Source organism: Jannaschia pohangensis, from assembly GCF_900113875.1.
In the GTDB taxonomy this organism is placed as follows: Bacteria; Pseudomonadota; Alphaproteobacteria; order Rhodobacterales; family Rhodobacteraceae; genus Jannaschia; species Jannaschia pohangensis.
In genome coordinates, this window is the sequence record NZ_FORA01000001.1 from 1,229,661 (window position 1) to 1,341,057 (window position 111,397).

113 protein-coding genes (1 of these 113 running past the window's edge) are annotated in these 111,397 nt (G+C 65.5%); 55 read left to right on the forward strand and 58 right to left on the reverse strand.

Annotation, left to right across the window (positions count from 1 at the left end):
- Window positions 1-163, reverse strand: partial view of a cupin domain-containing protein gene (locus BM002_RS06170; RefSeq protein WP_092778264.1) — the beginning only. The gene continues 194 nt to the left of window position 1, outside the view; only the first 163 of its 357 coding nucleotides appear in the window; the start codon lies at window positions 161-163; its stop codon lies beyond the left edge, outside the window.
- Window positions 164-329: 166 nt separating this feature from the next.
- The gene (locus BM002_RS06175) at window positions 330-1,097 is read right to left on the reverse strand and encodes an SdiA-regulated/phytase-like domain-containing protein (RefSeq protein ID WP_092778266.1); all 768 of its coding nucleotides are present in this window, start codon (window positions 1,095-1,097) and stop codon (window positions 330-332) included.
- Between the two features lie 122 nt (window positions 1,098-1,219).
- On the opposite strand from BM002_RS06175, the gene BM002_RS06180 reads away from it, so the two are divergent.
- The 6 genes from BM002_RS06180 to BM002_RS06205 all read left to right on the forward strand — a co-directional run bounded on the left by BM002_RS06180 (window position 1,220) and on the right by BM002_RS06205 (window position 7,789).
- Entirely contained in the window at window positions 1,220-2,026 is an 807-nt protein-coding gene (locus BM002_RS06180; RefSeq protein WP_092778268.1) for a CE1 family esterase, read from the forward strand.
- Window positions 2,027-2,069: 43 nt separating this feature from the next.
- Window positions 2,070-2,717, forward strand: coding sequence for an SDR family NAD(P)-dependent oxidoreductase (locus BM002_RS06185; RefSeq protein WP_092778270.1), 648 nt, complete (start codon window positions 2,070-2,072; stop codon window positions 2,715-2,717).
- Window positions 2,714-4,246 (forward strand): cryptochrome/photolyase family protein, encoded by a 1,533-nt coding sequence (locus BM002_RS06190; protein ID WP_425431827.1) that lies wholly within the window; start codon window positions 2,714-2,716, stop codon window positions 4,244-4,246. The genes BM002_RS06185 and BM002_RS06190 overlap by 4 nt, the downstream gene beginning before the upstream one ends.
- Window positions 4,247-4,351: 105 nt before the next feature.
- Window positions 4,352-5,026 carry a hypothetical protein gene (locus BM002_RS06195; RefSeq protein WP_092778274.1) on the forward strand — a complete coding sequence of 225 codons (675 nt, stop codon included), beginning with the start codon at window positions 4,352-4,354 and terminating at the stop codon, window positions 5,024-5,026.
- Between the two features lie 142 nt (window positions 5,027-5,168).
- On the forward strand, window positions 5,169-6,272 hold the full coding sequence (locus tag BM002_RS06200; RefSeq protein WP_092778276.1) for an NUDIX domain-containing protein: 1,104 nt from the start codon (window positions 5,169-5,171) through the stop codon (window positions 6,270-6,272).
- Window positions 6,273-6,358: 86 nt separating this feature from the next.
- Window positions 6,359-7,789 (forward strand): nicotinate phosphoribosyltransferase, encoded by a 1,431-nt coding sequence (locus BM002_RS06205; protein WP_245749143.1) that lies wholly within the window; start codon window positions 6,359-6,361, stop codon window positions 7,787-7,789.
- A 67-nt stretch (window positions 7,790-7,856) separates the two neighbouring features.
- Here BM002_RS06205 and BM002_RS06210 read toward each other — a convergent pair whose 3' ends face one another.
- Window positions 7,857-9,314 (reverse strand): MORN repeat-containing protein, encoded by a 1,458-nt coding sequence (locus BM002_RS06210; RefSeq protein ID WP_092778278.1) that lies wholly within the window; start codon window positions 9,312-9,314, stop codon window positions 7,857-7,859.
- Window positions 9,315-9,499: 185 nt separating this feature from the next.
- Here BM002_RS06210 and BM002_RS06215 point away from each other — a divergent pair, with 185 nt between their 5' ends.
- From BM002_RS06215 to BM002_RS06235, 5 genes are all read left to right on the forward strand, one after another.
- Window positions 9,500-11,164 carry an NAD+ synthase gene (locus tag BM002_RS06215; RefSeq protein ID WP_092778870.1) on the forward strand — a complete coding sequence of 555 codons (1,665 nt, stop codon included), beginning with the start codon at window positions 9,500-9,502 and terminating at the stop codon, window positions 11,162-11,164.
- A gap of 57 nt (window positions 11,165-11,221) precedes the next feature.
- The gene (locus tag BM002_RS06220) at window positions 11,222-11,635 is read left to right on the forward strand and encodes a VOC family protein (protein ID WP_092778280.1); all 414 of its coding nucleotides are present in this window, start codon (window positions 11,222-11,224) and stop codon (window positions 11,633-11,635) included.
- Entirely contained in the window at window positions 11,632-12,561 is a 930-nt protein-coding gene (locus tag BM002_RS06225; RefSeq protein WP_092778282.1) for a 2-hydroxyacid dehydrogenase, read from the forward strand. The genes BM002_RS06220 and BM002_RS06225 overlap by 4 nt, the downstream gene beginning before the upstream one ends.
- Window positions 12,558-13,652 (forward strand): pyridoxal phosphate-dependent aminotransferase, encoded by a 1,095-nt coding sequence (locus tag BM002_RS06230; RefSeq protein ID WP_092778284.1) that lies wholly within the window; start codon window positions 12,558-12,560, stop codon window positions 13,650-13,652. The genes BM002_RS06225 and BM002_RS06230 overlap by 4 nt, the downstream gene beginning before the upstream one ends.
- 74 nt (window positions 13,653-13,726) lie before the next feature.
- Window positions 13,727-13,984 carry a hypothetical protein gene (locus BM002_RS06235; protein ID WP_092778286.1) on the forward strand — a complete coding sequence of 86 codons (258 nt, stop codon included), beginning with the start codon at window positions 13,727-13,729 and terminating at the stop codon, window positions 13,982-13,984.
- On the opposite strand, the gene BM002_RS06240 is transcribed toward BM002_RS06235, so the two are convergent.
- Both BM002_RS06240 and BM002_RS06250 read right to left on the reverse strand, forming a co-directional pair.
- The gene (locus tag BM002_RS06240; RefSeq protein WP_217641148.1) at window positions 13,981-14,310 is read right to left on the reverse strand and encodes a hypothetical protein; all 330 of its coding nucleotides are present in this window, start codon (window positions 14,308-14,310) and stop codon (window positions 13,981-13,983) included. The two genes, BM002_RS06235 and BM002_RS06240, sit on opposite strands and share 4 nt — an antisense overlap.
- A 271-nt stretch (window positions 14,311-14,581) precedes the next feature.
- Window positions 14,582-15,778 (reverse strand): pyridoxal-phosphate-dependent aminotransferase family protein, encoded by a 1,197-nt coding sequence (locus BM002_RS06250; RefSeq protein WP_092778292.1) that lies wholly within the window; start codon window positions 15,776-15,778, stop codon window positions 14,582-14,584.
- A 114-nt stretch (window positions 15,779-15,892) separates the two neighbouring features.
- Between BM002_RS06250 and ygfZ the strand changes: the two genes are divergently transcribed.
- The 3 genes from ygfZ (at window position 15,893) to BM002_RS06265 (ending at window position 19,412) form a co-directional block, all read left to right on the forward strand.
- On the forward strand, window positions 15,893-16,600 hold the full coding sequence (gene ygfZ, locus BM002_RS06255; RefSeq protein WP_092778294.1) for a CAF17-like 4Fe-4S cluster assembly/insertion protein YgfZ: 708 nt from the start codon (window positions 15,893-15,895) through the stop codon (window positions 16,598-16,600).
- Window positions 16,601-16,688: 88 nt separating this feature from the next.
- The gene (locus BM002_RS06260) at window positions 16,689-17,528 is read left to right on the forward strand and encodes a PhzF family phenazine biosynthesis protein (protein WP_092778296.1); all 840 of its coding nucleotides are present in this window, start codon (window positions 16,689-16,691) and stop codon (window positions 17,526-17,528) included.
- 72 nt (window positions 17,529-17,600) lie between these two features.
- Window positions 17,601-19,412, forward strand: a complete 1,812-nt coding sequence (locus BM002_RS06265; protein ID WP_092778298.1) for a M3 family oligoendopeptidase — start codon at window positions 17,601-17,603, stop codon at window positions 19,410-19,412.
- 229 nt (window positions 19,413-19,641) lie between these two features.
- On the opposite strand, the gene BM002_RS06270 is transcribed toward BM002_RS06265, so the two are convergent.
- A complete protein-coding gene (locus BM002_RS06270; RefSeq protein ID WP_342707301.1) occupies window positions 19,642-20,127 on the reverse strand; it encodes a TrmH family RNA methyltransferase in 486 nt (161 codons plus the stop codon).
- Window positions 20,128-20,219: 92 nt separating this feature from the next.
- Window positions 20,220-20,912, reverse strand: a complete 693-nt coding sequence (locus BM002_RS06275) for an NAD(P)-dependent oxidoreductase (RefSeq protein ID WP_245749144.1) — start codon at window positions 20,910-20,912, stop codon at window positions 20,220-20,222.
- A gap of 101 nt (window positions 20,913-21,013) precedes the next feature.
- Between BM002_RS06275 and pth the strand changes: the two genes are divergently transcribed.
- From pth to BM002_RS06305, 6 genes are all read left to right on the forward strand, one after another.
- On the forward strand, window positions 21,014-21,706 hold the full coding sequence (gene pth / locus BM002_RS06280) for an aminoacyl-tRNA hydrolase (protein ID WP_092778300.1): 693 nt from the start codon (window positions 21,014-21,016) through the stop codon (window positions 21,704-21,706).
- Window positions 21,703-22,719 carry a DUF2332 domain-containing protein gene (locus BM002_RS06285; RefSeq protein ID WP_092778302.1) on the forward strand — a complete coding sequence of 339 codons (1,017 nt, stop codon included), beginning with the start codon at window positions 21,703-21,705 and terminating at the stop codon, window positions 22,717-22,719. The genes pth and BM002_RS06285 overlap by 4 nt, the downstream gene beginning before the upstream one ends.
- Window positions 22,720-22,783: 64 nt before the next feature.
- Window positions 22,784-23,935: a serine hydrolase domain-containing protein gene (locus tag BM002_RS06290; protein WP_092778304.1), complete on the forward strand. Its 1,152-nt coding sequence runs from the start codon at window positions 22,784-22,786 to the stop codon at window positions 23,933-23,935.
- A 61-nt stretch (window positions 23,936-23,996) separates the two neighbouring features.
- A complete protein-coding gene (locus BM002_RS06295) occupies window positions 23,997-24,383 on the forward strand; it encodes a DUF2237 family protein (protein ID WP_092778306.1) in 387 nt (128 codons plus the stop codon).
- Complete coding sequence (locus BM002_RS06300; RefSeq protein ID WP_175484816.1) at window positions 24,370-24,972, forward strand: DUF4893 domain-containing protein; 603 nt, start codon at window positions 24,370-24,372, stop codon at window positions 24,970-24,972. Before BM002_RS06295 ends, BM002_RS06300 begins: the two co-directional genes overlap by 14 nt.
- The gene (locus BM002_RS06305) at window positions 24,972-25,574 is read left to right on the forward strand and encodes a GNAT family N-acetyltransferase (RefSeq protein WP_217641150.1); all 603 of its coding nucleotides are present in this window, start codon (window positions 24,972-24,974) and stop codon (window positions 25,572-25,574) included. Before BM002_RS06300 ends, BM002_RS06305 begins: the two co-directional genes overlap by 1 nt.
- Here BM002_RS06305 and BM002_RS06310 read toward each other — a convergent pair.
- From BM002_RS06310 to trpB, 5 genes are all read right to left on the reverse strand, one after another.
- Window positions 25,558-26,088, reverse strand: a complete 531-nt coding sequence (locus BM002_RS06310) for a helix-turn-helix transcriptional regulator (RefSeq protein ID WP_092778310.1) — start codon at window positions 26,086-26,088, stop codon at window positions 25,558-25,560. The two genes, BM002_RS06305 and BM002_RS06310, sit on opposite strands and share 17 nt — an antisense overlap.
- Window positions 26,089-26,115: 27 nt before the next feature.
- Window positions 26,116-26,562: a hypothetical protein gene (locus BM002_RS19270; protein ID WP_175484817.1), complete on the reverse strand. Its 447-nt coding sequence runs from the start codon at window positions 26,560-26,562 to the stop codon at window positions 26,116-26,118.
- A 53-nt stretch (window positions 26,563-26,615) separates the two neighbouring features.
- Window positions 26,616-27,167 (reverse strand): PepSY domain-containing protein, encoded by a 552-nt coding sequence (locus BM002_RS19010; protein ID WP_139212292.1) that lies wholly within the window; start codon window positions 27,165-27,167, stop codon window positions 26,616-26,618.
- A 169-nt stretch (window positions 27,168-27,336) separates the two neighbouring features.
- Window positions 27,337-27,570, reverse strand: coding sequence for a hypothetical protein (locus tag BM002_RS06325; RefSeq protein ID WP_092778312.1), 234 nt, complete (start codon window positions 27,568-27,570; stop codon window positions 27,337-27,339).
- 4 nt (window positions 27,571-27,574) lie between these two features.
- Window positions 27,575-28,807: a tryptophan synthase subunit beta gene (trpB, locus tag BM002_RS06330; RefSeq protein ID WP_092778314.1), complete on the reverse strand. Its 1,233-nt coding sequence runs from the start codon at window positions 28,805-28,807 to the stop codon at window positions 27,575-27,577.
- A 131-nt stretch (window positions 28,808-28,938) separates the two neighbouring features.
- On the opposite strand from trpB, the gene BM002_RS06335 reads away from it, so the two are divergent.
- On the forward strand, window positions 28,939-29,973 hold the full coding sequence (locus tag BM002_RS06335) for an endonuclease/exonuclease/phosphatase family protein (protein WP_092778316.1): 1,035 nt from the start codon (window positions 28,939-28,941) through the stop codon (window positions 29,971-29,973).
- Here BM002_RS06335 and BM002_RS06340 read toward each other — a convergent pair.
- The 12 genes from BM002_RS06340 to BM002_RS06395 form a co-directional block, all read right to left on the reverse strand.
- On the reverse strand, window positions 29,970-30,635 hold the full coding sequence (locus tag BM002_RS06340; RefSeq protein WP_092778318.1) for a phosphoribosylanthranilate isomerase: 666 nt from the start codon (window positions 30,633-30,635) through the stop codon (window positions 29,970-29,972). The two genes, BM002_RS06335 and BM002_RS06340, sit on opposite strands and share 4 nt — an antisense overlap.
- A gap of 16 nt (window positions 30,636-30,651) precedes the next feature.
- A complete protein-coding gene (locus BM002_RS06345) occupies window positions 30,652-30,996 on the reverse strand; it encodes a LapA family protein (RefSeq protein WP_092778320.1) in 345 nt (114 codons plus the stop codon).
- Window positions 30,997-31,057: 61 nt separating this feature from the next.
- Window positions 31,058-31,414, reverse strand: a complete 357-nt coding sequence (gene ihfB / locus BM002_RS06350; protein WP_281243805.1) for an integration host factor subunit beta — start codon at window positions 31,412-31,414, stop codon at window positions 31,058-31,060.
- A 273-nt stretch (window positions 31,415-31,687) separates the two neighbouring features.
- Complete coding sequence (gene rpsA / locus BM002_RS06355; protein WP_281243799.1) at window positions 31,688-33,505, reverse strand: 30S ribosomal protein S1; 1,818 nt, start codon at window positions 33,503-33,505, stop codon at window positions 31,688-31,690.
- Between the two features lie 88 nt (window positions 33,506-33,593).
- Window positions 33,594-34,352, reverse strand: a complete 759-nt coding sequence (locus BM002_RS06360) for a hypothetical protein (protein ID WP_092778324.1) — start codon at window positions 34,350-34,352, stop codon at window positions 33,594-33,596.
- Complete coding sequence (locus tag BM002_RS06365; protein WP_092778326.1) at window positions 34,349-35,023, reverse strand: dienelactone hydrolase family protein; 675 nt, start codon at window positions 35,021-35,023, stop codon at window positions 34,349-34,351. The genes BM002_RS06360 and BM002_RS06365 overlap by 4 nt, the downstream gene beginning before the upstream one ends.
- Window positions 35,023-36,207, reverse strand: a complete 1,185-nt coding sequence (locus BM002_RS06370; protein WP_092778328.1) for a DUF2130 domain-containing protein — start codon at window positions 36,205-36,207, stop codon at window positions 35,023-35,025. Before BM002_RS06370 ends, BM002_RS06365 begins: the two co-directional genes overlap by 1 nt.
- A 35-nt stretch (window positions 36,208-36,242) precedes the next feature.
- Window positions 36,243-36,818, reverse strand: a complete 576-nt coding sequence (locus BM002_RS06375) for a hypothetical protein (RefSeq protein WP_245749145.1) — start codon at window positions 36,816-36,818, stop codon at window positions 36,243-36,245.
- Between the two features lie 83 nt (window positions 36,819-36,901).
- A complete protein-coding gene (locus BM002_RS06380) occupies window positions 36,902-37,525 on the reverse strand; it encodes a (d)CMP kinase (RefSeq protein ID WP_092778330.1) in 624 nt (207 codons plus the stop codon).
- A complete protein-coding gene (locus BM002_RS06385) occupies window positions 37,522-37,929 on the reverse strand; it encodes a GFA family protein (RefSeq protein ID WP_092778332.1) in 408 nt (135 codons plus the stop codon). Before BM002_RS06385 ends, BM002_RS06380 begins: the two co-directional genes overlap by 4 nt.
- Window positions 37,926-38,327 (reverse strand): GFA family protein, encoded by a 402-nt coding sequence (locus tag BM002_RS06390; protein WP_092778334.1) that lies wholly within the window; start codon window positions 38,325-38,327, stop codon window positions 37,926-37,928. The genes BM002_RS06385 and BM002_RS06390 overlap by 4 nt, the downstream gene beginning before the upstream one ends.
- Before the next feature lie 100 nt (window positions 38,328-38,427).
- The gene (locus BM002_RS06395) at window positions 38,428-39,135 is read right to left on the reverse strand and encodes a glyoxalase superfamily protein (protein WP_092778336.1); all 708 of its coding nucleotides are present in this window, start codon (window positions 39,133-39,135) and stop codon (window positions 38,428-38,430) included.
- A gap of 216 nt (window positions 39,136-39,351) precedes the next feature.
- Here BM002_RS06395 and BM002_RS06400 point away from each other — a divergent pair, with 216 nt between their 5' ends.
- Window positions 39,352-39,897 carry a P-loop NTPase family protein gene (locus tag BM002_RS06400; protein WP_092778338.1) on the forward strand — a complete coding sequence of 182 codons (546 nt, stop codon included), beginning with the start codon at window positions 39,352-39,354 and terminating at the stop codon, window positions 39,895-39,897.
- Between the two features lie 76 nt (window positions 39,898-39,973).
- On the opposite strand, the gene aroA is transcribed toward BM002_RS06400, so the two are convergent.
- The gene (aroA, locus tag BM002_RS06405) at window positions 39,974-41,311 is read right to left on the reverse strand and encodes a 3-phosphoshikimate 1-carboxyvinyltransferase (RefSeq protein ID WP_092778340.1); all 1,338 of its coding nucleotides are present in this window, start codon (window positions 41,309-41,311) and stop codon (window positions 39,974-39,976) included.
- Window positions 41,312-41,436: 125 nt separating this feature from the next.
- Between aroA and BM002_RS06410 the strand changes: the two genes are divergently transcribed.
- Window positions 41,437-42,480 (forward strand): MBL fold metallo-hydrolase, encoded by a 1,044-nt coding sequence (locus BM002_RS06410; RefSeq protein ID WP_092778890.1) that lies wholly within the window; start codon window positions 41,437-41,439, stop codon window positions 42,478-42,480.
- A 63-nt stretch (window positions 42,481-42,543) separates the two neighbouring features.
- On the opposite strand, the gene BM002_RS06415 is transcribed toward BM002_RS06410, so the two are convergent.
- The 5 genes from BM002_RS06415 to BM002_RS06435 form a co-directional block, all read right to left on the reverse strand.
- On the reverse strand, window positions 42,544-42,735 hold the full coding sequence (locus BM002_RS06415) for a hypothetical protein (RefSeq protein WP_092778342.1): 192 nt from the start codon (window positions 42,733-42,735) through the stop codon (window positions 42,544-42,546).
- Between the two features lie 100 nt (window positions 42,736-42,835).
- A complete protein-coding gene (gene trmB / locus BM002_RS06420) occupies window positions 42,836-43,531 on the reverse strand; it encodes a tRNA (guanine(46)-N(7))-methyltransferase TrmB (protein ID WP_092778344.1) in 696 nt (231 codons plus the stop codon).
- A 47-nt stretch (window positions 43,532-43,578) separates the two neighbouring features.
- On the reverse strand, window positions 43,579-44,646 hold the full coding sequence (locus tag BM002_RS06425; RefSeq protein ID WP_092778346.1) for a 5-(carboxyamino)imidazole ribonucleotide synthase: 1,068 nt from the start codon (window positions 44,644-44,646) through the stop codon (window positions 43,579-43,581).
- A complete protein-coding gene (gene purE, locus BM002_RS06430; RefSeq protein WP_092778348.1) occupies window positions 44,643-45,128 on the reverse strand; it encodes a 5-(carboxyamino)imidazole ribonucleotide mutase in 486 nt (161 codons plus the stop codon). The genes BM002_RS06425 and purE overlap by 4 nt, the downstream gene beginning before the upstream one ends.
- 7 nt (window positions 45,129-45,135) lie before the next feature.
- Window positions 45,136-45,336, reverse strand: a complete 201-nt coding sequence (locus BM002_RS06435) for a YdcH family protein (protein ID WP_092778350.1) — start codon at window positions 45,334-45,336, stop codon at window positions 45,136-45,138.
- A gap of 186 nt (window positions 45,337-45,522) precedes the next feature.
- Between BM002_RS06435 and BM002_RS06440 the strand changes: the two genes are divergently transcribed.
- Entirely contained in the window at window positions 45,523-45,969 is a 447-nt protein-coding gene (locus BM002_RS06440) for an Hsp20 family protein (protein WP_092778352.1), read from the forward strand.
- Window positions 45,959-46,189 carry a DUF1150 family protein gene (locus BM002_RS06445; RefSeq protein ID WP_092778354.1) on the forward strand — a complete coding sequence of 77 codons (231 nt, stop codon included), beginning with the start codon at window positions 45,959-45,961 and terminating at the stop codon, window positions 46,187-46,189. The genes BM002_RS06440 and BM002_RS06445 overlap by 11 nt, the downstream gene beginning before the upstream one ends.
- A 251-nt stretch (window positions 46,190-46,440) precedes the next feature.
- Here BM002_RS06445 and BM002_RS06450 read toward each other — a convergent pair whose 3' ends face one another.
- From BM002_RS06450 to trxB, 4 genes are all read right to left on the reverse strand, one after another.
- Window positions 46,441-47,595 (reverse strand): hypothetical protein, encoded by a 1,155-nt coding sequence (locus BM002_RS06450; protein WP_092778356.1) that lies wholly within the window; start codon window positions 47,593-47,595, stop codon window positions 46,441-46,443.
- Window positions 47,596-48,210: 615 nt separating this feature from the next.
- On the reverse strand, window positions 48,211-49,929 hold the full coding sequence (locus BM002_RS06455; protein WP_092778358.1) for a bifunctional sulfate adenylyltransferase/adenylylsulfate kinase: 1,719 nt from the start codon (window positions 49,927-49,929) through the stop codon (window positions 48,211-48,213).
- A gap of 133 nt (window positions 49,930-50,062) precedes the next feature.
- Window positions 50,063-50,368 (reverse strand): hypothetical protein, encoded by a 306-nt coding sequence (locus BM002_RS06460; protein WP_092778360.1) that lies wholly within the window; start codon window positions 50,366-50,368, stop codon window positions 50,063-50,065.
- Complete coding sequence (gene trxB, locus BM002_RS06465) at window positions 50,365-51,378, reverse strand: thioredoxin-disulfide reductase (RefSeq protein ID WP_092778362.1); 1,014 nt, start codon at window positions 51,376-51,378, stop codon at window positions 50,365-50,367. Before trxB ends, BM002_RS06460 begins: the two co-directional genes overlap by 4 nt.
- 176 nt (window positions 51,379-51,554) lie before the next feature.
- Between trxB and BM002_RS06470 the strand changes: the two genes are divergently transcribed.
- From BM002_RS06470 to BM002_RS06480, 3 genes are all read left to right on the forward strand, one after another.
- The gene (locus BM002_RS06470; RefSeq protein ID WP_092778364.1) at window positions 51,555-52,055 is read left to right on the forward strand and encodes an Lrp/AsnC family transcriptional regulator; all 501 of its coding nucleotides are present in this window, start codon (window positions 51,555-51,557) and stop codon (window positions 52,053-52,055) included.
- Window positions 52,056-52,127: 72 nt separating this feature from the next.
- The gene (locus BM002_RS06475; protein WP_092778366.1) at window positions 52,128-52,718 is read left to right on the forward strand and encodes a hypothetical protein; all 591 of its coding nucleotides are present in this window, start codon (window positions 52,128-52,130) and stop codon (window positions 52,716-52,718) included.
- 80 nt (window positions 52,719-52,798) lie between these two features.
- Window positions 52,799-53,194, forward strand: coding sequence for a RidA family protein (locus tag BM002_RS06480; protein WP_217641152.1), 396 nt, complete (start codon window positions 52,799-52,801; stop codon window positions 53,192-53,194).
- Window positions 53,195-53,288: 94 nt separating this feature from the next.
- On the opposite strand, the gene BM002_RS06485 is transcribed toward BM002_RS06480, so the two are convergent.
- Window positions 53,289-54,209: a manganese-dependent inorganic pyrophosphatase gene (locus BM002_RS06485; protein ID WP_092778370.1), complete on the reverse strand. Its 921-nt coding sequence runs from the start codon at window positions 54,207-54,209 to the stop codon at window positions 53,289-53,291.
- Between the two features lie 87 nt (window positions 54,210-54,296).
- On the opposite strand from BM002_RS06485, the gene BM002_RS06490 reads away from it, so the two are divergent.
- The 4 genes from BM002_RS06490 to BM002_RS06505 all read left to right on the forward strand — a co-directional run bounded on the left by BM002_RS06490 (window position 54,297) and on the right by BM002_RS06505 (window position 58,050).
- Window positions 54,297-54,959 carry a DUF2161 domain-containing phosphodiesterase gene (locus BM002_RS06490; protein WP_092778372.1) on the forward strand — a complete coding sequence of 221 codons (663 nt, stop codon included), beginning with the start codon at window positions 54,297-54,299 and terminating at the stop codon, window positions 54,957-54,959.
- A 284-nt stretch (window positions 54,960-55,243) separates the two neighbouring features.
- Window positions 55,244-55,846: a GNAT family N-acetyltransferase gene (locus BM002_RS06495; protein ID WP_175484818.1), complete on the forward strand. Its 603-nt coding sequence runs from the start codon at window positions 55,244-55,246 to the stop codon at window positions 55,844-55,846.
- Window positions 55,847-56,037: 191 nt separating this feature from the next.
- Window positions 56,038-56,709, forward strand: coding sequence for a LysE family translocator (locus BM002_RS06500; RefSeq protein ID WP_217641153.1), 672 nt, complete (start codon window positions 56,038-56,040; stop codon window positions 56,707-56,709).
- A gap of 495 nt (window positions 56,710-57,204) precedes the next feature.
- Window positions 57,205-58,050, forward strand: a complete 846-nt coding sequence (locus BM002_RS06505) for a DMT family transporter (protein ID WP_092778376.1) — start codon at window positions 57,205-57,207, stop codon at window positions 58,048-58,050.
- Here the strand turns inward: BM002_RS06505 and BM002_RS06510 are convergent.
- The gene (locus tag BM002_RS06510; protein WP_092778378.1) at window positions 58,020-58,472 is read right to left on the reverse strand and encodes an NUDIX domain-containing protein; all 453 of its coding nucleotides are present in this window, start codon (window positions 58,470-58,472) and stop codon (window positions 58,020-58,022) included. The two genes, BM002_RS06505 and BM002_RS06510, sit on opposite strands and share 31 nt — an antisense overlap.
- A 45-nt stretch (window positions 58,473-58,517) precedes the next feature.
- Here BM002_RS06510 and BM002_RS06515 point away from each other — a divergent pair, with 45 nt between their 5' ends.
- Window positions 58,518-59,249 (forward strand): esterase/lipase family protein, encoded by a 732-nt coding sequence (locus BM002_RS06515; RefSeq protein ID WP_092778380.1) that lies wholly within the window; start codon window positions 58,518-58,520, stop codon window positions 59,247-59,249.
- Window positions 59,250-59,255: 6 nt separating this feature from the next.
- Here BM002_RS06515 and BM002_RS06520 read toward each other — a convergent pair whose 3' ends face one another.
- Window positions 59,256-61,385, reverse strand: a complete 2,130-nt coding sequence (locus tag BM002_RS06520) for a sulfotransferase (RefSeq protein WP_092778382.1) — start codon at window positions 61,383-61,385, stop codon at window positions 59,256-59,258.
- A gap of 141 nt (window positions 61,386-61,526) precedes the next feature.
- Here BM002_RS06520 and BM002_RS06525 point away from each other — a divergent pair, with 141 nt between their 5' ends.
- The 4 genes from BM002_RS06525 (at window position 61,527) to BM002_RS06540 (ending at window position 64,581) form a co-directional block, all read left to right on the forward strand.
- Window positions 61,527-62,294, forward strand: coding sequence for a Hint domain-containing protein (locus BM002_RS06525; RefSeq protein ID WP_092778384.1), 768 nt, complete (start codon window positions 61,527-61,529; stop codon window positions 62,292-62,294).
- Between the two features lie 75 nt (window positions 62,295-62,369).
- Window positions 62,370-63,242, forward strand: a complete 873-nt coding sequence (locus BM002_RS06530; RefSeq protein ID WP_092778386.1) for a TIGR01459 family HAD-type hydrolase — start codon at window positions 62,370-62,372, stop codon at window positions 63,240-63,242.
- Window positions 63,243-63,348: 106 nt separating this feature from the next.
- Entirely contained in the window at window positions 63,349-63,792 is a 444-nt protein-coding gene (locus BM002_RS06535) for a MaoC family dehydratase (protein WP_092778388.1), read from the forward strand.
- A gap of 72 nt (window positions 63,793-63,864) precedes the next feature.
- Window positions 63,865-64,581, forward strand: coding sequence for a hypothetical protein (locus tag BM002_RS06540; protein WP_092778390.1), 717 nt, complete (start codon window positions 63,865-63,867; stop codon window positions 64,579-64,581).
- On the opposite strand, the gene BM002_RS06545 is transcribed toward BM002_RS06540, so the two are convergent.
- On the reverse strand, window positions 64,578-65,357 hold the full coding sequence (locus BM002_RS06545; RefSeq protein ID WP_092778392.1) for an SDR family oxidoreductase: 780 nt from the start codon (window positions 65,355-65,357) through the stop codon (window positions 64,578-64,580). The two genes, BM002_RS06540 and BM002_RS06545, sit on opposite strands and share 4 nt — an antisense overlap.
- Before the next feature lie 151 nt (window positions 65,358-65,508).
- On the opposite strand from BM002_RS06545, the gene BM002_RS06550 reads away from it, so the two are divergent.
- A complete protein-coding gene (locus BM002_RS06550) occupies window positions 65,509-66,501 on the forward strand; it encodes a Hint domain-containing protein (protein ID WP_245749146.1) in 993 nt (330 codons plus the stop codon).
- Here the strand turns inward: BM002_RS06550 and moaE are convergent.
- The 20 genes from moaE to BM002_RS06650 all read right to left on the reverse strand — a co-directional run bounded on the left by moaE (window position 66,498) and on the right by BM002_RS06650 (window position 87,720).
- On the reverse strand, window positions 66,498-66,947 hold the full coding sequence (gene moaE, locus BM002_RS06555) for a molybdopterin synthase catalytic subunit MoaE (RefSeq protein WP_092778396.1): 450 nt from the start codon (window positions 66,945-66,947) through the stop codon (window positions 66,498-66,500). The two genes, BM002_RS06550 and moaE, sit on opposite strands and share 4 nt — an antisense overlap.
- A gap of 1 nt (window position 66,948) precedes the next feature.
- Entirely contained in the window at window positions 66,949-67,200 is a 252-nt protein-coding gene (gene moaD, locus BM002_RS06560) for a molybdopterin converting factor subunit 1 (RefSeq protein WP_092778398.1), read from the reverse strand.
- The gene (gene pgsA, locus BM002_RS06565; protein WP_092778899.1) at window positions 67,197-67,865 is read right to left on the reverse strand and encodes a CDP-diacylglycerol--glycerol-3-phosphate 3-phosphatidyltransferase; all 669 of its coding nucleotides are present in this window, start codon (window positions 67,863-67,865) and stop codon (window positions 67,197-67,199) included. The genes moaD and pgsA overlap by 4 nt, the downstream gene beginning before the upstream one ends.
- An 84-nt stretch (window positions 67,866-67,949) precedes the next feature.
- On the reverse strand, window positions 67,950-69,806 hold the full coding sequence (uvrC, locus tag BM002_RS06570; RefSeq protein WP_092778400.1) for an excinuclease ABC subunit UvrC: 1,857 nt from the start codon (window positions 69,804-69,806) through the stop codon (window positions 67,950-67,952).
- A gap of 315 nt (window positions 69,807-70,121) precedes the next feature.
- Window positions 70,122-70,904 (reverse strand): SDR family oxidoreductase, encoded by a 783-nt coding sequence (locus tag BM002_RS06575; protein ID WP_245749147.1) that lies wholly within the window; start codon window positions 70,902-70,904, stop codon window positions 70,122-70,124.
- Complete coding sequence (locus tag BM002_RS06580; RefSeq protein WP_092778402.1) at window positions 70,889-71,821, reverse strand: calcium/sodium antiporter; 933 nt, start codon at window positions 71,819-71,821, stop codon at window positions 70,889-70,891. Before BM002_RS06580 ends, BM002_RS06575 begins: the two co-directional genes overlap by 16 nt.
- 168 nt (window positions 71,822-71,989) lie before the next feature.
- Complete coding sequence (locus BM002_RS06585; protein ID WP_092778903.1) at window positions 71,990-72,796, reverse strand: S49 family peptidase; 807 nt, start codon at window positions 72,794-72,796, stop codon at window positions 71,990-71,992.
- Between the two features lie 323 nt (window positions 72,797-73,119).
- Entirely contained in the window at window positions 73,120-74,202 is a 1,083-nt protein-coding gene (locus tag BM002_RS06590) for a flagellar basal body P-ring protein FlgI (protein ID WP_245749148.1), read from the reverse strand.
- An 86-nt stretch (window positions 74,203-74,288) separates the two neighbouring features.
- A complete protein-coding gene (locus BM002_RS06595) occupies window positions 74,289-75,290 on the reverse strand; it encodes a flagellin (RefSeq protein ID WP_092778406.1) in 1,002 nt (333 codons plus the stop codon).
- 1 nt (window position 75,291) lies between these two features.
- Window positions 75,292-76,737, reverse strand: coding sequence for a FlgK family flagellar hook-associated protein (locus BM002_RS06600; RefSeq protein ID WP_092778407.1), 1,446 nt, complete (start codon window positions 76,735-76,737; stop codon window positions 75,292-75,294).
- Window positions 76,738-76,761: 24 nt separating this feature from the next.
- Complete coding sequence (locus tag BM002_RS06605) at window positions 76,762-78,069, reverse strand: flagellar hook protein FlgE (RefSeq protein WP_092778408.1); 1,308 nt, start codon at window positions 78,067-78,069, stop codon at window positions 76,762-76,764.
- A gap of 133 nt (window positions 78,070-78,202) precedes the next feature.
- Window positions 78,203-79,009: a flagellar motor protein MotB gene (locus tag BM002_RS06610; protein WP_092778409.1), complete on the reverse strand. Its 807-nt coding sequence runs from the start codon at window positions 79,007-79,009 to the stop codon at window positions 78,203-78,205.
- A gap of 57 nt (window positions 79,010-79,066) precedes the next feature.
- Window positions 79,067-79,609, reverse strand: a complete 543-nt coding sequence (locus BM002_RS06615) for a PNPOx family protein (protein WP_092778411.1) — start codon at window positions 79,607-79,609, stop codon at window positions 79,067-79,069.
- Entirely contained in the window at window positions 79,602-80,618 is a 1,017-nt protein-coding gene (locus BM002_RS06620) for a lipocalin-like domain-containing protein (RefSeq protein WP_092778413.1), read from the reverse strand. The genes BM002_RS06615 and BM002_RS06620 overlap by 8 nt, the downstream gene beginning before the upstream one ends.
- The gene (locus BM002_RS06625; RefSeq protein ID WP_092778415.1) at window positions 80,608-82,983 is read right to left on the reverse strand and encodes an ABC transporter permease; all 2,376 of its coding nucleotides are present in this window, start codon (window positions 82,981-82,983) and stop codon (window positions 80,608-80,610) included. The genes BM002_RS06620 and BM002_RS06625 overlap by 11 nt, the downstream gene beginning before the upstream one ends.
- A complete protein-coding gene (locus tag BM002_RS06630; RefSeq protein WP_092778417.1) occupies window positions 82,980-83,633 on the reverse strand; it encodes an ABC transporter ATP-binding protein in 654 nt (217 codons plus the stop codon). Before BM002_RS06630 ends, BM002_RS06625 begins: the two co-directional genes overlap by 4 nt.
- Before the next feature lie 60 nt (window positions 83,634-83,693).
- On the reverse strand, window positions 83,694-84,425 hold the full coding sequence (locus BM002_RS06635; RefSeq protein ID WP_092778419.1) for a proteasome-type protease: 732 nt from the start codon (window positions 84,423-84,425) through the stop codon (window positions 83,694-83,696).
- Between the two features lie 111 nt (window positions 84,426-84,536).
- Window positions 84,537-85,355 carry a transglutaminase family protein gene (locus BM002_RS06640; RefSeq protein ID WP_092778421.1) on the reverse strand — a complete coding sequence of 273 codons (819 nt, stop codon included), beginning with the start codon at window positions 85,353-85,355 and terminating at the stop codon, window positions 84,537-84,539.
- A complete protein-coding gene (locus BM002_RS06645) occupies window positions 85,352-86,293 on the reverse strand; it encodes an alpha-E domain-containing protein (RefSeq protein ID WP_092778423.1) in 942 nt (313 codons plus the stop codon). The genes BM002_RS06640 and BM002_RS06645 overlap by 4 nt, the downstream gene beginning before the upstream one ends.
- On the reverse strand, window positions 86,293-87,720 hold the full coding sequence (locus tag BM002_RS06650; protein WP_092778425.1) for a circularly permuted type 2 ATP-grasp protein: 1,428 nt from the start codon (window positions 87,718-87,720) through the stop codon (window positions 86,293-86,295). Before BM002_RS06650 ends, BM002_RS06645 begins: the two co-directional genes overlap by 1 nt.
- A 386-nt stretch (window positions 87,721-88,106) precedes the next feature.
- Here BM002_RS06650 and BM002_RS06655 point away from each other — a divergent pair, with 386 nt between their 5' ends.
- The 17 genes from BM002_RS06655 (at window position 88,107) to BM002_RS06735 (ending at window position 111,271) form a co-directional block, all read left to right on the forward strand.
- Window positions 88,107-89,837: an autotransporter assembly complex protein TamA gene (locus BM002_RS06655; RefSeq protein WP_092778427.1), complete on the forward strand. Its 1,731-nt coding sequence runs from the start codon at window positions 88,107-88,109 to the stop codon at window positions 89,835-89,837.
- The gene (locus tag BM002_RS06660; RefSeq protein WP_092778429.1) at window positions 89,837-94,396 is read left to right on the forward strand and encodes a translocation/assembly module TamB domain-containing protein; all 4,560 of its coding nucleotides are present in this window, start codon (window positions 89,837-89,839) and stop codon (window positions 94,394-94,396) included. Before BM002_RS06655 ends, BM002_RS06660 begins: the two co-directional genes overlap by 1 nt.
- Window positions 94,396-95,016 carry a paraquat-inducible protein A gene (locus BM002_RS06665; protein WP_092778431.1) on the forward strand — a complete coding sequence of 207 codons (621 nt, stop codon included), beginning with the start codon at window positions 94,396-94,398 and terminating at the stop codon, window positions 95,014-95,016. Before BM002_RS06660 ends, BM002_RS06665 begins: the two co-directional genes overlap by 1 nt.
- Window positions 94,983-95,630 carry a paraquat-inducible protein A gene (locus tag BM002_RS06670; protein WP_092778433.1) on the forward strand — a complete coding sequence of 216 codons (648 nt, stop codon included), beginning with the start codon at window positions 94,983-94,985 and terminating at the stop codon, window positions 95,628-95,630. Before BM002_RS06665 ends, BM002_RS06670 begins: the two co-directional genes overlap by 34 nt.
- On the forward strand, window positions 95,623-98,067 hold the full coding sequence (locus tag BM002_RS06675; RefSeq protein ID WP_092778435.1) for a PqiB family protein: 2,445 nt from the start codon (window positions 95,623-95,625) through the stop codon (window positions 98,065-98,067). Before BM002_RS06670 ends, BM002_RS06675 begins: the two co-directional genes overlap by 8 nt.
- A gap of 4 nt (window positions 98,068-98,071) precedes the next feature.
- The gene (locus BM002_RS06680; protein WP_092778437.1) at window positions 98,072-98,626 is read left to right on the forward strand and encodes a PqiC family protein; all 555 of its coding nucleotides are present in this window, start codon (window positions 98,072-98,074) and stop codon (window positions 98,624-98,626) included.
- Window positions 98,627-98,976: 350 nt separating this feature from the next.
- Window positions 98,977-99,822, forward strand: coding sequence for a UTP--glucose-1-phosphate uridylyltransferase (locus tag BM002_RS06685; RefSeq protein ID WP_139212293.1), 846 nt, complete (start codon window positions 98,977-98,979; stop codon window positions 99,820-99,822).
- Window positions 99,823-99,832: 10 nt separating this feature from the next.
- On the forward strand, window positions 99,833-100,618 hold the full coding sequence (gene otsB / locus BM002_RS06690) for a trehalose-phosphatase (protein WP_175484819.1): 786 nt from the start codon (window positions 99,833-99,835) through the stop codon (window positions 100,616-100,618).
- A gap of 13 nt (window positions 100,619-100,631) precedes the next feature.
- Window positions 100,632-102,020, forward strand: coding sequence for an alpha,alpha-trehalose-phosphate synthase (UDP-forming) (locus tag BM002_RS06695; RefSeq protein WP_092778443.1), 1,389 nt, complete (start codon window positions 100,632-100,634; stop codon window positions 102,018-102,020).
- Window positions 102,021-102,228: 208 nt separating this feature from the next.
- Window positions 102,229-103,266, forward strand: a complete 1,038-nt coding sequence (locus BM002_RS06700) for a LacI family DNA-binding transcriptional regulator (protein WP_092778445.1) — start codon at window positions 102,229-102,231, stop codon at window positions 103,264-103,266.
- A gap of 103 nt (window positions 103,267-103,369) precedes the next feature.
- A complete protein-coding gene (locus BM002_RS06705) occupies window positions 103,370-104,689 on the forward strand; it encodes an ABC transporter substrate-binding protein (protein WP_092778447.1) in 1,320 nt (439 codons plus the stop codon).
- 139 nt (window positions 104,690-104,828) lie between these two features.
- On the forward strand, window positions 104,829-105,695 hold the full coding sequence (locus BM002_RS06710) for a carbohydrate ABC transporter permease (RefSeq protein WP_092778449.1): 867 nt from the start codon (window positions 104,829-104,831) through the stop codon (window positions 105,693-105,695).
- 15 nt (window positions 105,696-105,710) lie between these two features.
- On the forward strand, window positions 105,711-106,541 hold the full coding sequence (locus BM002_RS06715) for a carbohydrate ABC transporter permease (RefSeq protein WP_092778451.1): 831 nt from the start codon (window positions 105,711-105,713) through the stop codon (window positions 106,539-106,541).
- On the forward strand, window positions 106,541-107,545 hold the full coding sequence (locus BM002_RS06720; RefSeq protein WP_092778453.1) for an ABC transporter ATP-binding protein: 1,005 nt from the start codon (window positions 106,541-106,543) through the stop codon (window positions 107,543-107,545). Before BM002_RS06715 ends, BM002_RS06720 begins: the two co-directional genes overlap by 1 nt.
- Window positions 107,542-108,315, forward strand: a complete 774-nt coding sequence (locus BM002_RS06725; protein WP_092778455.1) for an L-iditol 2-dehydrogenase — start codon at window positions 107,542-107,544, stop codon at window positions 108,313-108,315. Before BM002_RS06720 ends, BM002_RS06725 begins: the two co-directional genes overlap by 4 nt.
- The gene (locus BM002_RS06730) at window positions 108,315-109,784 is read left to right on the forward strand and encodes a mannitol dehydrogenase family protein (protein ID WP_245749149.1); all 1,470 of its coding nucleotides are present in this window, start codon (window positions 108,315-108,317) and stop codon (window positions 109,782-109,784) included. The genes BM002_RS06725 and BM002_RS06730 overlap by 1 nt, the downstream gene beginning before the upstream one ends.
- 302 nt (window positions 109,785-110,086) lie before the next feature.
- Window positions 110,087-111,271 carry a tyrosine-type recombinase/integrase gene (locus BM002_RS06735; RefSeq protein WP_245749150.1) on the forward strand — a complete coding sequence of 395 codons (1,185 nt, stop codon included), beginning with the start codon at window positions 110,087-110,089 and terminating at the stop codon, window positions 111,269-111,271.
- Window positions 111,272-111,397 lie beyond the last annotated feature (126 nt).

The window sequence follows — 111,397 nt, forward strand, 5'->3', positions numbered from 1 at the left end:
ACAGGACGAGGAAGAAATCATCGGTGTCCGCGTGGCGATGAAAGGGAAACGCACCCTGAAACTTGACGACCATCACGTCGTTGTCGTTGTAGTCGGCGATGACCTTCGGGTCCCAATGGGATGAGAAGAGCGACAGTTTCTCGCTCAGGTTTACGGGGGTCATGGGAATATCCTGCTGTTTTCCGGTTGTCTTCTTCTGGCGCGCAATCCCTCCCGAGCGGTCGCGCCAAAGGGCACGCTCAGGAGCGGCTAAGAAGAAGGTCCAGGATCAGGATCTGCGTCATGGGCGAAAGATACGCGAACGGGGGCGGCGATGTGAAGCCCTGAAATCAGAACATCATGCAATCGGCACCGGGCGGCAACGACGCGGCCCCGGCGGGCAGCGTGGGAACATAGTCGAAGGTCACGATTTCCGCCCCGCCGTCGAAGGCGATGAACAACTGGCCCGACCCGGGCCGGATCGCCACGCCCTCGGGATCGTCGCCATATTCCCACAGGGACACGCGGTTCAGGAACGTCCCCTCGGCGTCGAATTCGTAAAGACTGTTCGACCCCTCCCGGTCGTCGACGATCAGCATGTGACCGGTGCGCGGATCGATGGCGATGCCCTGCGCCTCGGTCAGCGGCGGGTCGAGCTGCAGGGTGTCGATCCGCTGCGTCAATGCGCCGTCCGGCGTGAACCAGCTGAGCCGTTCGGGATCATCCTCGACCGTGACGATGCGCCCGTCGGCGGCAATCGCGATGCCCTCCGTGTCGGCCCATCCCCCCGACAGGGCAAAGGGCGCGCCGAGCGGCGTGCCGTCCTTGCCGACCCGTTGCAGCGCCCCATAGCCGTCGCCCAGAAGCAGGTGGTCGCCTTCGATGGCGATGGCCTTGATGCGGGACATGTCGCTGCCGATGCGGCGCAATTCTTCGCCGTCGAGGTTCAGCAGCACCGCCTCCGGCCCCTCGTTCGCGATCCAGAGGCCGCAGAACGTCGGATCGTAGTCGAGGCTGGCAGGACGATTGAGGTCATAGCGCCCCGTCTCGACCAGTTCCAGCGCCGCGACGGGCGATGCGGCAAGTGCGGCGACAAGGCACAGAAGTCTGGCCGGCATGACGTCTCTCCCCCGGGGTCCACAAGCCCACATCGTGACAGGTCCGCCCCACGGGTCAAGGCAATCGGGGTCAAGCCGATCAAACCCCTCGACGCCACTGCACCGCAGGCTAGCTTCGCGCCATGAGACACGCGCTTCGCACCCTCGGCATCGCCGCAGCCGCCTCGCTTCTGGCCTTCGCCTCGCCCGCCACCGCCTGCGGCGAGGACACCGATTGCGCGGTCGAGGGCGGAACCTACCGCATTCACCTGCCCGAAGGTGGCACGCCCGACGGGGCCATCTTCTTTGCGCACGGCTATCGCGGCACGGCCGGGGGCACGATGCGCAACGAACGTCTGGTCGGGCTTGCCGACGATCTTGACGTGGCGCTTGTCGCGCTGCAAAGCGCCGAGGAGGACTGGACGCTCCCCAATTCGCCGAATGCGGGACGGGTGCCGCAGCGCGACGAGGTGGCCTATGTCTTGCGCGTCAAGGACGACGTGGTGACCCGCTTCGGCATCGACCCGGACCGGATGCTCTTCGCCGGGTTTTCGGCGGGCGGCATGCTCACCTGGACGGTGGCCTGTTCGGCGGGCGACGTGTTCTTTGCGTTCGTCCCGCTGTCCGGCACCTTCTGGAAGACGCCGCCCGACCGCTGCGATACCGATGCCGCGATCACCCATTACCACGGCACCAGCGACACCGTCGTTCCCATCGAGGGCCGCGCCATTGGCCCGACACGGCAGGGCGACATGAATGACGTCATCGCCATGTATCGCGCCGACCGCGGATTGTCGGCCCCCGTCCGGGTCGAGGCCACGGGCCTCGAGTGCACGCGCTGGCCCGGGCCGCCGGAACTCGGGACCTATCTGGAATATTGCACCCACCCGGGCGGGCACCGGTTCTCCGTCGACTACATCCGCCGGATCTGGGAACGGGATTTGCCATAGGACCGGGACTGGACCCGGCCCGCGACGCGCCTAGGTCCTGGTCATGGAACATGCACTCATCATCGGGGCTTCGGGCGGCATCGGCGCGGCGCTGGCCGACCACCTGGCCCAAAGTCACAAGGTCACCCGCCTCAGCCGCAGCGCGGACGGCCTCGACATCACGGACCCTGCATCGGTCGCGCGGCACCTTGACGGCTTGGCGCCCGTCGACATCGCCTTCGTCGCGACTGGAATTCTGGCCCCCGACGGCGCGCAGCCGGAAAAGGCGCTCGATGCCATCGACGCGGGGGACATGGCGCGGACCTTTGCCGTCAACGCCATCGGGCCGGCCCTGCTGCTGGCTGGCCTTGCCCCGCATCTGACCGACACCGCGCGTGTCGGCGTGCTGACCGCGCGGGTCGGGTCGATCGGGGACAACCGGATGGGCGGTTGGTACAGCTACCGCGCCGCCAAGGCCGCCGCCAACCAGATCACCCATACCGCTGCCATCGAGATCGGACGCAAGCGCAAGCAGTCTGTCGTCGTCTCCCTCCATCCCGGCACGGTCGAGACGCCCTTCACCCAAGGCTACAAGGCCCCGAAGGTCAGCGCGTCCGAGGCCGCGGCCAATTTGGTCGGTGTTCTGACCGCGCTGACCCCCGCCGACACAGGTGGCTTTTTCGACTATGCCGGAGAAAGGATCGAATGGTGAGCGATCCGCGCCTGATCCTTGTCCTGGGCGACCAGCTTTCGATGGACCTGAGCGCCCTGCGCGAGGGCAACCGCGAACGAGACACCATCGTCATGGCCGAAGTGCAGGCCGAGACGGATTACGTCCCCCATCACCCGCGCAAGATCGCCTTTCTGTTCGCTGCCATGCGCAAGCATGCCGTCGCGCTCCGCAAGGACGGCTGGACGGTGCGCTACACCCCGCTCGACGATGTCGACAACACCCATTCCATTCCGGGCGAACTGCTCCGCGCCGCCGAGGCCATGGGCGCGACCGAGGCCATCGCGACGGAACCCGGCGAATTCCGCCTGATCGCGGCGCTGGAGGACGCACCGATCCCCGTTCACATGTTCCCCGACGACCGCTTTCTGGCCAGTCACGCCGACTTCGAGGCCTGGGCCGAAGGGCGCAAGGAACTGCGGATGGAATGGTTCTATCGCGACATGCGGCGCAAGACCGGCCTGTTGATGGACGGCGACAAGCCCGAGGGCGGCAAATGGAACTATGACCACGACAACCGCAAACCGCCCAAGGACGGCCTGAACCCGCCCGGCCCCCTGCGCCATGCGCCCGACAAGATCACCGAAGAGGCCATCGACCTGGTCCGGGCACGTTTCGGCAACCGCTATGGCAGTCTCGATGACTTCTGGTTTGCCACCGACCGAGAGGGGGCGCTGGCGTCGCTGGCTCATTTCGTGAAACACAGCCTGCCCACCTTCGGCGACTTTCAGGACGCCATGGTCAAGGGCGAGCCCTTCATGTTCCACGCCCTGCTGTCGCCCTATATCAACGCGGGTCTTCTTGGCTGGCGCGAGGTTTGCGAGGCGGCGGAGCAGGCGTGGAAGGACGGCGATGCCCCGCTCAATGCCGTCGAAGGCTTCATCCGCCAGATCATCGGCTGGCGCGAATACATCCGGGGCATCTATTTCCGCGAAGGACCAGACTATACGACCCGCAACGCCCTCGACCACAGCCGCGCCCTGCCCGAGTTCTACTGGACCGGGGACACCGACATGGCCTGCGTCTCCGAGGCGGTGACGACGACCATGGATCAGGCCTATGCCCACCACATCCAGCGCCTGATGGTGACGGGCAACTTCGCCCTGCTGGCCGGTCTCGACCCGCATCAGGTGCATGAATGGTACCTGGTGGTCTATGCCGATGCCTACGAATGGGTCGAGGCACCCAACGTGATCGGCATGTCTCAATTTGCGGACGGCGGGGTGGTCGGCTCCAAACCCTATGTCTCGGGCGGCAACTACATCAACAAGATGTCGGACTACTGCAAATCCTGCGCCTATTCGGTCAGCCAGAAGGTCGGGGACGGCGCCTGTCCCTTCAACATGCTCTATTGGCATTTCCTCGACCGGCATCGTGACCGGTTTTCCGACAACCCGCGGATGGCACAGATGTACAGCACCTGGGACAGGATGGACGAAGACCGCCGGGCCGAGGTGCTTGAGGGCGCGCAAAAGGTGCTCGATCGCCTGGATCAAGGCGCGCGCGTCTGATTTCACCGCCCATTTTCCACTGAGCGGCCTCAATTCCGCCCTGTAGCTGCGTCAGTTTCGATGCTGAGACTATCGAACACACCTCGTGTTGATGAGGAATGCGCCATGAAACTTGACCGTCTGATGATCAAGACCGTCACCCGCCTTGCCAAAGGCGGCGTCGCCGGTTTGCGTCAAACCGCCGGATCGAAGGCCGACGCGGCCGACGAAACGAAGCCGGAAAAGAAGAAGGACGACGACCTTCGCGGATCGGGAAGCTGGGCCAATGAATGGTCCGGAGCGCGCAATGCCCTGTCGCGGGCGAAATCCCGCGCCCTGCCCGGCAAGCAGAAGGAGGTGTCTCGCGTGGTGACAACCAAGCCGCGCGTGCAGTCGCGCGTCCTGCCCAATGCCGACCCGGTCCCCGAGGGGTCGGTCCACGTCAAGCCGCTGATGACGCCGATCCAGGCCAAGCTTTACAACTGGATCGCCGACCGGATCGAGGCCGAGGCGCCCGATTGCACCCTGCATGCCGGCGTGGCGGTTCAGGCCTTCCTGACCTCCGACATCGCGCATGAATTCCACGACCCGCTCAGCAATCTGATCGCCGATTATGTCGTGGCCGATGGTCATGGTCGGCCCCTGATGGCCCTGCTGCGCGACAACAAGGTAACGCCGACGCGGCATCTGATCATGATCGACGCCCTGCTGGACGCAAATGTGCCCATCGTCGACATCCCCGAACGGCCGAGCGCCAAGGGACTTTGGGCCGACATCTCGCGCCATCTTCCCAAGCACTGAGACGCGACGCCTTGCAAACAGGCCCTCGGGCTTGCGCGCGGGCGAACGATGTCCGGTCTTGCGCGGTGCGACCCCTTCGGCTAGCAAACCAGTGTCTCGCGGGAGGTCCGCGCGGCATTCAGAGTTTGCGGAGGTCGCAACCATGGCACAGGCCAAACCCCGGACGCTGTCCGTCTATATCGGACGTTTCCAACCCTTCCACGACGGTCACCTGTTCGTTCTGAAGTCCGCGCTTGCGGTCTCGGACGCGACGTTGATCCTGGTCGGGAGCGCGTATCGCCCGCGCAGCTACAAGAACCCCTTCACCTATGCCGAACGCCGGTCGTTCATCCGTGCGGCCCTGCCCCGGGGCGGCGTCGATGCGGCGCGCGTCCACATCAGTCCACTGGTGGACACGCTCTACAATGACCGGGCCTGGGCATCGAACGTGCGGATCGCTGTCAACACGCAGCTGGCCCAACTCGGGTGGGACCGGCAGACGACCGAGGTCCGCCTGATCGGGTTCGAAAAGGACATGTCGTCCGCCTATCTGCGCTGGTTCCCCGAATGGCAGACCGACGCGGCGGAACCCTATCTGGTGCGCGGCGAGGTGTTGAACGCGACCGCCCTTCGGGACGAGATCTTCTTTGGCGAAGGCCTGGAGTCGTCGGCCTGCACGGGCGAGGCGATTGCCACATGGCTGGCCGCCAACCCCGAGGCCGCCGATCTGGTCCGGCACGAGGGCGAATACGTGCGCGCCTATCGCGCCAAGGTCGCCGCGGCCGAAAGGGTCTTGGGCTATCCGATCCCGGCCAATGCCGCCGACGCGGTCGTGGTGAAATCCGGCCATGTCCTTCTGGTGGAGCGGCGCAACGCCCCCGGTCGCGGTCTCATGGCGTTACCCGGCGGGCACATCGGCCCGGACGAAACATCGCGCCAGGCCGTAGTGCGCGAACTCTATGAGGAAACGCATCTGTCGGTGCCGCGCCCCGTCATCGCCGCCTCGATCCGTGCGTCGCGGGTGTTCGACCACCCCGACCGGTCCGAACGCGGATGGGTCCGGACCGAGGCCTTCCTGATCGAGCTGGACGCCAAGCCGGGCCAACTCGACCGGATCAAGGGAGGCGACGATGCCGCCCGCGCCATCTGGATGCCCATTGCCGAGATCACGCCCGAAACGATGTTCGAGGACCATTTCGACATCCTTCAGGACCTGATCCCCGACATTCCCTTTGCCTACCGCTCGGTGCTGATGGCGCAAAGCTGACGCATCTGCCCCGAGCGGCAGTCAAGACCCGGAGGCGGGAGGTCCGCCACCGGTATCCCCGTCCATTCGCCAAGGAGGCCCGGACAATGAAAGACCAAGCAACCCCCTTCGTGCCGCAGGCATTCATGCCCGCCATCAACCCGATCGCCGATTGCGATAGCTACAAGCTGTCCCACGGGGCGCAATACCCCGAAGGCACGACTCACATCTCCAGCTATGCCGAGGCGCGAAAGGCCTGGGACGGGATCGAAGATGTGGTGTTCTTCGGCCTTCAGGCGGAACTTCTGAAACTGGCCGGTCAGGCCGTGACCCTGCCCATGGTCGAGGAGGGGGCGGAGATGGCCGCCGCCCACGGCCTGCCCTTCGACCGCGCCATGTGGACCCGGGTGGCGACCGATCTGGGCGGCCGCCTGCCGGTACGTATCGACGCCCTGCCCGAAGGCACCGTCGCCCTCGTGGGCGTGCCGCTGTTCCGGGTGACCAACACGCAACCGGGCTTTGCCGCGTTGACTTCGTTCCTGGAGACCCGCCTGCTGCGCGCCACCTGGTACGGCACCACCGTGGCCAGCCTGTCGCGGCACGTCATGGGCGAGATCCGTACCCGGTTGATCCGCACCGACGGCAGCGACGACGGTCTGCCCTTCAAGCTGCACGACTTCGGCGCGCGGGGTGTCAGCAGCCTCGAGTCGGCGGCCATCGGCGGCGCGGCGCACCTTGTGTCGTCCATGGGCACCGACACGTTTCCGGCGCTGATGCTGGCGCGCAAGGTTTACGGCGCCGACATGGCAGGCTTCTCGATCCCTGCGACCGAGCACAGCGTGATGACCGCCCTGGGCGAAGCCGGAGAAGTGCAGCAGATGGAGCGGTTGCTCGACGCCAATCCGACCGGCCTCGTGGCCTGCGTGTCCGACAGCTATGACCTGTTCCGCGCCATCCGCGATTATTGGGGCGGGTCGCTGCGCGACAAGGTGCTGGCCCGTGACGGCGTTCTGGTGGTGCGCCCCGACAGCGGCGACCCGATGGAGATCGTGCCGCAGACCATCGAGGCGCTGATGACCGTCTTCGGGTCCGGGATGACGCCGCAGGGCTTCCGCCTGCTCAACCCGAAGGTACGGGTGATCCAGGGGGACGGCATCGACCGGCACTCGATCATCCGGATCATGGACCGCATGATCGAGCGGGGCCTCGCCATCGGCAACATCGCCTTCGGCATGGGCGGCGGTTTGCTGCAACAGGTGAACCGGGATTGCTTCGGCTTCTCGATGAAGGCCTCGGCCATCCGCATCGGCGGTGGCGACTGGCAGCCGATCTTCAAGGATCCGGTGACGGCGGGCGGGGCCAAGCGGTCGAAGAAGGGGGTGCAGGGCACCTTCGTCAGCGACAGCGGCAAGATGGTCGCACGCCCGGCCGCCAACATCCCGCCGGGCGCGGATGCCCTCTTGCCGGTGTTCGAGGATGGTCGGCTGTTGCGCGTCCAGACCTTCGATCAGATCCGGGCACGGGCGCGTCTGACCTGAATCGAAAAGACCAAGGCCCGCGGCATCCCTGCCGCGGGCCTTGTTGATGTCTCAAATCTGGTCGGTGTCAGCCGTCGCTGCCGGCCGGGACGGGTGTCGAAGGCTCGGCCGCGCCTTCGGCGGCGGCGGGGCTTGCGGTTCCGACCGCGCGTTCGGCCAGGTCGCCGTTTTCCCACCGACCGGTTTCCACTTCGCCCGTGGCATAGCGCATGGTGCCCGGCCCCTCGCGACGACCGCCCCGGAACGACCCTTCGTAGATGTCGCCATTGGCATAGGTCGCGGTCCCTTCGCCGTCGATCTGACCGCCGATCCAGCCGCCAGTATATGAAAAGCCGTCGGCCATGGTGATCGACCCCATGCCCTCGCGCTGACCGGCGATGAAGCCGCCCTCATAGACGGTGCCGTCGGCATAGGTCGCCTTGCCCTGCCCGTGGCGCAGCCCGTCCTGCCATTCGCCTTCATAGCGGTAGCCATCCGAGAACGTCATCACGCCGAAGCCATGGTTCTGCGCGTTCAGGAAGCCGCCTTCATAGACCAGCCCGTTGGGATAGGTGGCGCGGCCCTCGCCGTTGATGACTCCCTCGCTCCAGCCGCCTTCATAGGTCGCGCCGTCGACATAGGTGATCTTACCCTGACCGTCGGCCAGATCGTCCTTGAACGTGCCCACATAGACCGAGCCGTCGGGATAGGTGACCTGACCATCGCCCTCAATCCGGCCCTCGACCCAGGCGCCGACATAGACATAGCCGTTGGTGCCGGTGAACGTGCCCTGGCCATGGCGCAGGTCGTTGTCGAAGGACCCTTCGTAAGTGTCGCCGTTGGCATAGACCACGCGGCCCTCGCCCTGGCGCTTGCCGCCCGACAGGCTGCCTTCATAGACGTCACCGTTGGCCTGCGTCAGCACGCCCTCGCCGTTCATCTGGCCGTTTTCCCAGGTGCCCGCATAGGTCAGGCCATCGGGCGTGCGCAACGTGCCGACACCCGAGCGGACGTTGTCGGACATGCCGCCTTCGTAGGTGGAACCGTCGGGATAGGTGATCCGCCCCTCGCCCTGCTTGACGCCCTGGACCCAGCCACCTTCGTAGCGATAGCCGTTCGGGGCTTCCATGATACCCTGGCCGTCGTGGATCGCATTGGTGAACGCGCCGGTGTACCGGGTGCCGTTGGCATAATCGGCCACGCCCTCGCCCTGGATGGCGCCGTCGACCCAATTGCCGGTATAGGTCGCCCCGTCGGCAAAGGTGATCGTGCCCTTGCCATTGGGCTCGCCCTTTTCGAACTCGCCCTCATAGACCGAGCCGTCGGCGAACTCCGCGCGGCCCAGGCCCAGGATCTCTCCCTCGACCCATTGGCCGGTGTAGGTATAGCCCGATGGCAAGGTATATGTTCCGGTGCCATGCTGGACCCCGTCGCGGAACGTGCCCTCATAGACACCGCCACCTTCGTATTGCTTGGTGACAACCTCTTGTGCGCCGGCCTGCCCCGCCAGCACCAACAGGACACTCGCCCCGATCAGCCACTTCATCCGCTCGCCCCCTTTGGGATTGTCGATTGCCGCGAAGGCTATGCAAATCAGGCCTTCAGAGCAACGAGAGAACACAAAAGGGGATCGAAATATGGCAGACGGGCGACAGATTGCCGTCCTTTCCCCCGGCGCGCGGGCGCGCTAGGGGAAACCGAATGCCGCCCACGCCTGCCCCGGAGAGCCTGATGTCCGCCACGTTCCACCTGACCATGGCCCAGTTGAACCCCGTGATGGGCGATCTCGAGGGGAATGCGGACAAGGCCCGCGCCGCCTGGACCACGGCCCGCGATGCGGGCGCCGACATGGTCGCCTTGCCCGAGATGTTCCTGACCGGGTACCAGCCGCAGGACCTGATCCGCAAACCCGCCTTCGTCGCCCATGCCCGTGCCGTCCTGAACCGTCTGGTGGCCGATTGCGCCGATGGCCCGGCCCTTGGCATCGGCCTGGCCGCCTGGCCCGAAGGCAGGGACAAGCCTTTCAACGTCTGGGTCGTGGCACACCAGGGCCGGATCGTCGCCGAGGTGCGCAAACATCACCTGCCGAACTACAAGGTATTCGACGAAAAGCGGAATTTCACGTCCGGCGACATTTCAGGCCCCTATACCATCGGGCCGGTCCGCATCGGCACGCCGATCTGCGAGGATGCCTGGTTCGACGACGTGGCCGAGACGCTGGCCGAAACGGGCGCCGAAATCCTGCTGGTGCCCAATGGCTCGCCGTATTTTCGCGGCAAGCAGGACGTGCGCTATGGCCATATGGTCGCCCGCACGGTCGAGACCGGCCTGCCGCTGGTCTACCTCAACATGGTAGGCGGGCAGGACGATCAGATCTTCGACGGCTCGTCCTTCGTGCTGAACCCGCCGGGGTCGCTGACCCACCATCTGCCGTCCTTTGAAGAGGCGATCGTCCATGTCCATTTCGAGCAGACGGACGACGGCTGGCGGGCGCAACCGGGCGACCGCGTCACACAGCCGCAGGGGGCCGGAGCGGATTACCAGGCCATGGTGCTGGCCCTGCGCGACTACATGGCCAAGGCCGGGTTCTCCAAGGCGATCCTGGGGCTGTCGGGCGGTGTCGATTCGGCGATTGTCGCGGCCATCGCGGTCGACGCCCTGGGGCCTGACAACGTGCACTGCCTGATGCTGCCCTCGGAATACACCTCCGACCATTCGCTGGAAGACGCGCGCGGCGTTGCCGACCGTCTGGGCTGCCGTCTCGACACGTTGCTGATTTCGGGGCCGCGCGCGGCGGTGACCGAAGCCCTTGGTCCGTTGTTTGCCGGAACGACGCCGGACCTGACCGAGGAAAACATCCAGTCGCGCCTGCGCGGCCTGCTTCTGATGGCGATGTCCAACAAGTTCGGCGCGATGCTGCTGACCACGGGCAACAAGTCCGAGGTCGCGGTCGGCTATGCCACGATCTATGGCGACATGGCGGGCGGCTACAATCCGATCAAGGACCTCTACAAGATGCAGGTCTTCGAGGCCTGCCGCTGGCGCAACGCCAACTTCGTCGACGGTTTCCTGGGACCAAGGGGCGAGGTGATGCCCGAGCGTGTCGTCGACAAGCCCCCGTCCGCCGAGCTGCGCGCCGATCAGAAGGACGAGGACAGCCTGCCGCCCTATCCCGTGCTCGACGACATTCTGGAACGGCTGATCGATCTGGACCAGTCGGTGCCCGAAGTCGTCGCCGCAGGCCACGACCACGATGTCGTCAAACACGTCGAGCGGTTGATCTATCTCAGCGAATACAAGCGCTTCCAATCGGCGCCCGGCGCACGCCTGACGCAAAGGGCCTTCTGGCTCGACCGGCGTTATCCCATCGTGAACCGCTGGCGCGACCCGGGCTAGGGCGGCTATCACCGAACCGCGTCTTGCAGACACCACCGGGCTTTCAGGAGGCCAGACATGAGCATCTTCCACCTCGCCTACAACGTGACCGACCTGGACCGCGCCCGCGCCTTCTATGGCGACAGGCTTGGCTGCACCGAGGGGCGGTCGACCGACACCTGGGTCGATTTCGATTTCTTCGGCCACCAGATCAGCCTTCACCTTGGCAAACCCTTCGACCACGCGCCGACCGGCAAGGTGGGCGATCAGATGGTGCCGATGCCGCATCTGGGCGTGGTGCTGGACCTCGATGATTGGACCGCCCTTGCCGAACGCCTCAAGGCGGCGGGACAGGATTTCGTGCTGGACCCGATGATCCGATTCAAGGGCGAACCCGGAGAGCAGGCGACCATGTTCCTGCTGGACCCCTGCGGCAACCCGATAGAGATCAAGGGCATGGCCGATGTGAAACGGCAGGCCTTCGCCAGATGACGCGGATCCTGTTTGCGGCCTCGGCCAAGACCTGGACCGAATACCGTGATCTTCTGCCCGCCGCCCTGGCGGCGCGGTCCGTCGCGCACGAGATCCTGACGCTCGACGATGCCCCCGACCCGACCGGGATCGACTGGATCGTTTATGCCCCAAGTTGCCCGCTTCAGGATTTCTCGGGGTTTTCCCGGCTGAAAGGCGTGCTGAGCCTTTGGGCCGGTGTCGAACTGGTCGAAGGCAATCGCACCCTGACCGCCCCCCTGGCCCGCATGGTGGATTCCGGGCTGACGCAGGGCATGGTCGAATGGGTGACGGGCCACGTCCTGCGCCATCACCTCGGGATGGATGCCCATATCGCCAAGACCGGGTGGACCCCCGTCGCCCCCCCGCTGGCCGCCGACCGGCCGGTTGCGATCCTGGGCCTGGGCGCGCTCGGATCGGCCTGTGCGTCGGTTCTGGCCGGGCTCGGCTTTCCCGTCACCGGCTGGTCGCGCAGCCCGCGCAACATATCCGGCGTAACGAGTGTCACGGGCGATGACGGCCTGCGCACCGCCTTGCAGGGGGCGGACATCACCGTTCTGCTGACACCGCTGACCCGCTCGACCGAAAGCTTGATGAACGCGCGAACGCTCGGCTGGATGCCCGACGGCGCGGTGCTTTTGAACCCCGGACGGGGCGCTCTGGTGGATGACGCGGCCCTTCTGGCCGAATTGCCCCGCCTTGGCCACGCCACGCTCGACACCTTTCGGGTGGAACCCCTGCCCGGCGACCATCCCTTCTGGACCCACCCCAAGGTGACCATCACGCCGCATATCGCCTCGGCCACGCGGCCCGCGACGGCCGCCGGGGTGATTGCCGAAAACATCCGGCGCGGCGAGGCGGGTGAGCCGTTGCTGCACCTGGTCGACCGAACGGAGGCCCTGCAATGACACATCGTCTGACCCCCCTTGTGGCATCGCTTCCCGCGACTGTCCCCTTCGTCGGGCCCGAGACGCAGGAGCGCGCCCGGGGCGGCCCCTTCATCGCGCGCCTGGGCGCCAACGAGAGCGGGTTCGGCCCGTCACCCCGGGCCCGGGCCGCCATCGCGGCGGCGGCGGATGAGGCCTGGATGTACGGCGACCCCGAAGCCCATGACCTGCGCCACGCGCTGGCCGCGCATCATGGCATTCCGGCCAGTTGCATCCTGCCCGGCGAGGGGATCGACGGATTGCTCGGCTACCTCGTGCGGCTGCTGGTCGGCCCCGGCGATGCGGTCGTCACGTCGCAGGGCGGCTATCCGACGCTGAACTACCACGTGGCGGGCTTCGGCGGGGCGCTGCACACCGTGCCCTACCGGGGCGATCACGAAGACATCGACGGCCTTCTGGCCAAGGCGCGGGAGGTGGGGGCCAAGCTTGTCTACCTCGCAAACCCCGACAACCCGATGGGCAGCTGGCACGGGGCCGATGCCGTCCAGCGGATGATCGACGGCCTGCCCGAAGGCACGCTGCTCTGCCTGGATGAAGCCTATGCCGATCTTGCCCCCGCCAGGGTCATCCCGCCGCTGGACCCGGCGGATGGGCGGGTGATCCGGATGCGCACGTTCTCCAAGGCGCATGGCCTGGCCGGGCTGCGGGTCGGCTATGCCATCGGCCACCCGGAGCTGATCGCCGCCTTCGACCGGGTGCGCAATCACTTCGGTCTGGGCCGGGTCGCACAGGCGGCGGCACTGGCCGCCCTCGCCGATCAGGACTGGATGGCGCAGGTCGTGGGACACGTCGCCCGGTCGCGCGACACCATTGCCGAGATCGCCCGCGACTGCGGCCTCACGCCCCTGCCCTCGGCCACGAATTTCGTCGCAGTCGATTGCGGGGGCGACGGCGCAAGGGGGCGCGCGGTCCTGCAAGGCCTGCTGAGCGAAGGGGTCTTCGTCCGCATGCCGGGGGTTGCGCCCCTCGATCGCTGCATCCGGATTTCCTGCGGACCCGAGGCCGAGATGTCCATCCTGCGCCGGGCCTTGCCCGCGGCCCTTGCGGGATAGTGCCGCATCGCCGGACCGGGTCTTTCCCGTTGCGCAGAATTGAGTAATATCATCGCCACGCGGGAGTTTTGGCGATGAATGAAGGGCCGTTCAGCCGGGTCGAAGACTACACCAATGCGTTTCTCGGCGCGTTTTACCTGTCGCTGGTGACGGGGCTTGTCGTTGTCTGGGGCATCTGGGGCTATGCGGTCGCGCTGCTGATCTGCGCCGCACTCCACGGGGCGATCCACCATTTCGGTCGGAAACGCGCAGAGGCCGCGGCGGCATGGGAGGCGCGCGTGGCGGCCGCAATCGCGCGCCACCACAGCCGTCGAGATGATCGGGACGTCTAGTTCGTCTGGCCCAGCTGACCCGCACGGGTCAGGCCGCGCAGGCGGTCTGCGGGATCGCTTTCCGCCGCGGATGCCACACGCGTCGTCGGGCCACTCGGCACGCTCGGCACGCTGATCGGGCTGAGCCTTGCATCCGTGATCTCTTCGGGCGTGACGGGCGCATAGATCACCGCTTCATTCGAGACCGGCGATGACGACGATGCATTAAAGACCAGCTCGTCCCCGGAGTGGGTGACCGAGGCCACCTCCGACAAGGATCTGTCGGTGCCCGAGGCATCCATGCGAGCATGGACCTGTATCCACGTCGACAAGACGGGCACCCACATCACGGCCATTGCGATGCAAGCCGCAGTGGTGCGCAAGCGGGCGGATCGAAACACGATGACCGGCAAGGCGATCGCGGCAGACGGCTTATCAGTCGCTTGGTTCAAGACGACATCCCCTGTGTTCCGGCCCACGGTGATGTCACCGCAAGACCCCAGAATTCAGCCCCCTGACTTCTGCCCCTGTTAGGCCCGATCATCTGGGCAACTTTGAGGCAACTTTTAGGCATCCGGACTATGTGACGCTACGTCAGAACACGAAATCGTCGAAAGATCAGCGTCCTGCGATGCGTTTTGCGGCGGCGGCGAGGCCACCCTGGCCATAGGGCAGGTCCAGTGCGGCAAGGCCTGCCTCGATTGCGCCCAATGTTCCCATCATGGAATGGCCCGATACGTGCCCCATGTGGCCCACCCGAAAGAAGCCGTCCCAGGCCGGATCACCCATTGGGGCCATGCCCAGACCGATGCCAAGGGTCAGGCCGACCTGCTTTTCGACCCACGTGCGCAGGCGCGTGCCATGTTCGGGCAGACGCACGGAGGTGACGGCGTTGCTGCGGTGCGCGGGGTTGCGGACATTCAGCTCCAGCCCGCCGGGCGCTTCCCAGGCCTCGAAGGCGGCGTGCAGGGCACCGGCAAGCGTCGCATGGCGGGCCCAGACGTTCTCGACCCCCTCTTCGTGGACGATCATGTCCAGCGCCTCGCGCAGGCCGAAGAGATGGTGGGTCGGGCCGGTGCCCTGGAAATAGCGAAAGTAGACCTCGGGGTTCGTGCGCGGCCGCCAGTCCCAATAAAAGGTAGCCAGGTCCGACCGGTCGCGCGCGGCGGCGGCGCGGTCGTTGTAGAAGACGAAGGCCATGCCCGCCGGGGTCATGAGCCCCTTCTGGCAGCCCGCGAAGGCGACATCGACACCCCAATCATCCATCCGCATCTCGTCGCAGCCGAGCGAGGCCATGCAATCGGCCTGAAGCAGGGCGGGATGGCCCGCCGCATCCATCTCGGCGCGGATCGCCTTGAGATCGGCCTTGAGCGACGACGAAGTGTCGACATGCACACAAAGGACGGACTTGATCTCGTGGGCCTTGTCGTCGCGCAGACGCTGACCGATGGCGGCCGGGTCCATCGCCGTGCGATTGCCGAAGTCCAGCATTTCCACCCGGATGCCCATGCAGCGCGCCACCTCGGCCCAACCGTCCGCAAAACTGCCCGTCCGCGGCACCAGCACAAGATCGCCGCGCGCATGGGTGTTGGCCAGCGACGCTTCCCACGAGGCATGGCCGTTTCCGATATAGATCGTGGCGTTGTGCGCCGTCTGCGCCACCGCTTTCAGATCGGGAATCAGCGAATGCGTCAGGTCCACCAGAGGCCCCTGATAGATGTTGGGCGAAGGTCGGTGCATGGCGCGCAGAACGCGGTCGGGAATGATGGACGGGCCGGGAATGGCGAGGGTCTGCGGACCGTTGGCAAGCGTCATGGGAACTCCTGGGGCAATCGCGACTTGGCTACGCGCGGCCCGCGGGGGCGTCAACGCGCTGCGTGATCGCGCAAGGGGGCTTGGCGCGGGCGCAGGCATGGTTATCTGTGTCTCATGACGCGCGTGATCCTCCGAGTGTCCGGCACCGACCGGGCGAAATTTCTCCATGGCCTGCTGACGCGGGACGTGCCCGAGACGGGTCTGGGCTATGCCGCCCTGCTGTCGCCGCAAGGCAAGTATCTGGCCGATTTCCTCACGTTTCAGGACGGCGATGCCTGCTACCTCGATGTCGACGCCGGTCTGGCCCCCGGTCTGGTGCAGCGGCTTGGCATGTACCGCCTGCGGGCGGCGGTCGCCATCGACGACAGCGGGATGAGCGTCGCGCGGGGTTTGGGCGATGCGCCGGACGGGGCCCTGCCCGATCCGCGCCCCGGCATGGGCTGGCGGCACTATGGCGCAACCGGAGAGACCGGCGATTTCGACGCGGCCCGGGTCGAACACCTGATCCCCGAAAGCGGCATCGAACTGATCCCGAACGAAAGCTACATCCTGGAAATGGGCTTCGAGCGTCTGGGCGGCGTCGATTTCCGCAAGGGCTGCTATGTCGGGCAGGAAGTCACCGCCCGCATGAAGCACAAGACCGAGCTGCGCAAAGGTCTGGGCCGGGTGCAGGGGGCCGTGGCACAGGGTGCGGCGATCACCTCGGGCGGCAAACCCGTGGGCACGGTCCACACCGTCTCGGGCGACCGCGCGCTGGCCTATCTGCGCTTCGATCGGGCCGAGGGGATGGAGACAGCGGCGGGACCCGTCCACCTGGCCTGAGCGTGATACGTCGCATGACGGATCGTCGTTGGCCATTTGGCACGCCTTTCGCCAGCTTGCCCGAAACGCCCGTTGACAAGGATCCGCCATGACAGTCGTCAGCCGCATCGCCGCCTTTGCCGATCACGACCGGGGCGGAAACCCCGCCGGTGTCGCCCTCGCCGATCACCTGCCCGACGCCGCCACGATGCAGGCCATCGCCCGCGACATCGGCTATTCCGAGACGGTCTTTGCCGCGCCAATCGGCGACCGCTGGATCACGCGCTATTATTCGCCCGAAGCAGAGGTCGCGTTCTGCGGCCATGCCACCATCGCCTTGGGCGCGGAACTGGGCGCGCGGTTCGGCGCCGGAACCTATGCCCTGTCGCTGAGCGGCGGCAACATCACGGTGACGGCCCGCGCGGTGGACGGGGACTGGGAGGCTGAACTGACCTCGCCGCCCACATGGTCGCGACCGCTGGACTCGGCGCTTCTCTCCGAGGTGCTGGACCTCTTTTCGCTGCTACCTGACGATCTTGACTCCGCGCTGCCCCCGACATTGGCGCACGCGGGGGTTCAACACGCCGTCGTGCTGCTGCGCGACCGGGCGCGGCTGGCGACGATGGACTACGACCTCGCGGCGGGGCGCGACCTGATGGCAGCCCATGACCTGACCACGATCAGCCTTCTGCACAGGACATCCGACACCGAATTCGCCGCCCGCAATGCCTTTGCCATCGGCGGCGTTCTGGAAGACCCGGCAACGGGTGCTGCGGCGGCGGCGCTTGCGGGCGCGCTGGTCGATCTGGACTGGCCCGCCCTGCGTGGGGGCGGCACCTTCACCATCCGCCAGGGCGAGGATATGGGCGCGCCGTCCCGCCTGACCGTGACCACAAGCGACACGCCCGGGGCGCCGGTCCGCGTCGCGGGGCGCACCCGACCCCTCTGATCGCGCCACGGGGTTTGCCGTCCGGCTCGCAAGGCCCTACCTAAGGCCAGACCCAGATCACACGAGGCCCACATGACCCTGCTTTTCGATGCCAACGCCACCACCGGGGGCGAGCCGCTCGGCAATCTGCCCGACTGGAACCTCGACGACCTCTATACCGCCGAGGATGCGCCGGAACTGACGCGGGACCTCACCTGGCTCGAAGCGGAATGCGCGGCCTATGCCGGCGACTACGAGGGCAAGCTGGCGGGCCTTTCGGCGAACGACATGCTGACCGCCATCACCCGCAACGAGAAGATCGACGAGATCGCGGGCCGCATCATGTCCTTCGCGGGCCTGCGCTATTACCAGCAGACGACGAACGGCGACCGCGCCAAGTTCATGTCCGACATGCAGGACAAGATCACCACCTTCACCACGCCGCTGGTGTTCTTCAGCCTGGAGTTCAACCGGATCGACGATGCGGTCTATGAAGGCTGGATGGCGGCCAGCGCCGACCTCGCCCGCTATCGCCCGGCCCTCGACCGGCTGCGCGCGATGAAGCCCTACCAGTTGTCCGACGAGCTTGAGAAATACCTGCACGACACCTCGGTCGTGGGCGCCTCTGCCTGGAACAAGCTCTTTGACGAGACGGTCGCGGGGCTGACGTTCGACATCGACGGCGAGGAGTTGGGGATCGAGGCGACCCTGAACCTTCTGACCGACCCCGACCGTTCCCGCCGCGAGGCCGGGGCGCGCGCCGTGGCGGACGTGTTCGGCCGCAACATCCGCACCTTCGCCCGGGTCCACAACACCCTCGCCAAGGAGAAGGAGATCGATGACCGGTGGCGCGGCCTCCCCACGCCGCAAGCCGGCCGCCATCTGGCCAACCATGTGGAGCCCGAGGTGGTCGAGGCGCTGCGCAACGCCGTGGTCGCCGCCTATCCGCGCCTGTCGCACCGCTACTACAAGCTCAAGGCCAAGTGGCTTGGCCTCGACAAGCTTCAGGTCTGGGACCGCAACGCCCCCCTGCCGATGGAAGAGACCCGCACCATCGGCTGGACCGAAGCGCGCAAGACCGTGATGGATGCCTATGCCGGTTTCGACCCCGAAATGGCCCGCATCGCCGAGCCGTTCTTCGACAAGGGCTGGATCGATGCGGGCGTGAAGCCGGGCAAGGCGCCGGGTGCCTTCGCCCATCCGACCGTGACGACCGTCCACCCGTATGTGATGCTCAACTATCTGGGCAAACCGCGCGACGTCATGACGCTGGCTCACGAACTGGGCCACGGCGTGCATCAGGTTCTGGCCGCCGGTCAGGGCGAGATGCTGTCGTCCACACCGCTCACCCTGGCCGAAACGGCGTCGGTCTTCGGCGAGATGCTGACCTTCCGGGCTATGTTGGAAGGGGCGAAGGACGACGCACAGCGCAAGGTGATGCTGGCGGGCAAGGTCGAAGACATGATCAACACGGTCGTCCGCCAGATCGCCTTCTATGATTTCGAGTGCAAGCTCCACGCCGCCCGCCGCGAAGGGGAGCTGACGCCCGACACCATCGACGCGCTCTGGATGTCGGTGCAGGCCGAAAGCCTGGGGCCGGTGTTCGAGTTCATGGAGGGCTATGAACATTTCTGGGCCTATATCCCGCACTTCGTCCACTCGCCCTTCTACGTCTACGCCTATGCCTTCGGCGACGGCTTGGTGAATGCCCTCTACGCGGCCTACGTGGACCAGCCGGAGGGCTTCCAGGAGAAGTATTTCGACATGCTGAAGGCCGGCGGCTCCAAGCACCACAAGGAGCTTCTGGCCCCCTTCGGCCTCGACGCCAGCGACCCCGCCTTCTGGGACAAGGGGTTGAGCATGATCGAAGGCTTCATCGACGAGCTGGAGGCGATGGAGGGGTGAGCATTCCCTCCGCCATGTCCGGTTGGACGATGACGGGACATGGCGGCCCCGAAAAGCCGGTCTGGCGCGACGACCTGCCGGTGCCAGCCGTCTATTGTTCGTTGTCGCGCGGGACAAATGTTGGAAGCGGGGTGGGTCGCGCGCTCTTCTGGCCGCGCTTTGCATATTTGCTTTGGTACTCACGTCGCTGTTTCGCGACGTCCTAGAGCACGATCCCGGAACTCGTCCCCTAATTCGAACTCCCGATCATCCCAAACATCGGAATCGCCACGCAGATTTCGCTCCGCTCGACGGCGAATTGGCTTATCCCACGGCGCTCATTTCCAAACCAGACAGGCAATTTTGCGGACGTGATGTAGTCGCCTTCGTCAGGATGGCAATTCTTCTTCCCCTTCACGTGTGGCGACGTGACGATAGGAGTGAAGCCAGCTTTCTCCAGATGCGAAAGACATGCCTCGGTGCTGTCAAAACGCTTGGTAAACGTCCACTTGACGGCAGAAACAGAACTGTCGAGGCGGTTCTTCCGATCCCTCATATCCTGCCGATCATCGGGCAGTGTACCACGCAGGTCCACGACATAGACTTTCTCGACGCCCAACGCATTTGCGTTGCGGATTTCGGTGCCAATATTCCGCACATCCTTGGGGTCTTCAACAACGGCTATGAGGTGTTTGCACCGTAAGTCCCGGACAAGATCGCAGGTGCACGTGCAGATCTCTTCGGGGTCGCGGACTCGTCAGCGGCGGGCTTGTCCATGACCGCCTCCCTATCATCAGCGACCTGCAAAGCAGTCTTTGAGAGCTTCGGCTAGCCCAACATCTCTGCAAGCACCGCATCCGGCCCCGATTTCCCGGCGGGTTCGGGGCGCGAAATGGCCGGCGTCGCGCGGATGTGCAGGTCGCCCTCGGCGCATTCGAGCATGAATTGCGCCAGATCCCCCGTGCGCGTGCGGATCAGGTCTTCGGGGATCACGTCGTCGAACACCTGGAAATCCCCCGACGCCTCTTCGTCCAGCAGCCAGCCGGGCCGAACCGCCGTCCAGCGCAGCCAGTCGGCCTGATGCAGGATGCCCTCCATCTTCTCCATCTCGTTGAAGATCGCGCTCAACCCCAAAGCCGCCGCCGCCTCGAACCAGATCGGACCCCGCGCGAGCGTTTCGACAAAGCTGGCCGAGATCGTGACATAGCGGTCGACGCCCGCGCCCCGCATCGCCCGCAGGATGTTCCGCGTCCCTTCCGTATAGAGTGGCGGTGGCGATACGACGGTGTTCAGACCGGCGGCCAGACCTACGGCGTTGATGACGGCGTCGATGCCCGCCATGTCCCCCGAAAGATCATCACCGGACAGGATATCGCTGGTCACCCAGTCCAGCCCCGGCTTCTCTGGATGGTCCCCGGACATGTCCACGACCGAGGCCCGTACCCTGTGCCCACGTGCCAATGCCTGCTCCACAAGCCGCGTTCCGGTTGCGCCGTCGGCGCCGTAGATCAGAATGTGCATCGTCGTTCCTTCCGGGGTCTGGGTCACGCTCCGGCGGTCCCGAAGCACTGGCACAACGCGGAACGGTCAATTAAGTTCGCGGCAATTGAGGGAGCCGGTCGATGCAACTCTGGGTAGGCTTGGGGAATCCGGGCGCGAAATACGTGGGCAACCGGCACAACGTCGGCTTCATGGCGCTCGACCGGATCGCCGAGGATCAAGGCGCGCCCTGGCGATCCAAGTTCCAGGGCGAGGTGGCCGAGGTCCGGTTCGGGTCGGAAAAGGTCTGGCTGCTGAAACCCGGGACTTTCATGAACCTGAGCGGGCAATCCGTGGGCGAGGCCATGCGCTTCCACAAACTGGAGCCGGGCGATGTCACCGTCTTCCACGACGAATTGGACCTCGCCCCCGGCAAGCTGCGCCTGAAACAGGGCGGCGGCCACGCGGGGCACAATGGGTTGCGCTCCATCCATCAGCATATCGGGCCGGAGTATGCCCGCGTCCGCCTCGGGATCGGGCATCCGGGCCACAAGGACCGGGTCGCGGGATATGTCCTGTCGGATTTCGCCAAGGCCGAAGGGCAGATGCTGGACGATCTGCTGCGCGGCATTCTCGACGGCGCGCCGAAACTGGCGGCGGGCGACGGGCCGGGGTTCTCGAATGCCGTGGCGCTCCGGGTCAATCCGCCCCGGTCGTCCGGCGGAGTGGACGCCTCCACCGCGCCCAAGGCCAAGCCGGATGCACCTGCGACCGGGGACGAACCGACAGCCTCCAAGCTGTCGCCGTTGCAGCGGTTGGCCGCACGGTTCAAGTGACCCTGACGGAGGCCTTTGCGGCGCAGGCCAGGGTGTGCCCCGCGCTCGGCTCGCCCTTCATGGGGCAGCTCATGGGCGTCATCGGCGCGCGGATCACGCCCGATCACGGCACGTTGGCGCGGCGGATGTTCGACTGGCCGGGCGATGTGTCGTCGGCGGGGGCGTCGCTGCCCCTGCGGCTGGCAGGCGGGTTGCATGCGCTGGTGTTGCAAGGCGACGACGCTCTGGTCGTGGTCTATCCGCCGAACGCCGTCGGGGACGACGCGCTTTGGGATGCGGTCTCGGGTGCGATGCTGCAGCACGAGGCCTTCCTGCACGCCTGGATCGACAGCCCACCCCAGACCAACGAATTGCGCCGCGCCGCCGTCCTGCGGGCCATGGGCCAATGGCTGACCGCGCGGTTCGGCCTGCCGCTGGAGCTTTGCGAGCTCGGCGCTTCCGCCGGGCTCAACCTGAACTGGGACCGCTTTGCCCTGACCGTCCGGGGTCAGACCTTCGGCCCCGCCGATCCGGTCATCACGCTGGCCCCCGACTGGACAGGTCCCCTGCCCCCCGATGCCACACCCCGGATCACGACCAAGCGTGGCGTCGACCTGAACCCGCTGTCGCCCGATACGGACCACCTGCGCCTGATGGCCTATCTCTGGCCGGATCAGGCCGACCGGCTGGCCCGGATGGACGCGGCCCTGACACTTCCGGCGGTCGGCGTGGACCGGGGCGATGCCGCCGACTGGCTGGAGGCCCTGACCGCGCAGAGGCCGGACACCTGTCGCCTGATCTGCCACACGGTCGCCTGGCAATACTTTCCCGACGACACCGCCGCCCGCGCCCGCGCCGCCATCGAACGGATGGGCGATGCCGCCACGCAAACGACCCCCGTCGCATGGTTCGGGATGGAGGCGGACGGCGGCGCGGGCGCGGCGCTGACCCTGCGGCTCTGGCCCGGCGACCTGACGCTGGCCGTCGGGCGTGTGGACTTCCATGGCCGATGGGTAAACTGGGCTTTGACGTAACGACCGGCTGGACCACGGCGCGCGGCCTGTGCTGACCTGACCTTCGGCTGACAGGAGGACCGACATGGGGCGATGGATGAAACGGATCGGATTGGCGCTGCTGGCGCTTGTCGTGCTGGCGGGGGGCGCGGCCCTCTGGAAACGCGACGAGATCGGGCGCCTGATGGCCGTCAACAGCCTCTTTGCCGAAGACAGGATCATCCACAATTTCAGCCACATGGACGAAGCCTTCCTCCACGTCCCCCTGTCGGAAGGGCCGGGCGTCGATCTGCCCACCGGACCCGCCACCCCCCTGCCCGACGAAGCCGCCGCATGGATCGACGCGCGGGCGGTGACGGCGCTGGTCGTCCTGAAGGACGGGCAGATCACCCACGAAAGCTACTACCTCGGCACCGGGCCGGACGACCTTCGGATCAGTTGGTCTGTCGCCAAATCCTTCCTGTCGCTGCTGACCGGCATCCTGATCGACGAGGGCGCCCTGACGCTGACCGATCCGGTGACCCTGCATGTCCCCGCCCTGATCGGCACGGCCTATGACGGGGCAACCGTCGAGGATGTGTTGCAGATGGAGAGCGGGGCCCAATTCGACGAGGATTACTTCAACCCGGACAGTGACATAAACCGCATGGGCCGCGTCATCGCCCTGGGCGGCGCGCTTGACGAATTCACCGCCGAGATCTCCGAACGGGACCGCGAGCCGGGGGCCGCGATGAAATACGTCTCGATGGACACGCATGTTCTGGGGATGGTTCTGCGCGGTGCCACGGGACGGTCGATCCCGGATCTGATGGCCGAGAAACTGACCGGCCCCATGGGCATGGGTCCGGCCTATTTCCTGACCGACGGAGAGGGCGTGGCCTTCGTTCTGGGCGGCATCAACATGCGCACCCGCGACTATGCCCGCATGGGGCAGCTGGTCCTGCAAGGGGGTCAGATGAATGGCCGACAGATCGTCCCCCGTGCCTGGATCGGTGCCTCCACCATGCCGTCCGCCAAGACGCGGGCGGGTGGGATGCAATACGGCTACCAATGGTGGATGCCGTCGGATGCGCGCCCCGGCGAATTGCAGGCCCAGGGGGTCTATGGCCAGTTCGTCTATATCGACAAGGCCCGCAACGTGGTGATCGCGGTCAATGCGGCGGACCGCGGGTTTCGGGGTGACGGCGTGATGGAGCAGAACATCGACATGTTCCGCCGGATCGCCGCAGCGCAGTAGAGCCCTTGGCCTCGGGGCTGCGGCGACCTAGGTTCGATGTCAGGCAGCCAAGGGGATCGAGATGAGCCAGAACAAACCCGGACAGGTCCCGTCGTTGAACGTCGCGGGCGCGCCGCTGGAGCCCTGTTCGACCGATCCGGTGACGGGCTTTTTCCGCGACGGCTGCTGCAACACCGGACCGATGGATGCAGGGATGCATACCGTCTGCGCGGTGATGACGGCCGAGTTCCTGGCCCATTCCAAGTACCTCGGCAACGACCTGAGCACGCCGCGCCCCGAATACGGCTTTGCCGGTCTCAAGCCAGGGGATCGCTGGTGCCTTTGCGCCGCGCGCTTCCTGCAGGCCCACGAGGAAGATGTGGCCCCCAGGGTCAATCTTGCCGCCACCCACGAACGCACGCTCGATGTCGTGCCATTGGAGGTTCTCGAACGCTATGCGCTGGACTGATCTGACCCTTTCGCTTGCCCTGTCCGCCCTGCTGGCCCTGCCCCTCGCGGCCGAGCCGTTGCGCGCGCCCGATGTCCTGCGTCTGCGCGACATCGACAGCCATCTGGGCGCGGCCCTGCGCGAGGCGCTGGCCCAGGGCGATGCCGAAGCGCTTGTCGCCATGACCGAAGCGATGCGGGGACTGGCGCTGCCCAACACGGCGCTCGACCCGTCGGGCGACTGGAATTGCCGCACCATCAAGCTTGGCGGGCTTGTTCCCGCCGTCGCCTACGGCAATTTCCGCTGCCGGATCGAGGCGACGAGCGACCAGACATGGACCCTGACCAAGCTCACGGGCTCGCAACGGGTGACCGGCACGCTCACCATCACCGCCGAGGGCCCGGTCCACTTCACCGGCGTAGGATATGTCGGCGAGGCGCCCGCCCTGCCCTACGGCGATCTGCCCGCGACGGATCAGACCCCGGTGGAGCCGAACCAGACGACGGCGGAGGTCGGCATCTTCGAGCAGATGGACCCGGACCGCGCCCGGCTTCTGCTGCCGGCGCCATTGCTCGAATCGCGGTTCGACATCCTGTATCTGACGCGCTGATGCTGACCGACGGGTTCCATGACGTGCCGCCAGGGCGGGTGGCCGCGGTCGTCACGCATCTGGAAATGACCACGCGACCCGACCCAAGGGCGACATCCTTGCAGGATGGCCTGTCACTCCGCCGGGTCGAGCGGCCCGATACCGGCTGGTATCGCGATCTCTTCACCCGGGTCGGCGCGCTCGACTGGCTCTGGTTCTCGCGCCTCCAGATGGCCGAAGCGCGGCTGGCGGCGATCCTGTCGGACCCGGGCGTCGAGGTCTGGGCCCTGGAACGGGATGGGCATGCGGAGGGCCTTCTGGAACTGGACTTCCGTCAACCCGAGGAACCGGAGCTGGCCTTCCTGGGCCTGACCCAGACCATGCAGGGGGCGGGGGCCGGACGCGCCCTGATGGACCACGCGATCAGCCGCGCCTTCGCGCGACCGATCCGGCGGTTCACCGTCCATACCTGCACCTTCGACAGCCCGGTCGCCCTGCCCTTCTACATCCGGTCGGGTTTTGTCCCTGTGCGCCGCGAGGTCGAGATCGTACCCGACCCGCGCCTGACCGGCGCGATCCCGGAACATTCCGCCGGGCATCACCCGATCATTGCGCCGCACTGACCTGTTCGGTCGGGTTCTGGGCTTCGGGCAGCAGGACACCAGACATCAGATCGTCGACGAAGAGGCTGAGCAATTGCGCCCGTCCCGACACGCCCGCCTTGCGATAGACTGCCGCCGTCTGTGCCTTGATCGTCCCTTCGGAGGTCCCGCGCAGGGCCGCCATTTCCGACAGGTTCAGACCCTTGATCGAGAACAGGGCAACATCGCGCTCGGCTGACGTCAGCGCCCATTCATCGAATCGCTGTGCAATCAGCGCGCTGAAGGCGCCCGAGGCGACCTTGAGTTGTTCTTCGACCCGGTGGCGGCGCGCATCGGACCGGCGAAGGGCCACAATTCCCATGGCCGTGCCCAGGATCAGACCGAGGGCCGCGCCGATCTCGATCAGCTCGCGCAATTGCCAGGTGATCGGCACCGTCCGCAGCCCCAGAACCGACACCACGATATCGAAGACGAAGATGACCGCGCAGATCGTCTGGATGGCAAAGATGCCAAGGATGGCGGCATGCCGCTTCATCGTGCCGTGGGGGCGGCGACCGGGCGATCAATCGTCGTCATCGTCGTCTCCACCGCCGCCAGACCCGCTGTTGCCGGACCCACTGCTTCCAGACCCGCTGTTGCCGGACCCTCCGCCACTTCCGGAATTGTCGTCATCATCGTCGTCGTCATGATCGTCGTCGTCATCATCATCGCGATCGTCGTCATCGTCGCGGTCGCGGCCCCCCCCGACAAGGCCGCGTTCGCCATCGCGGTCCCAAAGGATGTCGCGCATGATCTCCCCGGTGGAGCGGTTCAGGATGATCTCGCGGGTATGGCGACCGTCGCGCGCCACGATCCGGATCCGTCCCAGAAGCGTGCGCGTGACATCGATCGACCGATAGCCCTGCGCCCGCAACTGACTGACCACCGAATCCGACACGGCGGCTTCGGCCTGCGATGACACCAGGACCAGGCCCGCCGCGAGGCCGGTGAGAAAGGCGCGCCGGTTCACGTCACACCCGGACAACCCCGGCATGCAAGCACGCCGGGGCCAAAGCGGATCGCCTAGCGATCATCATCATCGTCATCGTCATCATCGCTGTCATCACCATCATCATCGTCGTCGTCATCATCGTCGCTGTCGTGGTCATCATCGTGGTCACCGTCGTCGTCCGATCCCCCGCGCCCGCGATCGTCGCCGTCGCGCCTGTCATCATCGTCGCTGCCGCTGCGGCTGTCATCATCGTCGTCATCGTCATCGCGGCCCCGACGGTCGCCCCGGCGGTCATCGTCCCGGCGGTTGCCGCCTACGTCGACGAAGTCGCGGTCGCGACGGTCGATCTCGACGCCCGTGCGGCCGATCTCATCCGAATCCGCCCGTTCGACTTCCTGCTTCAGGATCTCGCCCGTCGCCTGATCGAAGGTGAACTCCAGCTTTTCGGTGCCGCGGATCGCCTCGACCTTGGTCTGGGTCAGGCCGACCTTGATCTCGATGTACTCGTATCCTTCGGATTGCAGACGCTCGATCAGAACGTCGTTGGTTGACTGTGCCTGCGCGGCGGGCGCCGCCAGACACAAAAGGGCGGCAAAGAGGATGCTGTTGAATTTCCGGGTCATGGTACGTCTCCTGATTGGGTCGGCAAACTGCACCGACGTCATCAGGGGCCACGGTCCCGGACGGTCACACCATCCGCCTCGGGTTTGTTCCGGTCTGCCTCAACCAAAGGAGGAACGCCATAAACCCAGGTTTATGCCGTCGAAAAGGGATGTTTCCGACCGCGACCGGTCACGCCTTTCGGCGGATCACCATCTGTCGCCGACGCCCGCAGCCCGAGCATTCGCCCGTGGGCCCCGGCACCGGTTCGGCATTCGATTTCAGGCGCACGCCCCCCGCCTCCCACAGGTCGCGGGATCGGTCGCAGGTGCCGCAGGCTACTTCCCAGTCGCGGGTCCGCGCCTCCAGACGGGCGGACCAGCGCGCGGGCAGCACCGTCGTCAGCAGACGCTGGAGCGGGCTCATCGGATCAGAGAACCTCGCCCATGTCCCAACCCAGGGCGCGGGCCACGGTAAAGATATCCTTGTCGCCGCGACCGCACATGTTCATGCAGATGATGTGATCGCGGGGCAGGTCCGGCGCGATCTTCATGACGTGGGCCAACGCGTGGGACGGTTCCAGCGCCGGGATGATTCCCTCCAACTCGCAGCACAGCTGAAACGCCTCCAGCGCCTCGACATCTGTGATCGAGACGTATTTCGCGCGCCCGATATCGTGCAGCCAGGCGTGCTCCGGCCCGATGCCCGGATAATCGAGACCGGCGGAAATGCTGAACCCCTCCAGGATCTGGCCATCGTCGTCCTGGAGCAGATAGGTCCGATTGCCGTGCAGCACGCCCGGACGTCCGCCGGTGAGCGATGCGCAATGCTCCATCTTGGCATTCACGCCCTTGCCGCCGGCCTCCACGCCGATGATGGCCACCTCCTTGTCATCGAGGAACGGGAAGAACAGACCCATGGCATTCGACCCGCCCCCTATGGCGGCGATGATCGTGTCGGGCAGACGACCCTCGGCTTTCATCATCTGTTCGCGGGTTTCCTTGCCGATGATCGCCTGAAAATCGCGGACCATGGCCGGATAGGGATGCGGGCCCGCGACCGTGCCGATGCAATAGAAGGTATCGTCGACATTGGTGACCCAGTCGCGCAGCGCGTCGTTCATCGCGTCCTTGAGGGTGCCGCGACCGGAGGTCACCGGCACGACTTCGGCCCCCAGAAGCTTCATGCGGAAGACATTGGGCGACTGCCGCTCCACATCATGCGCGCCCATGTAGACCACGCATTTCAGACCGAACTTGGCGCAGACGGTCGCGGTGGCAACACCGTGCTGGCCGGCACCCGTTTCCGCGATGATCCGGGTCTTCCCCATGCGGCGCGCCAGAATGATCTGGCCCAACACGTTGTTGATCTTGTGCGCGCCGGTGTGGTTCAGCTCGTCCCGCTTGAGGTAGACCTTCGCGCCGCCCAGTTTCTCGGTCAGCCGTTCGGCGAAATAGAGCGGCGAAGGACGGCCGACGTAATTCGTCCACAGATCGTGCATCTCGGCCCAGAAGCTGTCGTCGGTCTTGGCATGCTCATACCGGGCCTCAAGCTCCAGGATCAGGGGCATCAGCGTCTCGGACACGAAGCGACCCCCGAAATCGCCGAAGCGCCCGTTCTCGTCCGGGCCGGTCATGAAACTGTTGAGCAGATCGTCGGGCATGGTGCGTCCCCCTTTGGTCCCGCCGGTTCTAGGGTGCGGATCGCCGCGCCGCAACGGGCGCAAGACGTGGTAGACTGCCGCGTGGCACGATTTTCGCCGCGATTCCGATTTCAACCAGAAGGATTTTTCCCATGGCCGGACGCACCGTCAGCTTCACCACCTTCAATCTGCTCAACCTCAATGAACCGGGCCTGCCCATCTATCGCGACCGCGACGGGTGGGACGCGGACATCCATGCCCGCAAGATCGCCTGGACCGGCGCCAAGCTTCAAGAGATGCAGGCCGATGTCTTCGGCTTTCAGGAGCTGTGGCATGCCGACAGCCTGACCGCCGCCCTGGCCGCCGCCGGTCTGGGCGACAGCCACGTCGCCGTGGCACCGCCCGGCCAATCGGGCCAGCGCATCGTCTGTGCCGCCGCCGTCGCGCGAGATATTATGGTGGGAACGCCCGAATGGATCACCGATTTCCCCGATGATTTCATCTTGCAAAGCAGCGGCGACGACCCGCAGACGAGCGAGATCGAAGTGAAGATCAGCACCTTCTCCCGCCCCGTCCTGCGGTTCGAGATCAAGCCGCGCAGCGACGGGCCGGTGGTGTCGGTCTATGTCTGCCACTTCAAGTCCAAGGCCCCGACGCAGATCTGGCGCGAAGGCTGGTACGACAAGGACATCCATTCGCGCCACCGCGACGCCATCGGCGCGGGCCTGTCCACGATCCGCCGCACCGCCGAGGCGACGGCCCTGCGCATGATCCTGACCGAAGAGATGAAGGACACCGACCGCCCCGTGGTCGTCCTGGGGGATTGCAACGACGGGCAGTTGTCGAACACGCTCAACATAATGACCGGTCAGCCGCGCTTCCTCACCGGCCTGCGCGAGGGGGGTGGCGACACCGCGCTCTATACCGCGCAGACGTTGCAGCAACTGCGCTCCACGACGGACGTCTATTACACCCATGTCTATCAGGACATCCGCGAAAGCCTGGACCACATCCTGGTCAGTCAGGAGTTCTATGACATGTCGCGGCGGCGCATCTGGGCCTTCGACGGGCTGGAAATCGCGAACGATCACCTGAACGACGACAACCACAAGGAGACCGGGACCGGCGACCACGGCGTGGTGCGCGCGCGGTTCCGCTATAGCCCGACGTCGGCGGCGGTGGTCTAGGCGGCCCGAACCGCGTCGCAGAAGGCCGCGATCATCGCGGCGTCCTTGACCCCGGGCGACGATTCGACGCCGGACGACAGATCGACCTGACGCGCGCCGGTCAGCCGGATCGCTTCGGCCACGTTGTCCGCCGTCAACCCCCCGGCCAGCATCCAGGGCCCCTTCCACGAACGCCCCGCAATCAGGCTCCAGTCGAACCCGACGCCATTGCCACCGGGCAACTCCGTGCCGCCATGGGGCTTGGCATCGACCAGAACCTGATCGGCCACCCCGTCGAACGCATCCAGCGTGGCAAGGTCGTCCGCATCGCGCAGCCCGACCGCCTTCATCACCGGCAGGCCCGTGCGGGCGCGCACCTGGGCCAGGCGGTCCGGGGTTTCGGAGCCATGCAGCTGGATCATGTCGAGGGGGACCGCCGCCATCAGCGCATCCAGCATCGCATCGTCGGGGTTCACCACCAATGCCACCTTGGCCAGCCCCATGGGCGCGGCCAGTGCCAGGTCGCGCGCCTGATCCAGCGTGACGTTGCGCGGAGATTTCGGAAAGAACACGAGGCCCATGTAGGCGGCCCCGGCCCGCGCCACGGCCTCGACGTCCGCAACGGTGCGCAGACCACAGATTTTCACCCGCGTTCCCGCGGCAGGTCTCGTGACTTTCAACATGACAGGTCCGCGCCGCTCAGGGCGCGTCGTCGAGCAGGGCCAGAACCTCGTCCTGCGGGGTCTTGGCACGCGTCTTGGCCAGCTCTTTTTCCAGCTTTTCCTTCTGCGCCCGCTCGCTCCGGGCCTCGACCCGGTGCTTGTGCTCGCGCAGCCATTCCCAGACGAAACCGATCATCAGACCCACGGCCATGGCGGCAAACAGGACGATGAACAGCGGCAGCGTCACACCCTGCCCCATGCCGAACTGCTGGCCGAGCCCTTCGGGCATCAGTCGCAGGGTCACGGGGGCGCGGTTGGCGATTGCCAGGACCACAAGACAAAGGGCCAGCGCCCCGAGGAACAGATATCGCAAAAAGCTCATGACTTGGACCTAGCCCCCGGTTGCCGTGCTGTCCAGACGACGCGGTCCGCGTCCCGCCCAATCAGGCGCGATCGTTCAGACGGTCGCGCAGCAGCTTGCCCGCCTTGAAGAACGGCACATGTTTCTCGTCAACCTGAACCGCCTCGCCGGTGCGCGGGTTCCGTCCCACCCGGGCGTCACGCTGCTTGACGGAAAAGGCGCCGAAACCGCGTAACTCGACCCGGTCGCCATCGGCGAGCGCATCGATGATCTCCTCGAAGATCGTGTTCACGATTTTCTCGACGTCCCGCTGGTACAGATGCGGGTTTTCATCCGCGATCTTCTGGATCAGTTCGGAACGTATCATGTTTCCCCCTCCCTGCGGACGCAGGTGCGCGCTTCGGTTGTGCAGGTGTCTTGGTATAACCCCAAAATTCATTGATTCAAAAGGGGGATTTGTGCATTCGCAGTCACGGCGGACATGGGCCCGGACCGAGAGATGTCCGAATGTCGCGACATTACGTCGCAATCGACCCCGCAAGTCAAACCTCGGCCCCGGACCTCGGCCCAGGTCAAATGCCTTTCCCCCGCTGAATCAAACCCTTGCGCCCGGCTTACGCGAAATTTTCCGGACGCGAATGCAAAACGGCCCCGCCTGATACAGGCGGGGCCGTTTCCATCAGGTTTCCGGTCCGAAGACCGGACATCAGGCTCAGTCGTCGTCGCCTTTCAGCGCCGCGCCGAGGATGTCGCCGAGCGAGGCACCCGAATCGGAGGAGCCGAATTGCTCAACGGCTTCCTTCTCTTCGGCGATCTCGCGGGCCTTGATCGACAGACCCAGGCGACGCTCCTTGGAGTTCACGTTGGTCACGCGCACATCGACCTTGTCGCCGACGCCGAAACGCTCGGGGCGCTGATCGGCACGGTCGCGGGCCAGGTCCGAACGCCGGATGAAGGACTTCATGCCCTCATACTCGACCTCGATCCCGCCTTCCTCGATCTTGGTGACCTCGACCGTGATGACCGAACCGCGCTTCACGCCGCCAATCGCCTCGGCATAGGGGTCGCCGCCAGCTGCCTTGATGGACAGGCTGATGCGCTCCTTCTCGATGTCGACTTCGGAGACCACGGCCTGGACGATGTCGCCCTTGCGATAGTCGCCGATGACGTCCTCGCCGCGCCCTTCCCAGGTCAGGTCCGACAGGTGGACCATGCCGTCGATATCGCCGGGCAGGCCGATGAACAGACCGAATTCGGTGATGTTCTTGACCTCGCCCTCGACCGGCGTCCCCTCGGGGTGGGTTTCGGCAAAGACTTCCCACGGGTTACGCTGCGTCTGCTTGAGACCGAGCGAAACACGGCGCTTGGCGGTGTCGATTTCCAGCACCATGACCTCGACCTCTTGCGAGGTGGAGACGATCTTGCCGGGGTGCACGTTCTTCTTTGTCCAGGACATTTCCGAGACGTGAACGAGACCCTCGACACCCGGCTCCAGCTCCACGAATGCACCGTAGTCGGTGATGTTCGTGACGCGGCCCTGGTGGTTGGAATCCAGCGGATACTTGGCGATGACCGTGTCCCACGGATCGTCCTGCAGCTGCTTCATGCCAAGGCTGATGCGGTGCGTGTCCTTGTTGATCTTGATGACCTGGACCTTGACGGTCTCGCCGATCGACAGGATCTCACGCGGGTCGTTGACGCGGCGCCAGGCCATGTCGGTGACGTGCAGCAGGCCGTCAACGCCACCCAGATCGACGAAGGCGCCGTATTCGGTGATGTTCTTGACGACGCCGTCGACGGTCTGACCTTCGGCCAGGTTGCCGATGACTTCGGCGCGCTGCTCTGCGCGGCTCTCTTCGAGGATGGCGCGACGCGACACCACGATGTTGCCCCGACGACGATCCATCTTGAGGATCTGGAACGGCTGCTTGAGACCCATGAGGGGGCCGGCATCGCGCACGGGGCGCACGTCGACCTGGCTGCCGGGCAGGAAGGCCACGGCACCGCCGAGGTCGACGGTGAAGCCGCCCTTGACGCGGCCGAAGATGGCGCCTTCGACGCGCTCTTCCTTGCCATAGGCTTCTTCCAGGCGGTCCCACGCGGCCTCGCGGCGGGCCATCTCGCGGCTGATGACGGCTTCGCCGCGCGCGTTCTCGACGGTGCGCAGGAAGACTTCGACTTCATCGCCGACTTCGATTTCGGGGGCCTCGCCGGGGTTGGCGAATTCTTTCAGATCGATACGGCCTTCCATCTTGTAGCCGACGTCGATGATGGCTTGTCCGGCTTCAATAGCCAGGACCTTGCCTTTGACAACGCTGCCTTCTTGCGGCGTGTCGATTTCGAGGCTTTCGTTGAGGAGGGCTTCGAATTCCTCCATGGATGCGTTTTGAGCCATGTGGCTGTGATTTCCTTCGTTTGCGTTTTTCTGGCCGCGCGGTTGTCTCCGCCGGTCTGGGTTGATGTCCGCCTTGGGCGGAACGGATTGGTCGGAAAGCGCTTCGATGCGGTGTGAACCGTCTGCCTGTCGCACTGTCGGGTGACGCGCGGGGGCTTAAGGGAAAAGCGCCCGGGAAGCAAGGGGCGCACACGTCAGACCCGGGGCTTCGGCAAGGACCGGGTCAGGCGGGGTGGGTAATCTCGCCCAGATAGCTCATCCGAAGGCCCGGCACCTCGATATCGCGCGGCGCCCGGACCTGGGCCTCGGGCTTGCGGTTCGGTTGTTGATCCAGCCCCACCATCCAGAAGGCATTGGGCGCTGGATGACCCGCCGCCGCGGCCCGCGCCCGGACCGTCTCGGCCCAGTGACCGGACCAGGAATAGGGCTTCACCCGCGCCTCCCATGGCCCGTCATTGCCGACAAAATCCCCTTCGGTAAAGTCGTGGTCGATGAAATGCTCGCCCTGAAGCTCCGCAAAGAGGCTGATCGGAATTTCGTCCTGCTCCCATTGTTCCTCGTCCGTCCGGGGTTCGGGAAACTGCCGCTCGGCAAAGACGTCCCAGAAGACCGTCCTGCTGTCGGCGGTCCCGGCCCAGAATTGCGAGGTGACCGTGCGACCGGGCCTGGCCTTCTCCTCACTCACCTCGGCCCGCAACGGGGGCGGTCGGCCCAGCATCCGCTGCACGACGCTCTGCGGCAAGGGCCGCACCTCCAGCACCGCCGTCGCGCCCTCCGCCACGGTCAGCCCGGGCATCGGAATGCGATGTCCCGCGACCTCGATCACCAAATTCGCCACCGGCCCCACGTCCATGATGGCCAAGGCCGCCTGACCGGGGGCAAGGCGCATCAGCTCCCGCTCGCCCTGCCGCACGATCCATTCGTCGCCCCCCTCCGGATCGATCCGGCGGACCTTGAGCCAACCGGACGTCGCGTCGGTCATGACACCAATTTCTCGGCCAGAAACGCCTCCGTCGCGGCAAAGCTGCGCCGCGCCGACCGCTCGACGTATCCATCGGGTCGGCCCGGATTGGTGAAGGCATGTTCCGTCCGCCCGAGGCAAAGCGCCTGCCAATCGGCGCAATGTTCCTCCAGCTCTGCCGCCAGCACGCCGAATTGCGCGGGCGTGGCCAGCGGATCGGCCCACCCGTGGCACAGCAGGACCGGCGGCATCGCCACCGTCGGCGTCCCCGGCGCGTCGAAGACCCCGTGCAGGGTGACGATCGCATCCCCCTGCCCTGACCGCGCGAGATCGAGCACCGCCTTGCCGCCCAGACAGAACCCGAAGGCCCCGACCCGGGCCGCGCCCCATCCCCGCACCTCCGAGAGGGCCGCCTGCATCCGGCGCAGAAAGGCCGGGCGATCCGACTGCACCGTCGCCATCTTGGTGGCGGCTTCGGCGCTGTCCTCGGTGCGCCAGCCGTCGCCGTAGTAATCGACGGCCAGCACGTCATAGCCCTTGGTGGCCCAAAGGTCGGCCTGCGCCATCTCGAAGTCCCGCAGACCCGCAAAGGCCGGTGCGATCAACAGACCGGCCCCGTTCGGCGTCGCGGGACGGGCGCGATAGCCCACCATCGTCTCGCCCGCCGCGGCGTAGCTGTATGCCTCGCCCATCACTCGTCTCCTTCCAGAAGCGGCGTCTCGAACGCCTCGATCTCGGCCACGGCGGCGCCCGCGATGCCGCGCACGTCGCCATACATCCCCATCATCGCGCCGATGGCCTTTTCCAGTTGCTTTTCACGCAGGGCCCATTGCGCCGTCATCTGCTTGCGCTCCTTGCGCAGCGCCTCCTGCATCGCCTCGAAAGGCTCGACCACGGCCTCCATCCGGCCCCGGAACTGCGGCCCGGTCAGATAGTCGTAAAGCATCTCGGATTTCGTCGCCTGCCCCTCGCGCGCGCCCCGCGCCTCTGCCACCCGCAGCATCCCGTCACGCAGCGCATGGGCCAGCGCCACCGCATAGCGGGGCGCTACGACCCAGACGCCGTCGACATGGGCGAAGGTGTCGATCCCCTCGGGCCGCACCTCGGACACCAGCACAGCGATATCCGCCCCGGCGTCGCGCATGTCGTCGCGCAGCTTGGGAAGCCAGTCCTTCGACCAATTGGCGGTGCGCTTCGATTCCCAGATGATCGCCCCGGCCTGTCCCACCCGTTGCAGGCAATCGGCCCCGCGCACACCCTTGCCCACGGGCGCGATGTCGTCGCCCGGAAAGGCGCGCATCAGCTGATCCTCCAGCACCACTTCGGCGGCCTCGCCCTGCCGCTGCTGGCTGCCCTGCTCGACCTTGCGGGTCAGCACCTCGATCTGGCGGCGCAGAACGTCCATCTGCTGATCCTTCTCGGCCAGCTTCAGGGCCTGCGCCTCCTGCGCTGTCTTCACCCGTTCGGCGGCCAATGCCTCGGCCTCGATGCGCAGCTTCGCGCGGGCCGCTTCGGTCGCCGCACTGACCTGCTTCTGGATGGTCAGCTCCATCTCCCGCTCGCGGTCCTTCAGGGCCTCTTCGCGCGCCGCTGCCGCCGCCTGCGCCTTCTGCGCCTCGGCCAGTTTCGCCTCGCGCGCCGCGTCGCGCCGTTTCAACGCATCCGCCTCGGCACGAAGGGCGGCGACGGCTTCGGCCTGTTCTTCGGCGGCGGCGCGGGCGGCGGCGGCCTCGATCTCGCGCTTTTGCGCATCGAGAGCGGCCTGCATCCGCGCCGTCGCATCGGCCCGGGTCTTGGCCAGAAGCGGCCCGGCCAGAGATTCGGTCAGGGGGATTTCCGACGCGCAGGACGGACAGGTGATTTTCGGATCATTCATGCCCCTTGGTGACGGATCGTCACGGGGCCATCAAGTCAGATGTCCTGCCCGCGCTCCTGCAACCGGTCCAGAAGCTTGCGCTGCTCGCCCCGGCTGTCGCCGCGCCCGAGCTGCATCTCGCCCGACGAATAGAGCGTGCCATAGGTCAACGCGACATTCACAGTCTGGCCGATGCCGGAAATCAGCTGGTCGGTCCGAAGCGGCGACAGCGGATGGATGAAGACGGCCCAGAGCCGCCCCTCTGCCACGGCATAGCGGGCGTCGAGGGCACTGTCGAAATTGGCCTGCATCAGGCGCAGAAGGTCCGCGTCCGACAACCCCTCGGCCGAGCGGATGGGCACCATGGCCCGCATCCGGTCGGCGATCGGATCGGTCACGATGATCAGCGGCACATCCTCGACCGTCAGTCGAAACGCCGCCCCCGCCCGTTCCGCCCCGGGGTCGAGCGCCATCACGATCGCCTCCATCCGGTCCAGCGTCATCGGCCCGGTTTCCGGCTCTGCGGACTGGGCGCGCGCCGCATCGGACAGGATCAACCCGCAAAGCACCACTGCCGCCATCATCGCCAAGCGGCGCAGGGCGCCGAACGTCGGGGTTATGTCCTGGGTCATGGCGGTCCTCGTCCTCGCTGATGTTTCCGAAGGCTAGCAGCGAAGCCGGAAATGGCCACGCACCTTTCGGTGAGGTCGCAGGATCAACGCGCCGCCCGGGCCGCCAGACGCAGTGCCACGACCGCCGACGCGGCCTCCACCGCCGCCCCGATGTCCAGCTCCGAGGTGTCGATCACCGTCGCCCCCGGCGCTGCGACCAGCGGTGCCTCGGCCCGGTTCATGTCGCGGTCGTCGCGGGCCAGCACATCGGCCAGAACGCCCTCGCGGGTCACGTCCGAGCCCTTGGCCGCAAGCTCCAGATACCGCCGTTCGGCCCGCACCTCGGGCGAGGCGGTGACGAACAGCAGCACATCCGCATCGGGGCAGATCACCGAACAGATGTCGCGCCCGTCCAGCACCGCGCCCCCGTCGAGGCGGGCAAAGGCGCGCTGGAAGTCGGTCAGCGCCGCGCGCACCTCAGGCAGGACGGCGACCCGGCTCGCGGCATCGGCGATGGCCTGGGTGCGCAGGGCCGCGCCATCCAACTCATCGGGGTCGAGGTTGCGCGCCGCCGTCACCGGGTCGTCGCCCGCCAGAACCCGCGCCCCGACCGCCCGATAAAGCAACCCGGTGTCCAGATGGCGCAACCCGAACCGCGCCGCCACCGCCTTGCTGATGGTGCCCTTGCCCGCCGCCGCGGGGCCGTCGATGGCGACTGTAAAGATCATGTCGGCACCTGTGTCGTCAGTTCGGGGTCGTCGAAGGAGACGTGGGGCGTGCCGTCGGTGATCTCGTACCAGTCGCCCTTGGCGGCGCAAAAGATGTGCCCGGCCAGCCGCAGACCCGTCGCCCCGTCCAGCGTGCCCGCCATGATCGACAGGTTTCGCCCCGGCCCGTCCCAGAACAACTGGCTGCCGCAGGTGGGACAAAAGCCCCGCTGCGCCGTCTCGGACGACCGGTACCAGCGCACCTCGCCCGTGATGGCGACCGTCTCGCGCGGGGCGGAGGTGGCGGCGACGTGGTTGCCGCTGGTCTTGCGGCACTGGCCGCAATGGCAAGCCACGACGGGCCGCATCGCGCCCGTCACCGCATAGCTGATGCCGCCGCAAAGACAGCTTCCCCGGCGGATCATGGCGTCACCTGCGGCCCGCCGCGGCCGGCGGCAAAGCACGGCAGACCGTCGGTCGCGCGAAAGAAATCGCTTCGGTCGGCGTAGAAGATATGCGCGTCCATGCGCAGCCCCGTCGGCCCGTCGAAGGCCCCCGCCATCAGATAGGCGATGCCGTCGCCCTCCTCCCAGAACAGATAGCTGCCGCAAGTCCCGCAAAAGCCGCGCCGTCCCGTCTCGCTCGACGCGTACCAGGTCACCTCGCCCTCGATCTCGATGCTGTCCCAAGGGGCCGGAGTGGCGGCAGCGAAGTTCCCGCTCGACTTGCGACATTGCGTGCAATGACAGGCGGTTACCGGGCCAAGTACATGGGTTGTCCGGTAACGGATCGCCCCGCAGAGGCAGCTGGCGGTCTGGGTCATGGGCTCACGTCGCATCCGTTTTGCGGTTGCCCCTGCCTAACAAGCCGCGCCACCGGGACGCCAGCGAAAAGGGCGGCGACCGCGCCGCCGCCCCTCGGTCTCAACCGCTCAGGCCCATGTTGACGGGCTCCGGCGCGGGGATCGGCTGGCTGGCCGTCACCTCTGCCCCCGGTGCCGGGGCCAGCTCCATATCGGCGCACCAGCCCTGCCCCGATCCGCGCAGGTAGAAACCGAAGGCCAGCGTTACAGTGCCCTCGGGGATATCGAGCACGATCCGGCGCCGCTCCCATCCCATCGTGCCCGCGAGTGGTCCGGTCTCGCCCTGCCGGTCTTCCAGGTTATCAAAGGCCAGGTTATACGACCGGTCGGTCCCATCGGCCCGCAGCCAGATGGTGACTGCGCCCGCGACATCCTCGGCCCGCAGATGCGCCGTCAAAGCGACGCGGGTCCCAAGGAATGGTGCGGCATCAACGCTTTGCATCAGGGTTCCGAAGGCATTGTCAGGGTCGGCACCGGGGCGAAGGCGGATGGTGGCGCAGGGGGCGCCCTCTGGCCCGGCCCCTTCGTCGAGCCCCATGTCGAAGCGCTCCGCCTTGTCGCCGCCGCGTCGCCAGCCTTTCGGAATGGGTCCAAGCGTTGGCATCGGCGTCAGCCGCGCGACAAGGGCGTTCCAATCGCGCACCCCCTCCAACCGCGCGAGCAGATCGAGCGCCTGTCCATGGGCGACGTCATGGCCGATGTCGGACAGGGCCGTGCGCAGGATGCGGGCCTGTGCCTTGGCCCGTTCAATCGTTGTGATCTGTGTCATGTGTTTCCCTCGGGAGGGCCGGAACAGGAGCTGTCCGCATTGCCGCCCGGCCCCATGAAACAAGGGATTTCCAAGCTGCCTGCCATCCCTTCACCCCGGACCGGAGGCCCTGCGGACGGCTGGCGGGATGGAGCCGTTGGGATCAGGTAAGACCGCGAGTCGGCTTTCGTCAACTCGAAGGTTGCGCCGGGCGGCCGTGCGCGAAACACTGGGCGGATGCAGCGCGTGATGATCATCGGGCAACCCGGATCGGGGAAGTCCACACTGGCGCGGGAGGTCGGCGAGATCGCGCATCTGCCGGTCTTCCATATGGATCACATCCACTGGCAACCCGGGTGGGTGGAGCGCAGTCCGGACGAGAAGGATGTCCTTTGCTCCCAGATACATTCGATGGACCGATGGGTGTTCGAGGGCGGCCACAGGCGGAGCTGGCCGGAACGGCTGGCCCGGGCAGATACGGTGATCTGGCTGGACATGCCCGTCACCCTGCGGCTTTGGCGGGTGACACGCCGGACGCTACGGTACAACGGACGGTCGCGACCGGACCTGCCCCCGGATTGTCCGGAGCGGCTGAACGCGGAGTTCTACGGTTTCATCTGGCGCACGAGGACCAGCGGACGCGAGAAGTGCGCGGCCCTGTTCGACATGACCCGAGAGGATCAGGCGCGTCATCATTTTACCAGTGCGAAGGCCGTACGGGGCTATCTGCACGCGCTGCGCTATGTGGCGCGGCGCGGCAATCTGGGCATTTCGCACCGCTAGCGACCCCCCGAAAACCGACGTCGGACCCACGGGTGATCCATGGATGATCCACGGGTGACGTCGGCGCCGACAGGCCTCAGTCGGTCAGCGTGGCCCCAAGGGCCGTCATCAATGGGCGGAAGATCGGGAAGGACGTGGCAATCGGGCCCGCGTCGTCCACGGTGATCGCCTGCGCCGAGGCGAGGCCCGCGCAGAGGAAGCTCATGGCGATGCGGTGGTCGAGGTGGACCGCGACTGTCGCGCTGCCGGTCACGCCGCCCGGCCCGCGCCCGTCGACCTCCCACCAATCCTCGCCGTCGCGGACCGTCACGCCGCAATCGCGCAGACCCGTGGCCATGGCGTCGATGCGGTCGCATTCCTTGACGCGCAGTTCGGCCACGCCGCGCATGATGGTGGTGCCCGTCGCATTTGCGGCCACGACCGAGAGGATGGGATATTCGTCGATCATCGAAGCGGCGCGGTCGGGCGGCACCTCGATCCCCTGCATGTCGGGCGAGAAGCGGGCGCGCAGGTCGGCGACCGGCTCGCCGCCTTCCTCGCGCGGGTTCTCATAGGTCAGGTCCGCGCCCATGTCCCGCAACGTCTGGAACAGGCCCGCCCGGGTGGGGTTGAGACCGATGTTCGGGACCAGAACATCCGAGCCGGGCACGATCAGCGCGGCACAGACCGGGAAGGCGGCCGACGACGGATCACGCGGCACGACGATGGTCTGGGGCCGAAGCTCGGGGCGACCAAGCAGGGTGATCTCGCGCCCCTCGGGGGTGTCCCGCGTCTCGATCTGGGCGCCGAAGCCGCGCAGCATCCGCTCCGAATGGTCGCGGGTGGCCTCGCGTTCGATCACCACGGTCTCGCCCGGGGCATTCAAGCCCGCCAGAAGCACCGCCGACTTGACCTGCGCACTGGCCACCGGGGTGGCATAGCGGACGGGGACGGGGTCGGCGGCCCCCACGATGGTCATCGGCAGCCGCCCGCCGGAGCGCCCGTGGGCCACCGCCCCGAACAGCGCCAGCGGATCGGTCACCCGCGCCATGGGCCGTTTGCGCAAGGACGCGTCGCCGGTGTAGGTCACCGCGAAATCATGGGTCGCCGCCGCCCCCATCAAAAGGCGGACGCCGGTGCCGGAATTGCCGCAGTCGATGACGTCCTCAGGCTCCATCAACCCGCCGACGCCGACGCCCCGGACGACCCAGGTGTCGCCGTCGCGGGTCACCGTCGCGCCGAAGGCCTGCATCGCCTTTCCCGTGTCCAGAACGTCCTGACCTTCCAGCAGGCCGGTCACCCGCGTTTCGCCCACGGCCATGGCGCCCAGGATCAGCGACCGATGGCTGATCGACTTGTCGCCGGGTACATCGGCGATGCCGGTCAGCGGGCCGGAAGCGCGGGCGGTCAGGGGGGTGGCAGGTCCGTGGCTCATGAAGTCTCTCCGTCGCGGTCGGTTGCGGAATAGACGGGCGGGCGACGGGCGTCCATGGCACATCTGGTGCGATTTCGCGGGCGCGGCCCTGTGCGGCGACGGCGTGTCGCCCTATGTCGCAGGGCATGAAACGCAGAACCCTTCTCGGTCTTGGCGCCCTGCTTGGTGTCGGGGCCTGCGCCACCCGCGAGGTCACCATGGGCAACCGATACTACCAGGGGCCCGTCAGCGATCATTTCGACGGCACCGCCTTTTTCAACCCGGACGGCACGCCGCCGCGCGGCTTTCGCGACCTCGTCCGCTGGCAGACATCCGGCAAGCGTCAGGATTGGCCCGCAAGCGTGGGCATCACGCAGACCCGGCCAGAGGCGCTGGTGGAGGACCTGCGGGTGACGATGGTGGGCCATGCCTCGGTCCTGATCCAGGCGGGGGGCCTCAACATCCTGACCGATCCGGTGTGGTCGCACCGCGTCAGCCCGGTCAGCTTTGCAGGCCCCGCACGGGTGACCGCGCCCGGGATCGCGTTTGACGACCTGCCGCCCATCGATGCCGTGCTGCTGAGCCACAACCACTATGACCACATGGACCTTGCGACGCTGAAGCGCCTGCACGGGCGGTTCGGGATGCCGGTGCTGACCCCGCTTGGCAACGATACCATCGTGCGGGGCGACGTGCCCGGGATCGACGTGCGGGCGGGCGATTGGGGCGACGTGCTGGAGGGCGGCGGCGTCACGGCGCGTCTGCTGCGGTGCCACCACTGGAGCGCGCGAGGAACGCGGGACCGGTCGCATGCCCTGTGGTGTTCCTTCGCGGTCGAGACACCGGCGGGGCGGATTCTGGTGATGGGGGACACCGGCTATGACCGGGGGCGGCCCTATCAGGCGGCGGCGGAGCATGGACCCTACCGATTGGCCATCATCCCCATCGGGGCCTATGCGCCGCGCTGGTTCATGGAGGCGCAGCACCAGAACCCCGAAGAGGCCGTGGCGGGCTTCCGGGCCTCGGGCGCGCGGCACGCCATGGCGCATCACTGGGGCACGTTCCAGCTGACCGACGAGGCGCGCGACGAGCCGCCCGCGCGCCTGCGGGCGGCCCTGGCCGCGGCGGAGATCACACCGGAGCGGTTTCGCGTGGTGCCGCCCGGAGCCGTCTGGGACGTCCCCGACTGAGGGCGCCGGGGGTTTCACACCCCCGGACCCCCGTGGAGTATTTCGAAAGCAGAGAAGACAGGCTCAGATCTGGCGGCAGCCGAGGTCGTCGATGGCCCTGTCGTATTGAGCGATGCGTCCCTTGGACCGTCGGGTCGCCGCCTGAACCGGGTCGAGACCGGGAAGGGGTTCCGTGGCGAAAGATGTCGCCAGAAGGTCGCGTAGTTGAGCCAGGGCCAGATTGCCTGCGTCCGGGTGGGGATGGCGAAAGGTCACGGTCCGACGCTCATGGGTTCATTCCCGCAGGTGCGGTGCGACGGCAAACAGCAGGGCGACAGCGATGGCAGCCAGGACGATGGCGCGCCGCATCGGCCCGTCAGTCCCGGCGGAAGGTCATGTAGTGGGGGGTGCGGTCTTCGCGGATGGCCTTGGCCTCGTAGCGGGTGCGGGTCCAGTCGGACCAGGGGTCGCGCCAGTCGGCGGCGGTTTCGGCCAGCCAGGTGAAGCCGTGGCGTGGCACCTCCTCCAGCGTCTGGCGGACGTAGTCGGGGATGTCGGTGGCGACGCGGAACTCGGCTCCGGGTTTCAGGACACGGGCCAAAGGGGCAAGGTGTTCGTCGGTCACGAAGCGGCGGCGGTGGTGGCGCGCCTTGGGCCAGGGGTCGGGGTAGAGGAGGAAGGCCTTGGAGATGGAGGCCGGTGGCAGGACATCGAAGAGGTCTCGGGCGTCGCCGGGATGGATGCGCACGTTGTCCACATCGGCGCGGCGCAATTTGCCCAAGAGCATGGCGACACCGTTGATGTAGGGTTCGGCACCGATGATGCCCACGCCGGGGTTGAGCGCGGCCTGATGGATCATGTGCTCGCCCCCGCCGAAGCCGATTTCGAGCCAGACGTCGCACCCCCCGAAGAGCGCATCGAGATCAAGGGGGGTGCGGTCGGGGTTCGCGTCCCAGTCGACAGCGCCGGGCGAAAGGGCGGCGAGGTCGGCGTCGAGATAGCCCTCCTGCGAGGCCTTGAGGTGCTTGCCCTTGCGGCGGCCATAGAAATTTCGATGGGGACGGTCGGTCATGGGAATCGGGTCGGGCCTTGCGTATCTGGAAAGCGGGAAAGGGCTGGTCAGGCGGCGGTGAAGCGGTTGACGTGGCCCATCTTGCGGCCCGCGCGCACCTCGGCCTTGCCGTAGAGGTGCACTTGCGTGGCGGGGGCGGCGAGCAGGTCGGGCAGCCGGTCCATGTCGTCGCCGATCAGGTTCTCCATCACCACATCCACCTGCCGCTGCCCGTCGCCGAGGGGCAGGCCCGCGACGGCGCGGATATGCTGCTCGAACTGGTCGACGGCGCAGCCGGCCTGGGTCCAATGGCCCGAATTGTGGACGCGGGGGGCGACTTCGTTGACCACGAGGCCGCCGGGGGTCACGAAAAGCTCCACCCCCATGACGCCCACGTAGTCGAGCGCGTTGAGGATGCGCCCGGCCAGAAGGGCCGCGTCCATCCGCTGCGACGCGGTCAGGGTGGCGGGCACGGTGGTGGTGCGCAGGATGCCGTCGCGGTGGACGTTTTCGCCCGGATCATAGCAGACCACTTCGCCCGACAGGCCCCGGGCGGCGATGACGCTCACCTCGCGCTGGAAATCGACGAACCCTTCGAGGATGGCATCGGCCCCGGCCATGGCGTCGAACGCGGCCCCGGCCTGATCGGCGCTGTCGATGCGAACCTGGCCCTTGCCATCATATCCCAGACGCCGGGTCTTCAGGATGGCGGGCGTGCCGAGGTCGGCCAACGCCGCCTGCAGGGCGGCAAGGTCGGGGATGTCGCGGAAGGGGGCGCAGGTCAGGCCCAGATCGGTGAGGAACGCCTTTTCGGTCAGCCTGTCCTGACTGACGGCCAGCGCCCGGCGGCCGGGGCGGATGGGGCGGCGGGCTTCCAGCGCGTCGAGGGCGGAGGTGGGGATATTCTCGAACTCGTAGGTGACCACATCGACGGCATCGGCAAAGCGCGCCAGGGCCCCGACATCGTCATAACCGGCCTGAAGGTGGAAATTGGCCACATGCGAGGCGGGGCAATCGCCCGCCGGTTCGAACACGCAGGTCTTGTAGCCCAGTCGGCTGGCCGCGACCGACAGCATCCGGCCCAACTGACCGCCGCCCAGAATGCCGATGGTGGCCCCGGGGGGCAGCGCGGTCATTCCGGCACCTCGGGGATTGAGGCCGACAGATCCGCGCGCCACTGGTCGAGGCGCGCGGCCAGACCGGGGTCCGACAGCGCCAGGATGCCCGCCGCCATCAACCCCGCATTGGCCGCCCCCGCCGCCCCGATGGCCATGGTCGCGACCGGAAAGCCGCGCGGCATCTGGACGATGGAATAGAGGCTGTCGACGCCGCCGAGCGCCTTGGTTTGGATCGGCACACCGACGACGGGCACGCGGGTCTTCGATGCCATCATCCCCGGCAGATGGGCGGCCCCGCCTGCGCCCGCGATGATGACCCTGAGGCCCCGGTCGGCAGCGGTCTTGCCATAGTCCCACAGCCGGTCGGGCGTGCGGTGCGCCGACACGATCCGCGTCTCGTAGGCCACGCCGAGCGCGTCGAGGATATCGGCGGCTTCCTTCATGGTCGGCCAATCGGACGTCGAGCCCATGATGATGCCGACGGGCGGTGTGTCTGTCATGGGGACCTCAGGCGATGATGTCGGGGGTCAGCTCATCCTCGATCCGCGCGATGCGGTCCTTGAGGGCGAGTTTCTGTTTCTTGAGCCGCTTGATGGCCAGCACATCGGGCAGCACCCGCTCCTCGAGCGCGGCGATCGCGGAGTCGAGGTCGCGGTGCTCCTGACGCAGCACTTCCAGCCGGACGCGCAGCACATCCTCGTGGTTCATCTCTTCTGGCGGATTGGACACGGGGCTTTGGCCTTCGTTGCGGGTTGGCGCCTGTTACACCCGGTCGCACCGCGAATCCAAGCATCTTGACGCCCGGCTCTGCCGATCCCACATCTTCACCACGGGACCGATGCCGCCAGCCGGGTCGTCCCCAGACTTCGGATCGCTTCGAGAAGGACCCGACCCATGACCAAGCCGACCTTCGGCACGCACCCCTTCCTGCTCGGCTTCGATGAGCTTGAGCGTCTGGTGGAACGCACCGCCCGCACCGGAAACGAGGGTTATCCGCCCTACAACATCGAACAGACGGGCGAATCCGGCTTTCGCATCACCCTGGCCGTAGCCGGTTTCGGCGACGACGACCTGTCGATCACGCTGGAAGATCGCCAATTGGTCGTGCGCGGCCGGTCCCGCGACGACAGTGGTCAGGTGTTCCTGCACCGGGGCATCGCCGCACGGCAATTCCAGCGTGCCTTCGTGCTGGCCGACGGGGTCGAGGTGCGGGGTGCGGAACTGCAAAACGGTCTTTTGCACATCGATTTGCAACGATCTGTCCCCGAGAACGTTGTGCAGACGATACGTATCGAAACCGCCAAGCCCCAGACGCGAAAGGACCAGACAGATGAAGCATGAACGCGATATCGAGGCCGTCGGCGGAGCGCTTGTCTATGTGCGCGCCGTGCCGGTCGACGACCTTCCCGACGATCTGCGCAGCGAGGCCGAAATCGGCGGGCTGGACGTGCTCTATGCCCTGCACCGGGCCGATGGCGCGCAGGTCGCGCTGGTCGGGAACCGGGCGCTGGCCTTCAACCTGGCGCGCCAGAACGATTTGACGCCGGTAAGCGTTCACTGACGATTGCGCGGACGGCGGTCACGGGCCGCCGTCTCCCTGCGCCCCCGTTGAAGAAGGTCGTGGGAAAGCGACCCGATGCGTTTGGTTTTCGGAACTTGTCGGCAGGCTAGGCCAAGCAGGCCCACCCCAACGAATAAGCATGTTCGACCCAAACCGGACTCGCGATGAAGGGCGCGCTAAGGTTCGATGTGCGGGACAAAGGGTGAATTCGCTGCGGTTGCGCCAAATTCTGCTTCGACGCCAAAGCGCATTTAGTCAGTACCGTAAATCATTGCAGCATACTCGCGAACCTCATCCGATGTTTGACGTTCTATTTCGCTTAAGTAGTCCAAGAATTCGTCTGTGTCAGCTAGCGAGAATATACGGGCCTTGTAGTCCAACTCAGTCGCAAGCGGTTCTTCCTTCAATAATGCAGCGCAGCGCTTGTCGATGAAGAGTGCATTCACGTATGGCGCATACGTCGAGATTGTCCTCACATCGTTCAAGAGCCCACGATCAACTATTTTCTTCTCGCCCATGACGACCCGCCTAGCTACAGCGGCGAATAAGTAAGATGAAATCCTTTGGTGTGGTATTTCCCGATGCCGTTCCCAATGCCAGAATTTCCTGATTTCAATCGGCTGCTGGTTTTCGTCAACTCCACGATCTTCAAGTACGTGGCAAAGCTCTCTGTACTCGCGATAAATCTGCCTACCTGAACTCTCAAGAAGCGCCAGCGGGTCGTTTGGGTCAGGATTTGAGACTTCCTCAAACCACTTCGCAAAGGCCTGCTTCTTTGTTGGCCCAATTGCTGAAAACTCACTTTCAAGTACATCAGCGAACGTTGCCTTCCTCTCAATCCAAGTGTCCGCGAGGTGTTTCATTGCATCATGCACTTCGCCCCTTACGGCGCGAATGTGATCTGCGAATTGGCTGTAATCGGCCCGCACGCCTACGTGCATATCTGGCAGCCATTCGTTTCTTCGGCTATCCGCAATCTCATCTATGTCGAGAGACACAGCAGGCTCCGCCGCATCGAAGTACGCCTTTGCGAACCGAATGTCCTGCAAAAGCTCGACGTCGCGAGAATCCATTAGGGAAACGTCACCACCGAAAAACTGATATAGACCGCGCAAGTCTATTGGACTGTGGAAGACCGTTGTCTCGTCATGATGGATGTTGGAATGGGGCAAGAAGACTTGCTGCAAAAGAACGCACCGCCTTAGCAGCGTATAGACCTCTTTCGCAAAGGCTTCATGGCCCTTTGGCAGGTTACCTTCGTTCTTGACGTTGTAGATCATGCTGAACATGAACTGGTCCAGATAGATCGCCTTTTTGTCTAGTTCGGGCAGCGGGATTTGCACCGTCGCTCGACAGTTGGTGCAGCGTTTGGTCAACAATTGGCCCCCGGCTGAGAGGATGCCCATTGTCGTTTGACCGCACTTAGCGCATCGTGTGAATGGCCCGCGTTCCCATGTAAATCCGCTCAATCTAAAATCTCCGCTTGCAAGTAGTCGATCTTGACCGTGCTATCGAAAGCGGACTTTTGTGCACTTTGCAGCATCAGTCAATTTGGGCTCGAACCGGACCTTCGCCGCACGTTGCACGAAGGTCCGCTTACCCGTCCCCGCGTGCAATTTCGCTCAGTGACCTGATACGAAAGTCGGTTTTGCCTGACATCTGACACCCGGCCCGCCGACGTTAGTGCCGAAATCGAAACGCCGATGCCGCGCCCGTCACCGGACCGCCCAGACAGGCCCCGCTCGGCCGCCGGGTCAGGGATCGCGCGCGTGGCATTGAACACCCCGCGTTGCGCGCCGCCCCCCGGCGAACGCCCCATATGCCGGATCGTGTGCACGGATGTAATACAGGTGTCATACGCATGTCACACCGCGCATTCGCCATGAAAAAAGGTGTTTTCACCCGGTTTTCGGGGGTCGCGGAAATTTTTTGTTTCAACCCCGTGATCGCGCCCGCACCCGTCCCCCGAACGCCAAGGGGCGCCCCCATGGGACGCCCCTTGCCGGTCTCTCGGCGGTGGATCAGCCCTTGATCAGGCCCATCGACTCCAGCTTCAGCAAGACCTGCTGCGCGCAGTTGTCCACTTCGTAGCCTTCGGTATCGACCACCAGTTCGGGGGTCGTCGGCGCCTCGTAGGGGTCGGAAATGCCGGTAAATTCCGGGATCTTGCCCGCCCGCGCCAGTTTGTAGAGACCCTTGCGGTCGCGCCGCTCGCATTCCTCCAGCGACGTGGCCACGTGGACCTCGACGAAGGCGCCATAGGCTTCGATCATCTCGCGCGCGGCGCGGCGGGTCGCGGTATAGGGCGCAATGGGCGCACAGATGGCGATCCCGCCGTTCTTGGTGATTTCCGACGCGACATAGCCGATGCGGCGGATGTTGATGTCGCGATGCTCCTTGGAGAACGTCAGCTCGGACGACAGATGCTTGCGCACCACGTCGCCGTCCAGAAGCGTGACGGGGCGGCCGCCCATCTCCATCAGCTTGACCATGATCGCATTGGCGATGGTCGACTTGCCCGACCCGGAGAGGCCGGTGAAGAAGACGGTGAACCCCTGCTGCGAGCGCGGCGGCGACGTGCGGCGCAACTCCTTGACCACCTCGGGGAAGGAGAACCACTCGGGGATGTCCAGCCCTTCGCGCAGGCGGCGGCGCAATTCAGTGCCCGAGATGTTCAGGATGGTGACATTGTCGCGATCCTCGATCTCGTCATTGGGCTCGTATTGGGCACGTTCCTGCACATAGACCATGTGCTTGAAGTCGACCATTTCGCAGCCGATCTCGTCCTGATGCTTGCGGAACAGATCCTGCGCATCATAGGGCCCATAGAAATCCTCGCCCGCCGAATTGTTGCCGGGGCCCGCGTGGTCGCGGCCCACGATCATGTGGGTGCAGCCGTGGTTGCGACGGATGATGCCGTGCCACACCGCCTCGCGCGGGCCGGCCATGCGCATCGCCAGATTGAGCAGTGACATGGTGGTCGTCGACGGCTGATACTTGTCCAGCACCGCCTCATAGCAGCGCACGCGGGTGAAGTGGTCCACATCGCCCGGCTTGGTCAGGCCCACGACGGGGTGGATCAGCAGGTTGGCCTGCGCCTCACGGGCGGCGCGGAACGTCAGCTCCTGATGGGCACGATGCAGCGGGTTGCGCGTCTGGAAGGCCACGACACGACGCCAGCCCATCTTGCGGAAATAGGCGCGCAATTCATTGGGCGTGTCGCGCCGGGCGCGGAAATCGTAATGCACCGGCGGCTGGATCCCGGTGATGGCCCCACCCAGATAGATCGTCCCGGCGGTGTTGTGCAGATAGTTGACCGCCGGATGCGCCAGATCGTCGGCGCCAAAGACCTTTTCGGCCTCGACCGCCTTATCGGGGCGATAGATGTCGCTGACCGACAGGATGGCCAGGATGACACCCTCCTGGTCGCGCAGGGCGATGTCCTTGCCCTCCTCGATGCTCTCGGCGAACTTCTCGGACACATCAAGGGTGATGGGCATAGGCCAGAGCGTGCCATCGGCCAGGCGCATCTTGTCGACCACCGACTCGTAATCGGCCTTGCCGAGGAACCCCTTGAGCGGGTTGAACCCGCCGTTCATCAACAGTTCCAGATCGCAGATCTGGCGCGGCGTCATATCCCAGCTTATCAGGTCGGCGGCGTCGACCTTCAGTTTCTGGGCACTGTCGTAGCTGACATAGAGTTCGGGAATGGGCGCAAGATTCGCGGCATCAAAGGACATCGTACAAACTTTCCTTTCGGCCCCACTGGCGGGCCTGAGAGACGGATGGGGGCCTCTAGACCCATCCCCAAGGGGATTTCAAGGCCACAGGGGTGGGCGGCGGCGTTGCAGCGCCATCAAAGCTGACCATGGGTCACCCGTCGAGGTAGGGGGCGAAGCAGGCCGCCTGATCCGCGTCGGGCGCGGCCCGCCCCGCAATGATCGCGCGCGCCGCCTGCGCCCGCCCGTCCGCCGGGTCGCGGGCCAGCAGGGCGTCGACCGCCCTTGTATCCCGGCTGCGGATCGCATCGACCAGGGGGCCGTCCCGCTCGGGGTCGGCATCGGGGCATTGCCCGCCCGTCACCGCCAGCGCGCGGGGGCCCGCGTCGCCCGAAGGGGCCGCACCGCCGCCGCAGCCCGCCAAAGCCGCGACCGACAGGAGCAGCGCCGCCCGGATCATTCGGCCGGTTCCTCGGTCGGGGCGCCATATCCAAGCGGTTCGGTCTGGTCCTGCGCGATCTCGCTGTCCAGCCCGTGTTCCGCCAGAAACCGCTCCGCCTCCAACGCGGCCATGCAGCCCATGCCGGCCGAGGTGACCGCCTGCCGGTAGATGTGATCGGTCAGGTCCCCCGCCGCAAAGACACCCGGGATGCTGGTCGCGGTGCTGTCGGGCGCGGTCTTGACGTAGCCGCCCATGTGCAGCTCAAGCCAGTCCTTCACCAGACCCGAGGCGGGCGCATGGCCGATGGCCACAAAAAACCCGTGGACTGCAATTTCCCGCGTGGCCCCGGTTTCGCGATGCTTCAGGCGCAGCCCCTCGACCCCGCGCGGGTTCTGCGCGCCCAGGACCTCATCGACCTCATGGTCCCAGATCACCTCGACCTTCGGATGCTTGAACAGCCGGTCCTGCAGGATCTTTTCGGCCCTGAGGCTGTCGCGGCGGTGGATCAGCGTGACCTTGCTGGCGAAGTTGGTCAGGAACAGAGCCTCTTCGACGGCGGTGTTGCCGCCGCCCACCACGGCGACGTCCTTGCCGCGATAGAAGAAGCCGTCGCAGGTCGCGCAGGCCGAGACGCCGAAGCCCTTGAAATGCTCCTCGGAGGGCAGGCCCAGCCATTTCGCCTGCGCCCCCGTCGCCAGGATCAGCGCGTCGCAGGTATAGGTATTGCCCCCGTCACTGACGGCGGTGAAGGGCCGCTGCGACAGGTCGAGCGAGGCGATGTGGTCGCTGATGATCTCGGTCCCGACGGCGCGGGCATGCTCCTCCATCCGCACCATCAGGTCGGGGCCCTGCACCTCGGTGTCGCCGGGCCAGTTCTCGACCTCGGTCGTGATCGTCAGCTGGCCGCCGGGCTGGATGCCCTGGATCAGAACGGGCTCCAGCATGGCGCGGCTGGCATAGACGGCGGCGGTATATCCCGCCGGACCGGATCCGATGATGAGAACCTTGGAGTGGCGCGCTTCTGACATGGGGACCTCGCTGTTTGGCCTCGGGATATAGGCGGCGAATCGGGTCGTGCGAAAGCCCCCGAAGGCCAGACGTGAACACCCCGCCCACCCAGGCGGATCGACCGCCCATTCGTGAAACTTTCTTGCGCGCGACCCATGGCTGTGAGACATGAACGAAAAATTCGCAGGGATTGTCCATGCCGCAGCACAAACTCGACCCGATCGACCGTCAGATCCTGTCCGAACTGCAGGCCGACGGACGCATGACCAATGTCGAACTTGCACGCCGCGTCGGCATCAGCGCACCGCCCTGCCTGCGCCGCGTGCGCGCGCTCGAGGAAGCCGGGCTGATCCACGGCTATCATGCCGACGTCAACGCCCGCGCCCTGGGGTTCGAGGTGCAGGTCTTCGCCATGGTCTCCCTCGCGCGCCAGGCCGAGACGGACCTGTCCGCCTTCGAAGAGCTGTGCCGCCAATGGCCGCTCGTCCGCGAATGCCACATGCTGAACGGCGAGATCGACTTCATCCTGAAATGCGTGGCCCCAGACCTGTCCACCTTCCAGTCGTTCCTGACCGGTCAACTGACGGCGGCGGAAAACGTGGCCTCGGTCAAGACGTCGCTGGTGATCCGCGGGGCCAAGGACACGCCCGGCGTCCCCTTCGAGGTGCTGGAAGAACGCCTCAAGCAGGAGGCGTGACTGGCCCCGGTCGGTCAGGCCCACCGGACCGCCGACCATAAATTCGCCGAAAACACGGATTAGTCGTCCGGCATGTCACAGCTGCCGCCGCCCTCCCCCAGCACGTCCCGCCTTCTGACCGCGACCGTCATCTGGCAATCCGGCTGTCTTGCCATCGTCGTCGGACTTTATCTCTTTCTCGGGGTGGCGGGGGTCGGGTCAGTCGTCACCGTGCCCACGTGGTATCTGGTGCTGGCCTGGGCGCTTGCCATCCTGACCATCCCTCCCAGTCTGTTCGCCCTCTCCTACAGCCTCTCGCGCAGTGCGCGCGCCATCAGCCTGCCCGCAATCGGGTTCAGCAGCGTCCTCTTGGCGGCGATGACCCTTGGTGCGTTCGCCTGGGCTTTGCCGCTCCTGTCGACCTTCGTGGTCTCCGCTCCGCAGCAGATCGAGATGCGCGTGACAGGCACCCAAAGCCTGCTGCGGCGCTATGTCGGATGCGCGGACACCGTATCGTTCGGGCATTGGTATCGACCCGGCGGAAAGGTCTGTGTGCCCACGGCCACCTCGCTCTACCGCGGGACGATGTTCGGCCTTGAGGGCGCAGGCAACACCTGGGCGATGCGCGTGACCCGGGTGACCTCGGGCCCGTTCCCGGTCGTCAACGTCTCGAACGGTGGGTAGCAACGACGGGGGCAGCAAAGGGGCTGGCAAATCACCCGTCCTGCTCGCACAAATGCCTATCCGCCACAAAGGACATCGCCATGCCCCTCCCCAGCTTCCACATGATCGACGCCGCCCCGCAGCCGGTCGCCACCTTCTCCCATTGCGCAGAAATCGACGGCTGGGTGTTCCTGACCGGCCAGATGCCGACCTGGCCCGGTGAGCCGGATCGCCCCCTGCCGGACGGTGTCGAGGCACAGACCCGCCGCGTCATGGACAACCTTATTCTGGTGCTGGAGGGCATGGGCCTCGGCCTTGAGAACGTGGCACAGGCGCGCGTCTATCTGACCGAATTCGACCGCGACTATGCCGCCATGAACCAGACCTATCAGGGCTATTTCGCCCCCGGGAAACTGCCCGCGCGCACCTGTATCGGGGTCACGGGCCTGGCCGTCGGCGCGCTGGTGGAGATCGACATGGTCGCCCGCAGGCCCTGACCCGCCACGGCCCCGCACGCGACGCCCCCCGAACCCCTGACGCAAAAGGCCCGCCCGGTTGTCCGCGCGGGCCCTTCCGATCGTCAGCGGTGACTTACAGCTTCAACGCCGGGATGATCTGCTTCTTGCGGCTCATCACGCCGGGCAACACCACCGCATCGCCCGACACCGACGCGCCGAAGCTCTTCTCCGCGAGCGTCTTGACCAGGTCGTTGGGCACCAGCAGCGTCGCCTCCTCGTTCAGGATGTCGACCACGAAGAGCAACACCTGCTCCACCCCGTCCTCGGCCGCGACCGGGCCCATCGCCTCCATCAGCGCGGCCTTGCGGTCCAGCACCATGCCCGGCGACGTCGTCTCCAGCACCGAGACGCGGAACTTGGTGCCGCCCACGGCGTATTCCTTGCTGTCCATCCGCAGCAATTCCGCCTCCGAGAACGCTGACACATCCGACTTCGCCGCGAACATCTCGGCGGCATAGGCCGGGATCTCGACGCCCAGATCACCCGCCAGACGCTCGGCCAGCGCGCGGTCGTGGTCGGTCGTGGTGGGCGAGCGGAATTCCAGCGTGTCCGACAGGATGCAGGTCAGCATCGCGCCCTTGATCGCTTCGGGCGCCGTCGACAGGCTCGACCCCATGAGGTCGGCCATGATCGTCGCGGTGCAGGCCAGCGGGCGGATCGTGATGTCGATCGGCTCCGCCGTCTCCAACCCGCCGACCAGCTTGTGATGGTCGATGATGGCGCGGATGTCGGCGGCGTTGATGTCGGCGGGCAATTCCGCCGGGTTGTTGGTGTCGACGATCACCACCGCCTGCCCCTCGGCCACGCCGCTGATGATCTCGGGCTTCTCCAGCCCCCAACGCTGCAACATGAACGCGGCTTCGGTGTTCGGCTCGCCCAGCAGGACCGCCTTGGCGGGCGTGCCCACGACTTCGGTCAGATACCAGGCCCAGGCGATCGGCGATCCGGTGGAATCGGTGTCGGGGGACTTGTGGCCGAAAACGAGCGTTGTCATCGTGTCTATCCGTGCTGGGAATGGGTCGCGCGGGGCCTTAGCGTGACCGGCGCGGGATGTCACGGGTCAACTGTCGAAAGGGGCCAGATGCGCGAGACGGATCTCTATGCGCCGATCAAGGCCTTTCTCGAGGCGCAGGATTACACGGTGAAGGGCGAGATCGGCCCGGCGGATGTCGTCGCCCTCCGGGGCGATGAGCCGCCGGTGATCGTCGAACTCAAGACCGGCTTCTCCCTCGCCCTCATCCACCAGGGCATCGACCGGCAGGCGGTGACGCCCCACGTCTATCTCGCCGTGCCCGACGTGGCCGGGCGACGCGGCCATGCGGCCTTCAAGGCGAACCTGAAACTCGCCCGGCGCCTGGGCCTGGGCGTGCTGACCGTCCGCCTGCGCGACGCTCTGGTGACCGTCCACTGCGACCCCGGCCCCTTCCAGCCCCGACTGTCGAAGAAACCGCGCGAGCGTCTTCTGCGCGAATTCGCGGCCCGCCGCGGCGACCCGGCCCAGGGCGGCGCCACCCGCGACGGTCTCGTGACCGCATACCGCCAGGACGCGACGATCATCGCCGCCCACCTCGCCGCCCAAGGCCCCACCAAAGGCGCCCATGTCGCGGCCGCGACCGATATCAAACGCGCCACCACCATCCTGCGCGACAACCACTACGGCTGGTTCAGCCGCGTCTCGGTCGGAGTTTACGAGTTGACGGAGGCGGGGCGCGGGACGGTTGGCGAGGACGAGCGAGACACGTGAGCCGGTCTGGTCCGAAAGCCTCAGGAGCCACCATTGAGCCGGTCACAGATGCAAATACGCGCACGCGCCGGAGGTCCGTTTTGAGCCCAACGTCATCGATGCTGCACAACGAACGAACGGCTGCTTCATCGTCGAGTGGCCATGAACGTGACAAAACCAACGCGAGTTTTGCCAGGGGTTTGTGACACACGACCTTCTAAGGATTTCAGCAGCCACTCGGCAAGTGACAGAAACGACCGTTTATGACGCACAGGTTCTGGCAAGGGGTTTCTGTCCAGCTACTGATGATCGCGGCGAACGTCGCTTGCGGCCCGGTTCGTGGGGAAGTTATTCTCTGCGTCGAGACAACACCCACCCCGGAAACTTTTTTGCCGTACCCTGAAGCCCGTGTTTCCATCCGCACTGGACGTCCCGATGAGGCTGATGCACTTGCAAAACTTCACGTAGATGTTTGGCGCGCGACCTATCGCGATTATGCTTCTGCCGAAGCATTTAAGATGTTGGACGAGGCAAAGCGTCTTCCATATTGGCAGGACGCGCTGTTGGACAAACGCCCATGCGCGGGCGTCTTCGTCGCTGAACAGGATGCGTCGCTTCTTGGTGTGGTGAGCTACGGTCCATCTCAGCATGAGTCCTTCGCCGGACGGACAGAAATCAAGCATCTCTATGTCGCGGAGCTGGCGCGAGGGCTCGGAGTCGGACGCTTGCTGCTCAAGGCGGTATTAGACGATGAGAGTGCTGCTCGACCCGGCCTAGCGCTCGCTGTCGTGCGACAGAACAACTCGGCTCGACGCTTCTACAAGAAGATGGGTGGAGCAGAAATTGGAACATTCATTGATCCAGGTCCACTCTGGAAGTCTGAGAATATCATTGTCGCATGGGACTAGTGGCAAGGGGTGAATGCCAAAACTGGCACGTTTCTGTCACTGGCGATAACGACCGTTTTTTGGATCATAGGTTACGGCAAAGGGTTATTTTCCGCTGCGCGGCACAAGTCGTACCTTCGGCGCGCCAAGGAGGAACTTCCGTTTCGAGAGGCAATACTTGGCGGAACTGTTTTGATCCGTTGACTTCCAGGATGGGGACCTCCTTTGTTGTTCTTAACCAGCAAGAGGACATTGCGATAGAACTTCAGGCATTCTTGGTCTTCGCGGCGACACAGGCCGTCGTGATCGCGTCGCCCGGTCCGTCCGCGATCCTCGTGGCATCGCAAGGCGCGACGAACGGCTGGCCCAGGACCGTATTCCAAATGTTCGGGATGATGGTCGCAACAGCGATCTACTTCATTATGTCTGCGACTGGGCTGGCCGCTCTCATCCTCGCTTCCAACCTTGTCTTCCAAATCATCAAATGGGTCGGCGTCGGCTACCTCATCTATCTCGGCCTTACCGCCTTGCTCAGTCGGTCGGGTGGTCTCGCGGTCGGGCGGACGGGTAAAACGAGGTCCCGGAAGGCTCTCTTCTCGCAAGGCTTTGTCGTGGAGTTCGCCAATCCCAAGGTGCTTCTTTTCTTCGCAGCGATCCTCCCGCAGTTCCTCGACACCGCCGCGCCGATTGCGCCGCAGATGATCATCATGGGGCTGACGGGGGCTGCGATGCAGTTTGTGATTTACTCGGCCTACGCAAAGCTGGGGGACAAGCTTGCCAATGGCGGTCTGCGCGCCTGGATCGTCAGTGTGATCAACAGAACGGCCGGAGCGGCCCTCATTTTCGCGGGCATTAAGATGGCGAGCGTCACCGCCGAACGATAGGGCGCGGTCTAACAGCACGTCGAGCTGGAAGCCGCCAAGGACACAGCCTGTGCCAAAACTCAACCGTTTCTGTCACCGGCGATAACGACCGTTTTTGTCCGCACCCTAAAAGCGGTCACTAGCGCATTCACAGCGATAGCACGCTCCGCCCGCACAACCGACATCACCAGCCGCGCAAATCGTTGTCGATCGCAGTCCTTAAGCCTTGCGCAATCACACCCCGGTTTCCCCCGAAGCCCCCCGCCCCTGTCGACGAACGTCTTCCCACTCGCCCGACTCACGGCGCCATAGCCCCGAACACCGCCTGTTTCGTCTGCCGCGCGACCGGGCGCTGCCCGGTGTCCCGCGCGTATGTACGGGGGGTGTACAGGGGGTGTACGCCGGGTGACATGGTCCCGGGCCTTGCAAACAAGGGTGATCCGCGCCGGATGTGACGCGAAGGCCACAACAGACATGTGACTTGCCCCGCCCCCCCGAAACGCCCAACAACCGGGGATGAAACTTGCCTTCCTCACTGCTCTGGCCCTCTGTTTTCTCGCCGCAAACTCCCTCTTGACGCGGGCCGGCGTGTTGGACGGCACCGACCCGCTGGCCTTCGCCGCCATCCGCGTCGCCGCCGGTGCCGCCATGCTGGCCCTCCTCGCGGCGCGGCGCGGCATCACGCTGACCGGCGGGCGACGGTGGGGCGCGGCCACGGCGCTGCTCGTTTATCTTCTCGGGTTTTCATTGGCTTACCGGTCGCTCGACGCGGGCCTCGGTGCGCTCATCCTGTTCGCGACGGTGCAGATCGGGCTCTTTGCCCTGTCGCTGCTGCGGGGCGAAAAGTCGGGCCCGATCCGCCTGTTGGGCATGGGTCTGGCGCTGGCCGGGCTGGTCTGGCTCTTGCTGCCCGGCGGCGATTTGCAGACCGATCCGGTCGACGCCCTGCTGATGGTCACGGCGGGCCTGGCCTGGGCCGCCTACAGCTTCGCGGGCAAGTATGAACCCAAACCCCTCGCCGGATCGGCCGGGAATTTCCTGATCGCGACGCTGATGATGGGGGCCACGATACCCTTCTGGTACGGCGCGCAAGTCACTGGATTCGGGGCACTTATGGCGGTCATCTCGGGTGCCGTCGCCTCGGGTCTCGGCTATGCGATGCTGTTCCGGGTGCTGCCGCTGATGGGGGTCGCCACCTCGGGCGTAGCGCAACTGGCGGTGCCGGTCATCGCCATGGTCGCGGGCGCGATCCTGCTTGGCGAATGGCCCACAGCCCGCGCCATGGCGGCCGGCGGCTTGGTCCTGACGGGCATCCTGCTGGCCGTCCTGCGTCAGCCGATGAGCAATTCCAAGGGGTCGTAGGTCGGCGCATCCCGATCCATCCAGGCCACCTTGGGCAGCGCCTCCGGCCGGAAATTCATCCCCGCCATCTCGTCGCGGGTCACCCACCGGCGGCAGGTCACCACCCCTTCGGGATCCTGCCAATCATCCGACAGGGCACCGGCGGCCAGACGACAGCGAAAGAACACCTCGACCTGGTGAAATCCCCGGTCGGGCGCGTGGAATTCGTTCACCAGACAGGGCGCATCGACCGTCACCGTCAGCCCCGTTTCCTCCCGCACCTCGCGGGCCAGGTTGTCGGGCAGGCTGGCATGGGCCTCGACCCCGCCGCCGGGCGCGCACCACAGGTCGCTGCCCTTCGCCTCGGGCCAAGCATTGACCAACAGAAGGCGGTCGCGATGGACAAGCACCGCGCGGGCGGCAAGACGGACGGAGCGTAACATCCGCCATGACTAGCGCAGCACCACGCCGCGCACTAGATCATGCCGATGAACCGCATTCTGACCCTTCTGATTGCCTGCCTTCTGGCCCTGCCCGCCCGGGCCGCGACACCCGATTGCGTCGTCCTGCTGCACGGCCTTGCGCGCAGCGACGCCTCGCTTCTGGTGATGGAGGAGGCGCTGCGCGTCGAAGGCTACCGCGTATCGAGCGCCGACTACGCCTCGACCGCCGACACCATCGAGCAACTGGCCGCGACGGCCCTGCCCCCGGCCATCGCCCGCTGCGGCCTGTCGCCCCGCATCCACTTCGTCACGCACTCCATGGGTGGCATCCTGCTGCGCCAGTATCTGACCACGACATCCATCCCCCGCCTTGGCCGCACCGTCATGTTGGCCCCGCCGAACCATGGGTCGGAGGTGGTGGACGAACTGGGGGCGCTGGAGGCCTTCGGCTGGATCAACGGGCCTGCGGGGCTGCAACTGGGGACGGACGGCTTGCCCTCTCGCCTGCCGCCGGTCTGGCCCGGGGTCGGTGTCATTGCGGGCACGCGCAGCCTGAACCCTATCCTGTCGGCGATCCTGCCCGGCCCGGATGATGGCAAGGTTTCGGTGGCCTCGACCCGGGTCGAAGGAATGGACGATCACATCTCCTTTGGCGTCACCCATACCTTCATGATGAACCAGCCGCTGGTGATCGGAGAGGTGCTGGCCTTCCTGCGCAACGGCAAATTCGACCCGGACCTGACCCTGGGCGATGTGGTCGACACCTTCACCGACTGACGCGGCCTAATCGGGCAGAAGACCCTTTTTCGCCAAGGCCGCGATCATCGGCTGGATATGTGCCTCGACCTTCTGCCATCCGCCTTTGGACGAGGTGTAGAGCGGCTGGCGCACCTGCGCGAAGCTGAGGGTATCCACGCGGGCCGCGTGTTCATGGAACGACAGCACCTCCGGCGTCCAGTTCAGCCCGCAAACCGCCAGCAGACGACGCGCCTCCCCCTCGGGGTCGGCCAGCAGGTCTTCGTAGCGGATGCGGTGCACCGCGCCCGGCAAGGCCCCGTCCCAGAAGTCCAGCGCATCGCGGTACAGCTCCACCGTGTCGGCGATGCCGGTCTGGCTTGCGGCATAGCGGTGCGTACCCTCGCGGAAATGGTTGCGCCAGATCGACAGGCCAGTGTCGCGGGGATCGCGCTGAACGGCGATGATCGTGGCCTTTGGCAGGATCGTCCGGATCAGGCCGATTTCGAGGAACGAGAAGATCGACTTGTCGGTCCGGCGGCGCCCCTCGCCGGGCGTCGTCGCGGCGGCCTCGGCGGCGGCGGCATAGGCGTCTCCGGCGGCGGTCAGCAGGGCATCGGTCACCGCCTCCCCCTCGGCCACGGCGCGGTGCAGGTCGCGCGCATTGCGGCGCAGCACGCCCAGTTCGCCGCCCATGACGACATCGGGATGGGTCGCAAGGATCGTCTCGACCAGGGTCGTCCCCGACCGGGGCAGGCCGGTCACGAAGATCGGCGCGGCGGTGCAAGCGCTTTGGGCCTTGGCATCGCGGATGCGCGGCCATTCCTGTGCGGTGTTGCGGTCGAACAATTCGCGCAGCTGACGCGGGTCATAGGGATAGCTGTGCAGCATGGAGGCATTGGCCGCGTCCAGATGCCGGAAGGCCGCTTCGGGATCGGTGGGTTGCAAGGCGCGGGCCAGGGCATAGTCGATCATCCGGCGGTCGAAGGCGGTCAGGCCGCTGCCCGCCAGCTGCGCTTGCATCACGTTCAATATCGGGTCGTCCGCCGCCAGCCTCGTGCCGTAGGCCAGCGCGCGATGCGCGGTGCCATTGCCCGGATTGGCCGCGATGGCGGCGCGCAGGTCGGCTTCGGCGGCGGCATCTTCGCCCAGGGATTGGCGCAGCTGGCCCCGGGCAGCCAGGGCTTCGCTGTCGTTCGGGTTCGCGGCGATCAGGGTGCCGTAGGTCGAAATGGCCTCCTCCACCTGGTTGGCCGCCCCGAGCGCGCGGGCAATCAGGACGTCGCGATCCCGCGCCTTGGCCGCCCGGGCGCGGGCGAAGGTCACGGCATCGGCGGGCCGCGCCACCTGCATCGCGGCCTCTGCGGCCAGCGCCAGCGCCGGGTCGTTGCCGGGCGCGCGGATCAGCGTCGCCTCGGCGATCTCCATCGCGCGGTCGGGCAGACCCGATTGCAGCAGGATCCGGCCAAAGACGATCTGGGCGGCAGGCAGCAGCGGCGCACAGCGCGCAGCGCTGCGCGCGGCGACAAGGGCCGCGATCAGGTCGCCGTGGTCCGACAGCGCGCGCGTCAGGCCCATGCGCAGGTCGATGGCATAGGGCTCCAGTCTCAGCCCCTGGCGAAAGGCCTCGGCGGCGGCGGGCAGGTTTCCCGCGTCATAGCGCGCCTGCGCCAGAAGGCCCCAGACGACGCCGCCGGCGCGCGCCTTGAGAAGCGGCAGGGCAATGGCCTCCGCGGCCCGCCCGTTGCGCCCCTCGACGGCCTTGGACAGCTTCGCCAGATCGCCCTTGGTCGCCCCGCCCACGGTCTGCGCCCGCGTGCCCTGCCCGCTGGCCGCACCCTGGACCATAGTGACGAGGGTCTGCGGCAGCCCGGCCTTCCGCGCCTCCTTGACCACCTGGCCCCCCTGCCCCTGGGACGCCTCGAAAAGCGCGCGCTCCATCCAGAGGACCGGTTCCCTGGCCGCGAGCGCGCTGCACCGGGCAAAGGCCGCGCGGGCGGCATCGGGCCGGTCCAGCCCCGCCTGCGCCCGCGCCAACAACAGCCATCCTTCGGCGGCCCCGGGGTGGTCGCGCAGGAACGCTTCGAGCGTATCGCGGCATTCGGCCTCGCGCCCGGCGTCAATGGCCTTGCGCGCGGCGGTCAAAATCTGGGCGGGGGTGTCGGGCGTTGGCATCATGCCCGGCTCCTACCATGGCCAATCCGTCACCGGAACGGGCAATAGAAACCGATTGTTTCGCGCATACCGGTAGATAGAGGGCCGAAAATTCGCTAATCCAAGGTTAGCGGCGGGGGCCGTATACGCCAGGACGGCTTCGTCATGACTGCATATCAGCGGCTCCCTTCCGCATCGTTCAGCCCCGTTCCCGGACCGGCCCGCGACTCCGCGCATCCCGACACCCGTGCTTCGGCGCACTATGATATTGCCTGGATCGACGGCCATGGAGCGGGCGCCTGGGATCGACGCGCCCTGCCTGACACCCCCGAAATCGAAGCCGCCGTGTCGAGCTTTGCCCGTGGCACCATCCTGCGCGGCACGCGCGGACCGGTCGCCATCGAGGATCTGATCCCTGGCGACCGTCTGCTGACCCACAGTGGCGGGTCGGTGCAGATCGACTGGATCGGGGCGCGCAGCTATCATGCCGGGTCCGAGCGGCCCCGGTTCTACCGGGTCGCCGCACATGCCTTCGGGGCCAACGGGCCCGACACGGATGTCATCCTTGGCTCCAAGGCCCATATCCTGATCGACAGTCCGCGCTGTCGCCCGCTGGTCGGTGCGAACATCGCCTTCGCCCCCCTCGCCGCCTTCGAGGATGGGCACCGGGTCCGTGTCATCATCCCCCAGGGCGAGGTGACGGTCTATGGCATCGCCTGCGCCGCACAGGAGGCAGTTCTGGCCGACGGCTTGCCGATCGAGACCTATCATCCTGCCCGCACCACCGCCCGCAGCCTGAACCGCACCGTGCTCGAGGATATGGCCCGCCTGTTCCCGCAGCTGGCGGACACCGGTGGCTTCGGCGCGCCGCGCACGCCGTACCTCACCATGTCGGAGGCGCAGTCGCTGGCCATGGGCGGGGCGCTGACCTGATCCTGCGGACTGGACCCCGGGCGGCGCTGCTGTAGATAGCGGCGGGACAGATTACCGCTTAGCAGGGGCCCACCCATGACGATCATCCGCTCCCTGTCCGAGGTTTCGGACAACTACCGCGCGCTTTTCGTGGACCTGTGGGGCTGCGTCCATGACGGCGTGCGCCCGATCCCCGGCGCGGTCGAGGCGCTGCGGGCCTATCGCAAGACCGGGGGGCGCGTGATCCTCGTGACCAATTCCCCCCGCCCCCGTGCCGGCGTCGCCAAGCAGATCGCGGGCTTCGGCGTGACCGAAGACGCCTATGACGACATCGCCACCTCGGGCGACAGCGCACGCGTGGCGATGTTTCGGGGCGCGGTCGGCAACAAGGTCTGGCACTTGGGCCCCGACCATGACGCGGGTTTTTTCGAGGTTCCGGCCATCCTGACCGACCCTGCTGTCATCGAACGCGTCCCACTGGAGCAGGCGGAGGGCATCGTCTGCACCGGCCCCTTCGACCCGCTCGCGGACCCGTCGGTGATGCGACCCCAGTTCCTGGCCGCCAAGACGCGCGGGCTCAAGTTGCTTTGCGCCAACCCCGACATCGTCGTGGACCGGGGCGAGACGCGGGAATGGTGCGCCGGGGCCCTGGCGCAGCTTTACACGGAGATGGGGGGCGAAAGCCTCTATTTCGGCAAGCCGCATCCCCCGATCTATGATCTGGCCCGCCGTCGCCTGGGCGCGATCGAGGATATCGGTGACAGCTCCATCCTGGCCATCGGCGACGGCCCCCTGACCGATGCGGCGGGCGCCATGGGCGAAGACCTGGACCTGCTGTTCATCTCGGGCGGGCTTGGGGCGGAAGAGACGGGAACCGCCATCGGCGGCGATCCGGACCCCGAGAAGCTGGACCGCTACCTTGCCGAAACGGGGGTCGTGCCGACTTACACAATCGGAACGCTTCGGTAACATAAGTTACGCGTCCGGTCATTTTCGGAATTATTCTTGCGTGATGCCTTGCCGCGACGCGGCATCGACGCTAGATCAAGGGCAATGGTTTTCGGAGGGTCCGGACATGCTCGACAACGCCCCGCGCGGCACGATCTGCATCGAAGATATCGAGATCGGCATGAGCCGCAGCCTGCGCAAGGTCATCACCGACCGCGATATCGAGATGTTTGCCGAGGTGTCGACAGACCACAACCCCGTCCATCTCGACGACGATTACGCACGGGATACCATTTTCGAGGGGCGGATCGCGCACGGAATGCTGACCGCGGGCCTGATCTCGGCCGTGATAGGTGAGCAATTGCCGGGCCACGGGACGGTCTATTTGGGCCAGACGCTGAAGTTCCTGGCCCCGGTCCGGCCGGGCGACATGGTCGAGGCGGTGGTGACCGTGACCGACATGGATTTCGCCAAGCGGCGCGTGACGATGGAAACGCATTGCGCCATCGATGGAAAGAAGGTCCTCAAGGGGGAGGCGGTTGTCCTTGCGCCATCGCGCAAATTCGACTGATCGTGCCAAAGCCGTTTGGCGTCGCGCCCGAATGCACCTAAGTAGGGGCAGACAAACGAAAGACGTCCCGCCATGCGCCCGCTGCCCCTTCTCGTCCTGATCACGGCCATTGCCTTCATGGTGTCGCCGCTCTTCGTGCCGGATTTCGGCGGCTATGCCCCGGAGCAATTCCCGAACCCGATGACCGACCCGCCGGCGCAGCCCGCGGGCTATGCCTTCGCGATCTGGGGCGTGATCTATCTGTGGCTGGCCGTCATGGCCGTGTTCGGCCTTCTGCGCCGTGCCGACGACCCCGCGTGGGAGCCGACGCGCACTCCGCTGATCCTGAGCATGGGGGTCGGCGCCATCTGGCTCGCGGTGGCTGTCGCTTCGCCCATCTGGGCCACGGTGCTGATCTGGGTCATGCTGGCCACGGCGCTTTGGGCCGTACTGAACACGCCGGGGACGGATCTGTGGCTGCTGCGCGCGCCGGTCGGCCTTTACGCCGGGTGGTTGACGGCGGCGTCCTGCGTGGCGCTTGGGATCACCTTGCCCGGGTTCGGCGTGCCGCCCTTCGGCCCTGTGGGGTGGGCCATCGCCGCCCTGATCCTGGCCCTGGTCATCGCGGTCGCGGTGCAGAAACGGCGCGTTTCGCTGATGTATGGCGTCGCGGTCTGTTGGGCGTTGATCGGGGTGATCGTCCAGAACGGGTTGAACGCCGTGGGTCTGTTCGCGGGGGGCGCGGCGATCTTCCTGGCCTTGCTGACCTTGCACCAGTTGGGCAAATCGCGCCGCGCCGTCGCCGGCTAGATCGTCGCGTTTGTGGCCCCGCCGTCGAGCAGAATGTTCTGGCCCACGATGAAGCCCGCGTGCTGCGAGCATAGAAACGCACAGGTCGCCCCGAATTCCGCCGCCGTGCCATAGCGGCGTGCGGGGATCGTTGCCTCCCGCTGTGCCTTGGCGTCCTCGACCGAGATGTTCTGCGCCCGGCTCACCCCCTGATCGAGGCTTTCGGCGCGGTCCGTCGCATGAATCCCCGGCAGCAGGTTGTTGATCGTCACGCCCGAAGGCGCCACCTGTCGCGAGGTGCCGGCGACATAGCCGGTCAGCCCGGTCCGCGCGGCGTTCGACAGCCCCAGAACCGCAATCGGCGCCTTGACGCTCTGCGAGGTGATGTTGACGATACGCCCCCACCCCCGGTCCATCATCGCGGGCAGACAGGCCTTCATCAGGGCGATCGGGGTCAGCATGTTGGCGTCGAGCGCAGCAATGAAATCGTCGCGGTCCCAGTCCGACCACTGGCCCGGCGGCGGGCCGCCCGCATTGGTCACCAGGATGTCCGGAGAGGCGGCGGCGGCCAGAACCTCGGCCCGCCCGTCTTCGGTGGTGACGTCGGCGGCGACGGTCTGGACATGGACGCCGAAACGACTGCGCAGATCGGCGGCGGCGGCTTCCAGGGCCTCGGCCCCGCGCGCGTTCATCACGAGGTCGACCCCGGCCTCGGCCAGGGCGGCGGCACAGCCGAAGCCCAGACCCTTGGATGATGCGCAGACCAATGCCCGCTTTCCCTTGATCCCCAGATCCATTCCGACCTCCGCAAGTTGCACGTTCCGGTTCCCACCTAGCACCGACGCGACGCCTTGCCACGCCAAATCCGCGACAATCCTAGCGAAATCAACCAAATCGTGTCCAAGGTCGGCCCTGTTTTCGTCCGACATGTCGGTCCATAATGGGGCCATGAATCAGTCTGCCCCCTCCCTGTCGACGCTCAGCCGCTGTTCGGTCTTTCCCGCGGCGGCCCTGTCCGTGGAAACCGGGGCCCTCATGGGCGACGCCATCGGGACCGTGGATCAGGTGGTCGCAGGCGACATCTATCTGCTCGACCCCCGGGCCGTGGCGCGCGAACTGGTTCTGGCGCGCGCCAAGGGCGGGATGGTCGTGGCCTCCGGATCGTCGGTCGGCGCGCCCGGCCAGATGGTCAAGCCGCTCGCCCGCCACCAGTTGATGGGCGAACGCGGTGCCGCGGTCGAGGTTCTGGTCCTCGACCTCGCCGGGGAGCATTTTGCCCTGCCGCTCGGGCCGCTGTCGACGTCGGACGACTACGCGCTCATCTCCTCGTCCCTGGTCGAGGGGGAGCTGGCCAACGTCGCGCAGGTCAGCTTCACGCGCGGCACCCGCATCACCATGGCCAACGGGCGCCAATGCCCCGTGGAAGAGCTGAAGGTCGGCGACCGTGTCCTGACCCGCGATCACGGGCCGCAGCCCGTCCGCTGGATCGGCCAGCAGACGGTGCGCGCCGAGGGGTCGAATGCGCCGGTCGTCATCGGCGAAGGTGTCCTGAACAATGCGCGCGAATTGGTCCTGTCGCCCGATCACCGGCTCTTCATCTATCAGCGCAACGACCAGTTGAATGCCGGGCGGGCCGAACTTCTGGTCCGTGCGCGCCATCTGGTCGACGGCGAGGCGATCTGGCGCGATACGGGCGGACATGTGGATTATTTCCACCTGCTGTTTGACGCCCACGAAATCATTTACGCCGAATGCATCCCGGCCGAGAGCCTGTTGGTGTCGCCCGACGTGATGGCCGGCCTTGACGAGGATCTGGCCCGCGACCTTCGACACCGCATGGGCGGACGGGCGCAGGTGCAACACCATGGCGTCGAACCCTCTGCCGCCGATCTGGAGGGGGTCGCCCCCGCCAGCCTCCTGAACCGTCAGCCGTCGCGCTAGCTCCGCCAACGGTCGAGGGCGTCTTCGTCGCTGTCGCGCGCGGCCACCCAATCGGCCCCGTCCCCGGTCACTTCCTTCTTCCAGAAGGGCGCGCGGGACTTGAGGTAATCCATCAGGAACGACGCGGCCTCGAAGGCGGCTTCGCGATGGCGCGACGCGGTGCCGACCATCATGATCCGCTGACCGGGGGCCAATGTCCCGTGCCGATGGATGATCGTCACCCCCGACAGGGGCCAGCGGGTCGCGGCCTGCGTCGCCATGTCGGTCAGCGCCCGTTCGGTCATGCCGGGGTAGTGCTCGATCACCATGTGGCGCAACCCGCCTGCCACATCGCGCACCCGTCCGGTGAAGGTCACCACGGCGCCGGTGTCGGGGCCCTGTTCCAGCATATCCGCCTCTGACCCGAGGTCGAAATCATCCTCGGTCACGACGATCCGGGGCGTCACGTCAGCCTCCGGTCATTGGCGGGAAGAACGCCACTTCGCGCGCCTGTCCAAGCGGCGTGTCGAACTCCACCAACTCCTGGTCGAGGGCACAGCGCACGGCGGCCAGATCCGAAAACGCCAGGTCATAGCGGGCTTCCCGCGCGCGCAGCTCCGCCACCAGATCGGCGACTGTCCTGGCCTCCGTCTCGACCTCTTCGCGGCCCAGGCCAATCCGTTCGCGCAACCACGCAAAATAGAGAACCCTGATCTTCATGACGGGCGGTCCGCCAGATACGGCTTGGCCTTCACGAAGTAATCCCACCCGGTCATGGCCGTCAGCAGGGCCGCGATCCAGAGCAGAAGCACACCGGCGGCAAAGGTCACCGCCTCGCCCTGCATCAGGGTCAGCAGGCCGACTTCGTCGGGAACGCTGCCCGTCAGGATGGCGTCGACCATGGCCTGATCCATGCCCTCGGTCCGCTCGACCACCTCATGTTCGAACACGCCGGACCCGAAGAGAACGGCAATCGCGACCATCTGCGCCGTCGTCTTCCATTTGGCCAACTTCGTGACCTTGAGCAGGCCCGCCGTATTGCCAAGAAATTCACGCAGCCCGCTGACGAAGACCTCGCGGAACAGGATGACCGTGGCGGGCAGCAGGATCCAGGGATTCATGCCCGAGAATCCGGTGATGACCAGAAGCGCGATCACCACCATCGCCTTGTCGGCGATCGGGTCGAGCATCGCGCCGAAGCGGGTTTCCTGCTGCCATTCGCGGGCCAGATAGCCGTCGAACCAATCGGTGACGGCGGCAACCACGAACAGGACCAGCGCGAACCAATCCGCCCAGGGACGGGCGAAGAACAGGAACATGATCGCCACGCCGGGTGCCGCAAGCAGCCGGAGAACGGTGAGCATATTCGGGACGGTCCATCTCATGGGCCCGATGTAGCCGGGTTCCCCCGGGCAATCCATCCCCTCCGCGCGCACCCCGGCAATGTGGGCCAGAGGGGGCACATCACCCTAATCCTTCTCGTGAAAGTGGTGATGGATCGCTTCGGCCATGGCGTCCGAAATGCCGTCGACTGCCTTGAGGTCGGCCAGAGCCGCGCGGCTGACGGCCTTGGCGCTGCCGAAATGCTGGAGCAGGGCGCGCTTTCGGGTGGCGCCGACGCCCGGCACGTCGTCCAGCGGGTTGGCCACGAAGGCCTTGGACCGCTTGGCCCGGTGCGTGCCGATGGCGAAGCGATGCGCCTCGTCCCGCAGGCGCTGCACGAAATAGAGAACGGGGTCGTTGCGCTGCAACGCGAAGGGGCGTTTGCCGGTGCGGTGGAACTCCTCCTTGCCATGGTCGCGGTCCACGCCCTTGGCGACGCCGACCATGGCGATATCTTCGACGCCCAGTTCGCGCATGATCTGATCGACGGCGCTGACCTGCCCCGCGCCCCCGTCGATCAGCAGCAGGTCGGGCCAGACGCCGGACGTACGGTCCGGGTCTTCCTTGAGGAGGCGCTTGAACCGGCGGCTCAGCACCTCCTTCATCATCCCGAAATCGTCGCCAGGCGTCAACTCTTCGCCCCGTATGTTGAACTTGCGGTATTGCGATTTCTCAAGCCCTTCGGGCCCGTTCACGATCATCGCGCCGACGGCGAAGGCCCCCTGGATATGCGAGTTGTCATAGACCTCGATCCGCTGCGGCGGAGCCTTGAGGTCGAAGGCCTCGGCCAAGCCGCGGAGCAGCCGCGTCTGGGTCGCGCTTTCCGACATCTTGCGGCCCAAGCTTTCGCGCGCGTTCCGCACCGCCCCCTGCACCAGATCGGCCTTTTCGCCCCGCTGCGGAACAAGGATCTGGACCCGCCGACCGGCACGGTTCGACAGGGCATCTGTCATCAGCTCCGTCTCCTCGATCCCATGCGACAGGATGAGCATGCGCGGCGGCTCCTTTCCGTCATAGAACTGGCCGATGAAGGCTTCCATGACTTCGGTCGGGCTCATGTCGTCGGCGACGCGGGGATAGAAGTCGCTGTTGCCCCAATTCTGGTTCGCCCGGATGAAGAAGACCTGAATGCAGGCCTGGCCGCCGTCCATGTGCAGGCCGATCACATCCGCCTCGGGCACGCCCTGCGGGTTCACGCCTTGCACCGACTGCACATTGGTCATCGCCTTGATCCGGTCGCGCAGCGCGGCCGCCCGTTCGAATTCCATCGCCTCCGCAGCCTCGGTCATGTCGGCGGCCAGCTTTTCCTGGATTTCCGTCGTCTCACCCTTGAGGAACCGCGCCGCATCCCGGACGCTGACCGCGTAGTCGTCGGCGGTGATGAACCCGACGCAGGGCGCACTGCACCGTTTGATCTGATAGTTGAGACAGGGCCGCGTCCGCGCCTCGAAATCGCTGTCCGAACAATTGCGCAGCAGGAAGACACGCTGCAACTGGTTCAGAACCCGGTTGACCGCACCCGCACTGGCGAAGGGACCGAAATACTGCCCCTGCCCCTTTCGCCCGCGATGCTTGCGCACCTGCGGAAACGCGTGGCCGGTCGTCACCTCGATATTCGGGAAGCTCTTGTCGTCGCGCAGCAGCACGTTGTAGCGCGGCTTGAGCTGCTTGATCAGGTTCTGCTCCAGCAGCAGCGCCTCGAGTTCGGTCTGCGTCGTCAGCACCATCATCGAGGCCGTCTCGGAGATCATGCGCGCGATCCGCCCGGAATGCCCCTGAAGCCGCGCGTAATTGGCGACCCGGTTCTTCAGGTTCCGCGCCTTGCCGACATAGAGAACACGGTTCTGTTCATCGAGCATGCGATAGACGCCCGGCGATCCGTCCAGCGTCCGCAGGAAGCGTTTGATGACCTCCGGGCCTGTCTGCTTGCTGGTTTCCGTCATGACCTTCCTGATTCCTCGAGGGGCTGCCTTGAACCGCACTGGCGATCAAGGGGCCCGGACACGGAATTTCCCCCGCTCACTTGTGGATAAGGCTGGGAGGGGATTCAATTCCCCCTTGTGAAACAGGGGACTTGTCACATTACCGTCACGTTAACCTCGAGTTAAGAATTTCTTCAACATCTTGTTATAGATATATTATTTCTGTAACACCTGGCTATCCCATTCTGATCTGGGACAAAAATCCGCGTCATTTCCGGTTGCCTGCCAGAAGTGGACAAAATCCGGCCGATCTTACCCTGCGTCAGGTCGGACGACCTATTCCATCCCGATCACATCGGGCGTCTGCCAGCCCAGATGCTGGCCGCCATCGATGCACAAAAGCTGCCCGGTCAGAGCCTTTGCCGACAGAATATATCGCAGCGCATCCGCAATGTCGTCGACGTCCGACCCTCGGTTCAGAACCGTCGCCGCCCGCTGTTTGGCGAAATGCTCCTCGGTCTGGCGCCCACCCCGCAGCGTGGGCCCAGGCCCGATGGCATTGACACGCACCCTTGGGGCCAGCGCCTGCGCGCTGGTCTGCGTCAGCGTCCAGAGCCCGGCCTTGGCCAGCGTATAGGTCATGAATTCGGGCGTCAGCTTGCGAACCCGCTGATCGATCATATTGATGATATTCGCCCGGGCCACCGGTTCGCCGTCCGACGCAGGGCCGGGGACCTGCGCGGCAAAGGCCTGGGTCAGGATGAACGGCGCCTGAAGGTTCGACCGCATGTGCCGGTCCCAACTGGTGCGGGTCGCGGTTTCGATCGAGTCGTACTCGAAGATCGATGCGTTGTTCACCAAGACATCGAGCGGGCCACCAAGCGCCGTGGCCGCGCGTTCGACCAACGTCTCGCAGGCATCGAGGTCAAGAAGGTCGGCCTGGAGCGTCACGCCCCGCCGCCCATGCCCGGCGACGCTCTCGGCCGTCGCATCGGCCCCGTCTTTCGAGGTGGCATAGTGAACGGCGACGTCGTGGCCCAGTTCGGCCAAGGCGACAGCAAGCGCCGCCCCGATCCGTCCCCCCGCCCCGGTGACAAGCGCCCTCATGCGAAGGCCCATGCGAGATAGGCCAGATAGGCCGCCGTCAAGCCGACGCCCCAGGGCCGGGTGATGTCCCGCCCCATGAATACAAAGGGGATCAGCAGCAGAGACGCCGCCAACATGACCCAGAGATCCTTGGTCAGGAAATTCTCGTCGACCGGCACCGGGCCGACGAGAACGGCGACGCCCATGATGCCGAGCAGATTGAACAGGTTCGATCCGATCACGTTGCCAAGCGCCACATCCGCGTGCCGCCGAAGTGCCGCCATGACCGTGGTCGCAAGTTCCGGCAGCGACGTGCCAACCGCCACGAGGGTCAGGCCGATCACCGTTTCACTGACACCGTAGGCCCGCGCAATAGCCGTCGCCCCGTCGACCAGAAGGCTCGCCCCCAGTGGCAAACCGATCAGGCCGAGGATCAGGAACGCGGACAGTTTCCACCCCGGCAGGCCGGGCTCCGCCCCCTCGACCTCGACCTCTTCCGCGCCGCCGCGAGAGCTGAGGAAGGTCGCGATCAGGATGGCCGCAAGCACCAGCAGCATGACGACTCCATGCCACCAGACCAGCCGCCCGGTCATGCAGAACACGAGAAACAGGCAGGTCGCCCCGATCATGTAGATATAGTCGCGTCGCGTGTCGTGACCCGAGGTATGCATGACCGCCAGCAGCGCCGGAATACCCAGAACCAGCAGCACGTTGGCCGTGTTCGAGCCGACGACATTGCCGATGGCAAGGCCCGGTGCACCATCGAGGATGGCCTGAACGCTGACCAGCAGTTCCGGCGCGGATGTCCCGAAGGCGACCACGGTCAAGCTGACCACAAGGGCCGGCAGACCAAGGCGGAGCGCCAGATTGACCGCGCCCTTGACCAAGGCATCCCCCGCAAAGATCAGGATGATGAGGCCCAGGCCGACGCTCAGAAATTCGACAAGCATCGACTCAGGCCTTTCCGCAGGGACAGGGGCCACGCCCGACCTTCGGGGTTCCGCAATGGCGGCACTTTCCACGACCTGTCAGCCGTGCCTGATCCGGAAAGCGCAGGCGACCGAACATCGCCAGAACACCCATGCCGATCAGGAAAAGGGAAACGATCTTCAAAAGCATCAGAGGCCGTACCGCGCCCAATGCGCCCGGGTTTCGATGGCTGACAGGCTATCCTGTGCGATCCCCGGCACGAGGCGTTGCAGAAACGGTCGGCGCTGACCCAGATGGACGAAGCGAACCTTCGAGCCGTAGAGGTCCTGCACCTTCGGCACCAGATGGCCGATGCCATCGACAAGTCCGGCCGCCACAGCCTCGGGCCCGACGAAGATCTCGCCGGTGAAGAGGTCGCGCGCCGCGTCGAGTTTTGCGCCCCGCCTGGATTTCACGTGGTCGATGAAGTGACCGTGGATCAGGGCCTGGATCGCCTTGAGCCTTTCGATGTCCTGCGGCCGTTCGGCGCGGAACGGATCCAGCATCGATTTGTCTTCGCCAGCCGTATGGACCCGCCGTTCGATCCCGTATCGCGCAAGCAGTTCGGGAAAGCCGAAGCCGGCCGAGATGACCCCGATGCTTCCCGTGATCGAGGACCCGTCGATCCAGATATCGTCGGCTGCCGCCGCCAGCCAATAGCCTCCGGACGCGGCCACATCTTCGACGAAGGCGTGCACCGGAACCGAGGTTTCGTCGGCCAGGCGCCGGATGTGCGCGCCGATCAGCGCCGATTGAACGGGCGATCCGCCAGGCGAGTTGATGACTAGGGCAACCGCCGCCGGTTTGCCCTTCCGGAAGGCGCGCTCGATCACGGGTGCGATGCCATTGGCCGACAAGGTTCCCCGGGACCCGCTAGAAGCGATCACGCCTTGCAGCCGAACGACCGGAACGAACGGGCGACGAGGCCGAAACGGAAAGGGGAGCGTGGAGATCATCATCGCGATGTATAGCGCGGACCCGAGGGGAACAAGGCAAGCCCCGGTCAGAAATGCCCCTGAAACCGCAATCGGGCCGAATTGTTTCGGCGAAAGACCTGCCCCCCCGTCTTGGTGGCTGTCAGCGAAACCCCGTCACAGGCTGAGATGACCCGACGCGGTTGCCACGCTGGTGCGGTTCATTTCAATCCACAGCGCTGCGCGTGGTCAGCCGCAGTGAGATTGGCAAATTCGTGCGGCACGGACCGAAGGGAATACTGCCATCTGCGCTGCACTCGCCACATCCACGGTTTCCCGCGTTCCGATTTTGCACAAGCCACTATTCAACGGACGACAAACTCCGCATGCAGGGCGCCTGCTGCCTTGATGCTCTTTAGAATGTCGATCATGTCGCGTGCCGAGACACCCAAGGCATTCAGCCCGGCGACAACATCCGACAAGGTCGTTCCGCCCTGCACCACAGCGAGGCCCGGACCGGGTTCTTCCTGCAGTGCGACGCCGGTCCGAGGGACGACAACGGTCTGACCTTCGGTGAAAGGATTCGGCTGCACGACGAGCGGCGCCTCCTCGATCCGAAGCGTCAGATTGTTCTGCGAGACGGCGACTTCGGAAATCCGAACAGTGCTTCCCATGACGATCGTCCCGGACGCCTGATCCACCACGACGCGGGCACGCTGTTCAGGTGTGACTTCGATGTTTTCGATCGCACTCAGAGCATGTGCAGGCGAGCGGAGTCCGGTTCGACCGATATCGAGCAGGATCGTTCCCGCATCGAGCATCTGCGCGACATTGCCTCCGATCTGACCATTGATGGCCCGCTCCACACGTGACGCCGTCGTGAAATCGGGATCGCGAAGGGCCAATCGGATCTGCGTCATCGACGTGAAGTCGAAATCCACTTCGCGTTCGACCCGTGCACCCGCAGGCAGCACCCCTGACGTGGGCACCCCTTCGATCACGGCGGCCGCATCGCCACGGGCGGAAACGCCGCCTGCGATGATCGTCCCCTGAGCCACGGCATATATCTCACCGTCGGCCGCCGTCAGCGGCGTCATGACGAGCGTCCCGCCAAGCAGGCTATCCGCATCCCCGATGGCGGAGACCGTCGCGTCGATGCGTGCACCGCTGCGGGAAAAAGGGGGCAGAACCGCCGTGACAATGACCGCTGCGACATTGCGCGGACGAAATTGTTCACCCGTTACGTTGACGCCAAGTCTTTCGAGAATGCTTGTCATGATCTCTTCGGTGAAGGGCGCGTTGCGCAGGCCATCACCGGTGCCGTTCAAGCCAACGACAAGACCGTATCCGACCAGATCATTTCCGCGCACACCATCGAATTCCACCAGATCCTTGATCCGGATGGACTGGGCCTGCGCGGCGATCCCTGTGAAGATGAAACCGAACAAGGCTGCAACGACGATCCGAAGAAGTGTCCGCAAGGACGGGCCAACGCGACCTGTCGGGCTCACGTCCCCATTTCGTGGAACACCGCTCATCGCAGGTAATCCGTCAGTCGCAACCGCGCACGCCTTGCTGTAACGGCAAAGATCGTTTCGAGCCGCGTCATTTCATCCTGAAGGCGGGTCGCTGTCTCGAATGGATCCGCCGACAGAAGGTCGGTCCGTTGGCCTTCAAGTCGCGTTCGCGTCTCATCAAGCGTCGTGACAATCCGGTCGAACCTTTCTTCGACACTGCCCAGACGGGCCTGTGTCTCGACAAGAGCTGTGGCCGCTACGGCCGACTTGCTCGGCAGCACGACAGCCAGGGATTGCCGGGCCGCGCCCTCGATCGCGAACCCGGCCGAGGGAAGCGACGCGATCATCGCGGCCTGCTTCAGGGCGGCGCGAACGCCCGGGTCAGCGAGCGAGACTGGAATTTCAGCCGCTTCGCCATCGCCGATGGGGAAGGACACGCTGGACGCAGGGAAATTGCGGAGCGCGGTAACTTCTGCACCGCCACCGATCGCAAAATAGCTGTCGAAGGATGCGACAAGATCGTTCGGATCGGTCGCCGCTGCCGCCAGGGCCGCCGTTTCGGCCAGCAATGTGTCGAAGTCGATCGGTGGGGCGGCCGCCACATCGCCGTTGGCGAAAACGAGGCGACCCGCTCGATCCTGGGAGAGAGTTGACACGATGTCGCGAAGCGCCGCCTCTCCATCGCGAGCCAATGTGGCAATGGCCCCCGGGTCCGTGCCCGTGAGGGCCGCAGGCAGCTTTTCGGATATTGCGGCACCGACACTCTGGATCTGTGCAAGGCCTGCTTGCGCCCCTTCCAGCCAGGTCGTCGCAACCGACAGGGCTCCGCGTTGTGCGTCGTAGGTCTGCAACTGATGCATGATCCGCGACAGGGCAGAGAAGTCGCTTGCCACGGCCCGCCCGACATCCGACTTTTTCCCGCTGGCCAATTCGGAGGTCAGCGTCTCGATGCGTGCGCGGGTTTCAACCGAATAGTCTCGGGGTCCGATGAACGGCAAAAGGGGGCTCTTGGTTTGCATATCAGATCTCCGATAGACGGTTCATCATGTCATTCACGGCCTGGATCACCCGCGCATTCGCCGCGTAGGCCTGCTCCACTTCGATCAGGCGACGCATCTCCGCATCGATGTCGACCGCCCCACCATCGCGCATCTGGATCAAACCTTCCGCTCGTGTCGCGGCAAACGCGACCTTGTCGTCCGCAACGATCCGATCGCTTGAGATCAGGGACTGCAATGAAGCCGCGAGACCGGTAAGATCCTGAGCGACGGCAGGGAGGCCTGAGGCGACAGGTAGACTACGCTCTGCAAATGCGGCGCCGTACCGCAAGAGCAGCGATGCATCTGCGCCCGTCTCGGGTGCCGCCGCGCCCAACCCATCCCGAAGGCGCCAATGCGCATCGGGCCGGTCGGGAGCGACAAGGCCATTTATCTCGATCCGTCCGGCAAGGCCGACATCGGCGGCCGGATCGTATCCCGCCCCGTTGTCCGTGAACAGGCCAGCTGCCCCGGGTGCAAGCGAGACATCGACAGTCGGAGACTGGAACCGGGAAATCAGATCAGCTGCCAGCGCATCAAGTCGTGCGTTGGCCTCGGGCGCGTCGCGGTCGCGAAGATCAAACAGCGCCTGAAGGCCACCGCCGGGAATGGCGGATGTCGCGCCGGAGGTGACCACGGACTTTCCATTCACCGATAGCCCGGACAGTTGGATCGGCGTCGTCATTGCTGCCGTGATCGGTGCGCGCGCCGAAAAGCCGAGTTCGGCTGCCTTGCCGTCCAGCAGGATGACGCCACTTTCGGAAACCAGCGCAATCGCACCATCGTCGCGCGGCAGTTCCCGAAGGGGGATTTGTCGGGATATCCGGTCCACAAGGACTGTCCGCTGATCGTAGAGATCCGCAGTATCGTGGCCACCGGAGTTCAGACGCAGGATGTCGGTGTTGAGCCGCGCGATATTCTCGAGATCGGAATTTATCTGGCCGACGGCCTTCCCGATATCGGCATCAGCCGCCTGACGTCTTTGCAGAACGATCGCATCCAGGCCATTCAACGTCTTGGCCAATTGATCCGCCGCCGTGGATACCTGTCCCAGTCGTGTGGCCGATGTCGGGTCGGACGCAGCCGCGAGGAAAGCCGCGTCCAGATTGGCCAATCTGCTTTGCAGACTGCCCGCATCGCCGGGAATTCCGAGCCCATCCTCCAGTGCCAGAAGGAAATCCCGCGCGACGGAGCTGCCCTGCTGTTCGGATTGCGCTTCGCGGCGCAGCTGTGTGAGGCGCGGATCGCTTTCGCGCGCGATGGCGACGTTGGACCCGGGCAGACCGACGCCAGGGCCGACCGGATTGGCCGTCCGCCGGGCATAGCCCGGCAGATCGGCGCTCGAAACGTTGCGGGCCACGACTTCGGCCCGACGGGAGCTGAGATCAAGGCCTGCAACGGCAAAGTTGAGCGAAGAAGAGAGGCTCATGTCAGGCTCCTTTCAGGGTTGGGATCACCGCTTGATGTTGGTGGTTTCCTGCAACATCTCGTCCACGGTCTGGATGACCTTGGCGTTGGAGTTGTAGGCGCGTTGCGTCTGGATCAGCTGGGTCAGTTCCGACGCCACATCCGTCGCGCTCTCCTCTCGGGAGAAGCCGATGATATCGCCGACGGGTCCATCACCGGCATCCCACAGGTAGAATGCGCCGCTTTCGCTCGAGACCTGGTAGGTCTGGTTTGCCAGCGGCTTGAGCCCGTTCGGGTTCGGCACATCGACGATCGGGATCTGGTAGAGCACCTTTGTGAAGCCACTGTCATAGATTGCCGAAAGCTGGCCGCGGGCATCCACCTCGATGGAGGCCAGGTTGCCGACAGGCGAGCCGTTCTTGGTGATCGAAAGCGGCGCGAAAGTGTCCGACAGTTGTGACAGACCGCGCGCTTCGAGCGGGCGACCGATATCCACTTCGAGCGGACCGCTTTGTGCGGCAATCGTGACCAGACCTGTCGCGGGGTCATAGCCCCCGACCGCACCCGGCACGACACTGGCGATGGTTCCGCCGAAATCGCGGGTATCGTCGAAGGTGATGGTGAATTCACCAACCAGCAGGTTGCCCTGCGCCTCGTCGTTGATGGTCACCGTCCATTCGTTCGTGGCCGGCGCACCGGCCGCAGGGACCGTCGGCGTGAAGGTGATGTTGAGGTTCTGGGCCTGGCCCAGGTTGCCGAAGTATTCGAGTGCCATCTCTCGGGGGTCACCGGACGCGCCCGCGACGGTGTCGGTCGCAGGCAGGTTTACGCCAAGCGAGATCCGCGTCGTGGCATCGCCCTCGAACTGGTTGCCGTTGACGCGCACCGGGACGAGTCCACCGAGGGTGTCACGCGGGAAGCCGGGGATCTGACCGTCCTGATTGGCGGGCCACCCGAGCAGGGCCTGACCGCTGGCCGTGCGCAGAATTCCGTTCGCGTCGGCCCGGAAGGATCCGGTGGAGGTCATCCGCATCGGATAGTTGCCGACACCTGCGTCGACGGATGTGATGGTCGTTACGGGCAACATACCGCGACCCGTCACCGACAGGTCCGTGGGATTGTTCGTAGTGATGAGCGTTCCGCGTTGATCGACCGCGCGTCCGGTGGTCACGCGAACCCCGCCCGCGGAATAGGCCCCCCTGCTCTGGTCGAGGACCAGCGAGTGGAAATCCGCGACCGACCGCTTGTAGCCGAAAGTGGCCGAGTTCGCGATGTTGTCGGAGATCGTCGCCAGTCTGCTGGCATTGACGTTCAATCCCGTCACACCGGCGTTGAGGGAGGAGGAAATCGTCATAAGCGGTCCTTTCTGGGTCTCATGCTGTGCGCGATCCGAGTCGCGTCCGGTGAACCATGCAGGCCGGAAGTTAAGAGGCCGCTAACTCCCAAGGCTTTTTGCGGGCAATTGTCGCGATTGCCGAAGACGGCCGTCAGCGGCGGAGGGGAACGGTGTCGCGCAGAACGATGATCTCGACCCGGTTGTTGCGACTGGACATCGGGTCCGTCGCGGCGGGACGGCGATCGGCGTGACCGGTCACGCGCACGACGCGCGCCTCGGAGACGCCCACATCCGGCAGGCGGCGGCGCAATGCATGGCCACGGCCCGACGACACCTCCCAGGATTGCGGGGCGCGTTCGACCACCGGAACCGACGCGATATAGGCGTCGATCGCCACGGAATTCGGCACCTTTCGGACTTCGCCCGCGACCGACGCCAGAAGCCGTTCCAGAAGCGGCGTCACCTCGACCCCGTCATACAATGGCGAGTCGGGCAGATCGAAGAACTCGATGACCAGCCCTTCGTCCGTCAGGCGCACGGCCACATGGCGCAGGTCTTCGCGGTCCAGAAGACTTTCCCCACCTTTGCCCATGATCGCGGCCTCGATCGCCTCCAGCACGCCGTCTTCGGGCGCCGTACCGTTCGCGTCGGATTGCGTGATGCCGCCGCGCCCCAACTGGATCATGCTGGCGTCGCCAGACATCGATTGCCCAGTCAGCACCCCGTCGCCGCCAGCCGACACCGGGGTCAGCGACACCGTCGGACTGAAATAGTCGGCCAGACCGCGGCGTTGCTGATCCGTGGTGGCATTGAGCAGCCACATCAACAGGAAGAACGCCATCATCGCGGTCACGAAATCCGCATAGGCGACCTTCCATGCGCCGCCGTGGTGCCCGCCCTCGACCACCTTCTTGCGCTTGATGATGATCGGACGGGTATTGTCGTCTTTCTTGCTCATGGCCGGACCTCCGAAGGGTCACACCTAGAGGTCAGAGGTAAAGACTCCGTTAGCGGATCAGGGGGCGATCCAATGCCGTTGGCCGTCCGCGAAGCGCGCCCTGCGGTGCGGATCATGGGCCAGCGACAGCGCATCCATGGCATGCACCCGGCCCACAAGGGCGCAGAACCGCGCCACGTCTGGGGTGCGGGTGACGACTTCGGGCATGTCCACGGGCGTCCCCGGCGCGGGGTCGGTGCCATAGTTGAGGCGGGCCAGGGGCGGGACACGCGCCCAACGTATCGGGTCGGACGCAACAAGACGAAGGGTCACCCTCAACCGGACCTGCACCTGCGTGGCCGCGTCCCACAGAAGGATCGTCGCACGTGGATCGACCGCCAGGGCGCGCACCTTTGCCGTCCGAAGATCGGAATGCACCTCGACTTCGGACGCCGCGCGATCGGCCCGGCGCAGGCCCACGGTCCGGGCCTCGGGTCCGTCCTGTCCCATGGTGGCCAGGGTCACGAATCGAAACGGATCGTCCGCATTGGCCGCACCTTGGGCCAGACGATCCCAGACGTGATCCTCCAGGTCGGACAGGGTCAGGAAAGGGTCATTCATAGCCGGTCATCTCCAGATATCCGGTGGCCGCATGACTTCCCGTCACCCGCACGGGGCCTTCCCAATAGGGAAACAGCGTCGATTGCCAGCTGCCAGGATTGACCGCCTCGACCGTTACGTCGACCTGCTGCGCGGGCAGGGTGAGGCGCCAGCGGGTCGGCACATCGCGCCCCTCGACCACGGAGGTCGCCAGCGGTTCAAGGCCGAGCGCGTCGCCATAATACGGCGTCAAGGTTCCGTCCGGTGCGATCCAGGAGGCATAGTGGAAATCCGCGCCGCCGCGTAGAGCGAAGGCCATCAGGCGGAACCCGTCGTCAAAATGAAGCGAAAACCAATCCCACCCCTCCTGATCGCCTTCGAGGGGCTGCGACGACCACTCCCGGTCGAGCCAGGCCTTGCCGGTCACTTTCATCGGCCCCTCCGGCAGGTCGAGCGTGCCGGTCACCTCGTAGAAGGGCTGTGAGTAATAGTAGCTGGCCTGCCCCGACTGCGACTTGATCGAGAACCCTGCGTCGCCGTGAAAGACCAGCGGACCCTGGGCCAAAAGCGCCAGGTCATAGCCCGCCTCGGACGTTTGCGCGGTCAGTTGCAGGGTATCGAAGGTCGGCCCCGTCAGCAACCAATCGTCGATCCAGGCATCGAAGGGCGTGGGCTCCACGCCTGCCTGTCCGATGTCGCCGCGGGCGAACCGCTCTCCCGTAAAGTGGGCGTCAGGCGTGGTCAGGCCGAAATGCCCCATCCAGACCTGCGGCCCGGTGGGGGTCAGGGCCGAGCGGAACAGCGTCCATTGCACGCCGTAGTCGCGTCCGTCCTCGCCGGTCAGTGCGGCGGTCACATACCACCATTCGATCCGGTAGTCGGGGTGCGCACCATGATCTGCGGGGAAGTCGAAGACGCGACCGGGTTCGGGCAAGGCGAACCCCTCGCCCCCCTGCCCGAGGCCCGCGAACCCCTGGGCGTGGAGCGGAAGGGCAAGCCAGATGAGCGCGATGATGAGCCTAGCGTTCATGGGCGAAGACCTTGACCAATTGCGCGGGCGGCATTCTCCATAAGCGCCAACTGGGCAGCGCCGCCGCCAGGGCCGCCGCGACCAGTGCCCATGCCGCAAGCGTCAGCCAGCCGAGGGGGTCGGGCAAGAGCGGCAGGCGCCACCCGAAGGCCTGCACGTTGACCACCGCCAGCAGGACCCAGGCCAGCGCCGCGCCCACCGGGATCGCCAGCGCCGCCGTGAAGGCCGCGAGGATCACGGCGCGCAGCAGGTCCATCGCCGCCAACCTCCCCCGGCTCAGGCCCAGGGCCCAGACCGGCGCCACCTGTGGCACGCGCATCGCGCCGAGTGTCGTCAACGACGCCCAGAGAGCAAAGCCCGCCACCCCGAGGGTCAGCACGTTGAGCGCCGCGGTCACGGCGAAGGTCTGCTCGAAGACGGCCAGGGAGAAGCCCTTGATGCCCGCCTGATCGATGATCCGCCCCTCGGGCAGACTGAACGCTTCGATCAGGGCATTTGACACCTCGGGTGCGCGGGCCGGGTCGACGCGCAGGCCGTATCGCTGCGGCGTCACGCCGGGAAAGCGGTCGTTGAAATCGTCGATGCCCAGAACGGCCTGACCCCGGGGATTGCCATAGTCGGAATAGACGCCGAGGACGTCGCGCGTGCCGCCCGCCCCCAGATCGATCTGCCCGCCCGCCCAGATATCGGTACGCCGGGCCAGCTGCTCGTTCACGAGGGCCCCTTCGCCTGCGGCCAACCTGTCCCAGACATCCGGCACCGCGTCGAGCAGGGGCCAGTTGTCGCGGAAGGTGGCGTGGTCGACCTGACCGAAAAGATCCCCCGGCGCGCCCTCCAGCAGGGTTTCAACGGAGATGACGGGCAGGATGGCATCGACGCGACCCTCCAGAAAGGAGACCATCTCGGCGGCCTCTTCGGCGGTGCCGGGGTCGACGTAGAGCTCGGCTGCCAGACGCTGATCCAGCCAGCCCACGAAGGTTGCGCGGAAGCTGCCGACCATGGTGCCGACGCCGATGTTGGCCGACAGCGCGAGCAAAAGGGCCATAAGGGCGAGGCTGAGGCCCGGCACCTGTTGCCGCGTGTCCGACCAGAGCCATTGCGACAGGGCACCGCGCGCGCGGCCCGTACCGAAATCGAGGATGACCGACAGAAGCGGCGGCAACAGGAGCGCCGCCCCGAGGAGCAAGGCACCCAGACAGACAAACCCCATTACCAACCCCTGCCCCCAGAGCGCGAGGCTCAAGGACAGCAGCAAAAGGGCGACACCGGCCATGGCCTGTCGTCGCAGGGTCGTCGCCTGCGCCCGCGCCCAGGCCCGCGGCATCGCCGGGGCCAGGACCGGCAGGCGGGCGAGTTGCCAAAGGCTCTGGCCCCCGGCGAGGGCCAAGCCCGCCCCGGCCATGACAAACCCCGAGAGCCACCAGAGCGGAGATAGGGTGAGGCTGCCCGAAACGCTGGCCCCATAGAGACCCGACAATGTGGCCGCGACACCCGGCAACAGGACCGCCGCCACCAGATACCCGAGCAGAATGCCGAGCGTGCCCGAAACCAGCGTCACCACCAGAAGTTCGGCCCCCAGAAGAACAGTCAGGCGGCCCGTCGGCAGCCCAAGCGCGCGCAGGGTGCGAAACAGCGGGCGGCGTTGCTCGAAGGCGAGGCCGATGGCGGAATGGACGATGAACAGACCCACGAGAAATGCCAGCAGGCCAAAGGCCGTCAGGTTGAGGTGAAAGCTGTCGGTCAGCCGCGCGATATCGCCCTGCCCGGCCGGATCGACCAGCGTCGTCCCCGGCAGCAGGTCGGTCAAGGGCGGCGCGCCGACCGGCGCCTGACCCAGGACCAGAAGGTGACTGATGTCCGACGTCTGGAGCAGGCGCTGCGCCACCGCGATGTCGGCCAGCACCAGACCGGGCGCCAGATCGTCCAGGACGCGCACCTCGGGCAGGCCATCGGGCAGGTCGAGGCCCGGTGCGGCAAAGACCAGATCGCCCGTCAGGAACCCGGTCAGCCCCGCGCCTTCGGCCAGATCGTCGCTCGCCCCGGTCGGGGGCGCGGTGAAGGGATCGATACCCAGAAGACGCGCGCGGCTGCCCGGCAGCCGTCCCTCCACCACCGGGGTGACGGGCCAGCCGGCACGGCGCGCGGTGGCTAAATCGCGCAGGGTCAGGGGGCCTTCGAGCCGGGGCAAGGCGCTTTGCCCCAAGGTCTCGGCGGCGCGGTCATAGCTCTGGCGCGCCTCGGCGTTGATCGCCTGCACACCGGTCCAGAGGCCCGTGGCCAGGGCCAGCCCGACGACCAGCGTCAGCGCCTGGAGTGGATGGCGCACCCAATGGGACAACAGCGCACCCAGGGCCGCGCGGTTCATGCCAAACGCCCCGCGCGCAGATGCAAGCGGTCGTCCAGCATCGCGGCCAGACGTTCGGAATGGGTCACCATCAGGAAGGCGGCCCCGGCGTCGGTCACCATGTCGCGCATCAGGGCCATCATCGCGTCGCCCGTCGCCTCGTCGAGGTTGCCCGTCGGCTCATCCGCCAGAACCAGGCGGGGGCGCGCCGCCAGTGTCCGGCCGATCGCCACGCGTTGCTGCTGGCCGCCGGACAATTGCTCGGGGTAGCGGTCGAGGTGATCCGACAGGCCGAGGCGCGTCGCCAGCGTAGCCACATCGCCCGCGTCGCGCCCGGCGAGGCGCGCGTGAAACGTCAGGTTGTCGCGCACATTGAGCGAGGGGATCAGGTTGAACTGCTGAAAGACCAGTCCGACGGTGTCACGCCGCATCGCCGCCCGGCCCGCGTCGCCCAAGGTGGCGAGATCGGTTCCGGCGATCGTGACGCTTCCTCCGCTGGCGGAATCGAGGCCCGCGACGAGGTGGAGCAATGTCGATTTGCCGGAGCCGCTTTCGCCGGTCAGGGCCAGTGTCTGTCCCGCGTCCAGATCGAAGGATACCCCCCGCAACACCGGCTGCGGGCCGTCGGTCGTATCGAAGCTCTTGGAGAGATCGCGGATTGTCAGAAGCATTCGTTGCACGGTAGCGGCGGCGCTGCGGGTTTCAACCGCAACCGGCACGGCCACTTCCGGTCACATGGTCACATCGGGCAGGCTCTCGAACGCCTGACGGAGGGCATCGGACCACCCGTCGGACACGGCGCGCCAGTCGGCATCCCCGTCCTCGATCCGGCGGCTGAGCCCCAGATTCATGCTGTCGGCTTCGTAAATCTGCAGATCGAGCGGCGTTCCAACCGACAGGTTCGCCCGGATCGTGGAATCGAAGCTGACCATCAACAGCTTGATGGCACGTGCGAAATCCATCTTGGGGTCATAGGCCCGCACCAGGATCGGACGGCCATATTTCGTCTCGCCGATCTGGAAGAAGGGGGTTTCGGCCTGCGCCTCGACGAAGTTCCCTTCGGGATAGATCATGTAGAGCCGCGGCGGCGCACCCCTGATCTGACCCCCGAAAATCATCGTGGCGTTGAACGTCGTGCCAGCGTTGTATCCGCCCGCGGTCTGATCGGCGATGACGTCCTTGACGGTCCGACCGATCATGCGGGCGGCCTGGAACATGGAGGGCGTGCTGAGCAGCGAGGGGTCGCGTTCCGAGGGGGCAAGGTTCCGCTCGTCCAGCATGCTGACCACGGCTTGGGTCGTGGCGAGGTTGCCGGCGGTCATGAGCACCATCGTCCGCTCGCCCGGGACTTCCCAGGTGTGCATCTTGCGATAGGTAGAAATGTTATCGACGCCCGCATTGGTGCGCGTGTCCGACATGAAGACAAGGCCGCGCTCAAGCTGCAATCCGACGCAATATGTCATGCCACCGATCCGTTAGAAGGTGCGACAGCCGTCTGCCTGCACGGTGTCGAAGTCAAGGTGATGCGGATGCATTCGCGGCATTTTTGCATGCCTGGCCCCCATCCCGTCGGGTCACTGTTGCGCGGCGCTCACGACGACCGTCACATCCAGCGTTTCACCCCCGTCCCCTTGGCGAATGCCCTTGATCGGGGCGGCATCGTCATAATCGAGGCCCGTGGCGACGCGCACATAGCGGTGATCCGGCGATATTCTGTTCGAGATGTCGAAGCCGACCCATCCCAGGCCGTCGACATGGGCCTCGGCCCAGGCGTGGGTTGCGTCCTGGTCGTCGCGGTCGTCCATCCTCAGATACCCTGAAACGTAACGCGCGGGGAAATCGAGAAGCCGCGCGCAGGTCACGAAGACATGGGCGTGATCCTGGCAAACGCCTGTGCCCGCTGTCGCGGCATCCTCGGCGTTCATGGTGACCTCGGTCGTGCCGGTGGCGTAGGGCATTGCATCGTGGATGACGGCGGACAGGCCATGCAACTGGTCCAGGGCGTCCGGCACCTCGCGCACTTCGCGGGCAAAGGCCATGGTGGTGGGGCCACGACGGGTCCGGTCGGTGGGCCGCAGGAACATCCAGTGCGGCATGTACCCCGTCTGAGCCCCTATGACGCCCCCATGATTCTCGACCTCGACAATGCCCTCGGCGGTGATGGTCACTTCGGTCTGACCCTCGGCGATGGAGACCAGTTGCACACGATTGGCATGGGCATCGTCGAACGCCAGCTCGACCTGGCCGCCGTCGATCGTGGTGGACCAATCGACAACGACCTGGCCGTGACGGTTTTTGGGCACGACCCGCAACTGCTGGAGCGCATAGGACACGGGCTGCGCCCACCGATAGGTGGTCTGGTGGCGGATCGAGAGGCGTTGCTTTTCTGTCATTGGCTGAACCTGTAATCCTGCTCGACCTGGGCGGCGAGTTCGGTGTTGCGGCGCAGGAATTCCTGTAGAAACTCGTGCAGACCCTGATCGAAAATCCCTTCGATGGTGGCGCGGTCCAGATCCCGACGGATGTCCTCGACCAGATCGTGACTGGGCAGACGCACGCCGTAGTCGGACTCGAGATAGGCGAGGTTGTCGCCGATCTTGCCGTAGCAGAACGCCAGACTGCGCGGCTGCCGTTTGTCGAGGATCAGGAACTTGGCGATATCCTGCGCGCGTCGAACGCGTCCATGCACCATCCGGAACGCACCTTCGGCCGAGACCGACCGCAGGATCACCTCCCACTGCGCATTGTCGAGAGAGGATCCGACGCCAGACGCCGTGGGCAACAGCACGTAGTATTTCACATCCAGCAGGCGCGCGGTGGCGTCCGCCCGCTCCATGAATGTGCCGAGGCGGGCGAAATCGTAGATGTCATTCCGAAGCATCGTGCCGTGGAGCGAGCCGCGCACAAAGGCCGACCGCTGCTTGATCAGGCCCAGGATACGCGGCAGTTCCTTGGCGGTGATCTTGCGCGACAGGGCATCGCAAAGCGTCATCCAGCACTCGTTCACGGCCTCCCAGACTTCGCGGGTCAGGGCCGTTCGCACCAGACGTGCATTCATCCGGGCATTCTCGACGCAATTGATCACCGAGGCCGGATTGTCGCGCGACCGGAGCAGCCAGTCGATCACCTGCTCGCCTGTGACCTCGTCGTGATCTTCCTCATATCCCGAACGCGCCCAGGCCGTCTCCAGCACGCTGGTCCATTCGCTTTCGGCGCGGTCGGGGCGGGTCAAGGCGATGCGCTGGCCGGTCTCGACCAATCGGGCCAGGTTTTCGGAGCGTTCCATGTAGCGGAACAGCCAGAGCAGTCCGCCTGCAGTCTTGCCAAGCATCAGTCTTCCTCCAGCACCCAGGTGTCCTTGGTGCCTCCACCCTGGGACGAATTGACCACGAGCGATCCCTTCTTGAGGGCCACGCGGGTCAGACCGCCGGGGGTGATATCGATGCCGTTCGGACTGACCAGCACGAAGGGCCGCAGGTCCAGATGGCGCGGCGACAACCCCGCCTTGGTGAAAATCGGCGCCGTCGAGAGCGCCAGCGTGGGCTGCGCAATATAGTTGGACGGCCGCGCCTCGAGCTTCTTGCGGAAGGCGGCAAGGTCCTTCTTGGACGCCGTGGGCCCGATCAACATGCCATAGCCGCCCGATCCGTGCACCTCCTTGACGACCAGTTCGTCCAGATTGTCGAGCACATGGGCCAGACTGTCCGGGTCCGAACAGCGCCACGTCGGCACGTTCTCCAATTGCGCTTTCTCGCCGGTGTAGAATTCCACGATTTCCGGCATGTAGCTATAGATCGCCTTGTCGTCGGCGACCCCCGTCCCGGGCGCATTGGCAATGGTGATGCCACCGGACCGGTAGACATCGAAGATGCCCGGCACGCCCAGATAACTGTCGGGCCGGAAGTTGAGCGGATCGAGGTAGTCGTCGTCGACGCGTCGGTAGAGGACATCGATCGTCCGGTATCCTTGCGTCGTGCGCATCGCGATGCGCCCGTCCACGACCCGCAGGTCGTGTCCTTCGACCAGCTCGGCCCCCATCTGGTCGGCCAGAAAGCTGTGTTCGTAATAGGCCGAGTTGTGAATACCCGGCGTCAGAACCGCGACCACGGGATCCTGGTCGCAATGACGGGGCGCGCAGGCCGCCAGCGAGGAATGCAGGCTGGCCGGATAGTTCGACACCCGCTTGACCCGGTTCTGCTGGAACAGCTCGGGGAACATGTGGAGCATCGTCTCCCGGTTCTCGAGCATGTAGCTGACGCCCGAGGGCGTCCGCGCGTTGTCTTCAAGCACATAGAACTGATCCGGGCCGGTTCGCACCATATCGATGCCGACGATGTGGGTATAGATGTCGCCGGGCGGCGATACACCGATCATCTGGTCCAGATAGGCATCGTTCTTGGCGATCATGTCGACCGGCAGGATGCCTGCGCGGATGATCTCCTGACGGTGATAGATGTCGTGCAGGAAAGCATTGAGCGCCCGCACCCGCTGCTCGATCCCGCGACTGAGCCGAGTCCACTCGCGCGCGGCGATGATGCGCGGCACGATGTCGAAGGGGATCAACCGTTCGCCCGCCTCGGCCTGTCCATAGACGTTGAAAGTGATGCCAGTCAGACGAAAGAAGGCCTCTGCTTCACGGGTCTTGGCGCGAAGTGCCGCCGGATCCTCCTGCGCGAACCAGGCCTGATAGGCTTGATAGGCGTCGCGGATCGACCCGTCGGGGTTGGTCATCTCGTCGAAATAATCAATGTCGCTCATATCGACAGGTTGGTCCGCATGCGCCTGAAACACAAGCGGTTTGCGCGAGGTTCTGGCAGATCCGCAACGAAAAGAAGGCGACAGATGGCTTGCCCCGTCGCGCCTCATCGCGCGGTTGAGGGGGCAGACGATCTGTCGCCTGTGGGGTAACTGCGCCAAGGGCCGCGGGTTCCGAAATCAGTTTGAAAAGAATCCCTCGAAACGCGCGGAAGTCTGCCGGTCACGATTGTGCGTCCCTGCTTTCACCCCTGTCCTCCCCCTGATAGGAACCAGATGATGGAGCGGGACGTTGGTGTCGCTCAAGCGGTCGGAGTATCGCATCACCGGGAGAGGGCATCCAGACTTTGAAGGTATTTCCGGCATTGATCCTGAGCCTGTGGGCCGGGATGGCCTCCGCGGCTGATCTCACACTTGCGTTTCCGGCAGACGAAGACCTGTCCGAAAATCTGCGGGCGGCATCTTTGGTGGCGACCGCCATCGACGAGGGGGAGCAGGAGCGCCGCAATCTGGTGGCCGCAGCCCAGGCCGATTACCAACGTCTGCTCGCCGTTCTGTTCGAAGCGGGATATTTCGGTCCCATCATCTCGATCACCGTCGATGGCGTGGAAGCCGCCGAATTGCCCACCATCGGCCAGGGCGGCGGGGTCGGCAACGTCACCCTGCGCGTCGAGCCCGGGGCGCGGTTCCTGTTCGGCGCCGCGAGCGTTGCGCCCACGGCCCCGGGAACGGAATTGCCCGAAGGCTTCGCCCCGGGCGAACCGGCGGGCACGGCGGTTATTCGGCAGGCGGCCAGTGCGGCGGTCGACGGCTGGCGCGCCGGGGGATACGCAAAGGCCGAGGTAAGCGGCCAGGACATCACCGCCAATCACCCTGCCTCGCGCCTCGATGCCCGCATCGCCATCGCCCCCGGCCCGCGTCTGTTATATGGCGTGGCGCTTGTCGAAGGGGCCGAACGGGTCCGCAGCAATCACATCGCCCGCATCGCCGACCTGCGTCAGGGTCAGGTGTTCGACCCCGACGAGGTTCAGGCCGCCGCGCGCCGCTTGCAACGCACCGGTGCCTTTTCGTCCGTTTCCATCACCGAAGCCGACGATATCGGCCCGGCTGACACGTTGCCCATGACAATTCAGGTCGTCGAGCGTTTGCCGCGACGCTTCGGTGCGGGTGCCGAGATTTCCAGCGACGAGGGCCTGTCGACCAGTGCCTTCTGGCTGCACCGCAACCTGACCGGCTATGCAGACAGCCTCCGGATCGAAGGCGGGATCGAGGGCATCGGCGGCAATTCGGGCGGCGAGGATTACAGCCTGACTTTCGCCTACAATCGCCCCGCGACCTTCAACCCCGAGACCGATCTGTTCGTGAACGGCGGGATCGAGAGCCTGGACCAACCCAGTTTTTCGTCCGACCGGGCCTATATCGAGGGCGGCGCGCGGCGCATCGTGTCAGAGGAGTTCCAGTATTCCTATGGCATCGGCTATCAATACAGCGAAACGACCGACGCTTTCGGCACGCGCGAATTCTCGATCCTGTCGCTTCCCCTCGAAGCGACCTATGATCGCCGCGACGATGCGCTCAACCCCAAGGACGGCTTTTACATCGAAGCCGATCTGCGCCCCTTCCAAGGGTTCCTGACGGCCGGAACCGGCGCGCTCTTCAACGCCGATCTGCGCGGCTATCAGGGGTTCGGCGAAGGGCGCAAGACCGTCATCGCCGCGCGTCTGCAACTGGGCAGCCTCGTCGGCCCGGAAATCAACGATGCTCCCTCCGAGATGCTCTTCTTCTCGGGCGGCGGCGGGAGCGTGCGCGGACAGGATTTTCAATCCCTCGGCGTGACCTTGCCATCGGGCGACGTCGTGGGCGGTCGGTCCTTTGTGGGGCTTTCGACGGAATTGCGTCGGGATGTCACCGAAAACATCGGCGTCGTGGGCTTTGTCGACTATGGGATGATCAGCCCGGACAGCGGTTTTGCGAATGGCGAAAGCCATGTCGGGGCCGGTCTCGGCGTGCGCTACAACACCGGGATCGGACCCATCCGCCTTGACGTGGGCCTGCCGGTTTCGGGCCCGGGCGACCAGTCGGGCGTGTCGATCTACATCGGCATCGGGCAGGCATTCTGATGCTGCGCCGCACCCTCCTTCCCCTCTGCCTCGTGGCCGGTCTGGCCCTGACGCCCCCCGTCCCCGCCCAGGATGCGCAGGAGGAACGGGATCGCGGCTTCATCGTCGCCCTGATCGAGGACAATCTTGCGTCACCCGGCCTTTCGGTCCGCATCGACGGCTTCGACGGCGCCCTGTCGTCGCGCGCGACGCTGGAACGGTTGCAGGTATCCGACGAGTCCGGCGTCTGGCTGACGCTGGAAAATGTCGTGCTCGACTGGAACCGGTCGGCGTTGCTGCGGGGCCGTCTGGAAGTCTCCGAATTGTCCGCCGCGCGCATCGTGGTCGAGCGCGCGCCCCTTCCCGCCGAAGGGATCGAGGCATTGCCCGACGCCGGGGCCTCGGGCTTCTCGCTGCCCAACCTGCCGGTATCGGTGCAGATCGACGCGCTTCAGGCGGAACGGATCGAATTGGGCGCACCTCTTTTGGGCCAGGAAATGGCTTTGTCGCTCGACGCCTCAGCGCGTCTGGCCGACGGATCGGGGGCTGCCGTCATTGCCGCCGAACGGCTGGACGGGACGCTCGGCAACTTTGCCATCGATGTGGCTTATGACGCCGCCGAGACCACGCTGGCCGTCGATCTCGACATCTCCGAAGCCGCCGGAGGCGTCGCCGCAACACTGCTGCAATTGCCGGGCCGCCCCGCGATCCGCCTGACTGTCGACGGCAATGGGCCCCTCGACGCCTTCGCCGCCGATGTGGCCGTCGCCTCGGACGGGCAGGAACGTCTGGCCGGGCAGGTTCGCCTTTCCGGCACCGACGAAGGTCGTCTGTTCGATGTTGACCTTGGTGGCGACGTCACCGCTCTGTTCGCACCTCGCTATCAGCCGTTCTTCGGCGACGATGTGGCACTTGTGGCGCGCGGTCTGCAACGCCCCGACGGGCGGCTCGATCTCCAGACGCTGCAGATCGACACGCAGGCTCTGAAACTTGCGGGCGAGGCCCGTCTGGGCGCGGATGGCTGGCCCGTCTATCTCGACGTGACCGGACAGGTTGAGGCGGCGGACGGCACCCCCGTCCTTCTGCCCACGGGCGAGGCCAGCACCCTTAGGCGTGCCGATCTTCTGATCCGCCACGATGCGGCTGTCTCGGACAATTGGACGCTGGAGATGTCGGCTATCGACTACGCCGCGGCGACCGTGGAGCTCGAAAACCTGGCTGTGTCGGGCAGCGGTATCCTGAGCCGAAGCGACGGCGCCGTCGACCGCGCCACCGCCAGCCTGAGCGCCGCCCTCGCAGGCCTCGACCTTTCCGACCCGGATCTCGCCACCGCCCTGGGCCGCGACATGACCCTGTTGACGTCGGTCGCCTGGACTGCCGGACAGCCGGTGCGACTGGACGATCTGGACCTGTCGGCGGGCGGTCTTGGCCTGACCGGCGCAGTCGAAATCGACGGGACAGACCCCGAAATGCCGCTGACGATCTCCCCCGATCTGGTGGCACAGGTCGCGGACCTGTCCCGTCTGGCGGGTCTGGCCGGGCTCGATCTGGCCGGAGCCGGAGAGATCACGGCCTCGGGCGACTACGCACCTCTGGCGGGGACATTCGATCTGGCGCTCGGGGCCGAGACCCGGGGTCTGGCCATCGGGATCGCTCAGGCCGATGCCGTCCTTCAGGGCGAAAGCGCGCTGACCATCGCCGCCCGTCGCACCGTGGACGGCACCTTCGTGGACACCCTGCGTCTGTCGAACGACCAGATTCTGGCCGAAGGGTCGGTCCGCCTCTTGGCCGAAGATTCGGCCCCCCGACTTCAGGGCCAATCAAGCAGTGCGCGGCTTGAGGCGCGGCTGATGGACGGCACCGTCCTTGACCCCCGACTGAACGGCGAAGTGGCCGTCGCCGCCGATCTCACCCAGAACGAGGCGGGGGCCTGGCAGGGAACGCTCGATGCGGTCGCACCCGAGGGCGTGACCCTGTCGGCAAGCGGCCTCTTGACCGGCAACGCCCCTGCCGTCGACTTTTCCGCCTCCGTGCCCCGGATCGAGCCTTTCGCACCCGGTGTTCCCGGCAGCCTGGGCCTGACCGGACAGGCGGCGGCAAATGATGGCATCTGGTCCGTCGACGCGGTTCTGGCGGGGCCCTGGGACGTCATCGCTCAGGTGTCCGGCCCGGTCACCGGACCGTCGCCCGACATCGCCTTCGCCGCGCGCCTGCCCGACCTGACCGCGCCGGTCCCCGCCTTGGCCGACATGCCTGCGCTGGCGGGCCCCGTCGCGCTCGAAGGGAATCTGACGCAAGCCAGCGGGATCTGGCAACTCGACAGCCGGGTTTCCGCGCCGTCCGACATCACCCTGCGGGCGCGCGGTCCGATCACCGGCGACGATGCAAGGCTCGAATTCGCGGCGACGGTGCCGCAGGTGCAGGATTTCGTCCCGGCCGTCGAAGGACGGCTGGATCTGGACGGGGCACTGGCCAAGATGGGGGCCGATTGGGCCGTGGATCTGACGGCGCGCGGCCCCTATGACGCCCGGGTGACGGCGCAATCGGTGCTGACCCGCGCGCCGCTCGCCATCGGGTTCACCGCCGATCTGCCCCGCCTTGCCCCGCTGGCCCCCGTGCCCGGCGGCCTGTCGGTCAGCGGCGAGGCGCTACAGACCGAAACCGGCTGGCGCGTCGATGTGGACGGCACCGGTCCCTATGCCGCGACGCTGGATGCGACGGCTGTGCTGGCCGATGGCACACCTTCGGTCACGGTTGAAGGCCAGATCCCCGATTCCTCGGCCTTGGCGCCCCAATTGCGCGGGCCGCTCAACTACGACGCGCAGGCGACACAGGTCGACGGAGCCTGGCGCTTGGTGGCCAGCGTCGACGGAGCCCAGGGCCTTGCGGCCGAGGTCGAGGGGATCGCAACCGGTCCTGCCGCCGACCTGGACCTGCGGGTGAATGTCGCCAATGTCGCGCCTTTCGCGCCCGGCCTGAACGGGCCTCTGCGCGCCACGGGTCGGCTGTTCCAGCAGGGCGGCGGCTGGAACCTGGACGCGGACGCAAGTGGGCCCCTGGGGTCGACCCTGACGGCCTCGGGCGTTCTGACAGGTGCTGCCCCTTCGGCGCGCTTCTCGCTTGCGGTGCCTGATATCGGGCCGCTGGTGCCCGACATCTCGGGCCCGCTGCGCGTCGCGGGCACGGCGCGCCAGGCTGGAAGCGATTGGGACGTGGATATCGACGTCGACGGCCCTTCGGGAACCAATGCCGCCGTCGCGGGCCGTATCGCCGGGGGCGGGCAGCTTGACCTGTCGGTGACGGGGTCCGCGCCCCTGGGGCTGGCCAATGCCGCCCTCGCCCCGCAGCGGCTGGCCGGGGTGGCGCAATTCGATCTGACGGTGAACGGCCCGCCGGGACTGAACGCCGTTTCGGGCACGATTTCCACCTCGGGTGCGGCCCTCTCGATCCCCTCGGTCCGCAACGGTCTCGAGGACATCAACGCAACCGTTACCTTGTCGAACGGTCAGGCCCAGATCGCGCTTGGGGCGACGCCGCAGAGCGGCGGGCGGGTCGATGTGTCGGGGCCGGTAACGCTCTCGGCGCCGTTCAATGCCGATCTGTCGGCGGTGTTCGAGACGCGGGTAGAGGACCCGTCGCTCTACACAGCCGTGGTTCAGGGCGACATCCGGGTCAACGGACCGTTGACCGGTGGCGCATCCATCGGCGGGACGATCACCATCCCCGAAGCGGAAATCGCCGTTCCGTCTTCGGGACTGACGGCCGTGGGGGAATTGCCCGAGGTCACCCATCTGGGCGCGATCCGCCCGGTGCAGCGCACGCTGGCACGCGCGGGGCAAGGGCTTGAACCTGCACCGCGTGACGCCAACGGGCGCAACGGGCCGGTCTATGGCCTCGACATCACGATCAATGCGCCGGGCCGCATTTTCGTCCGGGGACGCGGTCTGGACGCGGAACTGGGTGGCACGCTCACCCTTCGGGGTACGACCGCGAACACCGTGACGGCGGGTGGCTTCGAGCTGGTGCGCGGACGCATCGACATCCTGCAACAGCGCTTCGATCTTGACGAGGGGACCATCGGTTTTGCCGGTGGTCTGGTGCCCAATATCCGGCTGGTCGCCGTGACCGAAACCGATACGATCACCGCTTCCATCGTGGTCGAAGGGCCCGCGGATGCGCTGGAGGTGAAATTCGAGAGCACGCCCGACGTGCCACAGGAAGAAATCGTCGCCCAGATCTTCTTTGGCCGCGACCTGAGCCAGCTTTCTCCCCTGCAGGCGCTGCAACTGGCCAATTCGGTGGCGACGCTGGCGGGTCGGGGCAATGGCGGCCTGCTGGAAAAGCTGCGCGGCAATGCGGGGCTGGACGATCTGGACGTAACCACCGATGACGAGGGCAACGTCGCGCTGCGGGCGGGCAAATACGTCTCGGACAACGTCTATACCGATGTGCAGATCGACCAGAACGGGGATGCCGCGATTTCACTCAACCTCGATGTGACGCCGAATCTGACGGTGCGCGGCTCGACCGGCGCGAATGGCGGCACGTCCCTCGGCGTCTTCTTCGAGAAGGACTATTGATGGAGGCGGGCGACGATCTTGTCTGCTGTCCCGTTTGCGATGCGCTGCACCGGGTCGGCGAGGTCGACGATGACACACGGGTGCGCTGCATCCGCTGCAACACGGTCATCGCGGTCGGGCGACCCGAGGCGATCCTGCGGATCGTCGTGCTGGCATCCACGGCCCTGATCCTGATGACGATCGTGGTGTTCTATCCCTTTCTGGAACTGCGCAACGGCATCTTCACCAGCAAGGCCTCGGTCTTCCAGACGGTAATGAGCTTCAGCGAGGGCGTCATGGCGCCCCTGTCCATCGCGGTGGCGTTCTTCGTCATCGTCCTGCCGGTCGCGCGGCTGATGGCTCTTCTCTGGGCGCTGTTCCCTCTATCTATCGGGGCAAAACCGCTCCGGGGCGCGCGGACGATGCTCCGTTGGGCCGAGATCCTGAAGCCCTGGGCCATGGCCGAAATCTTCATGGTCGGCGTGGCCGTCGCCCTGATAAAGCTGGCGGACCTCGCCACCCTGAGCATGGGGCCGGCTTTCTGGTCATTCGCGGCCATCGTCTTCATAACGGCCCTCAAAGACACACAGATGAGTAAACATTCGATATGGACGGCACTGGACACGGCGCAGAGAACCTGAAGGCGCTGACGGCGCTGGATGCGGGGCTTGTCGGCTGCCGCCATTGCACCCGTGTGGCCCCGCTCGGGGCAACCATCTGCACGCGCTGCGGTGGCGCCCTCGAAAGCCGGGATCGCACGTCGATGCAACGGGTCTGGGCCTGGTGGCTGGTGGGTCTGCTGTTCTTCATCCCGGCCAATCTCTATCCGATGCTGATCACCCAGACCGTGGGGCGCGCCAGCGAGGCGACGATCGTCGGCGGCGTGATCGAGCTGGCGCAGCACGGGGCCTACGGTGTCGCCGGGATCGTCTTCTTTGCCTCGATCATCATCCCGGTCGGCAAGTTCATCGCCATCGGTTATCTGGCCCTGATCGTGCGCAAACCGCATGGACACAAACCCAAGAGCCTTCTGCATCTGTTCGAAGTCGTCGAATGGATCGGACGCTGGTCCATGATCGACGTCTTCGTGGTTGCCATCCTTGTGGCACTCGTGCAGTTCAACTTGCTGGCGACAATTAACCCGGGCATAGCCGCCGTCTGCTTTGCCCTTTCCGTCGTCTTTACAATGCTGTCCGCGCTGTCCTTCGACAGCCGACGCATCTGGGACCAGATCGAGACCATTGCCGATGAATGATACTCCCGAAATTCCCGCCGCCCCCAAGGTGGAGAAACGCGCCAGCCGTCGCGGGATGATCTCGGCCGTCTGGCTTGTTCCGATCATCGCGATCCTGGTGGCGCTGGCCATCGGGTATCAGTCGTGGTCGCAGCGCGGCGTCCTGATCACGGTCTCCTTTCCGGACGCTTCGGGTGTGACCGCAGGCGCGACGACCCTGCGCTACCGCGAAGTCGTGGTCGGCGTGGTGGAAGAGGTGGGCTTCACCTCCGACCTGCGCCGCGTCAACGCCTTCATCCGTGTCAACAAGGACATCGCACCCTTCCTCGACGAGGACGCCAGCTTCTGGGTGGTCCAGCCCGAGGTGAGCGCGCGCGGCGTCCAGGGCCTCAACACCATTCTGTCGGGCACCTATATCGAAGGGACCTGGGACAACCGCATTGGCCAGGCGGTCACCGAATTCCTCGGCGACGAACGCGCGCCCATTGTGCCGCCGGGCGTCCGGGGGACAGCCATCGTGCTGCGCGCCCGCGACAGCAGCCGCTTGGGGCCGGGCGCGCCGATCCTCTATCGCGGGATCGAAGTGGGCCAGGTGGCCGAGCCGCGGCTGTCGCCCGACGGCACCGAAGTGCGCGTCGATGCCTTCGTCCTCTACCCCTACGATCGCAGGCTTTCAACGGCGACCCGGTTCTGGGACGCCTCGGGCGTGTCAGCCACCCTTGGGGCGGGCGGGGTCGAGTTGCGGATCGGCTCCATCGCGTCGATCCTCGAAGGTGGTGTGAACTTCGACACCCTGATCTCGGGCGGCGACCCGATCAGAACGGGTCACGTCTATTCCATCTTCGATGATGAGGATTCAGCCCGCGCCTCGACCTTCGACTCGCAGTCGCTGCGGTCTGTCCGCGTCTCGGCCCTGTTCCCGGCTGCGGCATCGGGCCTGACCGAAGGATCGCCCATTCGCTATCGCGGCGTCCGTGTCGGCGTCGTGTCCGACATTACCGGCTTCATCCGTCCCGACGACCCGTCGGGTCAGGTGCAGCTTCTGGCCGTCATGTCATTGCAGCCCGTCAAGATGGGGCTGGAGACGATGACGAACGATCTGCAAGGCATCGACTTCATCGGAAATCTGGTGCGTCAAGGGATGCGGGCCAAGCTGGTCTCGACCTCCATCCTGGGCGGGGATCTGGCCATTGACCTGATCAACGATCCCGAGGCGCTTCCCGATGTCGGGCTGGAGATCGGCGTTGCCGCCACACCCCTTGTCCCGACACTGGACGCGGACATCCAGGGCCTGACGGCCAGCGCGGAATCGGTGCTGGAGCGGATCAACGAACTGCCCATCGAGGAACTTCTGGCCTCGGCGACGACGCTTCTGGACAACGTGAACCGCATCGCGGGCGACGCGGACACACGCGCCATACCATCCGAGGCGCTGGCCCTGCTGACGGACGCGCGCGGATTGGTGCGCGACGGTCGCGGCATCATCTCGTCTCCGCAGGTGGCCAGCGTGCTGGCCGACGTCCAGACCATCGCGGCGGACGTGCGCGAGGTGACGGCGGCGCTCAACGATCTGGCGTTGCCCACGATCCTGTCCGAAACCCTGACCGCGACTGCTGAGGCGGCCCGGAACGTGGCGGCTGGCACTGTCGCTCTGGATGAACTCACGGCCAGTGTGCAGACCCTCGTGGCCGATGCGGACGCTCTGATCACCTCGCAGGAGGTGCAGGCCCTGCCCGGCGCGGCACTCGGCCTTCTGGAGGATGGGCGCGGCCTGCTCAACTCCGACGAGGTCGAGACGATCCTGACCGAACTTGCCGTGGTCAGTGCCGATATCCGCGTCATCACGCAGCAACTGGCGCAGCAGGAGGCCGCGGCCCGCCTGACCGCCGCCCTCGATGCCGCCGCCGAAGCGGCGACCAGCGTCGCGCGCGGAACCGCCAACCTGCCCGAACTGTCCCAATCGGCCGAGCGCGTGCTGGCCGAGGCAGAGGCCTTGGGTCAGAACCTCAACACTCTGACCGAAAAGGCAAACCAGCTGGCCCTGGACGAGCTGGTCAATGCGACGACCGACCTGATGACGACCGCCGACGCCTTCCTGTCGTCGGACGAGGCGGACGACGTGCCGATCGTTCTGGCGGCGACGCTCGAAGAGCTGCGCCTGACCATCGAGACGATCCGGACGGGTGGCACGCTCGACAACCTGAACACGACGCTGCGGTCCGCCGCCGGTGCCGCCGACAGCATCCGCGTCGCATCGGGCGATCTGCCCGCCTTGGTGAACCGGTTGCAGACACTCACGACACAGGCGGGCACTTTGCTTGGCACCTATTCCGACGGCAGCCGGGTCAATACGGAGCTCTTTGCCGCCCTTCGCGCCGCCACGCGCGCCGCCGAGGACGTCAGCTCGCTTGCCCGGACGATCGAACGCAATCCCAATTCCTTGCTGCTAGGACGGTGATCCCATGACCCTGACCTTTTCCCGTCTGCTCCTGCCGCTGGCCCTGACCCTGTCGGCCTGTGGCCAGACGCAGTATTTCGCGCCGCCACCCGTGACGACCGATCTGCGCGTGAACGTGCGGGCCGCGACCGTGCAGGTAAACGAGGTTTCGATCCCGGAATACGCGGTCAATCAGGAGATTCCGATCCAGCAGGCCGACGGCAGCCTGACGACAGACACTGACCGTCTGTGGGCCGATCTGCCCGACCGCGCCATGCAGGCCGCGCTGGCCCGGCACCTCAATACGATCACCGACGCCCGCGTCGCCGCCGAACCCTGGCCCCTGTCCGGGTTCCCCGAGGTCGAACTGTCGATCTTCGTCGAGGACATGATCGTGCGGGCGAATGGCACGCTCAGCCTGACGGGCACCTATGCCATCAAGTCCGAGACCGGGCGCGACCGCATCCAGACCTTCGATCTGGCCGCGCCGGTGGTCGATCTGGCCAGCTATCCCGCCATCTTGGCCGCCCATGAAGCGGCTTGGTTGCAACTTGCCGAAGCCGTCGCGCGGGACCTTTAGGGCAACCTGCCCGTATCAGCATCAAAACGGCAGGTCGTTGGACGACAGGTCGTCGTCTTGACGGCATTCCCGGACCCGGATGCGATGCTGGCAAGACTGACCACGGCGGGACGTCTCACCGGGGTGACGCAACGACGGTTTTGCGTTCTTCCCCCCAATGGTTGGCCCGCGCCACCCGAAGGCCGCAGACCCCTGTCTGTGTTTTGTCCATTTTGTAGGCAGACCTTGGCAGGAGGCAGCAAAGCAAACGGTTCTCGGCAGGATCGCGCCGCCCTCCAAGGCCGGTCGGAACTCGAATCGGCCCCATCGGTTCTATTGTTGAAGCGTTGGTCATCGTTAGGAGAGTCACCGTGCAAAATCTTGAAACTGTCGTTTTTCCCGTTGCAGGCCTTGGCACCCGGATGCTGCCGGCCACAAAGGTCACGCCCAAGGAGCTTTTGCCGGTCTATGATACGCCGCTTCTGCAATTCGCGGTGGAAGAAGCGTTGGACGCCGGGGCACGCCACCTGATTTTCGTGATCCATCCCGACAAGACCGCCATCGAGAGCTACATCCGCCCTGCTCCGGCGCTCGAGAAGACGCTGGTCGCATCCGGCAAGGAGGATCTTCTGCAAGCCGTTCGGCGCTGCACCACCCCGTCGGACGTCAAGGTGACCTTCGTCATGCAGCACGAACCGAAGGGGTTGGGCCATGCGGTCCATTGCGCCCTGCCAGAGGGTGCAACAGGCCCGGTCGGCATCATCTTGCCGGACGATCTGATCCTCGGAGCGCCTTGCCTGACTGAGATGACGAACGCCTTCGATCCCGAAACGATGACCAGTCTTGTCGCGGCGCAGCAGGTGCCTCGCCAGAAGGTGTCGTCTTATGGTATCTTTGACTGCGATGACGACGGGTCGCAGACGACTGCGGCGCGCGGGTTCGTTGAAAAGCCCGCGCAGGACGACGCCCCCTCAACGCTTGCCGCTGTTGGGCGTTATATTCTGATGCCCGGGGTGTTCGACGTCCTGGGCACGACCGGTCAAGGGGCCGGGGGGGAAATCCAACTTACGGACGCAATCGCCGACAGCGGCGGCGTTCATGCTTTCCGGTTCACCGGGCAGCGTTTCGACTGTGGCTCTGTCGATGGAATGGTGGACGCGACATTGGCGGTTCAAGCCATGCGCAAGCGCGCGCATTTGTCCTTCGCCGCCGAATGAGGAGACCTTTATGCACTTCTACGAGATGAACGGATTCATGGGATCGCAGACTGACAACGTTGCCCTGTGTGGCCAGAAAGATATGCCCGAGGCCGACGGCGCTTGCTTGTTTCTCGATTTTGACGGCACACTTGTCGACATCGTCTCGACGCCGGATGCTGTCGAAGTCCGCGACGACGTTCACGACTTGCTCGACCGCGCGATGACCCGCCTTAATGGTCGGGTCGCCATCGTGTCGGGTCGGTCCGTAGAGGCGCTGGAGGGGTTCCTGCCCCGCTTCAAGGGCCCCATCGTGGGCACCCATGGTGCGGAAATCCGGCACGCCGACGGTCGGCTGACCCGCATCTCGGCCGACGCCGAAAAGGTGGCGGCGCTCACCAGAATTGTCGTCGATTTCGGAAAGCTGCGCCCGGAATTCCTGGTCGAGACCAAGCCGACCGGCGTCGTTCTCCATTTCCGGAACGCGCCCGAACATGCCGCGCTCGCCATGAAACTGATGGAGGCCGTGGCCCATGCAGCAGATGGGTTCACGTTGCAGCCCGCCCTTATGGCCTACGAGATCAAGATCGAGAATACCGGCAAGGACAAGGCCATGCAAAAGATCATGGCGACAAAGACCTTTTCCGGTACCGTTCCCGTCTATGCCGGGGACGACCTGACCGACGAGCCGGCACTGGAACTCGCGGAGGCAGAGGGCGGTCTCGGCATCAAGATCGGCAAGGCCGAGACTCTGGCTAGCCACCGTCTGGCCGACCCGTCCGAATTGCGCGCCTGCGTGGAGCGGTGGCTTGCCTGACGGCGCCGAACCCATGTCTGACGGCCGCCTGATCGTCGTCTCGAACCGCCTGCCCAAGGGCGATGTTCCATCGGGCGGGTTGGTGTTTGCGGTGCACGAAATGCTCAGCCAGACCGGCGGGCTCTGGATTGGGGCCGCCGACCCGACCAAGACCGCCGAAGACGGGCTGACCCAGATTGGCAAGGGGGTATACGACCGCGCCACCTTTGCCCTGAGCGAAGATGAACATCGGCACTACTACCTCGGCTACTCCAATTCGATGCTCTGGCCGTTGTTTCATCACCGGGCAGACCTGCTGTCGTTCGATCAGGACGACTTCGACGGCTATGCCCGCGTGAATGCCCGTGTCGCACGCGCCATCGCCGAGGTTGCCGCGCCCGGCGACACGATATGGATTCAGGACTACCATTTCCTGATGGTTGCGAAATACTTGCGCGAGCTTGGCGTGCGCAACCGCATCGGGCTGTTCCTTCACATCCCCTGCCCCAATGTCAGCGATCTGATGGCCCTGCCGCAGGGGGCGGACCTTCCCGGTTGGCTGGCCGCGCATGACTTGGTCGGGCTTCAGACGCAGCGCGATGTATCGGCCGTCTCGGACCTGCTGCGTCTCGATCGCGCGATCGAACGCCTTCCCAATGGGGGCTGGATCCGCAAGGGCCATCGCTTTGCTGTCCTGAGCTTTCCCATCGGGATCGACGCCCAGGGGTTCGCCGATACCGCGGCCAGTGCGCCCGAATTGCCGCTTCGCATGCCACGCGATGCGCCGCTCATTCTCGGGGTGGACCGTCTGGATTACTCCAAGGGTCTGGTTCAGCGTTTCGACGGGTTCGATACCTATCTGGCCAGGCGGGACGCAGGCGGGCCCCGACCCACTTTCCTGCAGATCGCCCCCGGGAGCCGCGAAGACGTGGCCGCCTATCAGGAAATCCGCGACCAGTTGGAACGCCGCGCCGGGGCGATCAACGGTGCGCACGCCGATCTGGACTGGACGCCCCTGCGCTACGTCCGGCGCAATATCGACCGCGCCATTCTGGCGGGGCTTTATCGGCGGGCCGATGTGGCGCTGGTCACACCGCTTGCCGACGGAATGAACCTTGTGGCCAAGGAATTCGTGGCCGCGCAGGACGATGAAGACCCCGGCGTTCTGATCCTGTCGCATTTTGCCGGCGCCGCCGAGCAATTGCGGGCGGCTCTGCTCGTAAATCCCTTCGACACCAGCGCCTTGGCCGAGGCGATTGACCGCGCGATCCATATGCCGCTGGCCGAACGGCTTGAACGCCATGCCGCCCTTCGGCCGATGGTTTTCGATCAGGACATCACCTGGTGGCGCGACAATTTCCTGCGACACCTTCGCGGACACGCCGGATTTGACCGCGCCATGGCCCGCTTCTCTGCACCCTAGACGCTTCGCACACTGAATGCAGGGCTTCGTTCGAGTGCGGACGGCGGTCTTTCGTCGTCTATTTGGCCGGTGTCATGCCTGTTCGGACCGGCTCACTCAGAGCCGTAAAGATTTCAGACCAAAATTTTTTACCTCATGTAAAATTTTTGATCGACACCCCGACCACTTCCGGTAGGGTGGTTCCCAATTGAGATGGAGAACCCCAAAGATGTCGAAACCCCGGATCAACACGATGGAAGAACTGTCGGTCGCCATAGGTGTTTCTCGGCCCACGCTGTCGCGATTTTTTCAGGATCCGAGCCGGGTCAAGAAGAACACCGCGGCCAGGATCGAGGCCGGACTGGCCCGTGTCGAATACGTCCCGAACTTCTTCGCGACCCGGATGAACCGCAAGTCGACAGGCCTGATCGGCGTCATCATTCCCTATCTGAACGACCTGTTTTTCACCAAGCTGCTCCAGGCCGTCGAAGTCGCCGCAATGCAGGCCGGGATGACGGTGATAACCCAATGCTCCCACTCGGACCCCGCCATCGAAGCCCGCGCAGCCGAGACCTTCATGTCGATGAGCGTGGACGGCGCCATCGTGGCCCCCTTGGGCGATCACAGCGACCAGGCCGTCCACCTGCGATTGAAATCACGGATGCCCTTCGTCTTGATGGATTCTCGACCGAAAACGATGCCGAACGTTGATTTTGTTGGAACAAATCACCATCAGAGCACCGGGCTCATCACCGAATACCTGTGCCGTATGGGCGAGCCGCCGGTGTTTCTGGCCATGCCCCGGGTCAATTTCAACGCGCGCGAGAGGGAGGCCGCCTATATCGCGCGGATGCGGGAACTGGGCTTCGAGCCCGAGGTGATCGGGACCGAACTGCTGCACGAAGACTGGCATTTCGAGGAGCATGGAGAGGCGGTCCTCGACATCGAATTCGGGGGCGGACGACTGACGGATCGGTCGATTCTCTGCGCCAATGACAGGGTCGCCATCGGTGCGATCCGCGCCGCGGCGCGGCACGGCCTGACGCCCGGACGTTTCGGAAAGGGGGGCCTGCGCATCGCGGGCCATGACGATTACCCGCTCTGTCCCTACCTCAATCCGGCCCTCACCACGGTCGCGCAGAACACCGATGCGATTGGGAAGAAAGCAGTCTCTCGCCTGCTTGACCTGATCCGTGGCGATGGCCGGGACGACACCCCCGAGATCACCCTGTTCGACGGCAATCTCAAATTGCGTGAATCCGCATAGCGCTGAAATGTGCCGCATCGCAGCAATTCGGTGATCAAGAAAGTGGCTTGACTCGAACCTTCCCGAGCGTCAACATTTACATGTGTAAAAAGGGAGGACAGACATGTCTATCAAGAGAACACTGCTGACCAGTGTCGTGGGCCTTGCGCTCGCCACCGGCATTGCGTCCGCTGACGGTCACGCGACGACCATCACGATCGCCACCGTCAACAACGGCGACATGGTCCGCATGCAAGGCCTGACCGACGCCTTCAACGAAGCGCATCCCGACATCACGCTCGAATGGGTCGTGCTGGAAGAGAACGTGCTGCGTCAGAACCTGACCACCGACATCTCGACCGGGGGTGGCGCCTATGACGTCATGACCATCGGCACCTACGAAGTTCCGATCTGGGGCAAGAACGGTTGGCTCGTCTCGCTCAGCGACGGCATGGCAGACGACTGGAACGCAGACGACCTGCTGCCCGCCATCGCCGGTGGTCTGACCGTCGACGGTGAGCTCTATGCCGCGCCCTTCTATGGCGAGTCGTCGATGGTGATGTACCGGACCGACCTCATGGAAGCCGCCGGTCTCGAGATGCCCGACGCGCCGACCTGGGACTTCATCCGCGAAGCCGCTGCCGCGATGACCGACCGCGACAACGACATCAACGGCATCTGCGCCCGCGGCAAGGCCGGCTGGGGCGAGAACATGGCCTTCCTGACCGCCATGTCGAACTCCTTCGGCGCGCGCTGGTTCGACGAAGACTGGAACGCCCAGTTCGACAGCCCCGAGTGGGCCGCGACCATCGACTTCTACCTCGGCATGATGAACGAATCCGGTCCCGCCGGTGCCGCCAACAACGGCTTCAACGAGAACCTGACCCTGTTCCAGCAAGGCAAGTGCGGCATGTGGATCGACGCCACTGTCGCTGCGTCTTTCGTGACCGGCGCGGATTCCACCGTGGCCGACAAGGTCGGTTTCGCGCTGGCTCCCGACAACGGCCTGGGCAAGCGCGGCAACTGGCTTTGGGCATGGTCGCTGGCCATCCCGACCTCGTCGCAAAAGCAGGACGCCGCCAAGACGTTCATCAGCTGGGCCACCGGTCCGGGCTATACCGAGCTGGTCGCCGCCAACGAAGGTTGGGCCAACGTGCCCCCGGGCACGCGCACGTCGCTCTATGAGAACCAGGCTTATCTGGATGCGGCGCCCTTCGCGCAAATGACCCTCGACAGCATCTTGTCGGCGGACCCGACCAATCCGACCGTTCAGCCGGTGCCCTATACCGGCATCCAGTTCGTCGCCATCCCCGAATTCGCCGGGATCGCCACGCAGACCGGTCAGCAGTTCTCGGACGCCCTGGCGGGCAACCAGACTGCCGCCGAGGCGCTGGCCAATTCGCAGGCGCTGACCACGGAAGAAATGGAAGCGGCGGGCTACTAAGCCGCTCTCTCCCGTCAGGCGGCCTTTCGGGGTCGCCTGACACCCCCGACATCGCAACTTCGGACTTTCCGCGAGCGTCCCCTGAGGCTCCCGCAAGATCCGAGCCCCGTGTGCCCTCCTTCACGTCAGGAAAACTGCCATGGCGACCGCGCATTCGAAATCCGCCGCCCGTCTGATGATCGCACCGGCCGTCTTTGTTCTTCTGGTCTGGATGCTGATCCCGCTGTGCATGACGCTCTATTTCTCCTTCGCCGACTATCGCCCCATGCGCGGCGTGTTCGAGACCTGGATCGGGTTCGAGAATTTCATCCGGTTCCTGACATCGTCGTCGTTCCTCAGCTCGCTGGTGACAACGCTTCAGATGGTGGGCGGCATCCTCGTCATCACCATCGCGGGCGGGGTGCTCATGGCGCTCCTGCTCGATCAGCCGATGTTCGGCCAGGGCATCGTGCGGATCCTGGTGATCGCGCCCTTCTTCGTGATGCCTACGGTTTCGGCGCTGGTCTGGAAGAACATGTTCTTCAACGTGGACAATGGTTTGTTCTCCTACCTGTTCCAGGGTCTGGGGTTTCCGCCCTATGACTTCCTCAGCCAGTCGCCGCTTCTGTCGATCATCGTCATCGTGGCATGGCAGTGGCTGCCGTTCGCGACGCTGATCCTGCTGACGGCCGTTCAATCGCTGGACAGTGAGCAACTGGAAGCGGCCGAGATGGACGGCGCCCCGGCCCTCGCGCGCTTTCGCTTCATCATCCTGCCGCACCTGAGCCGGGCGATCACGGTGGTGATCCTGATCCAGACCATCTTCCTGCTGTCGATCTTCGCGGAAATCTTCGTGACGACCAACGGCGCCTTCGGCACCCGCACCCTGACCTATCTCGTCTATCAGCGCGTGCTCGAAAGCCAGAACATCGGACTTGGGTCGGCGGGCGGGATCGTCGCCGTCATCCTGGCCAACGTCATCGCGATCTTCCTGATGCGGATCGTCGGCAAGAACCTCGACAACTGAGGGGGAGGAGAGACAATGGCTCGTGCCATCACAACCCAGAAAAAGGTCATGTGGACCACCCTCGCCTGGTGTTTCGGCCTTTTGATGTTCTTCCCGATCCTCTGGACGTTCCTGACCTCGTTCAAGACCGAGGCCACGGCCATCGCCGATCCGCCGGTCTGGTTCCTGTTCGATTGGACCACCCAGAATTATGCCGACGTGCAGGATCGGTCGAACTATCCCAAGGCCCTGATGAACTCGATCATCATCGCCGTGGGATCGACATTCCTGGGCATCCTGATCGCCGTCCCCGCCGCCTGGGCCATGGCCTTCGTGCCCGGCAAGCGCACCAAGGATGTTCTGCTGTGGATGCTCTCGACCAAGATGCTGCCTGCGGTCGGCGTGCTCTATCCCATCGTTCTTCTGGCCAAATGGCTTGGCGTGATGGACAGCCGCATCCTGTTGGTCGTGGTCCTGATGCTGATCAACCTGCCGATCATCGTCTGGATGCTCTATACCTATTTCCGCGAAATCCCCGGCGAAATCCTTGAAGCGGCGCGGATGGACGGGGCGGGCCTGCGGTCGGAGATCCTCTATGTGCTGACACCCATGGCGGTGCCGGGCATTGCCTCCACGATCCTGCTCAACATCATACTGGCCTGGAACGAGGCCTTCTGGACGATCCTGCTGACGACCGTTGACGCGGCACCGCTCACCAAGTTCATCGCCAGCTTCTCGGCCCCCGAGGGTCTGTTCTACGCCAAGCTTTCCGCGGCCTCCATGCTGGCCATCGCACCGATCCTGATCATGGGTTGGTTCTCTCAGAAACAGCTCGTCCGGGGCCTCACATTCGGAGCGGTCAAATAATGGGTCAGATCAACCTCAACCAGGTCACCAAGAGCTTTGGCGACGTCCAGGTCATCCCTCCCCTCGACCTTCAGATCAACGAAGGCGAATTCGTGGTCTTCGTCGGCCCCTCCGGCTGCGGCAAGTCCACGCTGCTGCGCCTGATCGCGGGGTTGGAGGATACGACCTCGGGCCACATCAACATCGACGGCAAGGACGCCACGACCCTGCCGCCATCCAAGCGCGGGCTGGCCATGGTGTTCCAGTCCTACGCCCTCTATCCGCATATGTCCGTGCGCAAGAACATCGCCTTTCCGATGCGCATGGCCGGTCTGGACGAGGCGACGCAGAAGGCCAAGATCGAGGCGGCGGCCAAGGCGTTGAACCTGACGGATTACCTGGATCGCAAACCGGGCCAATTGTCGGGCGGTCAGCGTCAGCGCGTCGCCATCGGCCGTGCCATCGTGCGCGAACCCGCCGCGTTCCTTTTTGACGAACCCCTGTCGAACCTCGACGCCGCGCTGCGCGTCGGGATGCGCCTCGAGATCATGGAGCTGCACAAGAAGCTCGAAACCACGATGATCTACGTCACCCACGACCAGGTCGAGGCGATGACCATGGCCGACAAGATCGTCGTGCTGCAGGCCGGTGTCATCGAACAGGTCGGCAGTCCTCTGGAGCTTTACCACGCGCCGCGCAACAAGTTCGTCGCGGGTTTCATCGGCAGCCCCAGGATGAATCTGATCGAAGGGCCCGAGGCACAGAAGCACGGCGCCGCGACCATCGGCATCCGCCCCGAACATCTGGGCGTCTCCAAGACCGCGGGGCTGTGGCAGGGCAAGGTCGGGGTGGCCGAACACCTTGGTTCCGACACGTTCATCCACGTCCACCAGACCGGCCTGGCCGACATGATGACCGTGCGCATCACCGGCGACATCGAAGCCCGCCACGGCGATACCATCTATTTGACGCCGGACATGGACCAGTTGCACAGGTTCGACGCAGCGGGCCTGAGGATCGAATGAAACGACTGGACGGAAAATCGGCGCTGGTCACCGGATCGGCGCGCGGGATCGGGCGTGGCTTTGCCGAGGCCTATATCGCCGAGGGCGCGACGGTCGCCATCGCCGACGTGAACATCGCCGCCGCCCGGGCAACCGCGCGTGAATTGGGCGATGCGGCCTACGCGATGCAGATGGACGTCACCGATCAGGGCAGCATCGACGCCGCCATCGCCGCCGTGGTGGATCATGCGGGCAAACTCGACATCCTGATCAACAACGCGGCCCTTTTCGATGCCGCCGAGACCGTCGACATCACGCGGGCCAGCTTTGACAGGCTCTATGCCGTCAACGTCGCGGGCACCCTGTTCACCATGCAGGCCGCCGCCCGCCAGATGATCGCCCAAGGGCACGGCGGCAAGATCATCAACATGGCCAGCCAGGCCGGCAGACGGGGTGAGCCGCTGGTGCTCGTCTATTGCTCGACCAAGGCGGCGGTCATCTCGATGACGCAATCGGCGGGCCTGAACCTCATCAAGCACGGCATCAACGTCAACGCCATCGCCCCCGGCGTGGTCGACGGCGACCATTGGGACCATGTGGATTCGATGTTCGCCAAACTCGAAGGCAAGGCCCCCGGTCAGAAGAAGGCCGAGGTCGCCGCAGGCGTGCCCGCCGGGCGTTTTGCCGTGCCCGCCGATCTGACCGGAATGGCGGTCTTTCTTGCCTCCCCCGACTCCGACTATGTCGTCTCGCAGACGTATAATGTCGACGGCGGGCAATGGATGAGCTGATGAAACTGACCCTCGCTGCCCTCCACGATCTGCCTGCCGCGGTGGACCGCCCGACCTATTTCCGTGACCAGCTTTCCGCCGGGATCGTGCATGTGGGCCTCGGCAATTTTCACCGAGCGCATATGGCGCTCTATCTGCATGACCTGTTCCAGAAGGGGCGTGACCTCGATTGGGCGATTGTCGGCGCAGGTGTCCGTCCCGCCGACAGCGTGGTCCGCGCCGATCTGGCGGCGCAGGATTGGCTGACCACCGTCTGTGAACTCGATCCGGCGGGTGACCGTGCGGTGGTGACGGGCCCGATGATCGACTTCCTGCCGGTCGAAGAGGGCAATGGCCCGCTGATACGGCGCATGACCGACCCGGCCATCCGCATCGTGTCGCTCACCGTGACCGAAGGAGGGTACTATGTCGACTCCTCGGGGGCCTTCGACGTGGATCACGACGATATCCGTCACGATGCCGCCAATCCCGACACCCCGCGCACAGTCTTTGGCGCGATCATCGCGGCCTTGCGGGCGCGGAAGGCGGCGGGCATCACCCCCTTCACCGTGATGTCCTGCGACAACCTTCCCGAGAACGGCCACGTCGCCCGCGCCACGGTCACCGGCCTCGCCCGCCTGATCGACGCGGACACCGCCAATTGGATCGACAAGGCGGTGGCCTTCCCCTGTGCCATGGTCGATCGGATCACACCCGCAACATCCGACCGCGAGCGCGAGATGATCGCCCGGACCTACGGGATCGAGGATCGTCGCCCCATCACCTGCGAAAGTTTCCGCCAGTGGGTTCTGGAAGACAGCTTCAGCGCCGGGCGTCCCGCTTTTGAAGACGTAGGTGTTACCATCACCCCCGACGTCTCGCCCTACGAGTTGATGAAAATCCGCATCCTGAACGGCGGACATGCCGCGATGGCCTATCCTGCGGCCCTGCTCGACATCCATTTCGTGCATGACGCCGCCGTCGAACCCCTCGTCCGCGGGTTTCTCGACAAGCTGGAGCGGGAGGAGATCATTCCGACCGTCCCCCCCGTGCCCGATACCGACCTTGCGACCTACTATGCGCGGATCGGTGAGCGGCTGGAAAATCCGGGCGTGGCCGACACGATCCCCCGTCTGTGTCAGGACGGCTCCAACCGCCAGCCCAAGTTCATCCTGCCCACCACGCGCGACAGGCTCGCCGACGGCGGTGGCATCGAGGGCCTGTCGCTGGTCTCCGCCCTCTGGTGCCACTACCTTTGCGGCCTCAGCGAGGGCGGCCGGACCATCGCGATCGACGACCCCTCGGCTGACCGTCTTCGGGCAGCGGCCATTGCGGCCAGAACGGACCCGCGCGCTTTCCTTGATCTCGATTTCGTCTTCGGCGATCTGGCCCAGAACGCCGTCTTCGCCGACAGCTTCGCCCGACACCTCCGCGCCCTGCAACAGGACGGCACGGCAAAGGTCCTGCGGGGCTATATCGACGGCGCTTGAACGAATTCCCGCATGATGCCTGATGTTGCCCGATCAACGGAACGGAAACTCCCGGCGACACAATCGAGACAATTCAAGGATCAAGGTCCATGAACGCCATTTGGCCGTCTCATGGGATCAAGCCGACATCTGCCTGCTTTTACTGGTGCCGCTGAAGGGACTCGAACCCTTTCCCCTGTAGGCCCCCAGCCGATCCCGTAACGCCATATTTTATTGGAATTCTTGCGTCTCAATGTATCTAGGTATATCTCACCATCGCAGCCCCATTGGGGGATAGATTGGGGGATAAAATGAGGAGGCATTTGCTGACGGCGACGCGGATCAAGGCGTTGGAAATCGGGAAGGCTGAGGATGGCGCTGGCCTCCGCATCGTGAAGGGAAATCGAGCGTCCGGGCAATGGGTATGGCGATACACCGATCCCACGGGGCGACGGCGCGAGATGGGCCTAGGGTCCTGGCCGACCGTCTCGCTCGCAGCTGCACGAGACGCCCGTGATGGTTGGGCGGCGGTCCGGGCCGACGGGCGCGATCCAATTGCGGAGCGTCGGGTCGAGCAGCGCAAGGCTCGACAAACAGGTCGAACATTGGCTGAGGTCATGCAGGCTGCGTTCGACGCGCGGAAAGCCACCCTCCGAGACGAGGGCGAGGCAGGCCGATGGCTCTCTCCGCTCCAGGTGCATGTCATCCCAGCCCTCGGCACTCGAGACATTGAGGGGCTGACCCAGGCCGACTTCGAGAGCGTTCTGCGCCCGATCTGGCACGATAAGGCAGCTGTGGCCAAGAAGGCCTATGGACGCCTGAGGATCGTGCTGCGTCATGGCGCTGCGCAGGGATACGAGGTGGACGCGAACGGCCTCCTGAACGCGCGTCATGTCCTCGGTACGCAGGAGACCACCGAGCAGAACATCCCGGCGATGGACTGGCGGCATGTGCCGAAGTTCTACGCGACACTCGGTGACGGGGCGACCGGGCATCTTGCGCTGCGGTTCCTCATGCTCACGAACGCCCGATCGCGGACCGTCCGCTTCGCTCGACTGGATCAGATCGAGGACGGTGTCTGGACGATTCCCGGCGAGGGGGATGGTGCCCGGATGAAGGGCCTCAAGAAGCGGGTCGCGGACTTTCGTCTGCCTTTGTCGCTAGAAGCCCAGAAGGTCATCACCTTGGCTCGGCAGACCGCACGGGACGGATGGCTGTTTCCCGGAACGACCCGGAGCAAGTCGCCGGTGATCAGTGATGCGACCATGACGAAGGTGTTGAAGGATCAGGATCTCGAGGCCCGACCGCACGGCTTTCGCAGTTCTTTCCGGACCTGGGCAGAAGACACCAATGCGGCCGACGATACGCTGGCGGAGATGTGCATGGCACATGCGACCGGCTCGAAGGTCAGCCGGGCGTATCGGCGGTCCGATCGGCTCGAAGCGCGGCGCGAGGTTATGGAGGCATGGTCGAACTGGGTGACTTCGGATCGCCGGGGTCAAAAATAGACCGCCAGGCGTCGATACTTGTGGATTACGGCGAACGCAGGCGGCGGAACGTCGTACATTCACCGCATGCAATCACAATGCGCGCCGGACATGAGGGAAGGGCGACCCAATACAAACCCGCCCGAA

Excerpts from the sequence above, each read along its gene's own strand:
- BM002_RS06175 (WP_092778266.1), bottom strand. The coding sequence starts at position 1,097 with ATGCCGGCCAGACTTCTGTGCCTTGTCGCCGCACTTGCCGCATCGCCC.
- BM002_RS06180 (WP_092778268.1), top strand. The coding sequence starts at position 1,220 with ATGAGACACGCGCTTCGCACCCTCGGCATCGCCGCAGCCGCCTCGCTT.
- BM002_RS06185 (WP_092778270.1), top strand. The coding sequence starts at position 2,070 with ATGGAACATGCACTCATCATCGGGGCTTCGGGCGGCATCGGCGCGGCG.
- BM002_RS06195 (WP_092778274.1), top strand. The coding sequence starts at position 4,352 with ATGAAACTTGACCGTCTGATGATCAAGACCGTCACCCGCCTTGCCAAA.
- BM002_RS06200 (WP_092778276.1), top strand. The coding sequence starts at position 5,169 with ATGGCACAGGCCAAACCCCGGACGCTGTCCGTCTATATCGGACGTTTC.
- BM002_RS06205 (WP_245749143.1), top strand. The coding sequence starts at position 6,359 with ATGAAAGACCAAGCAACCCCCTTCGTGCCGCAGGCATTCATGCCCGCC.
- BM002_RS06210 (WP_092778278.1), bottom strand. The coding sequence starts at position 9,314 with ATGAAGTGGCTGATCGGGGCGAGTGTCCTGTTGGTGCTGGCGGGGCAG.
- BM002_RS06215 (WP_092778870.1), top strand. The coding sequence starts at position 9,500 with ATGTCCGCCACGTTCCACCTGACCATGGCCCAGTTGAACCCCGTGATG.
- BM002_RS06220 (WP_092778280.1), top strand. The coding sequence starts at position 11,222 with ATGAGCATCTTCCACCTCGCCTACAACGTGACCGACCTGGACCGCGCC.
- BM002_RS06225 (WP_092778282.1), top strand. The coding sequence starts at position 11,632 with ATGACGCGGATCCTGTTTGCGGCCTCGGCCAAGACCTGGACCGAATAC.
- BM002_RS06230 (WP_092778284.1), top strand. The coding sequence starts at position 12,558 with ATGACACATCGTCTGACCCCCCTTGTGGCATCGCTTCCCGCGACTGTC.
- BM002_RS06235 (WP_092778286.1), top strand. The coding sequence starts at position 13,727 with ATGAATGAAGGGCCGTTCAGCCGGGTCGAAGACTACACCAATGCGTTT.
- BM002_RS06240 (WP_217641148.1), bottom strand. The coding sequence starts at position 14,310 with ATGTGGGTGCCCGTCTTGTCGACGTGGATACAGGTCCATGCTCGCATG.
- BM002_RS06250 (WP_092778292.1), bottom strand. The coding sequence starts at position 15,778 with ATGACGCTTGCCAACGGTCCGCAGACCCTCGCCATTCCCGGCCCGTCC.
- ygfZ (WP_092778294.1), top strand. The coding sequence starts at position 15,893 with ATGACGCGCGTGATCCTCCGAGTGTCCGGCACCGACCGGGCGAAATTT.
- BM002_RS06260 (WP_092778296.1), top strand. The coding sequence starts at position 16,689 with ATGACAGTCGTCAGCCGCATCGCCGCCTTTGCCGATCACGACCGGGGC.
- BM002_RS06265 (WP_092778298.1), top strand. The coding sequence starts at position 17,601 with ATGACCCTGCTTTTCGATGCCAACGCCACCACCGGGGGCGAGCCGCTC.
- BM002_RS06275 (WP_245749144.1), bottom strand. The coding sequence starts at position 20,912 with ATGCACATTCTGATCTACGGCGCCGACGGCGCAACCGGAACGCGGCTT.
- pth (WP_092778300.1), top strand. The coding sequence starts at position 21,014 with ATGCAACTCTGGGTAGGCTTGGGGAATCCGGGCGCGAAATACGTGGGC.
- BM002_RS06290 (WP_092778304.1), top strand. The coding sequence starts at position 22,784 with ATGGGGCGATGGATGAAACGGATCGGATTGGCGCTGCTGGCGCTTGTC.
- BM002_RS06295 (WP_092778306.1), top strand. The coding sequence starts at position 23,997 with ATGAGCCAGAACAAACCCGGACAGGTCCCGTCGTTGAACGTCGCGGGC.
- BM002_RS06300 (WP_175484816.1), top strand. The coding sequence starts at position 24,370 with ATGCGCTGGACTGATCTGACCCTTTCGCTTGCCCTGTCCGCCCTGCTG.
- BM002_RS06305 (WP_217641150.1), top strand. The coding sequence starts at position 24,972 with ATGCTGACCGACGGGTTCCATGACGTGCCGCCAGGGCGGGTGGCCGCG.
- BM002_RS06310 (WP_092778310.1), bottom strand. The coding sequence starts at position 26,088 with ATGAAGCGGCATGCCGCCATCCTTGGCATCTTTGCCATCCAGACGATC.
- BM002_RS19010 (WP_139212292.1), bottom strand. The coding sequence starts at position 27,167 with ATGACCCGGAAATTCAACAGCATCCTCTTTGCCGCCCTTTTGTGTCTG.
- BM002_RS06325 (WP_092778312.1), bottom strand. The coding sequence starts at position 27,570 with ATGAGCCCGCTCCAGCGTCTGCTGACGACGGTGCTGCCCGCGCGCTGG.
- trpB (WP_092778314.1), bottom strand. The coding sequence starts at position 28,807 with ATGCCCGACGATCTGCTCAACAGTTTCATGACCGGCCCGGACGAGAAC.
- BM002_RS06335 (WP_092778316.1), top strand. The coding sequence starts at position 28,939 with ATGGCCGGACGCACCGTCAGCTTCACCACCTTCAATCTGCTCAACCTC.
- BM002_RS06340 (WP_092778318.1), bottom strand. The coding sequence starts at position 30,635 with ATGTTGAAAGTCACGAGACCTGCCGCGGGAACGCGGGTGAAAATCTGT.
- BM002_RS06345 (WP_092778320.1), bottom strand. The coding sequence starts at position 30,996 with ATGAGCTTTTTGCGATATCTGTTCCTCGGGGCGCTGGCCCTTTGTCTT.
- ihfB (WP_281243805.1), bottom strand. The coding sequence starts at position 31,414 with ATGAATTTTGGGGTTATACCAAGACACCTGCACAACCGAAGCGCGCAC.
- BM002_RS06360 (WP_092778324.1), bottom strand. The coding sequence starts at position 34,352 with ATGACCGACGCGACGTCCGGTTGGCTCAAGGTCCGCCGGATCGATCCG.
- BM002_RS06365 (WP_092778326.1), bottom strand. The coding sequence starts at position 35,023 with ATGGGCGAGGCATACAGCTACGCCGCGGCGGGCGAGACGATGGTGGGC.
- BM002_RS06370 (WP_092778328.1), bottom strand. The coding sequence starts at position 36,207 with ATGAATGATCCGAAAATCACCTGTCCGTCCTGCGCGTCGGAAATCCCC.
- BM002_RS06375 (WP_245749145.1), bottom strand. The coding sequence starts at position 36,818 with ATGACCCAGGACATAACCCCGACGTTCGGCGCCCTGCGCCGCTTGGCG.
- BM002_RS06380 (WP_092778330.1), bottom strand. The coding sequence starts at position 37,525 with ATGATCTTTACAGTCGCCATCGACGGCCCCGCGGCGGCGGGCAAGGGC.
- BM002_RS06385 (WP_092778332.1), bottom strand. The coding sequence starts at position 37,929 with ATGATCCGCCGGGGAAGCTGTCTTTGCGGCGGCATCAGCTATGCGGTG.
- BM002_RS06390 (WP_092778334.1), bottom strand. The coding sequence starts at position 38,327 with ATGACCCAGACCGCCAGCTGCCTCTGCGGGGCGATCCGTTACCGGACA.
- BM002_RS06395 (WP_092778336.1), bottom strand. The coding sequence starts at position 39,135 with ATGACACAGATCACAACGATTGAACGGGCCAAGGCACAGGCCCGCATC.
- BM002_RS06400 (WP_092778338.1), top strand. The coding sequence starts at position 39,352 with ATGCAGCGCGTGATGATCATCGGGCAACCCGGATCGGGGAAGTCCACA.
- aroA (WP_092778340.1), bottom strand. The coding sequence starts at position 41,311 with ATGAGCCACGGACCTGCCACCCCCCTGACCGCCCGCGCTTCCGGCCCG.
- BM002_RS06410 (WP_092778890.1), top strand. The coding sequence starts at position 41,437 with ATGAAACGCAGAACCCTTCTCGGTCTTGGCGCCCTGCTTGGTGTCGGG.
- trmB (WP_092778344.1), bottom strand. The coding sequence starts at position 43,531 with ATGACCGACCGTCCCCATCGAAATTTCTATGGCCGCCGCAAGGGCAAG.
- BM002_RS06425 (WP_092778346.1), bottom strand. The coding sequence starts at position 44,646 with ATGACCGCGCTGCCCCCCGGGGCCACCATCGGCATTCTGGGCGGCGGT.
- purE (WP_092778348.1), bottom strand. The coding sequence starts at position 45,128 with ATGACAGACACACCGCCCGTCGGCATCATCATGGGCTCGACGTCCGAT.
- BM002_RS06435 (WP_092778350.1), bottom strand. The coding sequence starts at position 45,336 with ATGAACCACGAGGATGTGCTGCGCGTCCGGCTGGAAGTGCTGCGTCAG.
- BM002_RS06440 (WP_092778352.1), top strand. The coding sequence starts at position 45,523 with ATGACCAAGCCGACCTTCGGCACGCACCCCTTCCTGCTCGGCTTCGAT.
- BM002_RS06445 (WP_092778354.1), top strand. The coding sequence starts at position 45,959 with ATGAAGCATGAACGCGATATCGAGGCCGTCGGCGGAGCGCTTGTCTAT.
- BM002_RS06450 (WP_092778356.1), bottom strand. The coding sequence starts at position 47,595 with ATGGGCATCCTCTCAGCCGGGGGCCAATTGTTGACCAAACGCTGCACC.
- BM002_RS06455 (WP_092778358.1), bottom strand. The coding sequence starts at position 49,929 with ATGTCCTTTGATGCCGCGAATCTTGCGCCCATTCCCGAACTCTATGTC.
- BM002_RS06460 (WP_092778360.1), bottom strand. The coding sequence starts at position 50,368 with ATGATCCGGGCGGCGCTGCTCCTGTCGGTCGCGGCTTTGGCGGGCTGC.
- trxB (WP_092778362.1), bottom strand. The coding sequence starts at position 51,378 with ATGTCAGAAGCGCGCCACTCCAAGGTTCTCATCATCGGATCCGGTCCG.
- BM002_RS06470 (WP_092778364.1), top strand. The coding sequence starts at position 51,555 with ATGCCGCAGCACAAACTCGACCCGATCGACCGTCAGATCCTGTCCGAA.
- BM002_RS06475 (WP_092778366.1), top strand. The coding sequence starts at position 52,128 with ATGTCACAGCTGCCGCCGCCCTCCCCCAGCACGTCCCGCCTTCTGACC.
- BM002_RS06480 (WP_217641152.1), top strand. The coding sequence starts at position 52,799 with ATGCCCCTCCCCAGCTTCCACATGATCGACGCCGCCCCGCAGCCGGTC.
- BM002_RS06485 (WP_092778370.1), bottom strand. The coding sequence starts at position 54,209 with ATGACAACGCTCGTTTTCGGCCACAAGTCCCCCGACACCGATTCCACC.
- BM002_RS06490 (WP_092778372.1), top strand. The coding sequence starts at position 54,297 with ATGCGCGAGACGGATCTCTATGCGCCGATCAAGGCCTTTCTCGAGGCG.
- BM002_RS06495 (WP_175484818.1), top strand. The coding sequence starts at position 55,244 with ATGATCGCGGCGAACGTCGCTTGCGGCCCGGTTCGTGGGGAAGTTATT.
- BM002_RS06500 (WP_217641153.1), top strand. The coding sequence starts at position 56,038 with ATGGGGACCTCCTTTGTTGTTCTTAACCAGCAAGAGGACATTGCGATA.
- BM002_RS06505 (WP_092778376.1), top strand. The coding sequence starts at position 57,205 with ATGAAACTTGCCTTCCTCACTGCTCTGGCCCTCTGTTTTCTCGCCGCA.
- BM002_RS06510 (WP_092778378.1), bottom strand. The coding sequence starts at position 58,472 with ATGTTACGCTCCGTCCGTCTTGCCGCCCGCGCGGTGCTTGTCCATCGC.
- BM002_RS06515 (WP_092778380.1), top strand. The coding sequence starts at position 58,518 with ATGAACCGCATTCTGACCCTTCTGATTGCCTGCCTTCTGGCCCTGCCC.
- BM002_RS06520 (WP_092778382.1), bottom strand. The coding sequence starts at position 61,385 with ATGATGCCAACGCCCGACACCCCCGCCCAGATTTTGACCGCCGCGCGC.
- BM002_RS06525 (WP_092778384.1), top strand. The coding sequence starts at position 61,527 with ATGACTGCATATCAGCGGCTCCCTTCCGCATCGTTCAGCCCCGTTCCC.
- BM002_RS06530 (WP_092778386.1), top strand. The coding sequence starts at position 62,370 with ATGACGATCATCCGCTCCCTGTCCGAGGTTTCGGACAACTACCGCGCG.
- BM002_RS06535 (WP_092778388.1), top strand. The coding sequence starts at position 63,349 with ATGCTCGACAACGCCCCGCGCGGCACGATCTGCATCGAAGATATCGAG.
- BM002_RS06540 (WP_092778390.1), top strand. The coding sequence starts at position 63,865 with ATGCGCCCGCTGCCCCTTCTCGTCCTGATCACGGCCATTGCCTTCATG.
- BM002_RS06545 (WP_092778392.1), bottom strand. The coding sequence starts at position 65,357 with ATGGATCTGGGGATCAAGGGAAAGCGGGCATTGGTCTGCGCATCATCC.
- BM002_RS06550 (WP_245749146.1), top strand. The coding sequence starts at position 65,509 with ATGAATCAGTCTGCCCCCTCCCTGTCGACGCTCAGCCGCTGTTCGGTC.
- moaD (WP_092778398.1), bottom strand. The coding sequence starts at position 67,200 with ATGAAGATCAGGGTTCTCTATTTTGCGTGGTTGCGCGAACGGATTGGC.
- pgsA (WP_092778899.1), bottom strand. The coding sequence starts at position 67,865 with ATGAGATGGACCGTCCCGAATATGCTCACCGTTCTCCGGCTGCTTGCG.
- uvrC (WP_092778400.1), bottom strand. The coding sequence starts at position 69,806 with ATGACGGAAACCAGCAAGCAGACAGGCCCGGAGGTCATCAAACGCTTC.
- BM002_RS06575 (WP_245749147.1), bottom strand. The coding sequence starts at position 70,904 with ATGGGCCTTCGCATGAGGGCGCTTGTCACCGGGGCGGGGGGACGGATC.
- BM002_RS06580 (WP_092778402.1), bottom strand. The coding sequence starts at position 71,821 with ATGCTTGTCGAATTTCTGAGCGTCGGCCTGGGCCTCATCATCCTGATC.
- BM002_RS06585 (WP_092778903.1), bottom strand. The coding sequence starts at position 72,796 with ATGATCTCCACGCTCCCCTTTCCGTTTCGGCCTCGTCGCCCGTTCGTT.
- BM002_RS06595 (WP_092778406.1), bottom strand. The coding sequence starts at position 75,290 with ATGCAAACCAAGAGCCCCCTTTTGCCGTTCATCGGACCCCGAGACTAT.
- BM002_RS06600 (WP_092778407.1), bottom strand. The coding sequence starts at position 76,737 with ATGAGCCTCTCTTCTTCGCTCAACTTTGCCGTTGCAGGCCTTGATCTC.
- BM002_RS06605 (WP_092778408.1), bottom strand. The coding sequence starts at position 78,069 with ATGACGATTTCCTCCTCCCTCAACGCCGGTGTGACGGGATTGAACGTC.
- BM002_RS06610 (WP_092778409.1), bottom strand. The coding sequence starts at position 79,009 with ATGAGCAAGAAAGACGACAATACCCGTCCGATCATCATCAAGCGCAAG.
- BM002_RS06615 (WP_092778411.1), bottom strand. The coding sequence starts at position 79,609 with ATGAATGACCCTTTCCTGACCCTGTCCGACCTGGAGGATCACGTCTGG.
- BM002_RS06620 (WP_092778413.1), bottom strand. The coding sequence starts at position 80,618 with ATGAACGCTAGGCTCATCATCGCGCTCATCTGGCTTGCCCTTCCGCTC.
- BM002_RS06625 (WP_092778415.1), bottom strand. The coding sequence starts at position 82,983 with ATGAACCGCGCGGCCCTGGGTGCGCTGTTGTCCCATTGGGTGCGCCAT.
- BM002_RS06630 (WP_092778417.1), bottom strand. The coding sequence starts at position 83,633 with ATGCTTCTGACAATCCGCGATCTCTCCAAGAGCTTCGATACGACCGAC.
- BM002_RS06635 (WP_092778419.1), bottom strand. The coding sequence starts at position 84,425 with ATGACATATTGCGTCGGATTGCAGCTTGAGCGCGGCCTTGTCTTCATG.
- BM002_RS06640 (WP_092778421.1), bottom strand. The coding sequence starts at position 85,355 with ATGACAGAAAAGCAACGCCTCTCGATCCGCCACCAGACCACCTATCGG.
- BM002_RS06645 (WP_092778423.1), bottom strand. The coding sequence starts at position 86,293 with ATGCTTGGCAAGACTGCAGGCGGACTGCTCTGGCTGTTCCGCTACATG.
- BM002_RS06650 (WP_092778425.1), bottom strand. The coding sequence starts at position 87,720 with ATGAGCGACATTGATTATTTCGACGAGATGACCAACCCCGACGGGTCG.
- BM002_RS06655 (WP_092778427.1), top strand. The coding sequence starts at position 88,107 with ATGGCCTCCGCGGCTGATCTCACACTTGCGTTTCCGGCAGACGAAGAC.
- BM002_RS06660 (WP_092778429.1), top strand. The coding sequence starts at position 89,837 with ATGCTGCGCCGCACCCTCCTTCCCCTCTGCCTCGTGGCCGGTCTGGCC.
- BM002_RS06665 (WP_092778431.1), top strand. The coding sequence starts at position 94,396 with ATGGAGGCGGGCGACGATCTTGTCTGCTGTCCCGTTTGCGATGCGCTG.
- BM002_RS06670 (WP_092778433.1), top strand. The coding sequence starts at position 94,983 with ATGGACGGCACTGGACACGGCGCAGAGAACCTGAAGGCGCTGACGGCG.
- BM002_RS06675 (WP_092778435.1), top strand. The coding sequence starts at position 95,623 with ATGAATGATACTCCCGAAATTCCCGCCGCCCCCAAGGTGGAGAAACGC.
- BM002_RS06680 (WP_092778437.1), top strand. The coding sequence starts at position 98,072 with ATGACCCTGACCTTTTCCCGTCTGCTCCTGCCGCTGGCCCTGACCCTG.
- otsB (WP_175484819.1), top strand. The coding sequence starts at position 99,833 with ATGCACTTCTACGAGATGAACGGATTCATGGGATCGCAGACTGACAAC.
- BM002_RS06695 (WP_092778443.1), top strand. The coding sequence starts at position 100,632 with ATGTCTGACGGCCGCCTGATCGTCGTCTCGAACCGCCTGCCCAAGGGC.
- BM002_RS06700 (WP_092778445.1), top strand. The coding sequence starts at position 102,229 with ATGTCGAAACCCCGGATCAACACGATGGAAGAACTGTCGGTCGCCATA.
- BM002_RS06705 (WP_092778447.1), top strand. The coding sequence starts at position 103,370 with ATGTCTATCAAGAGAACACTGCTGACCAGTGTCGTGGGCCTTGCGCTC.
- BM002_RS06710 (WP_092778449.1), top strand. The coding sequence starts at position 104,829 with ATGGCGACCGCGCATTCGAAATCCGCCGCCCGTCTGATGATCGCACCG.
- BM002_RS06715 (WP_092778451.1), top strand. The coding sequence starts at position 105,711 with ATGGCTCGTGCCATCACAACCCAGAAAAAGGTCATGTGGACCACCCTC.
- BM002_RS06720 (WP_092778453.1), top strand. The coding sequence starts at position 106,541 with ATGGGTCAGATCAACCTCAACCAGGTCACCAAGAGCTTTGGCGACGTC.
- BM002_RS06725 (WP_092778455.1), top strand. The coding sequence starts at position 107,542 with ATGAAACGACTGGACGGAAAATCGGCGCTGGTCACCGGATCGGCGCGC.
- BM002_RS06730 (WP_245749149.1), top strand. The coding sequence starts at position 108,315 with ATGAAACTGACCCTCGCTGCCCTCCACGATCTGCCTGCCGCGGTGGAC.